Raw genomic sequence first — 83,208 nt, 5'->3', positions numbered from 1 at the left:
TCGGGGTCTCCGTATGGTTCTCGGTTGAAGTCGCCAAACTCCACCTCGATCATACACCTCGATGGCCACCCAAGATCACACCGGCAGCGCCGGAGAAATTACACCACGTACTCGGACGCTAACGCCGTCTTCGGCTGATCGGGAACGGTCCCGCGCAGAACGCGGCGTACTTCCCTCGCGGTCAGGGACCGACCGGAAGCAATCGCGACGAGAGCCTGCTCGCGAGCCTCCACTTCCGCCTCTGCGATCAGGACGACGACACTCGGCGAGACCTTGCGCTTCAGAAGCATCTTTCGATGATCCGCCAGGACCGTATGAGCCTTTCGGAAGCCAAGAGCGGTTCGCGGATCGAGTTCGCACTCCTGTCGAACCCAGCTCGAGAAGGTGCCGCGCAGCAGTTCCGCCGCCTCCTCGAACTTCGCTCCGAGTTCGAAGACGTCCTCCAGCGCTCGGCCATTGGCGTTCTTCGCGCATTTGGCGATCGCACGCAGGCGTTGGCATTCCTGCTTCGAAGGCCGAACATTGGTTTGCGGTTCCGTCTTCGTCATCACCCATCCTCCGTGTGGTCGAAGGACGGTCTACCCTTCCGGGTTTGAACACCCGGAGAACGCGTTCGCTCAAATGCCGAGGACTTCGGCTTTTACAGAAAGGCAAATCGGAACTCGTCGCCCTCGTCTGTGCGGCCGTAGGCGTCAGCTACGGCCGTGTCTGTCGTCCTCTGGTCCGTTTGCACTTCGCCATCTTGGCGAAGTCGAGACCGCGGAACACCGAGTAGTCGATGGACGGATTGAGCGGTAGCCTTGCAAGCTCCCGGGCGCGCGTTTCGGTGATCGTCTTGTAGCCATAGCCCTCGTGCTCATCGACACTGATGGCATGGCCGGACTGAAACCTGCTGTCGCGCGGGTTGATCCCGGCGTCGCGCATGTCCTCGATCTGCCCGCCGCGCAGCGAATGGAAGACCTCCTTGCGGCTCTTCTCGACACCCGCCCGCTCGAACAGTCGCCCCATGTAGGACGAGGCGCTCTTGCTCGGATCGGCAAGGCGCATGAGTTCGGGAAACAGGAAAGCGTCGCCCAGCCCCTTCGCCCAATGCACGAAGCCGATCTCATCGAGAAAGTCGTTGAGAACGAAGAAGTTCGTGCTCGCATTCGTTTTGTATGGGACACGCTTCCAGACGCCGTTGATCTGCGTGATCCCGGATGTCTGCGCCACGTGAACGCCGTGATACTTCTCGCGGAAGTCGTGACCTTTCAGGTGAATGAGCAGGCCGAGACGTCGTCCGGTCAAGTGCCCAAGCAGCGGAAGAAGGGCATTGTCGAGAAGCCCGCTCTCGACGCCGACCTTGAAGATCGCGGAAATCTTTTCCGCACTCAAAGGCTCGGCCGAGACGGGAGGTGCGGCCGTGTTCGGCCACCAGACCCGAACATGCGTGAACGGGTTGTGGTAGCCGAGCGTCGCGGACTTGTAGCCGATCATCGTTTTAACGATGCTGACATAGCCCTCCTGAAGCGCCTTGCGCGCCAGCGGCTTGGCGTGGAGATCGCGGTTGCGGTCGATGATCTCGCGCGCCGTCATATGCTTTGGACGTTCCGCGACGCTGGCGGGCCAGAAGGTCAGGAGACTGATATAGGCCTGGAGGTCGGACCCATCATAGGTGTCAACGGGATGGTCTCCGATCAGCTCGATGAAGAGGTCCCGCCGAAAGCGGGCTGTCTTGAGATCCTTGTTCTTACCCCCGGAAGCGTCCGCCCGGGCCGCCAGATAGTCGTCAGAGACTTCACTGAAGAGCGGCATTGTCGAGGCCGGACGCGGCACGAAACGTCGATCAAGCTTGAATGCAGGGACCTTCTGTCCGTGCTCGTCCAGCAGGTCCTGCATTTGTAAGGGCGTCGACAAACTCTGCCGAGCGTCGGTCATCGTCTGCGGAACGGCCGCCGCGGGAGTTGCGATTGCCGGAGCGGCAGACTGCGATGGCGTCTGAGACGCTGGCGTCGCATCGACAGACTTGATCGCGGCTGCGGACGTTTCCGTGCCCATCAGCTTGGCAACGTACTTCTCCTTCAGCATGTCCGCATTGTCGGCAATGACTGGATTGCCTTCGGAGCCTTTGGCGATCTCACGTCCGATGTTGACCAGGCCGCGCCATCCCTCGAACGCGGCCTCCTGGTCTGGATTCGGACGAGGAGGCTCACCAGCGATGAAGGAGTGATGCGCCTTCAGCCATCCGCGCATCTCGACCAATGCTTCCTCTGGAGTTTCTCCGGAAATGGTCGGCGTTTTGTCCTCAACTTGCGCGCCGTCCTCATCTTTGCCTTCAGCCAACCGTCTGCCCCTCAACTCCTCGAACCGCCCCCGTGCGTGAGCTGCAAGGAGGTCGGCTTTGCGCCGTGCCTCGCGCGCCGAACAGGCCCCGAGACTGATCCGGATCGGCGGCCTCGAGCGACCGCCACCCAGATCCTTCGGAAGGCGGACCTGGAAGAGATAGATCGTCCCGGACCGGACGAGATAGGGACCCGCCCCGCGTCGATTGACGTCCGATTCGGTCCGCCTCGGTAATCCTCGACGCGATACACGGCACGATACACCGGACGATACACCAGCCAAAACCGACATTCCCACACTCCCGAAACGGGTGTGTCGACCGGGTCGAATGCGTGAATCAGCGGGATTTTAAGTGGCGGAGAGTGGAAAATCCGTGGCGGAGAGGAAGGGATTCGAACCCTCGATACCGTCTCCGGTATACTCCCTTAGCAGGGGAGCGCCTTCGACCACTCGGCCACCTCTCCAGAACTCCCTCATAAGCGCTAGATGGGATTCGACGCAACCCCGGTGAAGCGGGTTTGATCGGTTGTTTATGGCTGCTTGAAAATTTGTCGCTGCGCGTGGTTTTAACTCAATCTGCGAAACGAAGCGCGACACGGTTTCGAGCGGCGTTCGCAAGATTGCCCGCACCGGCCGAAGAGCTTTTCCGGGGGCAAAGCAAAATCAGGCAAACCACCCCCGGGAAAATGACCTCTGTCCACCCTTCAATCGCCAGGAAGGCCCGGTTATGAAGACAGAACGCGAAAAGCGGCGGACTGGCGCAGGATAGATTGAGGTCAAGAAAACCATGGAGAACGGCGACACCGCGCTCGTGCTCTTTTCAGGTGGTCAGGATTCGACCACCTGCCTCGCCTGGGCGCTGGAGCGCTTTTCGCGGGTCGAGACCATCGGCTTCGGGTACGGCCAGCGCCACGCCATCGAGCTCGATATCCGACCCCATGTGCTGGATCGCCTGCGATCGCAGTTTCCGCACTGGGCCGAAAGGCTTGGGGCGGACCACCTGATCGAGATCGACGCACTCGGCAAGATCAGCGACACCGCCCTGACACGCGATGCCGAGATCACGATGGAGGCCAATGGCCTTCCCAACACCTTCGTGCCGGGCCGTAACCTCCTTTTCCTCACCTTTGCCGGAGCTTTGGCCTATCGTCGCGGGCTGAAGCACATCGTGGCGGGGGTCTGCGAGACCGATTATTCCGGCTATCCCGACTGCCGCGACGATACTGTGAAGGCGATGCAGCTGGCCCTCAATCTCGGCATGGAAGCGCGCTTCGTTCTCGATACGCCGCTCATGTGGATCGACAAGGCCGAGACCTGGGCGCTTGCCGAAGCGCTCGGCGGCAAGGCGCTGGTGGATCTCGTTCGGGATGAGACCCATACCTGCTATCACGGCGACCGGGAACATTTCCACGAATGGGGCTATGGCTGTGGTGCCTGCCCGGCCTGCGAATTGAGGGCGAACGGCTGGAATGCCTATCGGGGACGCGACACCGCGCGCGGCGACGCTAGCGAAAGCGGCTTCTGATGGCGCCCCGGACGACGCTCAACGCCGCCAATCTCGAAGCACTCGGCGCGGAGCGGCTGGCAGCACTCCTGATGGAGATTTCGGCTGGCAATGCCACAGCCAAGCGGCGGCTTCGGCTGGAACTTGCCCATGAGGCGAGCCCGCAAAGCGCGGCCCACGAAATCCGCAAGCGGCTGACCGCGATCGCCAATGCGAAGTCGCGGGTCGGTTGGCGCAAGCGCAAGGACCTCGTCAAGGATCTCGAAGGCCAGCGGCACGCCATCGTCGAAACCCTCGGCGGCAGCGATCCGGCCGAGGCGCTGGATCTTCTATGGCGCTATCTGGCGCTGGCGAACGGCATCTTCGAGCGGACGGACGACGGATCGGGCACCATCGCGGCCGAATTCGGCAAGGCGATCGACGATATCACGACGCTTGCCGCGCGTGTTTCGCCGCCGCCCGAAGCGCTTGCAGGTCAGGCTTTCACGGCGCTCACCGAAAACGATTACGGCCAGTTCGACGACCTGATTCAGAAGCTTGCGCCTGCTCTTGGCTCGAAAGGCCTTGCCGAACTCAAGGCGAAGATCCTCGACTGGGCCAAAGAACCTGTCGAACGCAAGCCCGACGCCGAGAGGCGGATCGTCGCCTATTCCCTGAACGGCCCGATATATGAGGACGAATTCCAGAGCTTCAGCAAGCGCCGTCGCAGCGACACGGCGCTGCGCGCCATCGCCGACGCCGAAGGCAATGTGGACGATTTCGTCGCGCGCCATTCCGAACTCGAGCGCACGGTGCCGAGCGTCGCGGCAGAAATCGCAACCCGGTTGATCGAAGCCGGACGGCCAGAGGACGCTCTCGAGGCGCTTGCCGGCGTCCTGGAAAGCCCCGAAGAAATCGTCACCGATTTCATCGAGCCGGAATGGGAGGCTGCCTATATCGCGGCGCTGGAAGCTGCCGGCCGACCCCAGGACGCTCAGGCTTTTCGCTGGCTTTGTTTCGAGAAGCGCCTCGATGTCCCGATGCTGAAGGGATACATCGCGGGACTGCCGGATTTCGAGGATGTGGAGACGGAAGCCAACGTGCTGGCCTCGGTCGCCGGGCGCGAAGAACAGCATGATGCGCTCGGATTCTTCGTCGAGTGGCCGGACCTCAAGCGCGCCGCCGATCTCGTTCTCGATCCAGACCGCTCATGGAACGGCGATCTCTATTCTCTTCTGACGCCCGCGAGCGAACGACTGGCGCCATCCCATCCGCTGGCGGCGACCCGCCTCTTGCGGTCAATGATCGATTTCACGCTTCAGGAAGGACGATCGAGTCGCTACAAGCATGCCGCCCGCCATCTTGACGAATGCGAGCGTCTGGCGGCAGAGATCGCCGATTTCGGCGCCCTTGAAGACCATGCCGCCTATGCGGCGCGGCTTCGGCAAGACCATGGCCGCAAACGCGGCTTCTGGAATCGCGTCGAGAGTTAAGTTCGCCACCCCTGCCCTTCAAAAGCAGTGCTTTTAAAGGTCCGGCGGTATTTTTACACCGTCAAATGACGGCGTACATCGTCCCGATCGAGATCGCTCGCAACGCCCCGATGAACGACCTCGCCGCGATCGAGGATCGCGATCTCGTCGGCCAGCTCGCGGCAGAAATCGAGATACTGCTCGACGAGCAGGATTGTCATGCCGAACTCGTCGCGCAAGAAACGGATCGCCCGGCCGATATCCTTGATGATCGAGGGCTGAATACCTTCGGTCGGCTCGTCGAGAACCAGCAGCTTGGGCCGCGTGACCAGCGCCCGGCCAATGGCGAGCTGCTGCTGCTGGCCGCCCGAAAGATCGCCGCCCCGGCGCGACAGCATGTCCTTCAAAACAGGAAACAGCTCGTAGACGTGATCGGGAACGGTCTTGTCGCTCTTCAGCGGGGCAAAGCCGGTCTGAAGGTTCTCGCGAACCGTCAGCAGGGGAAAGATCTCGCGCCCCTGGGGCACGAAGCCGATCCCCTTTCGGATGCGCGCATAGGGCGCTGACTTTCCGAGCGCCTGATCCTCCAGCAGGATCTCGCCACGGCGGACCGGCTGCTGGCCGATGATTGCGCGCAGGAGAGAGGTCTTGCCGACACCGTTGCGACCGAGGACGCAGGTGATCTTGCCGGTCTTTGCTTCGAGGGAGACGTTTTTAAGGGCCTGGGCGGCGCCATAGTAGAGATCGACGTTTGAGACGGTCAGCATGCCGGAAAAGTCCTGTGGGTCATCGGCCGAGATACACCTCGATCACGCGCTCGTCGTTCGAGACATGGTCGAGCGATCCTTCAGACAAGACGGTGCCTTCGTGCAGGCACGTCACCTTCACGCCAAGCATGCGCACGAAATGCATGTCATGCTCGACGACGACGACCGAACGGGTCTCGGCGATCTTGCGCAGCAGCCGCGCGGTTTCCTCCGTCTCGGCGTCGGTCATGCCGGCAACCGGCTCGTCGACCAGAAGAAGCTCGGGGTCCTGGGCGAGCAGCATGCCGATCTCCAGCCACTGCTTCTGGCCATGGGAGAGGTCGGCGGCCCTCGCATGGCGTCGTTCGACCAGCCGGGTCTCATCGAGGATCTCTTCGACGAGGTCGTTCTCCCTGCCGCTCCTGCGGTGGAACAGCGTCCTCAGAACGGAACGGGAGCCTTCCATCGAAAGCCGCAGATTGTCCTCGATGGTGAGGCTCTCGAAGACGGTCGGCTTCTGGAACTTGCGGCCGATGCCCATGGAGGCGATCGACGCCTCGTCGTATTTCGTCAGGTCGATATCACCGGCGAAATAGACATCGCCGGTGTCGGGCTTCGTCTTCCCGGTGATGATGTCCATCATCGTCGTCTTGCCGGCCCCGTTCGGGCCGATGATCGCGCGCATCTCTCCACGCTGCACGACCAGCGAGAGGTTGTTGATCGCCTTGAAGCCGTCGAAGGTCTTGTTGACCCCGTCGAGATAGAGAAGCGTCTCGCGGCGGGCGCCGAGCCGATTTTCCTTTTCGATCCGCTCATGGCGGAGCTGGGTCGCATAAGGGTGCGGCGAGACGACCGGCTCGGCGACGCCCGCCGGTTCGCCGGCGCCCCCCTCGCCCTTCGGAAGGGTTTCGTCGCTCGCAGGTATCGGTGCGGGAGCAGCCTCCGGCGCCTCGTCTGCGCCAGTTTCGCTCGCCGGTCGGCTGTCGTGCCCCCCGGTCGTTCCGTCCTCACCCGTCGTCTCCGGGAATTGCCCCTGGGGTTCTTCGAGCGTCTTGGCCTGTTCGGCCGCTTTCAGGCGTGCAGTTGATTGATCGGTCATGGTCATTCCGCAGGGCTTGGCGTGGGCTCGCCCGTCCCCTCGCCCTTTTCGCGCTGGCTCGCGGCTCGGCGCTCCTTCCACGCATTCCAGCCGTGATCGAACGTGCCGACGATCCCGCGCGGCAGGAAGAGCGTCACGAAGACGAAAAGACCGCCGAGAACGAACAGCCAGTATTCAGGAGCGATCGATGTAAAGATCGTCTTGCCGTAATTGACGAGGAGCGCCCCGAGAACCGGACCGATCAGTGTGCCGCGTCCGCCGACGGCTGCCCAAACGACGATCTCGATGGAATTCACCGGATCGAACTCGCCGGGATTGATGATGCCGACCTGCGGCACGTAGAGGGCGCCGGCAATTCCGGCCATCACCGCCGACAAGGTGAAGGCAAAGAGTTTCACATATTCCGGTCGCCAGCCGATGAAGCGCGTCCGGCTCTCTGCATCGCGCACGGCGATCATCAGATTGCCGAGTTTGGAGCGGGTGATCGCACCGACGATGACGACACCGAGGGCAAGCGCGATACAGCTTGCGGCAAACAGCGACGCGCGCGTCTCCGGGGCCTGGATCGAATAGCCCAGAATGTCCTTGAAATCGGTGAGGCCATTATTGCCGCCAAAGCCCATATCGTTTCGGAAGAAGGCGAGCAGCAGAGCGTAGGTCATGGCTTGGGTGATAATCGACAGGTAGACGCCCGTGACGCGGCTTCGAAAGGCGAAATAGCCGAAGACGAAGGCCAGCAGGCCCGGCGCGACCATCACCATCAGCGCCGCAAACCAGAACTGGTCGAAACCGTACCAGTACCACGGCAGCTCCTGCCAGTTCAGGAACACCATGAAGTCCGGCAGGACCGGATCGCCATAGACCCCGCGCGAGCCGATCTGGCGCATCAGATACATGCCCATGGCATAACCGCCGAGCGCGAAGAACGCGCCGTGTCCGAGCGACAGGATGCCGAGATAGCCCCAGACAAGATCGAGCGAGAGGGCCAGCAGAGCGTAGCAGATATATTTTCCGATGAGCGGCACCGCATAGGGCGGCACGTGGAAGGGGCTCGAGGGCGGCAGCCAGAGGCTTGCCATGGGCACGAGAACGGCCGCTGCGACCAGAAGAAGCACGAGGAACCAGACGCGGGCTCCGAGATATCTGGCGAAAATCATGCGTCCACGAAGCGTCCCTTTTGCGCAAACAGGCCGCGAGGGCGTTTCTGGATGAAGAGGATGATGAGGACGAGAACGACGATCTTGCCGAGCACCGCGCCCGCATAAGGCTCAAGGAACTTGTTAAGGATGCCGAGGCTCATCGCGCCGACAAGCGTGCCCCACAGATTGCCGACCCCGCCGAAGACGACGACCATGAACGAGTCGATGATGTAGCCCTGGCCGAGATTGGGCGAGACGTTGTCGATCTGGCTGAGCGCAACGCCCGCAATTCCCGCAATGCCGGAGCCGAGCGCGAAGGTCATTGCATCGACCCAGGGCGTACGGATCCCCATGGCGGAGGCCATGGGCCGGTTCTGGGTGACCGCCCGCATCTGCAGCCCGAGCGGCGTTTTGTTGAGGATAAGAAGCAGCCCGGCGAAGACGACGAGGGCAAAGACAATGATCCAGAGCCTGTTCCAGGTGACGGCCATCAGCCCCACATCGAACGCGCCGGACATCCAGTCGGGATTGCCGACCTCGCGATTGGTGGGGCCGAAGATGGTCCGCACAAGCTGCTGCAGGATCAGCGACACGCCGAAGGTGGCAAGCAGGGTTTCGAGCGGCCGGCCATAGAGGAAACGGATCAGCCCTCGCTCCATGATGAGACCGACAAGGCCGGAAACGAGAAAGGCGAGCGGCAGGGCGATCGCCAGCGACCAGGCGAAGAGTTCCGGCGCGTGGGTGCGGATCACCTCCTGAACCACGAAGGTGGTGTAGGCGCCGAGCATCACCATCTCGCCATGGGCCATGTTGATGACACCCATGACGCCGAAGGTGATAGCGAGGCCGATTGCGGCGAGCAGCAGAACCGAGCCGAGCGAAAGCCCGTACCAGACGTTCTGCGCCTGATTCCAGAAATTGATGTTGGACTGGATCTGGGCAACGGCCGAATTGGCGGCAATCCTTGCAGCCTCCTCGTCCGTGGAGGCGGCGAACCCGCTAAGATAGGTCTGCGCCTGCCTGTCGCCGCGCTGGGCAAGGATGCTCGTGACCTCCGCCTTCTCGGTGTCGGGCCGGTCCGACTGAAGGACCGCCGCCGCACGCGCCTGTTCCATCGCGGCGCGGATGGATGAGTCTTCTTCGGCCTCGATCGCGGCTTCGAGCGGCTCGATCATGTCCGGATTGGCTTCGGAAAAAAGGGTGTTGGCCGCGCGCATGCGCTGGGCGGGATTGTCCGAGCGCAGCGTCAGCGATCCGAGCGCGCCGGTGACCGCATTGCGGATCGAATTCTTGACGCGGACCTTCGTCATCTCGCCGCGCGGGACGGTGCCGGCATCCACGCCGGTATAGGGATCGGTCAGGGCGTAGCCATCGCCATCGCCATCGCGCATCGCGATGAAGACGGCATCGTCGCTTTTGCGCCAGTAAAGATCGCCTTCGCGCAAGGCCCGCAAGGCCCGCGCGACGGCAGGGTCTCCGGTGGCCGCGAGGCGCGCGATGACCGCTTCGGTGTCGTCGTAGCTCTGCTTGCCGCCGAATTCCTGAATGATGGCGGCGGGATCCTCGGCGCTCTCCACGGCGCTTGCGGGGGAAGCCGTCTCTTCAGGGGTTGCGGCATCCTGAGCGCCGGCAAGATTTGCCGACATGGCGAACAGGCCCGCAAAAAGTACGAACGCGGCGAGCCGGCGGATCGAGGTGATCATGAAGCAACGAGCCAAGTGGTTGAATTCATCGAAGTGGGCGGCCACCCATAAGGTGCCCGGATGGCCGCCCGGATACGCGTCAGTCTCGGGAGGAAAGACGACGCGCTTTATGATGGTGATCGCAAAAGATCAGTTTGCCGACGTGCCTTCGGTTTCAGTCGCTGCGTCTTCCGAGGAAGCTGCCTCTTCTGCGCCTGCGCCACCGCAGCTCTTGGTCTCGGTGTTGTAGTTGCCGCAATTGATCGGATCGGTCCAATCGGCAATCAGCATCTTGGAATCCGGCAGGAAGTCGGACCAGGCATCGCCCTCGACCACGCCATCGGTTTCCGAGACGATGTCGAACTGGCCCTCGTCGTTGATCTCGCCGATCAGGACGGGCTTGGAGATGTAGTGATTCTTGCCCATCACCGAGGTGCCGCCGGAAAGGTTCGCCTGCTCGATGCCCGGAAGGGCTGCGATCACGGCGTCGGCGTCGGTGGTGCCGGCAGCTTCGACAGCCTTCACCCACATGTTGAAGCCGATGTAATGGGCTTCCATCGGATCGTTGGTGACGCGGTCCTCGTTACCGATGAAATCGTGCCACTTGGCGATGAACTCTTCGTTTTCCGGCGTATCGACGCTCATGAAGTAGTTCCAGGCGGCAAGATGGCCGACCAGCGGTGCGGTGTCGATGCCGGCGAGCTCTTCCTCACCCACCGAGAAGGCGACGACAGGGATATCGGTCGCTTCGATGCCCTGATTGGCGAGCTCCTTGTAGAACGGCACATTGGCATCGCCGTTGACGGTGGAGACGACGGCGGCCTTCTTGCCGGCTGAGCCGAATTCGTTGATGCGCGAGACTTCCGTCTGCCAGTCGGAGAAGCCGAAGGGGGTATAGTTCACGAGGATGTCTTCCTCGGCGACGCCCTTGTCCTTGAGATACTGCTCGAGGATCTTGTTGGTCGTGCGCGGATAAACGTAATCGGTGCCTTCCAGCACCCAGCGCTCGACACCTTCCTCCATCAGATAGTCGACAGCGGGGATCGCCTGGGTGTTCGGCGCTGCGCCCGTGTAGAAGATGTTGCGCGAGGATTCCTCACCCTCGAACTGCACCGGATAGAAGACGACGGTGTTCAGCTCTTCGGCAACCGGCAGGATCGACTTTCGCGACACGGAGGTCCAGCAGCAGAAGACGACATCGGCGCCGTCCTGGGAGACCAGCTGGCGCATCTGCTCGGCAAACAGCGGCCAATCGGAGGCCGGGTCGACGACCACGGCTTCGAGCGGCCGGCCGAGCAGGCCGCCCTTGGCATTCTGATCCTCGATCAGCATCAGCATGACGTCTTTCAACGTCGTCTCCGAGATCGCCATCGTTCCCGAAAGGGAATGCAGGACGCCGACCTTGATCGGCTCGCCGCTCGGCGCGTCGGCAGCCGAATCCTGCGCAAAGGCGCCGGTGACCATGGCGGAGCCGAGGAGAGCAGCCGCTCCCAGACGCTTCAGCCAATTCTTCGGTGAATTCATGTGTGCTCTCTCCTGCTTGACCTCCCGCTCGTCGCGGCGGGGTTGCAGGACTGAAAGCAAGCGGCGTGCCACAGCGCGTTTCGCGCTGCAGTGCAACGCTATTGCCAAACTTTCAGGCACATGATCCACAGATTGGCATCATAAGACGATGTCTAATATTTAGGCGTCGACATGAAAAATTATTCAAATGCGCGAAGGCCAATTGCATCCCTTGCGAGAGCCAAGCGTACCTTGCGGCTTGTCATAGGCCGGTCACAGAGGCATTCTTTTTGCGCGGGGACGGTGTCAGATAAAGGGGCAGGAATGAAACACTGGATCGTCGCTGCAGCTCTGGTCAGTACCGCGTTCTTCGCCACCTCTTCCCAAGCGGCGGACAGCTGCGGCTACTTCGCCTTCGCGGGCGCGTTTTCGAGTTTCAGCGCCGCCGACAACCGTGCGAGCCGGATCGGCGGCTCTGCCTGGGGGCTCGACTCGTCGGACAGCCCGAATGCGGCAAAGGGCTTTGGGTCGTTGCGATCGGCCCAGGATCGCGCGGCGATGCCAATCGGTGGCAAAGCCAGTATCGATCGCGCGGCATTCGTGATGCCTATGTCGCCTATCGCTGCTTTTATGGCGAATAACCCCGAATCGATCTGAACCCGATAAGGATTTTGGTCAGGCCGCGAAACGGCCTGCATCCGTGCCGTAATAGTTGACGTAGCGCGGATTGATGCGCTCGCGCGGCAGGACAATCAGCACATCGGTCGTGCCAAACTGTTCGTCGACGACCGCTCCCTCGCCGATACAGCCGCCGAGCCGAAGATAGCCCTTCAACAGGGGCGGAAGCCCGGCAAGAGCCCGTTTTGGATCGACAGCGACAACTTCCTCGCTCGCGAAGGTTCCGCGATGCTGAAGCGCACGCACGTGCCATTCAGCCGGCGCGGGAGCTGCCTCGCGAAGGAAGGAGAGCGAATTGGCGATTTTTTCCGGATCGGTGCCTTCGATGGAGGCGCAGCCGAACAGAACGTCGATATCGTGGGCGATGACATAGGCCCAGATGCCCTGCCACAACAGCTCGACGGTGCGCTTGCCGCGATAGTTCTTGAGAACGCAGGATCGGCCAAGCTCAAGAAACTTGCGCCCGGAATGACGGGCGAGCATCGGCGCGATGTCGAATTCGCTTGCCGTGTAGAAGCCGCCTGCGAGCCGAGCGCCGCTCTCGCGCATCAGGCGATAAGTACCGACGATGCGCTCGCTGATGGGCCCGGTGCGATCGCGATCGATAACGAGGAGGTGGTCGCAGTAACGGTCGAAGCCGTCCTTGTCGCGCCGGGTCAACTGCTGGACCCGCGAGGGCTTCGCGCTCATCTCCTCGTAGAACACATGATAGCGTAGCTGTTGGGCAGCCTTCACTTCCGCCGGCGAACGTGCGAGGCGGACCTCCAGCGAACCGATACAGCCGAGCACCGGCGTCTCCTGATCGAAGCGGGTCGCCAGATGCTTGATCTTTGCAGGCATTCCGCGCGTGAAAAAGCCGGCGCCGGGAAAGGTGGAGGGCTCGCTGCCGCTTCTTGTCAGCGGCGTGGTCCGCGCGGTCTCAGCGATTGCAGACATCTTGATCAATTCCAACCCAAAGATACAAACGCGGCCCGCTTAGCCTGTTTCGGCGACATTCCCGTGACGGGCACTCGTGAAAGCTTCGTCGTCAAGAAAAACGAACAACACTCCCACGCGTTCCCGAGTGTCGATGCACAGTGGCAATGTCAGGCCCGGATTTCAATGGCGCAGCAACACTGTGGCGGCACCTTCTTCGTAGGAGGCGCCGCAACAAAGATCCGAAACTTCAGGGAAACCGATCAGATATTGACGATCACGCGGCCGCGCACCTTGCCGTCGATCAGCGATTTGGCGGTGTCGATGACCTCATCGAACGACACTTCGGACGAGATTTCCTTCAGCTTGGCCTTGTCGAGATCGCTCGCCAGGCGCTGCCAGGCCTCTTCGCGGCGTGCCTTCGGAGCCATCACCGAATCGATGCCGTGCAGCGAGATGCCCCTGAGGATGAACGGCATCACGGTCGCCGGCAGATCGAACCCCTGGGCAAGACCACAGGCCGTGACGCTGCCGCCGCGCTTCGTGCCGGCCAGCATGTTGACGAGGGTGTGCGAACCCACGCAGTCGACGCCGGCCGCCCACCGTTCCTTTTCGAGCGGCTTGCCTTTTTCCGAAAGCTCGGAGCGATCCATGATCTCGGAGGCTCCGAGTTCTTTCAGATACTGGGACTCAGACGACCGCCCCGTGACGGCGATCACGTCCCAGCCAAGCTTGGAAAGGACGGAAATGGCGACCGACCCGACCCCGCCTGTGGCACCGGACACGATGACCGGTCCATCTTCGGGCTTCACACCGGAATCCTCGAGGGCCAGAACCGAAAGCATGGCCGTGTAGCCAGCCGTTCCGATCGCCATGGCATCCTTCACCGAGAAGGCCTCGGGCAGCCTGACCAGCCATTCGCCCTTCACCCGGGCGCGCTCGGAATAACCGCCGAAATGGGTCTCGGAAAGGCCCCAGCCGTTGAGAACGACCTTGTCGCCCGGCTTCCAGTCCGCATTCCGGGATTCGATGACCTCGCCCGCGAGATCGATACCGGGGATCATCGGCCACCGGCGCACGATCGGCGACTTGCCGGTGATTGCGAGGCCGTCCTTGTAATTGATCGTGGAGGCTTCGACCCGGATATCGACATCGCCTTCCATCAGGTCGTCGAAGCCGAGTTCGGTCATCTCGACCGACTGGTTCTTGTCCTCGTCGCGGCTGATCAGCACTGCCCGAAACGTATCGGCCATGACTTGCCTCCCTTTTTATGAAACCGTTTCCGTCGTCATGGTGGAGGAAGGGCATCCCTCGCGGAAGTCAATCAGATGCGCGCTCGCGCTTCATCCGGCGCTCCTTGAGGGGTGCCAGCACGAGTTCGTCGAGGACGATCACGATCGCGCCGACACTGATGAAGCTGTCCGCGAGATTGAACACGGCGAATTCGAAGAGCGGTGTGTGGAAGAATACATAATCGACGACATAGCCGAGAAACAGCCGATCGATGAGGTTGCCGATCGCGCCGCCCACGACCATGGCCAGGGCGAAGTGGGTCAGCTTCCGATCGGCCGGTGTCTTGATCCAGAGATAGAGAACACCGACGAGGACCACCCCGGCCAGAAGGGCAAGGCCCAGCGGGCCGGTGCCGGCGAACATCGAGAATGCGATCCCGGTATTGCGGGCATGGAGCAGCGACAGGAACGGCAGGATCGGGATTTCGTAGCCGAGCGGCATCGTGGCGACGACGATCGCCTTCACCGCCTGATCGAGAACCACGGCAAGGACCACGAGGGACACATTGACCCAAAAGAGATTACGCGAGCGCATTACAACTCCAGACTTCCGCGCCTTGCCTCGAACAGCATGACACCCGTGGCGACGGCGAGATTGAGGCTGTCGGCCCGTCCAACCTGCGGAATGCGCACGAGGGTATCGCAGGCCTTCGCAAGGGCATCGGTGAGACCGGCCTGCTCATTTCCCATCACGAGAACGCTGCCCTTCGAGCCGTAATCCGGCGCCCGATAATCGGTCGCCCCGCTCATGTGGGTTCCGATCAGGGGTGCCTTGCAGCCCGCGCGCCAGTCGATGAAGGCGGCTTCGCTCACCCGTGACACCGGCACCGCGAAGATCGAGCCCATGGTGGCGCGGACCGCTTCCAGGGAAAACGGATCGACGGTTTCGCCGACGAGAACGACGCCCTTTGCGCCGACTGCGTCCGCCGTCCGCAGCACGGTGCCGAGATTGCCGGGATCGCGTACGCGGTCGAGGGCGACGAGAACCTCGTTGGGCTTCGGCGCGAGGCTCTCGATCGGGACCGTCTTCTTCTTGAAGACCCCAACGGCGTTCTGCGGATTGTCGCGCCGGGTGATCGCCTCCAGCACCTTGTGATTGGCCTCGATCAGGTCGGCACCGAGGGCCACCGTGCGGGAGGCCGTCTTCTGCAGAAGCGCGCTGTCCTGCGCGGCGCGCGCCACCACGAGGGTCTCGATCTCCCAGCCCGCATCGAGCGCGTCGATCACGAGCTTCAGGCCTTCTGCGAGAAACAGACCGGTCTCGTCCCGGTGCTTCTTCTGAACGAGCGCGCGGATATCCTTGACGATCGGATTGGCGGTGCTCGAAATCTCCTTCACCCGGCCGGGAGAGGAGATACTGCGCCGTGGCGCGTCATGTCCGGTGTTCATCGTCAGGCTGTCCAGCGTGCAAAGAGAGAGGTCGAAAGAAGGCGCGCATCCGCACCCTCTTCGGCGATGAGAAGTTCACCGGCTTCGATCCGGCCCCCCATACCGCGAAACTCCTCGCGGGCGAGCTCGGCGATCGAGTAGAAAGACGAGCGGATCGAATAGGCCGTCAGGATCGCGAACAGGGCCTTGTCGGACAGGAGCATGCGCACGAGACCAAGAAGATAGGGCAGGTCTTCGAGAATCTGCCAGACCTCGCCCTTCGGCCCGCGCCCGAATTTCGGCGGATCGAGCAAGATCCCATCATAGCGATTGCCCCGTTTCACCTCTCGTTCGCAATAGCGCACCGCATCCTCGCAGATCCAGCGGATCGGCGCATCGTCCAACTCCGCCAGCGCCTGGTTCTCGCGCGCCCAGCCGATCGCCTTCTTGGAGGCGTCCACATGGGTCACCTCGGCCCCTGCCCGTGCCGCGACCAGCGAGGCGAGCCCCGTATAGCCGAACAGATTGAGGAGCCTGACCGGACGCCTGGACGCGCGGACCGTCTCGTCGACGAAGGCCCAGTGGGCTGCCTGTTCGGGAAAGACGCCGGTATGGCGAAAGCTCGTGAAACGGCCATGAAACGCCAGCCCGTCATAGGCGAGCGGCCAGGTCTCGCCAAGCGCCTCGCCCGTGAAGCGCCAGCGCCCGGTGCCCTCCTCATCCGTGTCGCCGGTGAAGATCGCATCGGCGCGGTCCCAATCGGCGCTCGAAACGCGCCGTGGCCAGATCGCCTGATTTTCCGGCCGCCGAATGGTGAGCGGGCCGTAGCGTTCCAGCTTTTCGCCCGCACCGGAATCGATCAGGGCATAGTCCTCGTTCGGTGCGACCGTGAGGATGACGGGAGCCTTAAGAGCGGGACGCTCGCCGACCGGCGCCGGGACATCGATCCGCTCGCGCGGCGCGGACCCTGCCCCTGTTTCGGGTTTGGGCTGGGCGCGCGCCTTCGGCTTCTCCCCCTCGCTCCGCGCGCGCGCCGAACCATCGCGGCGCGGCGGTCGGTCGTTCGCACGGCCTTGTTTGGCATCTGCTTTTCCGCGTCCACGCGCCACGCGCTCACCACCTTTTCTATCGGGGGCCGATGTCATTCTTTGGTTCAATGCGCTGCATAAACGTTGGTTTTACCCTTGGCAAAGCGGTCAAAGAGAGGAAACTAGGCCTAAGTGCGACAAGTCGTGCCGTCGCATCGAATTCTTGACTGGGAGGAACTCATGGAACTCAAGGGCGAATACCGCTTACCGGCCAGCCGCGAGACGGTGTGGAAGGAACTCAACGATCCGGAGACGCTGCGCCAGTGTATTCCGGGTTGCGAGAGCCTGGAGATGAACGAAGACAACACGATGAACGCGGTGGTCAAGGTCAAGATCGGACCGATGAAGGTGTCGTTCAAAGGCGATGTCCGGCTCGAAAACATCAACCCACCGGAAAGCTATTCGATCGTCGGCGAAGGCAAGGGCGGCATCGCCGGCTTCGCCAAGGGCCGCGCGGACGTTCATCTGCAGGAAGCCGGCCCCGAAGAGACGATCCTGACCTATGAGGTCGACGCCCAGGTTGGCGGCAAGATGGCCCAGCTCGGCGGTCGCCTCATCGATTCCACGGCGAAGAAGCTGTCGTCGGAATTCTTCGACTGCTTCGCCAAGAAGATCGCCGGCGAGGATGCGACGGTGGAAGGCGAGACCGTCAGCGCCTGAGTTCAAGCCGTTTGGCTCGTAAGACCGTCCGCCCCGTGAATTGCCGCTTGGCCCATTCTCGTCCGGCGCAGGGCTCATGAGCTGCTCGGGCTGCCGACGAGCCTTCGAAATCGGTGCTTTCAAAGGCCTACCGGCATAAAGCCAACGAAGAAAAAAGCCCGGCAATCGATGGATTGCCGGGCTTTTTTGCATGAACGCTCATCGCTCGTGTCCATGGTGGCTCGGTGCGAGCGACGATACCCTCAGGCAGTCCAGCGCTCGCAAGCTCATGGAAACGCTTGAGCGGTGATCAGTTGGCCTGGATCATTCGCGAGGACGCGGTCGGCGCACCGGCAATCGACGGATGATGGGCGGGTTCACTCTCGCTGTCTGCCCGCTCCACGCGCTCCTGCCGCAGACGCTTCAGGGCCTCGGCCTGCTCCTGCTTCTCGCGCTCCATCTTCTCCATCTCGAATTTCCGGCGCCAGGAATCACGACGGTAGTGGCCTTCGGAGATCCAGGTGAAGATACAGCCGAGGATCACGCCAGCGAGCGCCGAGCAGATGATGATCAGCGAGAGGGGAATCGCGTAAGTGAATTGCGGCATGGTGCCGAACGGATCGAGCGTGAGATCGACCGGGCCGCGATTGATGACCAGGAACGTCACCACCGGAATGGCGATGACAAGCAGGACGATGACGGTCAGGACCCGGGCTATCATTTCTTAGACTCTCCACACCCCTTGACGGGCATTCAATTCGTGGCCGCAGGGACAACAAACGAGTCACCTGCGCTCATGGCTTAGGAAATGCCGCCCCGAGCCGGTCTGTCAATCGCATCGCTTATGAAACCTGCCGCCGACCCCATCGAAAACCCGGAACACCCTCAAAGAGAGTTATACGGGCGGCAAGGAACGAAAAGGCCCTGGGGCTGATGCCGGGCCGGTTCCGTCAGGCAATCGAACGATCATGGGATGGATAATTGGGGGGCCGTCGGGGGCCGATACGACAACACGTTGACGGCCCACGGGCCGGAGGACCTAATCGGCGTTCAGGCGCTCACGCAGTTCCTTGCCCGGCTTAAAGAACGGCACCCACTTTTCGGAGACTTCGACGGCTTCGCCCGTGCGGGGATTACGGCCGGTGCGCGGTGGGCGATTCTTTACTGAAAACGCCCCGAAACCACGAAGCTCGACGCGATTGGACTCGCAGAGCGCCTCAGTGATCTCGTCAAAGATCGCATTCACGATCAGCTCCACATCCCGCTGATAGAGATGAGGATTCCGGTTCGCAATGACCTGAACCAATTCCGACTTGATCACGATGTTAAGTCCTTTCGTTCGCTCAGTTCGCGCGTCGCGACGGCGCGATCCGCAAACGACCTATTAAACCCGAAACAGGAGGTTCACATTAATTTGAAGGCTGCCAGAGGGAGACCAACCCGTCAAGCTCTAAAGCGCGAAGAGCGGCCGGAATCGACTTATCCGTAAGGCCAACTGTAGTTCCCAAAGCGGAAATACTCGCCGAGAGAAAAGAAAACGGCGTGCTCTCGTCTTCCGGTTGACGGTCCACGAACTTCAGCCCGGCGGGAATTTCTCTTTCCTCTTCAAGCCATTGGCGCACCATGTCTTCACCGCCTATCGCATCGACAAGCTTACGTTGCACCCCTTGGCGCCCCGAGAAAACCGATGCGTCGTCCACGGCATCGAGTTCGGCAGGCGACAGTCCCCGGCGCTCTCCAACGATCTCACGGAACCAGTCGTAGGTATCCATGATCAGGGCGTCGATCATTGCCAGCGCTTCCGGCGGCGGCGGACCGAATGGCGATGGTTCGGCCTTGATGGGAGACGACTTTACCGCATCAACCTTCACGCCGATATTGTCCAAAAGTTGGGACGCATTCACGTATTGGAACAGGACGCCGATCGAGCCGACGATCGAGGTTCTTCGCGCGACGATATGGTCCGTCGCGGCGGCTACCATGTAGCCCGCCGAGGCGGCAAGCGTGCCCACCTCTGCCGCGACCGGCTTGACCTCTGCGATCTTGCGCACCGCTTCGTAAAGCGATTCGCCGCCAACCGTCGTTCCGCCCGGCGAGTCGATCCGAATGACGACGGCGCGAACGGTGTCTTCCGTTCTCAATCGATCCAGAAGCTCGAGCATCTTCTGGTCTTCGGTGATCACGCCCTCGATTGAAATCCGTGCGATCTGTTCGCCGGAAGATCGGGTGTCGAGATTGGCGAGCACCCCGATCGCGATGGCGACGATGACCGTCACAACAGCGGCAACCCGCCAGAAGGTCACCTTGCGCCTGAGCGAACGCCGATCGATGAGGCTGTCTGTATCGGACACTCTGGAGCGCTCCTCGCTTATGCGCCGTTCCGTCGGAAGGGTTCGATCTGTCCTGCATCCACCTGCACGCTCTTGTAAAGCGGCATTTGAACCGGATTTTCATGAGCCCGCCGGGAGACGTTCCGCAACGGCCCGGAATTGCTGCAAGGCGGGGCGCGTTCAAAAACAGACGATTGCCGGCGTGATGTCTTTGGCATCCCGTGGCGTGCAGGCCCTTCCGATAGGTCAGGGACTGTCGAAATGAAGCTTGTTACAAGGCACTGAAATAAAAGCGCCAGTTGTTCCCGTGTGGAAGGAAGGCCTCCCGCCGCGTCGGTTGGTCGCCCCATTCCGTTCATCACAATTCAAGAATGCATCCAAAAGGCTCGCAAAGCTTTCGAAGGGCGACTATTGTCGGGGTCCGCCTCACAAATCCCGTAAAGTTTGAGGATACCGCGCCGCTAGGCGCTTATCGTCATGCGCCGAAGAGCTTTGAGATATGCGAGGGGATATCTGATTTGACGGATAGCCACAGCGAAAGCGAGACCGCAGCCGTCTCGCCCACCTTCCCGACGGGCGAGTTGAGCGCGGCGAAGACGCGTGAATACGAGCGCGCGGCCCGGTCGCGCAAGCGAACCCGCATGCTGAAGGTCGTCCTGCCGCTGATCGGCGGTCTCATCGTTCTCGGCGGGATCGGCGTCACGGTGATCGCGCGTGCGATCCCGGACGATGTGCGCATCAGCGGCGCATCGATCAGGGACGGCCGCGTCGTAATGGACGATCCGCGCATGTCCGGCGTCGATTCCAACGACAGACCCTTCGAGCTCGTCGCGCAGAGAGCCATGCAAGCCATTACCGGGGGCGCGATCGATCTCGAGGGCATCGACGCGAAGGTAGCGGTCAGCGACAAGACCAATGCCGTCATCCGTGCATCCGCCGGCCATTACGACCCGAACGAACAGCTTCTCAAGCTCACCGGTGGCCTGAACATCGAGACGGATGACGGGCTCGCCGTCGAGATGCAGTCTGCAGGCATCGACCTGACGGCCGGCACCTTGACGACCGACGAACCCGTGTACATTCAGACAGCCGATCAGGAAATTCGCGCAAATGGGATGTCCTTGAGCGATAACGGCGACATGATCCGCTTCACGGGCGGCGTTTCGATGAAGCTCAATCCAGCTTCAGGCAGTACGACTGCACTTGAAACCGAGATCGACACACCGCGAATGGCCGAAGCAGAGCCACTCAAGACCGGAGACCAATAATCATGCGCGCCTTGATCGCCGCCATGTCTGCATCGTTCATCGCGGGCGCTGCCGTCGTATTCACCCTCCCCGCGACGGCTCAGGAAGGCGGTCTCGGCACCAATTTCACCGGACTTCAGCTCGATGGCGATCAGCCGATCTCGATCGAGTCGAGTACGCTCGACGTCGATGACCGCGCGGCGATCGCAACCTTCACAGGCAATGTGTCCGTCGCTCAAGGGCCCACCCAGCTTCGCACGGGCAAGCTCGTCGTTCACTACAACAACAGCGGCGGCGGTCAGGGTAGCCCGGCCGGCGGCTCCAGCGCATTGCCGGGCGGATCGAGCTCGATCGAGCGTCTGGAGGCCTCCAACAAGGTCTATGTGAAGTCCGAGGATCAGGTCGCGACGGCCGAACGCGCCTCTTTCGACATGGCGAGCAATATCGTCGTCATGACCGGCGATGTGGTGCTGAGCCAGGGTGACAACGTCGCCGAAGGCTGCCGTCTGACGATCCAGATGGATACCGGCAAGGCCCGCCTCGAATCGAGCAATTGCGACGGATCGAATCCCGGTGCCGGCGGCCGCGTCCGGATGATGCTGACCCCTGGCGAAAATTCGAATTGACCTTGGACGAGCGTTTCGAAGCCCATCCGCGCTCTTCGGCCGACCCGCGTCTGTCCGAGGGCGAAACCCGACCCGGAACGATGCGGGAGCCGTCGGTCCAGATGACGGAAACGCCGGGCGTCGGCGTTCTGTCCGCATCGGGCCTGACCAAGACCTATCGCGGCCGCCGGGTCGTCGATCAGGTCGGCCTGTCGGTGAGGCGCGGCGAGGCGGTGGGACTGCTCGGGCCGAACGGCGCCGGCAAGACCACCTGCTTCTACATGATCACCGGCCTCGTCCCCGTGGACGACGGCAAGATCACCCTGGACGGCCATGACGTGACGAAGGTGCCGATGTTCCGGCGCTCGCGTCTCGGCATCGGCTATCTGCCGCAGGAAGCCTCGATTTTCCGGGGCCTCAGCGTCGAGGACAATGTCCGAGCGGTACTGGAGGTCTCCGAGCCCAACAAGGCGAAGCGCGAACAGGAACTGACCTCTCTGCTCGAGGAGTTCCATATCGACCACCTGCGCAAGCAGCCCTCGACATCCCTGTCCGGCGGCGAACGGCGCCGTTGCGAGATCGCCCGGGCGCTCGCCTCCAAACCGACCTTCATGCTGCTCGACGAACCTTTCGCCGGCGTCGATCCGATTGCCGTCGCCGATATCCAGGCCCTCGTGCGCCATCTGACGCGGCGCGGCATCGGTGTCCTCATCACCGATCACAACGTTCGAGAGACCCTCGGCCTCATCGATCGGGCCTATATCATGCATGCCGGGGCGCTGCTCACGCATGGCAAACCGAACGAGATCGTCGCCAATGCGGATGTTCGCCGCTTTTACCTTGGCGACCAATTTAGCTTTTGATCGTTCGCGAATAGAGCGGAGTCACGTTGACATCGCTCGCTCGCTCGCGCTTTCTTAGACGCCTATCGTGCGTCGAATGCCGCTTCGCGCTCGAACCCTACCCAATATCAGAGCGGCGTGAGGACTGCGGGTCGAACCAAGCTCATGGCGCTAGCGGCTAAACTTCAGTTCCGGCAGAGCCAGTCTCTGGTGATGACGCCGCAGCTTTTGCAGTCGATCCGACTTCTGCAGTACGGCCACGGCGAGCTGAAGACGTTCCTTGAGTCCGAAGTCGAGCGCAATCCCCTGCTCGCGATGGCGCCTGCCAAGCCTCATGTGACGTCGATCCAAGCGGGCGAAGGCACGAAGACGTCCGAAGCGTCTTTCAATGGCTCCCTTCAGCAGCGCTTCGGCGGCTCCTCCGGTTCCGGGCAGTCCTTCAACGGCCCCGACACCGGCTTTGCCAATGTCGCCGATGACAAGATCTCGCTCCTCGCCCACGCCATCAACGAGGCGCGCGACATCGCCGGGGGACTGCAAACGCGAGCCATCGCCGAAGCCTTTGCCGACGAACTCGACGAGAACGGCTATTGCCGCTGTGATGCGGATGAATTCGCGAAAGCCAACGGCTTCGATCCGGCCCGAACCCGGGCAGTGCTTCTAAAGCTTCAGGCCGAAGCCTCGCCTGCAGGTCTTTTCGCCTGCAATCTCAAGGACTGCATGGCGATCCAGCTGAAGCGTAAGAACCGCTACGATCCGGTGATCGCGAAGGTGATCGACAATCTCGAACTCCTGGCGAACCGCGATTTCGCGGCATTGCGCAGGCTGACCGGCGAAGACGATAACGGCCTTCTCGATATCCTCGCCGAAATCAAGTCGCTCGATCCCAAGCCGGGTCACGCCTTCGATGGCAAAGGCGGCGAAGGGGTCGAGCCGGACGTCCTGATCAGCGCCGACGGCGAAGGCGGCTGGGTCGTGGAGCTCAATCCGGACACCCTGCCCCGCGTTCTGACCGACCGGACCTATCTGAAGCGCGTGCGCAAGCATGCGACGACCGACGAGGACAAGACGTTCCTCTCCGAATGCCTGCAATCGGCGAGCTGGCTCGAACGGGCGCTGGAAAGCCGGGCACAGACGATCATGAAGGTCGCCGAGGAAATCGTGAAGCGCCAGGGCGGCTTTCTCTCGAGCGGCGTGAGCGGCATGAAGCCGATGACCCTTGCCTCGGTTGCCGAAGCGATCGGCATGCACGAATCGACCGTCAGCCGCGTCACCAACATGAAATTCGTCGCCACCCCGCGCGGCGTTTTCGAAATGCGCTTCTTCTTCACACGGGCCATCGCCGCGGCCGATGGTGGCGACGCGCATTCGGCCGAGAGCGTCAAACTGCGGATCAAGCGGCTGATCGATGCCGAAGTCACCGGCAAGATCCTGTCCGATGACGACATCGCCGCGATCCTCAAGAAGGAGGGCGTCGATCTCGCCCGGCGTACCGTCGCGAAATATCGTGAGGCCCAGTCAATCCCGTCCTCGATCCAGCGCCGACGAGAACTCAATGCACGGCGGATGGCCTCGTAAGACTGGCGGGTCTTTTGAAATCAACGGCTTCACCGGGTCGCCGGCAGCCCGTGGTGCCGCTTGAGCCAATCACCGGGTGATAAAGCGGCCGGCCCGCCCATTCTATAGTCCGGCTATGGAGATCGGTGTTTTGCCGTCACAGCCTGAACCGAGAGAGCCGCTCACACGTTGACATCCGGGAAGGGCATTCATAGAAGGCGCAACCTTCCGAAAGGTCCCTATATTGCAGAGATGCAGGGACGGAAGAAAGCGTCTAGGGTGTCCTTGCACCAGTGGTTCGCGGGCCTTCAAAAGAGGCCTTGCGGGTGTCAGAGAACATGCGAAGAGGATAGCGTGATGGCTGTACGTGTTTCGGGCAAGCATATGGAAGTCGGCGAGGCGTTCCGAACCCGGATCGAAGACCGCTTGAACGAAGCCGTCGACAAATATTTCGACGGCAATTTTTCCGCGACGGTCGTCGTCGCCAAAGACGGAAGCCGCTATTCCTGCGATTGCGTGATCCATCTCGATACCGGCGTGGTCTTCCAGGCCCAGGGCCAGACCCACGATCCGGAATCCAGCTTCGTCGAGGCGTCCGAAAAACTCGAAAAACGCCTGCGCCGCTATAAACGCCGTCTGAAGGACCATCACGTCAATGGCGGGCACAAGACGCTCGCCTACCAGATCATGGAAGCGATCCCGGAAGAGACTGAAGAGGTCCCCGAAGATTACGCGCCGGCGATCATCGCCGAGACGACCCTCAATGTCGGCACGCGCTCGGTGGCAGATGCCGTGATGGAGCTCGACCGGCAGGACAACCCGCTCGTCCTCTTCAGAAACGCCAGCTCCGGCGACATCAACATTGTCTTCCGCCGCACCGACGGCAATGTGGGCTGGGTCGACCCCTCAACCTACGCACGCGACGCGTGAGGAACGGGCAAGGTTCTTGAACGAGCTTGCTCCTGAGAACACGAGAGGTCGTTTCCATGGAATTTCAATCGCTCATCGAGCCGGCGGCGATTCTGCCCGGTCTGAAGGCGACGTCAAAGCGTCAGGTCCTGCAGGAAATGGCGGCCAAGGCCGCTGACCTGATCGGCCGGTCAGAGAGAGAGATTCTGGAAACGATCCTCAATCGTGAAAAGCTCGGTTCGACCGGTGTCGGTAACGGCATCGCCATTCCGCACGGAAAACTCTCCGATCTCCCGCAGATCACGGGCGTTTTCGCCCGGCTGCAGAAGCCGGTCGATTTCGATGCGCTTGACGAAGAGCCAGTCGATCTCGTCTTCCTTCTGCTCGCGCCGGAAAATTCCGGCGCCGATCATTTGAAGGCCCTGTCCAAGGTCGCGCGCCTGCTGCGCGATCCGGAGACGGTATCCACCATTCGCGGGTTCCAGGACGCCGGCTCGATCTACGCGACCATGATGCGCTCGACGACACAGAACGCCGCATGACCGAGAAGCTGACCGTCCATCACCTCAACAATTCCCGCTCCCAGCGCGTGCTCTGGCTGCTTGAAGAGCTGGGGCTCGACTACGACGTCAAACATTACCAGCGCGACAGCGACATGCGAGCGCCGAAGGAATTGCGCGCGATCCATCCCCTCGGAAAATCGCCGGTCATCACGCATCAGGGCCGGACGATCGCGGAAACCGGTGCGATTATCGAATATATCCTGTCCTTGAAGCCGGATCACGGCATGATGCCGCCCGAGAACACGGCGGATTTCTGGCAGGCCAGGCACTTCCTACATTATGCGGAAGGCTCGGCCATGCCACCGCTCTTCCTCATGCTCGTCTTGAACATGATCCCCAAGCGCGCGCCGTTTTTTGTCAAATCCATGCTGTCGATGGCGCTGGAGCAGGTGGACAAATCCCTCGTCGCACCGGAAATCCGCAGGCATCTCGATCACTGGGAGAGCGCCATCGGGACAAGCGGCTGGTTCGCTGGCCCGGGCATCAGCGTCGCCGATATCATGATGAGCTTCCCCGTCGAGGCCGCCGGCAAGCGCTTCGGTTACGAGGACCGGCCGAAACTCCGCGACTTCCTCACGCGCATCCACGAGCGCCCCGCCTATCGCCAGGCCCTGAAGCGCGGCGGCCCCTACGAGTACGCCTGATCAAACGGAATTCGAAGCGAAGTTCAGCAAACGACGCCGGTCAGCGCCGCCGCTCCTTCGAGGGGTCTGAATAGAACGCGCGTTTTGCCTCATACATCGCGTCGTCGGCGCGCTGGGTCGCTTCTTCCAGCCGTTCTCCGTCACGGGCCGTCGCGAGCCCCATCGAGAAGGAAAGCGTCGATCCGCTATAAAACTGGTTGTTGATGTCGACCAGTTCCTCGATTTCGGCGATCAGATGGCGGCCCTCCGGCTCTCCGGCCGCCGGCATCAAAATGATGAACTCGTCCCCGCCGACACGCGATACCTGATACGGAGGCTTCACCGTCTCCCGCAGCACTTCGCCCGCCCGGCGCAGAAGCGAATCGCCCGCCGCGTGACCAAGAGTGTCGTTGATGTTCTTGAGGCCGTTCAGGTCGGCAACGATCACCGTGACGGGCGCTACGCGGCGGCGTTCCAGCCTGTTCAGCTCGTCGTCGAAGAAGGAGCGATTGTGCAGCTTGGTGAGAATGTCATGCTTGCCAAGATATTCGAGATAGGTCTCTGCCTTCTTTCGCGCGGTGATATCGGTCAGCGCCACCTGGACGAGAGACCAGTCGTCTTCATGGCCCGGAAACACAGAGAACTGCATGTGAAGATGAAGTGTCTCCCCTTCGAGCGTATAGTTCACGACCTCACGGGACTGGAACAGCACGCCGTTCCACAATTCGATGAGCTGCTCCTTGAAATGCGGACGCATGTCGTCGCGAAAGACGTCCGCCAATCGCGAGAGGAGAACGCTCTTGTCCTCGGCAGCGAACATCTTGATGGTGTGCCGGTTCACGTCCAGCACGTGGATCTCGCTGAGGCAGCGATCGATGAACTCGGGATGCACGTCGAGAAAGGTGCGAAAATCCTCAACGCCGCGCTGACGGACATCGTCGATCAGCTCCCTGATGCCGCTGAAGTCCTCGACCCAGAGCGAAATCGGCGAATGTTCGAAGAGCCCGCGCGCAAAGCTCTCGCTCCGTTCGAGCTGCCGCAGAGCGACCTCGCGCTCGGTCACGTCCTCGGTCGAGACGAGCACGCGGCTCCAGTCGCCATCGTAGCCGGGTACGATGCGACCCTTCACCTGCACGTCCAGCCGCCGGCCGCTCAACGTATAGTTGACGCCCTGGCTCTCGAAGCCTCCGTGTCCATCCCAGAGCTGGATCAGCTCGGTGATATGCGTCTTGAACATGTCGCCCGAGAAAACGGTCGAGAGATTGGCCTGCAGGTGCTGAAGGTCATCCGCCTCGAAGACTTCGAGTGTCTTGCCGTTGACGGCGACGAGACGGATCGAGCCAGCTGCTTCCTGTGACACCTCGGGATGTTTTTTCAGGTGGTCGCTCAGCGACACGACGCCTTCACGCCGGCAACGATCGAGGACATCTTTGACACCGCTGAAGTCTTGCAGCCACAGCGGAACAGGCACAAGATCGAAGACCGCACCGGCGATATCGCTCGCCTCCCCTTTCAGGGCCCACTCGATGTCATCCGCGAACACGGTTTCTCCAAGCGAAGTCTTGCTCATCGATCATCCCCTCGCATCCCGGCGCTCAACCTCCTAGTCAGCACAGAAAAGGACGCGATCGAAAATCGCGCCACACCCCGCGTACATCTTCTGCCATACTTCTTATCAGGGACTTGCACTTAAGATGGTTGCTGACGGAATTTTCGGCAGATTTGCACACGATCTGGTGAGAATCAAAACTTCAGTTACGAAAGAGCGGCTCCGATGATCCCCAACATTCTCTCTATCGCAGGCTCGGACCCCTCCGGCGGCGCGGGCATCCAGGCGGATATCAAGGCGATCTCGGCCAATGGCGGCTACGCGATGGCGGCGATCACCGCCCTCACCGCGCAAAACACCAAGGGTGTTCGCGGTTTCACGATCGTCCCGCCCGACATGATCAGGGCGCAGATCGAGGCGATCCGCGACGATATCCGCATCGATGCCATCAAGATCGGCATGCTCGGTGATCCGGAGACGGTGCGCACCGTTGCCGGCCTCCTTAAGACGATCGATGCGCCGGTCGTTCTCGATCCGGTGATGGTTGCGAAAGGCGGCGACAGGCTGCTCGCCGAAGAGGCGGTCGCGGCGCTGCGCGAACTGCTTCTGCCGCGCGCGGCAATCCTGACGCCGAACCTTCCCGAAGCGGGCGATCTTCTCAGCCAGGAGCCTGCGGACGACATCGAAAGCATGCGCGCCCAGGGCGAGGCGCTTCTTGCCCTTGGCTGCAAGGCTGTGATGATGAAGGGCGGGCATCTGGCCGGCGATACGGATGCGACCGACCTTTTCGTCACCGCGAATGGGGCGCTCGAACTGAGCGCGCCGCGTACCGAGACGCGGAACACCCACGGCACCGGCTGCACGCTATCCTCGGCTCTCGCGACAGGGCTCGGCTTCAGGCTTTCCCCGATCGAAGCGGCCCAGCGGGCGAAAGCCTATATCGGGGCAGCCATTGCCGGCGCGGACACGCTATCGGTCGGCGAAGGCCAGGGGCCTGTGCATCATTTTCACGGCTTGGGGATCGGCACCGCCTGACCGATCACACGAGCAGCGCTTCGAGCGCGGTCTCGATCCGCCTGCGTTCGGCAAAACCGAGGGGAAGCAGCGGACGTGGAAGTTCTGCTTTGCCGAGATCGAGACTATCGAGCAGCGCATACATGACGCGCAGACTGCCATAGGCTTTGAAAGCCTCCCAGAGCCCGGAGAATGCCCCGTCGAGCCATTGAGCTTCCGATGCCCGGCCCGAACGTGCCGCTGCCGCAAGGCGCACGGCCAGATCCGGCATCATGCCCGCGATGACGGAGTAAAACCCATCGGCGCCGGCAAGAAGGGCCGGCGCCATCGTCCAGTCCGCGCTGTAGCCGATCGCCAATCCCGTCCGCGACCGCAATTTGGCGATCTCGCCGCCGAAATCACCGTCGGACGGTGGTGGCCGTTTCACCGCGACGATCCGATCGACCTTCGAAAGGCGTTCGAGAAGACCGTGGCTGAAGGCAAAACGGGTGGTGCTCGGATTGTCGTAGATGCAGAGGTCGAGGGCCGTCGAACCCACGACAGTGCGAAAGTGCTGGTAGACCTCTTCCTCGGTCAGCGGCGTGTAGGAGACCGGCGCCATCAGCAGGGCATCCGCGCCCGCTTCCTCCGCATCGCGCGCAAGGGCCTGGGCTTCGTCGGTTCTCAGCGCACCGACGCCGACGATGAGCGGCAGACGGCCGTTCACACATTCGGCGGCCGCACGAACCGCCCGGCGGCGCTCGGCGCGGCTCAGATAGGCATAGGTGCCGGTGCTGCCGAGAAGGCCGATGGAGTCGGCGCCCGCGCGGCAGATACGCTCGACGAGATGTCCGAGGAGTTCCGTATCGACACGGCCCTCGCGATCCGCCGGTGTGATCGGAAAGGCGGACAGCCCGTGAAACGGTGAGGCAACGGTCATTCGGCGAACTCCATCGGAACAAGGGGAAAGCCGCGCGCCGACGCTCGCCCTGCAATCAGGCGATAGCATGCAAGGCAATCCGCCAGGCATGACGTTTGGCGATTGGCCTATGACCTTTGGTGATGAACGGGGAGACAGGGCGCGCCGAACGAGCGCGCTACCCTGCCTCCTTCAGTCTCGCGCGCGATGGCGCGGCTTTGCTGGCGAGAAACTGCTCGTCGAGCGCATAGCCCGCTCCGCGCACGGTCCGGATCGGGTCGCGGTCACGCGCCCGGTTGATCGCCTTTCGCAAGCGGCCGACATGAACGTCGACGGTTCGCTCGTCGACATAGATGTCTCGGCCCCAGACCCCGTCGAGCAGCTGCTCGCGGGTGAAGACACGGCCGGGCGACTGCATGAAGAATTCGAGCAGCTTGAATTCGGTCGGCCCAAGCTTCAGCTCGCGGCCCGAACGGCGCACCCGGTGGGACGTACGGTCGAGTTCGAGATCGCCCGCGGACAGGACGCTCGCCACTTTTTCGGGGCTTGCGCGGCGCATCATCGCCTTCACACGCGCGGTGAACTCGCGCATGGAAAAGGGCTTGACGATATAGTCGTCCGCGCCGACCGAAAGCCCCTGAACGCGCTCGCTCTCCTCGCCGCGCGCCGTCAGCATGATGACGGGCAGCTGTGCCGTCTCGGGGCGCTGGCGCAACCGACGGCAGATCTCGACGCCGGAAAGGCCCGGCAGCATCCAGTCGAGGACCAGAAGGTCGGGCGCTTCCTCCTTGAGGCGCAGATCCGCCTCGTCGCCGCGCGCGATGACCTCGACGTCGTAGCCTTCGGCCTCGAGGTTGTAGCGCAGGAGAACGCCAAGGGCCTCCTCGTCTTCGACGACGGTTACACGCAGGCTCATCCCGCTGCACCTTCCACAGCTTCCTCGATGCTTTTCTGGGTCACGGTCGCCGACCGGTCTCCCTTCGGACGGTTCACGTCCATCTCTTCGCCCGTCTTGATGTAGAAAATCGTCTCGGCAATGTTGGTTGCGTGATCGCCGATGCGCTCGATGTTTTTCGCGCTGAAGAGCAGATGGGTGCAGGCGGTGATGTTGCGCGGATCTTCCATCATATAGGTCAGGAGTTCGCGGAAGATCGAGGTATAGACGGCGTCGATCTCTTCGTCGTTGTCACGCACCGTGATGGCGCGTTCGTGGTCGCGCTCTCCATAGGCGTCGAGCACATCCTTCAGCTGATCCACCGCAAGCTCCGACAGATGCTCGATGCCGCGCACGAGCTGGTTCGGCTGGGCGTGGTGGTGAACGGCGAGTACGCGCTTGGCGATATTCTTGGCGAGGTCGCCGATGCGTTCGAGATCGTTCGAGATGCGGATCGCACCGACAATCTCGCGCAGGTCGATCGCCATGGGCTGGCGCTTGGCGATGGTCATGATCGCCCTCTCGTCGACCTCGCGCTGCGCCGCATCGAGGATCACGTCGTCGGCGATGACCGACTGGGCGAGCGCGGTATCGCCGCGCACGAGGGCCGAGACGGCCTGTTCGAGCATCCGCTCGGCCTGCCCGCCCATCTCGGATATGCGGCGGACGATGAATTTCAGCTCGTCCTCGTAGGACGTTACGATATGCGAAGCCATCTTGACCTCCCTCAAAAGATTGGGCGTTTGGCCCCATGATACGAAATCCGTTTGATCGCTTCGCGATGACGGATTTGAAGACGCTCACGCGCCGCTTGGGGCTTCGATACCGTCCCCGGCTTGATCGGCCGGATACGGTATGAGAGCGAATGCGATCCGCCGGGATCGGCACTTCGCCCTTAGCCTTTGTTCCGCCGCATGATGTGATCCGAAACGTCATGACACGTTTCGCCATCCTGCTTTGGCAGGCCCGGCACGTGCAGGACCCGCCAAGCAGCGGCTCGATCAGCCGAAGCGACCGGTGATGTAGTCCTGGGTGCGCTTGTCATCGGGATTGGAGAACATCTTCTCCGTATCGCCGAATTCCGCCAGATCACCGAGATGGAACATCGCCGTCACCTGGCTGACGCGCGCCGCCTGCTGCATGGAGTGGGTGACGATGACGATCGTGTAGTTCTGCTTGAGCTCGTCGATCAGCTCCTCGACCGTCGCGGTCGCGATCGGATCGAGCGCCGAGCACGGCTCGTCCATGAGGATCACCTCCGGCGAGACCGCGATCGCACGGGCAATGCAGAGGCGCTGCTGCTGGCCGCCTGAAAGCCCGGTGCCGGGTTCGTCGAGACGATCCTTCACTTCCTTGTAGAGGCCGGCGCGCTTGAGGCTCGTATGGACGATCTCCTCGAGTTCGTCCTTGTTCTTGGCCAGTCCGTGAATCTTCGGACCGTAGGCGACATTCTCCCAGATCGACTTGGGGAAGGGGTTCGGCTTCTGGAACACCATTCCGACCCGCGCGCGAAGCTCGACCACGTCGAGATCGGGATCGTAGATGTCCTCTCCGTCGAGCAGAAGCGTCCCGCCGACCTTGGCGATATCGATCGTGTCGTTCATCCGGTTGAGGCAGCGAAGATAGGTAGACTTGCCGCAGCCCGATGGTCCGATCAGGGCCGTGACCTGGCGCTCCCTGATATCGAGCGAGATGCCATTCAGGGCCTGCTTCTGCCCGTAATGGACCGTCACGTCCTTGGTTACCATCTTCATTTTCTTGTCTTCCGACACGGCAGGTCCTTTTTCGAAAGTCGCTCTCGACATATCCATCATGGTCTTAGTCCCTTTCTGAGCCTACCAGCGGCGTTCGAAACGGCGGCGAAGGAAGATCGCCGTCAGGTTCATCAGGGCAAGGAAGCCCAGTAATATCATGATCGCGCCGGAGGTTCTCTCCTGGAAGGCGCGTTCGGCTTCGTTCGCCCACATGTAGATCTGCACCGGGAGGGCAGTCGCCGGGTCGAGGGGCGTTTCAGGATAGTCTGCGACGAAGGCAACCATGCCGATGAGAAGCAGCGGCGCGGTTTCGCCAAGGGCCTGGGCAAGGCCGATGATCGTACCGGTCAGGATGCCGGGAGCCGCGAGCGGCAGAACGTGCTGGAACACGGTCTGGGTCTTCGAGGCACCGAGGCCGAGGGCGGCCCAGCGGATCGAGGGCGGAACGGCGCGAAGCGCCGCGCGGGTCGCGATGATGATCGTCGGCAGGGTCATCAGCGTCAGCACCAGTCCGCCGACGAGCGCGGCCGAGCGCGGCAGGCCGAACCAGTTGATGAAGACAGCAAGCCCCAGGATACCGAAGACGATCGAGGGCACGGCCGCGAGATTGTTGATGTTCACCTCGATGAGGTCGGTGAACTTGTTCTTCGGCGCGAACTCCTCGAGGTAGATCGAGGCCGCGACCCCGATCGGGAGGGCGAGAACCAACACGATCAGCATCATGTAGGCGGAGCCAATGATGGCGACACCGACGCCTGCCGTTTCAGCGCGCGAGGACGCGCCGTTGGTGAACAGGCCCCAGTTGAAGTTCTGCTCGATGGCGCCCATCTGCTCCAGCCGTTCGATATATTCGAGCTGAAGATCGCTGATGGGACGGCGGCTTTCGTCGACCGACAGGTCGTAGGACCCCTTGAGCGCGCTATCGAGTTCGGAGCTGGCGTAGAGCCAGACATCCTCGGTCGTGCCGATAATCGCCAGGTTGTTGAGCACCATGGAGCGCAGTTCGGTCCGCACGCCCTGGGAGATCAGGCCGTTGGCCGCGCTCACGGCCTTTTTGTCCTCCGGATCGATATCGAGAAGCTTGATGAGGCCGTCCCGGGCAAGCTGCGGATAGTTCGCCATCATCAGCTTGGTCTGATTCTGCGCGCCGTCCTGCGGGGAGCCGAGAACCTGTTCGGAGAAGGTGATCGGCACCCGGATCTCGGTCTGCCAGAACGCCGTATAGCCCTTGGAGACCACGCTCCACAAAAGAATGAGGAGGAAGGTGATGCCCAGGCCGATGGCGATGATTCCATAGGCCTTGAAGCGGCGTTCCGCAGCGTAGCGCTTCTTGATGCCGATGTCGCGGCGGCCCGAAGCGGCCCCGGAGCGAGCGGGCGTGTCATTGGCGGTCGCGTCGGTCATTCGTACTGTTCCTTGTACTTCCGCACGATGTAAAGCGCGTAGACGTTGAGGCAGAGCGTAATCACGAAGAGCGTGATCCCGAGCGCGAAGGCCACCAGCGTCTGGGGAGAGGTGAATTCGAGATCGCCCGTCAGCTGCTGCACGATCTTCACCGTGATGGTGGTCATCGCCTCGAACGGATTGAGCGACAGGTTTGCAGCGACACCGGCCGCGAGGACGACGATCATCGTCTCGCCGATCGCTCGCGAGGCGGTGAGAAGGAGCGCCGAGACGATGCCCGGCAGCGCCGCCGGCAGCACCACGCGTTTGATGGTCTCGGAGCGCGTCGCCCCAAGCCCGAGTGAGCCGTCACGCAGCGATCCCGGCACGGAGGTGATGATATCGTCCGACAGGGAAGAGACGAACGGGATCAGCATGATGCCCATGACGCAGCCTGCCGTCAGCACACTCTGCGCCTGAATGAAGGCTGAATAATCGCCGGTCAGGAGACCGGAAATCTGGGCGGAGAGATCGCGGAAGAACGGGCCGACCGTGACGAGGGCGAAGAAGCCGTAGACGATGGTCGGGATACCGGCGAGGACTTCGAGCAGCGGCTTTGCGACCGACCGAACCTTGTTGTTTGCATATTCGGCCATGTAGATGGCCGCGAAGAGCCCGATCGGAACGGCGACCAGCATGGCGACCGCCCCGATATAGAGGGTGCCTGCAAGGAGCGGGATCAAGCCGAACTGGCCCTCGGCGCCGCCGGAGCCGGCCGCGCTGAACCGCGGCTCCCATGTGGTGCCGAAGAAGAAGCTCCATGGATCGACGCGCGAGAAGAAGTCCGCGCTTTCGAACAGCATGGAAAAGACGATGCCAACGGTCGTCATGATGGCGATGGACGATGCCACGACCAAGCTCACGTTGACGACCGTCTCGACCTTGTTGCGGGCCCTGAGGCGTGTACGAATATTGCGATATCCGTAAAACGCGCCGCCGGCCGCGATGAGAATGACGACGACCGTCATTGCCCAGCGGCTGATCGTCTCGAAGCGATTGCTCTGGATCGCGAGCGGAAGCATCCAGTCCTGGCTCGCCGAGGCGATCGGAACACCGTACTGGCGAAACAGCGGAATTGCGTCCTGAATGGGCGTGTTGGCGTCGATCTGGCTTCGCTCATCGCTCGGCAGGGAGCGAAGGCCGGAGCCGATCGATGTCACGATCCCGTAAGCGAGATCGTCGGTGAGCCCAGCTTCTGCGACCGCACCTTCCGGAAAAGCCCCGCGAACCTGGATCTGATTGATGATCGGCGAGGCGATCAACCAAGTGGCGAGCAGGAGAAGCGACGGCACCCACGCCCAGGAAAGCACATAGCTCGCATGATAGATCGGACGCGAATGCGGCCTCATGCCCCTCTCGGACTTGAGCTGCCGGCCGCGCTGATAAGCAAAATAGGCACCGATCGCGCCAATAACGAGAACGGTAATGATTATGACAGATGTCGACACGAGGCCCGCTTTCTCAGAACGTTGCGGATAGTCTGCTCACGGCAAGCACGATGAGGATCGTCCGAATAAACGCGGCATCTTCGGAGGGCACAAGACGATCTCGAATGCAGTCACGACATCGCTTCGGGCTGCAAAAACGGACACGCCCTGCCCAAACCGCAGGCCATCGACCCGAGCGGATCACCGACCCACGACCCTCAAAGCCCGCTGCGACATACATCCATCAGCCAGGCTTTGAAAAAAGAACGGAGGCGCCGCAAAACGCGGCACCTCCAGACAATCGTGACGGATTAGCCGGCGACCGAAACGGACTCGCCGCTTTCGAACTGGTCCATCTGGGTCTGACGCTCGTCAGCGGAAAGCGGAACCAGACCGTATTCGACGGTCGGCGAACCTTCGCCGGTCATCTGCTCGGACAGGAAGAACTGAACGTATTCCTGAAGACCCGGAACGACGCCGAGGTGAGCGCGCTTCACGTAGAAGAACAGGGGACGCGAAACCGGATACTCGCCAGAGGCGATCGTGTCTGCCGACGGGGTGACGCCGTCGACCGTGGCGACCTGCAGCTTGTCCTGGTTCTGCTCGAAGAATGCGAGACCGAACACGCCAACCGCCTGCGGGTTGGCGTCGATGCGGGCGAGCGTCTCGGTGTAGTCACCGGAGATTTCGCCGATCGAACCGTCATTGCGGACCTGCATGCAGGCGTCTTCGGCTGCATCTTCGTCCATGCCGCCATCCGTCATCATCTTCATGGCGCCGGAATCTTCACAGCCCTGGAGCAAAAGCTTCTCTTCGAAAACTTCGCGGGTGCCGTGGTTGGACGCGGGGATGAAGGCCGCAATTTCCTGATCCGGAAGCGAGGAGTCGACCTGCGACCAGTTCGAGTAGGAGTTCTGGCCCATCTCCCCGTCCTGCGGAACCTGGGCGGCCATGGCCTTGTAGACCATTTCCGGGGTCAGAGCGAAAGAAGCGCCCGATGCGGCCGAGGCGAAGACGATCCCGTCATAGCCGAACTTGACTTCACTGATCTCGTTGACGCCGGCGCTGTTGCAGGCTTCGATTTCCGAATCGCGGATCTGGCGCGAAGCGTTCGCGATATCGATCGTGTCCGGGCCAACGCCCTGGCAGAACTGCTTGAGACCAGCCGAAGATCCGCCGGATTCAACGATCGGCGTCGGGTAGTCCGGGAAAGTTTCACCATAGTTCTCGGCAACGATCTGAGCGTAGGGCAGAACCGTCGAGGAACCGGCGACCTGAACGGCTTCGTTCGACTGAGCGAGGGCCGGGGCGGCGAAAGCGAGCGACGAGCCAACCATCAGGCTGGTGAAAAGCTTGGTGTTCACGGGGGAGTTCTCCTTGGTGGAGTTTGAGGGGGAAACCGGAACTCCGCCGCAACCTCATGCTGCGGTGCCAAAGTCCCGAATTCGGTCAATGCCTAACGACTTTCCGCGAACCATATATGACAGTAGAGCTACGGTTTTATGACAGTTTATGTCTATGAAACTACTGATTTTTTTCTGATTCCACGATCGTCTGTGTCAATCTCTGGAATCGCGCGGTGAATTGCGCCCCCTCCCCCACCTCGGACTCGACCATCAGCCGCGCCTTGTGGCGGAGCAGAATGTTGCGCACGATCGCAAGGCCGAGCCCAGTTCCCTTCATGGCCCGCGAACTGCCTACATCGACCCGGTAGAACCGCTCGGTGAGCCGTGGCAGGTGCTCGGCCGCGATACCGGGACCGAAGTCGACGACGGTGGCGTCCGCAATCGGCCGGCCCCGCTCTTCGCCGGTCGTCAGGCGCAGCACCACCCGCTCGCCCTCCCGGCCGTATTTGCAGGCGTTTTCGAGAAGGTTAGAAAAGACCTGCATCAATTCGTCGGGCTCGCCAGCGACATGCACCTTCTCCTCGACGATATCGGTTTCGATGGTGATGCCCAGATCGCCCGCGAGCGGGCCAAGCTGATCCGCCACGCTCCGCAGAACATCGCCGAGCTCGACCGGCTGGCTCACCGGCAGGTGCCGCTTCATCTCGATCCGCGAAAGCGAAAGGAGATCGTCGATCAGCCGCGACATGCGCCCGGCCTGTTCGCGCATGATGGCGAGAAACTTCTCGCGCGCTTCCGCATCGTTCTGGGCCGGACCCTGCAGCGTTTCGATGAAGCCCGCCAGCGAAGCGAGCGGGGTGCGCAATTCGTGGCTGGCGTTGGCGACGAAATCGGTCCGGATCCGCTCCGTCTGCCGCGTGACAGTCCGATCGTAGAAGATGACGAGGAAGACCGACGGCTCTCCTCCGTCGCGTGCGGGGACAGGGAGGACTTCGATCTGAAAACTGCGATCGGCGCCACGCCGCTCGTCGAGCGAGGTCGCGGTTCGCTTGCCGGCCGCGATGGCGTCGTCGATCGCGGAGAGGACATGGGGGGCGCGGAACCGGAGATGGATCGGCATACCGGCCTGAAGTCGGCCGAGCGGCGCGACAGATGCCGGATTCTGGTAGGTAAGCGTCAATTCGCGGTCGACGACGAGCACCGGCTCGGCCAGCGCCTCGACCACCGCTTCCGCACCGGGATCGAGATGATGTTTCTCAGGCCGGACCTCCGGCTTCGCCGGCTCGCTGCGCGCCCTCCGCGACGGCCAGAAAAGCAGTCCGAGGATTGCGGCGACGAAGGCAAGAAGCGGCGGAATCGTGTCCGGATGGAATATGCCAAGGCCTATTCCGCCGACGATCACGAGACCGGCAAGTCGCTTACGCCGTCGCGGAAAGGGAAAGGTTTCGGTCGGTATGTCTGGCATTGTCACGGACAGCGGCCCTCGATTCGCATGAAACGCCGCGAAGCGCTACGCGAACCGGCTGACAGCCTTATGAAACCGAGGGAACCATCGATAGCAAGACGGCAATAAAGCGGCTCATCGCGCCGGTGTCGCGCCACCGACCTTGGCGGTCATCGCCCGACCAGGCACCATCAAGCCGATTTGTCCGCCCTGGCAGGAAGCTTCAGATCACGACCGATGATCTGGCCGCGCTCGAGCGTATTTAAAGGCGGAGATCCGAGGAGCCGGCCGGAGATCTGACCGAAGAGAAGCAAGTCGCCGTGATTGACGACATTGCGCGCGCTTTGCCCATGAAGGACAGCGTTTCCACCCTTATCGACGACCAAGCCACCCACGAGCTGGCCGTGGGCGACAAGCCGTCCTCCGGCGCGGACATAGGTTGTGCCGGTCACCTGGCCCGCTTGCTGAAACTCGCCGGTGACGACCAGGTCGCCGATATGCTGGGTCATGCTCTTCAACTCGCTGCTGACGGAAGCCAACAGAAACACTGAAGGACATACATTAACGATTGATATTGAAATGTTTTTTCATTTTCTCGCGCTTGAATTCCAACGGTCGCCAATTCGCCTATCGCAACTTCGAAGTGAATGTCTGGGTCAAGGAACCGCAAGCCAAGATCGCATTTCGAGTGGTTGTCCCGAACTAAAATTAAATTTGAGCCTCTCCGGAAAATGGGAAAAGCAAACCTTTGAAACCCTCGATTTCATCGGTCCGTCTCAGCCCGAGCGGCATCCGGGACTTTGGCCGGACGAGAATTGATCTTGGAGGTCAATTCATTTTCCCGGCTAACGGGACGCAAATCTGACATTCGCTCCATCAAGCGACGATAGCGGAATTATTTTGCCGCCGAGCCGCATCCGTTGCGGCGGATGGTTCTTTCTCACTGAATTTTTCCGTCAGGATACGGACGGCCTGCACCGTCGAAATGAATTCTCGGATCGCGTGGCGCGTCTCATCGCTCTCGATCTCTTCCAGCATAGGAAGAAGGCCGAGCCCTTTTTCTTCGAGTTGTCGTAACAGGGTCTTGGCTTGCATGGGACGCGTTCCTTCAAGGGCTTCTCCGCGAACAAGCGTGTACAGGAACAAAGGTTCAGATCACCAAACGAAGATGGTTAGGCGCCGGTAAACCGCACCGGATTGCCTCGCAATCTCAAGCGCTTGCTCCGTTCACGCCGTGGCGCACCAATCGTCCAGGCGTCGATGGAGCATTGGGCTCGAAAACGCACGGCGTCCGCGCGGCGAAAAACAGGCCATCACGCCTTCAAGCGTTTGCGTGCCCTATAAGTCGCTGAAGAAAGAAATGGTACGGTTGGGTGGTCTCGAACCACCGACCTCCGGAGCCACAATCCGACGCTCTAACCAACTGAGCTACAACCGCACGGGCGGGGCTTTGCCCCGCGACCGAGACCGGAGTTAAATCTTTTTCCGGCGCGGTGCAAGGGCGGTTTTCACAGTGAGGACTACTTGCTCTGGGCAAGGAGAATTCTCACCGCGAATGCCGAAAAGACCCCGGCGAAGAGCCAGTCGATCGCGCGTGTCACCTTCGGCCTCTGCATCAGCGTTGCGGACAGCCACTCCGCCCCCAAAATCATCGGCACGCTGAGGGGCACCGCGACGAGGATGAAGAACAGGCCCAGGAAGACGAGCTTTCCGGCCGCATGAGGATCCGACGCCGAAACGAATTGCGGAAGGAACGTCACGAAGAACAGGATGATCTTCGGGTTGAGAAGATTGATCCCGAGGCCGGTCAGCCAGTGGCTGAAAAGCGGTTTCGGCTTTTTTGGCTCGCCTGTCTTCACGCTGAGGGCGGAGCCGCAAAAGATTGCCTGCGCCGCGAGAAAAACGAGATAGGCGGCACCGACCATCTTCAGGACGAAGAAGGCCTCGGGCGAAGCCGCGATGAGGGCGGAAATGCCGAAGGCCGCCAGAGATGTGTGCACCAGAATGCCGCTTGCGGCGCCCAGCATGGCCGCCATGCCGGCGGCACGCCCCTGGGAGAGGGTTCGCCCGAGAAACAGCGTCATGTCCGGCCCCGGCGTGATCGTCAGGACCAGCGCGGCGAAGAAAAAGGCAAGCAGTGTGGAGGGATCGGGCACGAAACTCATGTCAGCTGCCATATCACGGCGCTTTCTGGCGGTCAGCCTGGATTCTCGGCAACGATAGGGATATCCCGCATCATTGGTGCGGATGAGGCCGAACTGGTGTAGGGAAAGTCATCCTTGAACGCCGGGCCAGCCGCGATCTCACGCGCGCCCTGCGCTCAGATTTCCGACAGGGGCCCTGTAACGATGATCCCGTCTTCAGCGAAAGCCTTATCGTGAAGTCCGCAACGAGCGAGGCACGGAGCAGGATGTCGGACCTCCTTCGGGCAGGCCTTTCTGGTGACAATCGGTCCTATGGCCAGTTTCTCGAAGGCGCGGCGCGGCTGCTCAGGGGGTTTTGCGCCCACAAGCTGCCACCCGGTCTGCCGGGCTTCGACACGGAAGATCTGGTTCAGGAGATTTTAATGGCGGTCCACGCCAAACGGCACACCTGGCGACCCGACGAACCGGTCGAACCCTGGCTCTTCGCCATCGCGCGCTACAAGGCGATCGACGCCTTCCGCAAGCATGGCAAGCGGATCGAGGTCGACATCTCCGACCATGTGGACGCGATGGCGGTCGATCCGGACGAAAGCGGCGTCGTGGCCCTCGACGTCAGGAAGGCCGTGGACACGCTGGATGGGCGGATGCGCGACGTGGTGACGTCCATCTCCATCGAAGGGCGCAGTATCGAGGAAACGGCTGAACAGCTCGACATCAGCCCGGGCGCTGTTCGGGTCGCGTTTCACCGCGGCCTCAAGACTCTTTCCGAACGCGGTGGATCGTAAAGATGCAGACCGAGCAACTCATCGCCAAGCTTCAGGCGGAGGCCGCCGAAAATCCCCCGCCCCGCGCCTTGCGCTGGCCGCTCGCGGCGCTGGGCGCAGTTCTCGCGGCCGGCCTCGCGCTGCTCGGGACGATCGGCGTTCGGCCAGACTTCATGCAGGCCATCGAGACGGTGCGCTTCGACTTCAAGTTCCTGCTGACGGCGATCCTCGCCGGCGCGACGCTTCTCGTGCTCAGGGAGCTCGCGCGGCCGACGGGAGACAAGCGCAAGCTCATCTTTCTCGTCCTCCCGGTGCTTCTTCTCGTCGGCTCTGTGCTGGTCGAGCTCGCGATGGTGCCGCAGGCCTTGTGGGAGACACGGATGATGGGCACGAATTCCATGGCCTGCCTCATCACGATCCCGCTCTTCGGCCTCGTTCCGCTGGGCCTGTTCCTTTATACGTCCGCAGAGCGGGCCCCCTTGCGCCCCAGGCTTCAAGGCGCGCTTTGCGGGCTGGCGGCCGCCGCCATCAGTGCGTTCTTCTACGCAGCCCACTGTATCGATGATTCGCCGCTCTTCGTCGCGACTTGGTATCCCTCAGCAAGCGCGATCCTCGTTGCCGCCGGCGCGCTGATCGGTCAGAGATTGCTGCGCTGGTAGCCCTTCGCCATGCGCTTGCCCCGGTTCGGCACCGCCAGGCCCGCTTGCCGGCCTGCGCCGCGCCTGCGACAGATCTCGGCAAACTGTTCCGATAGCGCTGAGTCCATGCCGCAAACCGTGAAACGCCTCCTTCGATCGCTCGCATTCCTGACGCGCCTGCCGCCCGTTTCGTCTGCCTTCGACCATGGTCCCCATCCCCTCGGCAAGGACGTCGCGGCCTTTCCCGTGGCCGGAATGATCGCCGCGTTCCCCGCCTCGCTCGTCCTCCTCCTGCTTCCGCACTTGGGCATTTCGGGGCTTCTTACGGCGGTCCTTGCGGTGGCGATAGCGGTCTGGACCACCGGTGCCCTGCATGAAGACGGCCTCGGTGACGTGGCGGATGGGCTCTTCGGCCATCTTCCACCGGAGCGCGCCGTCGCGGTGATGAAGGACAGCCGTGTCGGCACCTATGGCGCGCTGGCGCTGGTTTTCTCCGTTATGGGGCGCGTCGCGATCTTCGCCGAACTGATCGCCATCTCGCCGATTGCGGCAGCGCTCGGCGCTCTCGGTGCGGCAGCGCTTTCCCGGGGGCTCATGGCGCTCCTCTGGGCGAGCCTTCCGACGGCCGATCAAGGCGGGCTCGCCGAAAGCGTGGGCCAGCCGAACAGGCAAGATGCGGGGGTCGCGCTCGCCATCGGCACGACGATCTTCGTTTTGCTCGCGGGGCTCGGCGTCGGGCTAGGCTTCGCGCTTCTCGCCCTGACCTTCGCGGTTATGAAGTTCGCAAGCTTCAGATTGTGGCTGAAGCGTCGCCTCGGCGGGCAGACCGGCGATACGCTCGGCGCGGTGCAGCAGCTGACCGAAATCGCGGCTTTGTTCGGTCTGTGTTTCGCATGAGATTTTCGCGCGCCCTGCCGATGCTTATAACCATGCCATGAGCGAAGAGCCGGACGAAGCAAAGAGAAAAGACGGCACCACCGGCCTCAGGCGCGGCTGGACGACGGGGGCCTGCGCCACCGCCGCCACGAAGGCGGCCCTCCATGCGCTGTTCACCGGCGAATTTCCAGATCCCGTCACGATCCGCCTCCCGAAAGGCGAAACGCCCTCCTTCGCGCTGTGCCGGCAGGACATCACAAGCGACAGGGCGACGGCCAGCATCATCAAGGATGCGGGAGATGATCCCGACGTCACCCATCTTGCTGAAATTGTCGCGACCGTGCGGCTGACCCAGGAGACACTGGCGACCGTCTTCCGCGCCGGCAAGGGCGTCGGCACCGTGACGCGCGAGGGTCTGCCACTCGGCGTCGGCGAGCCCGCGATCAATCCCGTGCCGCGCGCCATGATGAGCGAGGTCGTCGATGAATTGCGGACAGCCCACGGCCGCGATTGCGGCGTGGAGATCACGATCGCGATCCCGGACGGCGAACAGCTTGCCGAAAAGACCTGGAACCCGCGTCTCGGGATCGTGGGAGGTCTCTCGGTTCTCGGCACGACGGGCATCGTCCATCCATTTTCCTGCGCGTCGTGGATCCATGCGATTCATCGCGGCGTGGATGTCGCTCGGGCGGCCGGTCTCGAACACCTCGTCGGCCCCACGGGCGCGTCCAGCGAGGCGGCAGCCCGCCGCATCTATCCCGACCTTCCCGATCTCGCCTTTCTCGACATGGGCGACTTCGCAGGCGGCCTCATCAAATATCTGCGCACCCATCCCGTCGAGCGGCTGACGATCGCCGGCGGGTTTGCAAAACTGACCAAACTCGCCCAAGGCGCAATGGACCTTCATTCCGGGCGCAGTCAGGTGGACTTTGCCTTCCTGAAGGGTCTTGCGGAGACGGCGGGCCATCCCCGCCTCGCAGAGGAGTTCGCAACGGCCAATACCGCAGGTCACGCTCTTTCCATGGCGATCGCGGCCGATTTCGATCTCGCCGGGCGGGTCGGCATGGCCGCGAAACGCACGGCCGAGCGGCTCTGTCTCGCGGTTCCGATCGCGATCGACGTGATCGTCGTCGACCGAGCCGGCACGGTGATCGCCCATGTGCGGTGAGAGAGGCTTGAGAGTTCTGATCCTCGGCGGTACGAGCGAGGCGAACGCCCTTGCCGCGCGGCTTCGTCGCGAGACGCCGAACGCCGACATCATTCTGTCCCTTGCAGGGCGAACCCGCGAGCCGGATCTGCCGGACCGCGTTCCGGTTCGCAGCGGCGGCTTCGGCGGAGCGGACGGCCTTGCGCGCTATCTCAGGGACGAAAAGATCGCCGTCCTCCTTGATGCGACCCATCCCTTCGCAACGCGCATTGCGGACAATGCGGCGATCGCGGCGACAGCCGAAGGCATCCCCCATACGAAACTGTGCCGTGCGCCATGGCAGCCAAAGGCGGGCGAGCAGTGGCTCATGGTCGCAAGCGAACGCGAAGCGGCAACCGCCCTCCCCGCCGGAGCGCGCCCCTTCATCGCGCTCGGGCGGCAATATCTGAATGCATTTGACGGGCGAACCGATCTTCGTCCGGTCCTGCGCATGATCGAACAGCCGGATTCGCCGCTCGGATTTCCGGCGGACATCATTCGCGGCAAGCCCGGGCCGACCGCGGCGGCGGAAGCCGAGCTCTTCAGCGCTCACGACATCACCCATCTCGTCTGCCGCAATTCAGGCGGTGCCCGCTCCTACGCCAAGGTCGAGGCCGCCAGAGCCCTTGGCATCCCCGTTGTGATGATCGCGCGCCCGGCCGCTCAAGGCGCGCGGTTCACGCTGGACAGTATTGATGCTGCCTTTGCCTGGGTCGCCGATCATTTGGATCGAACCCTGAAGGTGGTTGGATAGCGCTCACCCCAACCACGGCGAGCCGTGACTATTGCGGTTGCCCCACTACGATCCGGGTGGGTTCCGCTGCTTGCGGCCCTAGTCTATGGGCTTTCAGGCAAGACCACGCCCGCAGGAGTGCCCCATGCCATCAGCTGCCCTCGACCGCGACCGCCTCGGCGTCTGTGACATCCTCGAAGCGATCGGCGAGGGATCGCTTGCGCCAGCCGATGTCATTGCCGAAAGCCGCTCCCGAATTGCCGCACGTGACGGCGACATCGGTGCGTTCGTCTGCCTTGCGGACGAGACGACTGATGCTTTCCAAGGTCCGCTCGCCGGCATCCCGATCGGCATCAAGGACATCTTCGATACCGCCGACATGCCGACCGAGATGGGCTCGCCGCTCTATGCCGGGCATCGGCCCAGGTTCGATGCACCCCTCGTCGCGATGGCCCGCGCCGGGGGCGCGACGGTCATGGGCAAGACCGTGACCACGGAGCTTGCCTCGATTGACCCAAAGGAGACGAAAAACCCGGCGGCCCCAGGTCATACGCCGGGCGGTTCGTCCTCCGGGTCGGCGGCGGCGATTGCCGCTGGTTTCTGCGCTGCTGCTTACGGTTCCCAGACCGGAGCCTCCGTCGTGCGGCCCGCATCCTATTGCGGTATCGCCGGCTTCAAGCCCAGCTTCCGCCTGTTGCCGACGGTCGGCATGAAGACCTTCGCCTGGTCCCTCGATACGGCCGGCCTCTTTGCACCAAGCGTTCGCGACGTCGCGCTTTTCGCCGACCTCCTCACCGGTCGCTCCTTGCGTGTAGGACACGAAGAGACCCTTTCCGGTCTGACGCTCGGCTTTTACCGCACGAAGCTCGACGACCGAATCGAACCGTCCATGGTCGCGGCACTCCAGAGTGTGCGGGATCTCGCGGAAAAGGCAGGCGCGCGCATCGTCGAGATGGAAGAGCCGGGCTCTCTTGAGGAAGGCCGGGACGCCCATATGGCGATCCAGGGCTATGAGGCGAGCCGCGCGCTGATGCACGAGCACCGCAGTGAAGGCACCCGCATGGGGCCGAAGGTAAAGGCGATCCTCGACGATGGGCTCAAGGTCTTGCCGGAGGAATACGATACCGCCCGCCGTGCGGCACGGGTCGCCCGCAAGGCAGCGAACGCGCTCTTCGAAAGCGTCGACGCGATCGTCGCGCCATCGGCATACGGCCCTGCCCCGGAAGGACTGTCGTCCACTGGCGACCCAACGATCTCGAAGCTCTGGACGCTCACCGGAAATCCGGTCGTCAACGTACCCGGTCTATCGACCTCGGACGGACTGCCTCTGGGAATCTCGATCGTCGCAAGATTCGGGCGTGACGCGCGCGCGCTCGCAATAGCTGCGGCTCTGGAACAGGCGATCTCGGCCGTTTAATTGAAGCCGACACATTTCTCTTTAAAGTTTTGATATGCATTTGCGAAATGAGGCGAGTGCCTATGCTGGAACGCTTCTGCCCTATTCTTGCCGACGTTCCGCGCATCGCCGTGTGCGCTGCAGCATAAGATCCCTCTTGTGCCTCGCGTCTCCTTCGACCACCTTCTGCATTACCGCCGATATAGCCGGAGACGCAGATCAGTCCGGCCGGTGAAAACTTGGGCGCGCGTGTTGTTTTTCCCATCGGGAAACGGCCGCTACGCCGGGGAAGGAGACAGACACATGGAAGTCATGCGTTCTTTTAACTTTGTGATGGTGTGTGCCGCGTTCGCCTTCATCGGGGCGATGGTCGTGGGCGTTCTGTAGAGACCGTCCAGACTCGGCTCTGTGTCCGAGCGACCTGTCAGATAGAATTTACGGAAAACCGGGCCTCAGGCCCGGTTTTCTTTTGGGCGGAGGTGAGCATCCCGTCCAGGGAAACTTGCTTTTGAAGAGCTTCCGCATCACGCCGCCGAACGCATCGGCGTCATCGATTGTCCAAAGGCGATCAGACGGAAGTCGTATCAGCGCTCACTCGTCGTCTTCCTCATGCGGGGTGTCTTCGCCGGACAGGAACGCACCCAGCGGCGACAGGCTTTCGGTGTAGGTCGCAAAGACCTTGATCGCCACCATCAGGGGTACGGCGAGGAACATGCCGAGGACCCCCCAGATCCAGCCCCAGAAGGCGACCGAGAGGAAGACGGCGGCCGCATTCATCTGCAGTCTGCGCCCGACGATCGTCGGCGTCACGAACTGCCCCTCGACGGTGGTACAGGCAAGGTAGACCAGAACGGGAATGGCCGCATTGCCGAGGCTGCCAAATTCGGCGAGCGCGATCACGCCGACGAGCGCCATGCCGAAGAGAGCACCAAGATAGGGGATGAAGTTGAGAAGCGTGGCGAGCGCGCCGAAAACCACCGGGGTCGGCATGCCGACATACCAGAGGCCCGTTCCGATCGCGATGCCGAGACCTGTGTTGATGATCGTGATCGTCAGGAAGTAGCGCGACAGTTCACGCTCGATATCGTGGGCGATGTGGAGCGCGCGCTTCTTGTCGGACAGCGTCGGCATGAGCCGCACGAGCTTGGCATAGAACATGTCGCCGGAGGCCAGCAGGAAGAACAGAAACACCAGTGCGAAGACGATAGACGCGATGATCGCAGGCAGTTCGTTCGTCGCGTTGTCGATCAGCCCGGGATTCTTGACGACGACTTCCTGCGGACCATCGCTATTCTGCTGCGGAGGCTGGCCGAAGGGCGATGGCGGCAATTTATCGGTGGCATCCTCGCCATCTCCGGTTCCAACGGACTCACTCGCTTCCTGAAGGCGCTCGAAGCGGGCCTGGACGGTTCGAATCTCCCGATCGACGGCCCGGGCATAGTCCGGCGCGTTGGTAATGATCTTCGTGATCGGATCGCTCAGCATGTAAAAGCCGAACGTGAGGAGCGCCAGAGACCCAATCACGAGGAAAAAGGCGGAGACCGGCTCCCAGATCTTGAGCCGGCGCCGCAGGAAGCGCACGATCGGGCTCATCACGAGAGCGAAGAGCAGAGCGACGATCACAGGCAGGACGAAGCTCGCCGTGAGGTAGAGCCCGCCGAAGAGCATCATGAAGAATATGCCGATCACGGCCCAGCGCGGACCAGTCTCGAACGATTGGCTCGCCAAAAGCCCAATCGCCGTTGCCGAGCCGGAACCGTCGCCAGCTGCTTTTTCTTGTTTTTTTGCCAAAGTCATGTCCCTGGAGCACGGAAATGCGTACTCATGCGGCGTCCCGCTCTGGTAACGTGAAACGTGATCTGGCGTTCCGGCGAATTTAGCCGGATACACGGTTCTCCCGCCAACGACGCCTGACGTTCAGGCATACAGCTCCAAGCGTCGGCCCGGGTTCGGCCAACGCTTGCCGGGATCCGTTACGCCGCCCGGCTCAGACATGTGGACGCACGATCAATGCAGGATCTGCGAGAGGAACAGCTTCGTGCGCTCGTGCTGCGGGTTTTCGAAGAAGGCCTTCGGCTCGTTCTGCTCGACGATCTGCCCGCGATCCATGAAGATGACGCGGTTCGCGACCGAGCGCGCGAAGCCCATCTCATGGGTGACGCACAGCATGGTCATGCCCTCCTCGGCAAGCCCTACCATGACGTCGAGCACTTCCTTGATCATCTCCGGGTCAAGCGCGGAGGTCGGCTCGTCGAAGAGCATGATGCGCGGATTCATGCAGAGCGAGCGGGCGATCGCCACGCGCTGCTGCTGACCGCCGGAGAGCTGGCCGGGATACTTGTTTGCCTGCTCGGGAATCTTGACGCGCTCCAGATAGTGCATCGCGATCTCCTCCGCCTTCTTCTTGGGCATCTTGCGGACCCAGATCGGCGCGAGAGTGCAGTTCTCCAGGATCGTCAGGTGCGGAAAGAGGTTGAAGTGCTGGAACACCATGCCGACCTCACGGCGCACCTCGTCGATCTTCTTCAGATCGCCGGTCAGCTCGATCCCGTCGACGACGATCCGGCCCTTCTGATGCTCTTCCAGCCGGTTGATGCAGCGGATCATGGTCGATTTGCCCGAGCCGGAAGGCCCGCAGATCACGATCCGCTCACCCTTGTGGACCGTGAGATTGATATCGCGCAACACGTGGAACTCGCCGTACCACTTGTTGACCTTATCCATCTCCACCGCGACCTCGTCGGAAATCTCAAGCGTCTTGGTGGGGGCCGGCGCTGATTCTTGCGTCATGGACATTGAGGTCGGGTCCTTATCGTTTGTGTCCGGTGTCGAGACGGCGCTCGACGAAGATCGAGTAGCGCGACATGCCGAAGCAGAAGCACCAGTAGACGATGGCGGCGAAGAGAAGCCCCGTCGCGGGCGTCGTCGGCGTGATCCAGTTCGGATCGGCAAAGCCGCGCTTAACCGTGCCGAGGAGATCGGCAAGGCCGATGATGTAGACGAGCGAGGTATCCTTGAAGAGGCCGATGAAGGTGTTGACGATGCCGGGAATGACGATCTTCAAAGCCTGGGGGAGGATGATCAGCCGGGTCTTCTGCCAGTAGCTGAGCGCCATGGCATCGGCGCCTTCATACTGCCCTTTCGGGATCGCCTGCAGACCGCCACGGATGACCTCGGCCATGTAGGCGGACGCGAACAGCGCGACGCCGACGAGGGCCCTCAGGAGCGAGTTGAAATTCACGCCCTCCGGCATGAACAGCGGCAGCATGAACGTCGCCATGAAGAGCACGGTGATCAGGGGAACACCGCGCCAGAACTCGATGAAGATCACGCAGATCAGCCGCACCGCCGGCATATCCGAACGACGTCCGAGCGCAAGCAGCACGCCTAGTGGAAGGGAGGCAGCGATGCCCGAGAGAGCGACGACGAGCGTCAGCATCAGCCCGCCCCAAAGATGAGTCGACACATGGCGCAGGCCGAAATCCGCCGTCATCGCGAAAATGAAGAGGATCGCGACGATGGCCGGCGTCACCATGCTTCCGATCGTCGCCTGACCGGAGCCGAAGCCGACCATGATCGCAAGGCCGATCGCACCGAGTGCGCCGAAGAAGGCGATCAGGGTGAAATAGCTGAACGAGAAACCCAAAATCTCGACGGAACCCCAATCGAGCACGATCGCGAGCAGCATCAATGCGAGGGCGCCAAGGAGGAACCAGGTCGCAATCCGCATTTCGATGCGCGAAAAGCTGATGCGAGGCACCGACCCGACGGCGCTCAGGGTAGCAGCGGCGGCGAGGACGAAGACGAGAGCGATCGCGCCACCGGCCATGTTGAACTCTCCGCCGGTCAGGAGAACCAGCGTCGCGACCGGGAAGACTGCGAAGAGCAGGATCGCATTGATCTTCTTGTAGGGCACTTTCGGGATCAGCAGCCCGGCGACGAGAACCGCCAGGAGCACGAAGACGGTATCGACCCGCCAGCGTTCGGCCAAAGGATAGGTGCCGTAGATGAATTGACCGAACTTCGCCTCGACGAAGGCCCAGCAGGCGCCGCCGTGGCCGCCGCCTTCGACGAGACAGGCCTCACGGTCGGAGCCCTGGAAAACGGCGTCGAGCCAGACGAAGGTGAAGACCTGCCAGCCAGCCCAGACGATGAAGCTGGCGCAGACGAGCGTCAGGATCGTGTCGATCGGGGTCGCGAAGAGGTTCTTGCGAAGCACTGCGATGGGACCGGCGTCGCTTTCCGGCGGCGGGAGCTGCGGCAGTTCCTTGGTCGAGACGTAAGCGTTGGCGTGTTCCTGCATGGATCGGACTTTCTACCGCTCGGCCAAGGCCATCTTGGAATTGAACCAGTTCATGAAGATCGAGACCGCGATGCTGATGGAGAGATAGATCCCCATGCAGATGACGATGATCTCGATAGACTGGCCGGACTGGTTAAGCACAGTGGTTCCGATGGCGAAGAGCTCCGGATAGCCGATGGCAAGGCCCAGCGAGGAGTTCTTGATGAGATTGAGATACTGGCTGGTCAGCGGCGGAATGATGACCCGGAAGGCCTGGGGCACGATGACGAGCCGCAGGGTCATTCCGCGGCGCAATCCAAGGGCCGAGGCCGCTTCCGTCTGCCCCTTGGAGACCGACATGATGCCGGCGCGCACGATCTCCGCGATGAAGGCCGCGGTGTAGAGCGAAAGCGCGAGGAAGAGCGCCACGAATTCCGGCTTGATCTGGAAGCCGCCCTGAAGGTTGAAGCGCGAGGGCACCGGAACGTTGATCGTTGCCGGAAGACCGGTCACGAGGAAGGCGATGACCGGCAGGCCGATGACGAGGCCAAGGACCGGCCACAGCATCGGCTTGCGATCGCCGGTCTTCAGCTGATGCTTCTTGTTGCGGCGAGCGAGCACGATGGCGGCGACGACACCGATGACGAAGACAGCGAAACTCACCCAGGCAAGGACCTCGAAGGTGAAGCTCGGCGTCTGGAGGCCGCGATTGGTCAGGTAGAAACCGAACGGATTCTCGGGAATGCCGCGCGGACTGCCGAGCGCGGAAATCACGCCGAAATACCAGAACAGGATCACGAGCAGCGGCGGGATGTTCCGGAAGGTCTCGACATAGACCGTCGAGAGAAGCCGGACGAGGAAGTTTTGCGACAGCCGGCCGATCCCGATGATGAAGCCGACGATTGTCGCGAAAACGATGCCCGCGCCCGCGACGATCAGCGTGTTCACCAAACCGACCAGAAGCGCATGGCCGTAGGTCGAGGAATTGGAATAGCTGATCGGTGTCTGGCCAATATCGAAACCGGCGCGCTCGGAAAGAAAGCCGAAGCCGGACGCGATATTCGCCTGGGCAAGGTTGCGGGAGGTGTTGTCGACCAGCCACCAGACGAACAGGGCAATCCCGATAATCAGCGTCGCCTGGATGGCGATCGACCGGAAGACCGGATTGTTCAACAATCCCGACGAAGACGATGACGACGCGCGGGCGCCGCCGGACGTCTCGATATCCGTAGCCATTCAAACCTCTTCGGGTAAGGGCTTCTTATCATTTTTGTTGTGTCAGGGCGGGACCGGCCAAACCCGGTCGACCCCGCTTCTTTTCACGCTCGACGGCGAAGTACGGGCGCAAAACGCGCCCGCCTCCGCTCTTGGTGCCTTAGCGAATCGGCATGCCGTACTGCAGACCGCCATCGGTCCAGAGTGCGTTCTGGCCGCGCTGGATCTTCAGCGGCGTGTTGACGCCGATATTGCGCTCGAAGATCTCGCCATAGTTGCCGACGGCCGAGATGACCTGTGCGGCCCAGTCCTTCGGCAGACCGAGCGGCGCGCCGAAGTCCTGATCCTCGCCGAGAAGACGGCGCACATCAGGATTCTCCGACTGCTTCATTTCATCGACGTTGTCCTGGGTGATGCCCATTTCCTCGGCGTTGAGCAGCGCATAGTGGGTCCAGCGCACGACGTCGGCCCACTGGTCGTCACCCTGGCGAACGGCAGGGCCAAGCGGCTCTTTCGAGATGATTTCCGGCAGGATGGTGTTGTTGTCCGGGTTCGACATCTCGAGGCGTGAGGCGGCAAGGCCCGAGGCATCCGTCGTCAAAACGTCGCAACGGCCGGAGTCGTAGGCGGAGTTCACGTCCGACTGGGACTCGATGACAACCGGATTGTAATCCATGTTGTTGGCCTTGAAGTAGTCGGCAAGGTTCAGTTCGGTCGTCGTGCCGGACTGGACGCAGACCGTGGCGCCGGACAGCTCGAGCGCCGAGTTCACGCCAAGGTCGTTCTTCACCATGAAGCCCTGGCCGTCATAATAGTTGACGCCAGCGAAATCGAGGCCGAGCGCGGTGTCGCGGTCCATCGTCCAGGTCGTGTTCCGGGCGAGCACGTCGATCTCGTTGTTTTGCAGGGCCGGGAAGCGCTGCACGGCCGAGAGCGGCGAGAAGGTCACCTTGGTCGGATCACCGAGCACAGCGGTTGCGATGGCGCGGCAGTAGTCGACGTCGAGGCCCTGCCATTCGCCCTGGTCGTTCTGCGATGCGAAGCCCGGCAGGCCGGTGTTCACGCCGCAGCGCAGCGTTCCGCGCTCCTTGACGGTGTCGACGGTCTGAGCCTGGGCACCGGAGGTCGCGAGGGCCGCGACAGACAGTCCGAGGGCCGCAGTCAGGAATTTCATGGTCATTTGGGTTTCCCTGTTCGTTTTTCTTGATCGAATCTCGATCGACTCGTTCGGTGTTCGATGACATCAGGTCCTGGCAACGATGCTCGACCGGGGCTTGGCCGATCGTCGGCACCGCCCCAGATTGGAGCCATCGTCCGGCGCCCATGTCATGGCAAAGATTTATGCAGGTCAAGCTACTGCATAAAATTTCGCACTGCGATACGCGATGAATCGTCGGATATGCTATTCTTAATTGCAAAGAGTTGGCCGTTTTGAGCGAAAACAAGACAAGCGACGCGACACCCCAGCGAATCGGTACCCGTCTCGTTCACCCGCCCTACGATCCGATGACGATGCACGGTTTCGTCAATCCGCCCATCGTGCGCGGTTCGACGGTGCTGTTCGAATCGACGGCGGCCATGGAGGACCGGAAGAACCTCAAATATTCCTATGGCCTTGCCGGCACGCCCACGACCAAGGTTCTCGAGGATCAACTCAGCGAGCTGGAAGGCGCGCATGGCACGGCGCTGGTGCCCTCGGGGCTCGCGGCGGTCACCTTGCCGCTCCTCGCCTTCGCCTCTGCGGGGGATCACGTTCTCGTGGTCGATTCGGTCTATTTCCCGACCCGGCGCTTCTGCCGCCAGGTGCTGGAGCGGATGAACGTCACCGTCGAATATTACGACCCCCATATCGGCGCAGGCATTGCCGATCTGATGCGGCCCGAAACATCCATCGTCTTCCTCGAAGCGCCGGGCTCGAACACGTTCGAGATGCAGGATGTCCGCGCGATCGCGGATGCCGCCCGTGCTGGCGGCGCGGTCACCATGCTCGACAACACCTGGGCGACCCCGCTCCTCTTCCGTCCGCTCGAACACGGCGTCGACATGTCGATCCATGCGCTGACCAAGTATCCGGGCGGCCATTCCGATCTTCTGATGGGCTCGGTATCGGCGAACGAAAGAACCTGGGATCAGCTTTTGAAGACCCAGACGGCGCTGGGCATCAACGCCAATCCCGACGATGTGTCGCTTGTCCTGCGCGGCATGAAGACCCTCGGCGTTCGCCTGCGGCACCACGAGCAGGCCGCGCTCGACATCGCATCATGGCTTGAAGGCCGGGACGAGGTCCTCTCCGTCCTTCATCCGGCCCTGCCCTCCTTTCCCGATCACGAGGCGTTCAAGCGGCAGTTCTCGGGGTCCTCGGGCCTCTTCGGCTTCGTTCTCAACGGCGATGGAGAGGCCGCGAGGCGCTTCCTCGACGCCCTTTCGCTCTTCGGCCTCGGCTATTCCTGGGGCGGTCACGAGAGTCTTGCCGTTGTCGTCGACCTCAGCGACCGCACCATCGCGAAAGGCCCGGGCGAAGGCTCGCTCCTTCGGCTCCAGATCGGTCTTGAGGATGTCGATGACCTGAAGGCCGACCTCGAACGGGGCTTTGCCGCATTGGCGCAATGAGGACGCGGTTGCCCCTCAGGGCGTGAGCCAGACGCCTTCGAAAGCGCCATCGTCATTCCGGTCGAATCGGGAACGGCGATGGCCTTCACTGGCGAGATAAAGCACCTCGACCCGCTCGAAGGTCACCACGACGGCCGCGAAGTGCTCTGCGCCGGGATCGGCGGCGATGTCGCCGTCGTCTCGATCCGAGACCCCGGCATGGGCATAGCCGTCCGGCTGATCGATCAGCGCACCGGATCCCGGCTCGACGCGGTAGCATTTTCGGCTCATGGGCTGGGACGCCTCGAAGGCGCGCGCTGCGAGATCGTCGCCATCGCCAATGGATTTCACGACAGCCCGTCCGCTCACGCGAAGCTGCAGCTTTCTATCCTTGTCGTAGAACACCAGAGAGACCCGGTCGTCTTCGGAAAGCTCGCTCACCTTGTGAGAGCGGAGATCCGTATGAAAGCGAAGCTGTGAATTCCTGGGATCGACGGCACGCAGGACGACGATCCGGGCGCTTGGTGCGCCACTCCGATCGATGGACGCAATCGTAAACGTCCTGAACCCATGCCCGCGATCCGAGACCGCCGCGCTCAGTTCCGCCAGCGCATTGTCGAGCGTTCCGCTGAGATCGTCGTACCAGTCGGGCTTTTCGGACATGACGGTTCTCCTCGGAATGGTCTTCGGAGAGCGGTCATCTGGCGCGCATCGATGTTAAGACGAGACCGCAAGCGCCGGACCGCGCCAAGCGGCCGCAAGCCGGTGCCGCTCCGAGCAATCGGCAAAAAAAAGAGGCGGCACAGGGCCGCCTATAAAGTTTTGGCTGGAGTATCAGGTCATGAAAAACCTGATACCCTAGAATGCGCCACATGCTGCAAAGTTGCTACAGCACGAGAAACTTTTATGGGATTTTGAAAGAACCGCGCAGTGGCGCAGCGGTGAAGCCTCCCCAGTCGAGCCGGCCGGCGACACAAATTTTTGCGCTCGCGCCCCGCAGAATCGACGTTGCGGCGCAACCAAGTCCAGTCGCTTCACGTTGGCGGTGAAAGATGGGCCGTCAAACGCGCTTCGTGCGCCTGCATGGCCCTCCCCGATTTCTCGAGAATACCAGCAGGAGTATCCCATGAGCCGTGATCGTTCCGTACTGGACGGATTGTCCGATAGCATGCACTCGATAGGCGAACGGTTGTCGGAGCTCGAGCACGATCTCGCGGCGCGCTACAACCCTCGCCCGAGCCGGACCGAGCGAGCCCGCCGGGCTCTGGTTCATGCAAACCCGTTTCACCACGAGCCGACCTTTTCGGAACGCTATCTGCCCGACTTCATGACAGGCTGGTATTCGCCGACACGGGCCGAAGCCAAGCGCCAGGTTCGCGCCCTGCGTGATGCCTCGGAGGACGGATACGACAGCGCTCGCGGGTCCCTCGCTTCCCTTTATAATTCCCTGCCGGACATGCGTCTTCCGCGCGCCAAGAGCTTCAAGCGCGGCATGGAATCCCAGCGCGGGCTCGACAAGATCCGCGCCTCCATGAGCCATCGTGACAAGGAGCTGACGCTGCTTCTCGTCGCTGGCGGCACGATCGCCGCCATCGGCGCGGCCTATTACGTCACGAAGAAGGTGCAGGAGAGCGCCGAAGAGCCGGGTTACGAGGTCGTGCGCGAGGACGGCACTGTCGAAATCCGCGACTATGACGCGATGATCGTCGCAGAGACCGTGAAGAGCGGCTATCACGAGAAGGCACGCCGGGCAGGCTTCGAAACGCTCTACGACTACATCGCGGCCAAGAATCGCGGCGGCAAGTCGATCAAGATGACGACGCCGGTTTTCCAGCAGCTTGCCGACTCCGCCGGCAAGACCAAGGGCTGGGCGATCCGTTTCGTCATGCCGCAGAAGCACACCATGGCGAGTCTGCCGCAGCCTGGCCAAAGCGACGTCGTCTTGAAGGAAGTTCCGGCGCGGCGCACGGTGGCGATCCGCTTCAGCGGCAACTTCAACGCAACGCTTGCCTCCAAGCAGTTGATGACGCTGTACAACTATCTGGCGGACAACAACCTGACCCAGAAGGGCGATCCGGAATACGCGTTCTACAATCCGCCCTGGACGCCGGGCTTCATGAAGCGCAACGAGATCCTGATCGAAATCGAGCGCTAAACCTTTCAAGCCCTCGGACACATGGGTTGGCCCTGCGGGCCAATTCTCGCCCGATGCGCGGCTCGAGCGCCGCTCAGAGCGCCAATACAACCCACCCGACTCCCAGAAGGAGGACGAAACCATGGCTGAACGGAACGAAACGGCACCCAGGGGCGGCGACAAGCCGGCCGGAACGATCGATCCGGAGATCCTCAGCGAGGATCAGCTCGCCGCCGATCGTATGGGCAATAACGAGCTTCAGGCGAAGGACCAGATTGCCCAGCACAACGAGCGCAAGGCGCAGGCGGGTGTTCAGCGCGAACCGGACGAGAACACACTCGACGCGTTCCGCAAGATGGACGACGATAATTAGACGCGCGCTTATCCAGAGCCCATACAAGAAAGCCCGGCTGATGTCGGGCTTTTTATTTTAATTTTATACTTAACCGAGATGCCCGTGATTTTGCCGAAATTGTGGCAGGACGCTTGATTTTCTTTTGATAACCGGGACTATTACTTTCAGTATGTCCGTTCCGGAGTTTGTTCATGCGTCGTCTCACCGCCTTCCTTGCCCTCGCCGCCAGCTGCAGCATGGCCGTACAGCCTGCCTTTGCAGGCAGCCGCCACACGTCCCTCGAATGCTACGAGCCGGTTCATGTGCCCGCCCAGTATCAGACCGTCGAAGAGGCCGTGCTGCTTCATCCGGCCCGCACGGTGCATGAGACAATTCCCGCCGAATACGGTTACAGCGCCCGCGAAGTGGTCGTTTCGCCAGCCCGTGTCGCCTACGACATCGTGCCCGCGCGCTATGAAACCGTTGCAAGGCAAGTGGTGATCGAGCCGGCCCGCACGGTGCATCGCTCCTCGCCGCCCGTCTACCGCACGGTGAGCGAAAAGGTGATGATCGAGCCGGCGCGGATCGGCTACGAGTGGCGCGTCATCAAGGGCCACAGGGTCTACTGCAAGGTCCAGATCCCTGCGAAATACGCCCATCAGACACGACGCGTGATGGTCGATCCCGGCCGGACCTGGGCCGAGGTCATTCCGGCGCGCTACGGCACCACCCATGAGACGGTGCTGGTCAGCCCCGAACGCAAGGTCGCCCGTCATATTCCGGCCGTTACAAGGACGGTTTCGGAGAAGGTCGTGATCCGGCCCGCGCGCACGCTGTCGCGCACGATTCCGGCCGAGTACACGACCCAGCAGCGGCAGGTGAAGATCCGCAATGAAAGCCAGGGATGGCGGCAGGTCAGCCTTCGCGGGTCCTGCTAATCCCACTTTATACCGCCGGACAAATGAATTGACCGGCAGGTCAATTCTCGTCCGACGAGTGGCTCAGGCGCCGCTCGGGCTCCCGACGGCCATATGAAACCATTGGTTTCAAAGGCCCGTCGGTATTACCCCAAGGCATCGAAAGATCCCGGACTGAAACGAACTTTGAAGAGCCACGCACCCTCCCCGGTGCGTGGCTCTGCTTTGAGTGGTTAAAGGCCTGCGAGTGCCTGATCGAGATCGGCGATGATATCGTCGACATTCTCGATCCCGACCGAGAGGCGCACCACATCTTCCCCCGCACCGGCCGATTTGCGCTGTTCCTCGCCAAGCTGCTTGTGCGTGGTCGAGGCCGGATGGATCACCAGCGAGCGGGTGTCGCCGATATTGGCGAGGTGAGAGAAGAGTTTCAGACTTTCGACGAGCTTCACGCCCGCCTCGTAGCCGCCGCTGACGCCGAAGGTCAGCACCGCGCCGGCACCGTTCGGCGCGTATTTCTTCATGTTCTCGTGGCTCGGATCGCCCGCAAGGCCGCCATAGGAGACCCACGACACCTTGTCATGGGCCTTCAGATGCTCGGCGACACGCTTGGCATTGTCCGAATGGCGCTGCATGCGAAGCGCAAGGGTCTCGACGCCCGTCAGGATCATGAAGGCGTTGAAGGGCGAGATCGCGGGCCCGAGATCGCGCAGGCCGAGAACGCGCGCAGCAATGGCGAAGGACATGCCGCCGAAAGTCTCGTGGATCTTGACGTCGGCATATTCCGGACGGGCCTCCGAGAGCATCGGATATTTGCCCGAAGCCGCCCAGTCGAAATTGCCGCCATCGACGATAACACCGCCCATGGAATTGCCGTGGCCACCGATGAACTTCGTCAGCGAATGGACGACCAGATTGGCACCGTGCTCCAGCGGCCGGCAGAGATACGGCGTCGCCATCGTGTTGTCGACGATCAGCGGAAGGCCGTGCTTCTTCGCGATCTCGGCAATGCCGGCGATATCGGTGACCACACCGCCCGGATTGGCGATCGATTCGATGAAGATCGCCTTGGTCTTGTCCGTGATCGCGGCCTCGAAACTCGAAAGATCGTTGATATCGGCCCACTTCACGCGCCAGTCAAAGCTCTTGAAGGAATGGCCGAACTGGTTGATCGAGCCGCCGTAGAGCTGGCGCGCGGCGACGAATTCGTCGCCCGGCTGCATGATCGTGTGGAAGATCAGGAGCTGCGCGGCATGTCCCGAGGCAACCGCAAGAGCGGCCGAGCCGCCCTCCAGCGAGGCGATGCGCTGTTCGAGCACGTCCTGCGTCGGGTTCATGATGCGGGTATAGATATTGCCGAAGGCCTGAAGGCCGAACAGCGAGGCGGCATGTTCGACGCTGTCGAACTGGTAGGACGTCGTCTGGTAGATCGGCGTCGTCCGCGCGCCGGTGGTCGGGTCCGGCTGTGCGCCGGCATGGATGGATCTCGTTTCGAAACTCTGGTCGGACACGTGCTTCTCCTCCTTGGTGCGGGCGACGATGAAAGCCTTTCCCGTGGCTCGTCCCTAGCGCAGCCGGAATAGCTTTCCCAGAGGGCGCGTTCTCCTCACCCGCCTTCACACTTTTCGCAGGCTCTCCCGCTTCAAAGGGCGGCGCCCTGCACTACCCTCGCTCATCAATGGGTCAGCGGCGCGACCGCGCCCCTTTTCAAGACCAAGCAGGAGTTGAACGATGCCAAGTCTCGAAGGCAAGATCCGTTACGGCGTGGTGGGCGCGGGCTGGATTTCCCAATGCGCCTTCATGCCCGGCGTGCCCCAGACGACAAACTCCATCATGACGGCGCTCGTTTCGGGAACGCCAGAAAAAACCAAGCGGCTCGGCATCGATTACGGCCTCGAGACCTTCGCCTATGACGACTACGACAAGCTTCTGAAGTCGGGGCTCATCGACGCGATCTATATCGGCCTGCCAAACGATCAGCACCGCAAATTTGCGGAACCCGCGCTGAAGGCGGGCATCCACGTTCTTCTCGAAAAGCCGATGGCAACGAGCGTCGAAGACGCAGAAGCGATCGAGGCCGCGGCGAGAGCGTCCGGCGCCAAGCTCATGGTCGCCTATCGCCTGCATTGCGAGCCCGGCACGATCTCAATGGTCGAGGCGATCCGCAGCGGAGAGATCGGCAAGCCACGCTACTTCACCTCGACCTTCTCTCAGACCGTGAGAGCCTCGAACTACCGCGCGAAATCCGGCTATTGGGGCGGCCCGGTGCCCGATATGGGCAATTATCCGATCAATGCCGTGCGCAATCTCTTCGAGGCCGAGCCGATCGAGGTCGCCGCGATCGGCTCGCGCACCGACCGAAATCTCGGCTGCGAGGATACGGTGTCCGTCATCCTGAAGTTCACCGAGGGGCGGCAGGCAAGTTTCACGCTGAGCTATTCCTCCGATAGCGAAGAGGTGTTCCACATCGTCGGCAGCGAAGGCGGCATCCGGGCCAAGCCCTGCTTCGGCTTCTCGCCCGATCTCGCGATCACCTACGAGATTTCGAAGAAGAACGGCGAGAGCGAAACCCGAAAGGCCCCGATCACCGATCAGTTCGCCGGCGAGACGGACTATTTCTCGGATTGCATCCTGAACGACCGGGAGCCCGAGCCGAACGGCGAGGAAGGCGTTCTCGACATGCGCGTGCTCGCTGCGATCGAAAAGGCCCTCGAAACGGGCGAGGTGCAGAAGCTGGAGCCGGTCTCGCGCCAGCGCCGGATGGACAAGTCCCTCAAGCGGGAACTTGCCTATGGCAAGCAACCGGACATGGTCGGCGGCGAGCCGCCGATTGAGTGAGCCATCCGCAGTGCGGAACGCGATCTCATCACCAAGCGAAGCCTGTGGCGGATGTCCGTCGATCATCGAAACGGACCGGCTGATCCTGCGCGCTCATACGCTCGCCGATCTGCCGCATGTTCATCGTCTGGGAACGGATCCGGAAATCTTTCGCTTCACCGGCAACGACAAGCCGTCGACGGAGGAGGAAAGCTGGCGCCGGCTGCTCTTCTACATCGGACACTGGTCGGCGCTCGGCTTCGGCATGTTCGCGATGACAGACCGCAAGACCGGCACATTTCTCGGTGAAACCGGGATCAAGCGCTTCAACAGGGGAATCGGCCCGCACTTCGATCCGTATCCCGAGGCCGCCTGGCGGCTCCTGCCGTTCGCGCAGGGCAAGGGTTACGCCGCCGAGGCGGTGACGGCCGTGCATGACTGGTTCTCGGCACGCTGCACCGAGCCGAAGACCGTCTGCATGATCAATTTCGAGAACGCGCCATCGCTGAAGCTCGCCGAAAAACTCGGCTATCGGCCGTTTGGCGAAGCCGACTACAAGGACGAGCGCCTCATGCTCCTCGAACGCCCGCTTCCCTCCCATCCGGCGAATTGACAAATACACGCATTCCGCCCATATCTCGCGCCATCATGACCATACGCTCGCTCATTAAAACGTCGAACAGCTGACGCCCGCCCCGCTTCTCTCCCCCGGGGCGGCGGAGAAGCGTATTCGATCCGAAGGTCGGGGAGAGCGAAAAGGTCGAAACCCCATGGGTTACAAAGTCGCGATCGCAGGCGCCACCGGCAATGTCGGGCGCGAAATGCTGTCCATCCTCGCCGAGCGCAACTTCCCGGCCGATCAGGTCGTGGCACTCGCCTCCCGCCGCTCGGTCGGCCAGGAGGTTTCCTACGGCGACAAGACGCTGAAGGTGAAGAACCTCGAAGGTTACGACTTCTCCGACGTGGACATCTGCCTGATGAGCGCCGGCGGCACGGTCTCCAAGGAGATGAGCCCGAAGATCGGCGCGCAAGGGTGCATCGTCATCGATAACTCCTCGGCCTGGCGCTACGATCAGGATGTGCCGCTCATCGTGCCCGAGGTGAACCCGGACGCGATCGAGGGCTATTCGAAGAAAAACATCATCGCCAATCCGAACTGCTCGACCGCGCAGCTCGTCGTCGCGCTGAAGCCGCTGCACGATCACGCCAAGATCAAGCGCATCGTCGTCTCGACCTATCAGTCTGTGTCCGGCGCGGGCAAGGACGGCATGGACGAGCTCTTCCAGCAGTCGCGCGCGGTCTTCGTCGCCGATCCCGTGGAAGCCAAGAAGTTCACCAAGCGCATCGCCTTCAACGTCATCCCCCATATCGACGTCTTCATGGAGGACGGCTCCACCAAGGAAGAGTGGAAGGTGATGGCCGAGACCAAGAAGATGCTGGACCCGAAGATCAAGGTCACCTGCACGGCCGTGCGCGTCCCGGTCTTCGTCGGCCATTCGGAAGCCGTCAACATCGAGTTCGAGAACCCGATCACGGCGGACGAGGCCCGCGACATCCTGCGCGAGGCGCCGGGCTGTCTCGTCGTCGACAAGCGCGAGGATGGCGGCTACGTCACGCCGCTGGAATCGGCTGGCGACGACGCGACCTTCATCTCCCGCATCCGCGAGGACCAGACCCTCGACAACGGCCTCAACATCTGGGTGGTGTCGGACAATCTGCGCAAGGGCGCAGCGCTCAACACGGTCCAGATCGCAGAGCTGCTGATCGAGCGCGGCTATCTCGACAAGCGTGAGGCTGCCTGAGCAGCCATCAGGCTCTCAATGCACCAGTATCATCCCCGCCATCGCTCGCGGGGATGACAATGACGGCACGAGCGCGGACAAACACTTGGGGGCGAAGTCAAAACGGCTTCCAAGCGTATGTCCGCGCACTTCTGTTTCCAAGAGCAAAATGCGATAAGTCCGGCTTGGAATCTTGCTCCAAGTCTTTGTTTTTCCGCATGAAGTGATCCGAAAAGTCATGCAATTTTTCGGCATCATGCTCCCGGCCCGTGGCCGGACGACGCGGGTGACGCGTCCGTTGCGCGCTCTATTCTCCTGACGAACGACCGGCCGCTCGCAAAGGCCGACGGAATGGAGGAGGCACCCATGGATTATTTCGTCAATTCTCGCGAGACCATCGTCGACGAAGCGCTCGACGGTTTGATCCGAATCTCAGGTGGCCGCCTGACCCGGCTCGATGGCTATCCGCACATTCGGGTGGTTGCGCGAACCGAGCGCGATCCGCAGAAGGTCGCCGTGATCTCAGGCGGCGGCTCGGGGCACGAGCCCGCCCATGCCGGTTTTGTCGGACGAGGCATGTTGACGGCGGCGGTCTGTGGCTCGATCTTCGCCTCTCCCTCCGTCGACGCCGTGCTCGCAGGGATTCTTGCCGTTACCGGCGAGGCCGGATGCCTGCTGATCGTCAAGAACTACACCGGCGACCGGCTGAACTTCGGTCTGGCGGCCCAGCGCGCCCGAGCCCTTGGGAAGAGCGTCGAGATGGTGATCGTCGCGGACGACGTGGCGCTGCCCGAGATCGACCAGAAACGCGGGCTTGCCGGCACGCTCTTCGTTCACAAGATCGCCGGAGCACTCTGCGACGAGGGCAGACCGCTCGAGGAGGTGGCTGCGATCGCGAGGCGGGTCGCGGCAAGCGCCGTCTCCATCGGCATGTCGCTGACGCCCTGCCATGTGCCGGGCGGCGACCATGAGGCGGACCGGATCGCCGAGGGCAAGGCGGAACTCGGTCTGGGCATTCACGGCGAGCCGGGGGCCGAGACGGTTGCACATACGGATGCGGCCGGCGCAATGGGAAAAATCGTCGAGAAGCTGGAGCAGGCCATGACGGGCGACGGGCCCATCATCGCGCTTCTCAACGATCTCGGCGGGCTGACGGGTCTCGAAGGCGCTATCCTTGCGAACGAACTTCTATCCTCGCCCCTCGGGTCGCGGATTACGCGGATCGCCGGTCCCGCGCCGCTGATGACATCGCTCGACATGCGCGGGTTTTCGGTGTCGCTGCTGCCGGCTGAAGACGCGTTTGTCGAAGCGCTCGAGCGACCGGCCGAGCCCCATGCCTGGGCACCCGTCCGCGAATCTGTCAAAATCTCGCCGATCCCGCTTCCGGACGGGCTCACACCGGAGCGCGCGGCTCCCTCGAAAGACGAACGGGCTGAAGCCGTTCTGACTCAGGTCTGCGAGGCGCTTCTTGGCGCGCGCGACGCACTCGACCGGCTCGACGCCCATAGCGGGGATGGCGATACAGGAGCGACGCTTGCGAGCGCCGCGAACGCGCTTCTCGACGACCGGGATCGGTTGCCGCTTGCCGAACCGTCCAAGCTCCTTGAAGCGATCGGTCTCGACCTGACAAAGACGATGGGCGGATCGTCGGGGGTTCTCCTGTCGCTGTTCTTCGCCTCGGCCGGCGAGGCGCTGTCCGACGGCCGGAAGCTGCCGGAAGCGCTCGAAGCCGGATTGAACCGCATGAAGGAAGCCGGCGGGGCGGAACGCGGCGACCGGACCATGATCGACGCGCTCGAACCGGCGATCGATTCTCTTCTCAAGGGCGGGTCGGTTGAAGAGGCCGCGAAGGCTGCGCGGGAGGGTGCAGATGAAACGGCCGAGATGGGTCGGGCTGGAGCCGGCCGTTCCGCCTATGTGCGCTCGGAGGAGTTGAAGGGGCACAAAGATCCCGGCGCCGAAGCGGTGGCGATCGCCTTCGAGGCGCTCGGCTCGCTCTGAGGCGGACCCTATCGAGATCGAAGAGAGGACATCCAAGCCCATGAAAACACTCATCATCGGTGCATCCGGCGGGATCGGCACCGCGCTTGTCGAGCGCTGCGGAGAGGATGGCGAAGTCGTCACGCTCTCGCGCAGCGCAGATGGGCTGGACGTCACCGACGAGGCGAGCATCGAGCGGGCCATGGCCACCATTGAAGGACCGTTCGACCGGATCTTCATCGCGACAGGCGTTTTGACGGCGAAGCGCGGCAAGCCGGAGAAGAAACTCGGCGAGTGCGAAGCGGACGAACTGGCGAAACTCTTCGCCATAAACGCCACCGGACCGCTTCTGGTGCTGAAACATCTGATGCCGAAACTCGAACGCGACAGTCCGGTGAAGATCGGTGTTTTGTCGGCGCGGATCGGCTCGATCGGCGATAACGGGCTTGGCGGCTGGTATGCCTATCGCGCATCGAAGGCCGCCCTGAACCAGTTCTTGCGCACGACGGCGATCGAATTGAAGCGCAGCCACAAACAGGCCGTGCTGGTCGCCCTTCATCCGGGAACGGTCGCGACGCCCTTCACCGCCGACTTCCAGTATCGTCATTCGACCGACGAGCCGGCGGTGGCCGCCGACAATCTGGTGACGACGCTCGATGCCCGGACGCCGAAGGAGACCGGCACGTTCTGGGACCAAAACAACGAACCGATCCAGTGGTAAGAAAGAGCCTGAAGACGCGCTGAGCAGGGCGGTCCAGCTGCGCCAGATGAACCCGGAAAGATGGACATGGACTGGTCCCAGACGATCAATGCCTATTGCGAGCGGACGGATGCGACCTTCTGGTCCGAGCCGATCAACGCGGTCACCAACGCTGCCTTCATTCTCGCAGCCATTTTCGTGTTCGCACAACGCACTGAAAACAGAAAACCCGGCCTTCTCGAACTTGCCCTGATCGGTCTGGTCTTCATCATCGGCATCGGCTCCTTCCTCTTCCACACTTTCGCAACCCGCTGGGCGGGGCTCGCCGATGTCCTGCCGATCACGGTCTTCATCTTCGCCTATTTTGCCTATGCGCTACGCCGCTTCGTCGGGTTCGGGCGGATCGCGACCGCGATCGGGACGCTGCTGTTCTTCGCCGTCTCACCGCTTGCCGAGCCGGTCTTTTCGCCCATTGTCGGCGGGTCGGCCTCCTATCTGCCGGGTCTCTTCGCCATGCTCGGCATCGGCGGTTACCTGCTCGCGAAGCGCCATCCCGCCGGCCCACTGGTTTTAGGCGCGGGTCTCGTCTTCTGTGTCTCCCTGGGCTTTCGCATCGCCGATGGTCCGCTTTGCGATATATGGCCGATGGGCACCCATTTCCTCTGGCACATCCTCAACGCCACGACGCTCGGCCTCCTTTTGATGGCCGCAACGCGGTCCGGCGCCAAGCCGGACGGGCGCGAACGCCCGACCTGAAACGCAGTGTCGCCGGGCCATGTGAGCCAGCGTCCTTTATTTCGCATAAGCAGCCCTTACCTTCCCGCTACGCGCCGCCATTCGCTGCGGCAGCGGATCAGCCGCAAATGAGCCGGGACGATGGACGAAAGCCGCATATGAGCGAGACGACACAGCCCCCCATCCTTTCTGTCAGACAAGTCTCCAAAACCTATCAGGACGGCTACAAAGCCCTGAAGAATATCGACCTGACGATCCAGAAGGGCGAAATCTTCGCGCTTCTTGGGCCCAACGGCGCCGGCAAGACAACGCTGATCTCGCTTATCTGCGGTCTCGCGCGGCTGAACGAGGGCACGATCACGGTCGACGGCCATGATGTGAGACGCGAATTCTACAAGGCCCGCGCCAAGATCGGCCTCGTTCCGCAGGAACTGACGACCGACGCCTTCGAAACCGTCTGGAACACGGTTTCCTTCTCGCGCGGCCTGTTCGGCAAGCCGAAGGACCCGGCGGTGGTCGAGCGGGTGCTCAAATCCCTCGCACTATACGACAAGAGGGACAACAAGCTGCGCACGCTTTCGGGTGGCATGAAGCGGCGTGTTCTCATCGCCAAGGCGCTTGCCCACGAGCCGGACGTGCTCTTCCTCGACGAGCCGACCGCCGGCGTCGATGTCGCGCTTCGCCGGGAGATGTGGAATGTCGTCGCCGATCTTCGGCAAACCGGCGTCACCGTCATCCTCACCACCCATTACATCGAGGAAGCCGAGATGATGGCCGACCGGATCGGCGTCATCTCCAGGGGCGAACTGATCCTTGTCGAGGACAAGAACGAGCTGATGCGCAAGCTCGGCCACAAGGAGCTGACCATCGTTCTGCAGGAGCCGCTGGACGCTATCCCGGACAACCTGTCCGACTACGCGCTTGAGCTTTCCGACGACCGGAAGAGCCTCACCTATTCCTACGACACCAATGCCGAGCGAACGGGCATCGCGAGCCTGATGCGTCTGCTTGCCGAGGATGGCGTGCGCTTTCGAGACATCGTGACGAAACAGTCGAGCCTCGAAGAGATCTTCGTCGGTCTCGTGGAGGACGGACAATGAACTGGCACGCCGTCAAAGCCATCTACATGTTCGAGATCCACCGGGCGATCCGCACGATCGGCCAGTCGATCGTCTCGCCGGTGCTCTCGACCTCGCTCTATTTCATCGTCTTCGGCGCAGCGATTGGCAGCCGCATCAACGAAATCGACGGCGTTGCCTATGGCGCCTTCATCGTGCCGGGGCTCATCATGCTCCAGCTTCTCACCCAATCGATCTCGAACGCGGCCTTCGGCATCTACTTCCCGCGCTTTGCCGGCACGATCTACGAAGTGCTGTCGGCCCCCGTTTCGGCGGTGGAGATCGTCCTAGGCTTCGTCGGGGCGGCGGCGACGAAATCCATCATGATCGGCCTCATCATTCTGGCGACGGCGACGATCTTCGTCGACTTCCACATCGCCCACCCCGTCTGGATGCTGCTCTTCCTGGTGCTGACGGGCTTCACCTTCTCGCTTCTCGGCTTCATCATCGGCATCTGGGCCGATGGCTTCGAGCAGCTGCAGCTGGTTCCGCTTCTGGTCATCACCCCGCTCACCTTTCTGGGTGGCACCTTCTATTCCATCGACATGCTGCCGGATTTCTGGCGCGATGTGAGCCTCGCCAATCCCGTACTCTACCTCGTCTCCGGCTTCCGCTGGGCCTTTTTCGAGACCTCCGATGTCTCGATCTATGTCAGCCTGTCGATGACCTTGGCCTTCATGGCCGTGGCCATGACCACGATCTGGTGGATTTTCAAAACGGGCTGGCGGATCAAGCCGTAGGGGTCAATTTCGCGGCGGGCACGCCCCGCCCCGCCGCACGGTCCTCGCGCCTTGGTCATTCTCGGGCTCCGTCCCGAGAATCCAGCGCGGTTCAACTCTTCCCATTCCGCAGGGCCAAGAGTTGCTCGCGAAGCGCGCTAGCCTTCTGGAAGAGGAACGGCGTTTGGTCCGCCGAATAGACCGAAAGGGCATCATCCACCGCCTCGATCGCAGCGGTGAGATCATCTCCAATCTCGGTCTTCTCATACAAAGCGCGATAAGCCAGCGCCATGTTCTCACGTGTCTGCGCCCAGTAAAGCGGAACACGATCCCGCGTTCGCTCCTCCAGCGCCGCGCGATAGGCCGTCACCGCCTCCTCGAGACGCCCCGTCCCGCTCTCGCGCTTACCCAGTGCATGAAGCGCGTTGCCGAGATTGTTACGCGTAATCGCCCAGTCCAGCGGGACACGATCCCGCGTTCGCTCCTCGAGTGCCGCGCGATAGGCCGTCACCGCCTCCTCGAGACGTCCCGTCCCGCTCTCGCGTTCGCCCAGCGATTGAAGCGCGATGCCGAGATTGTTCTGCGTCGCGGCCCAGTTTAGCGGAACACGATCCCGCGTATATTCCTCAAGCGCTGCGCGATAAGCCTTTACCGCCTCATCAAGACGCCCCGTCCCGCTCTCGCGCTCGCCCAGGCTCGAAAGCGCGTTGCCGAGATTGTTCTGCGTCATCGCCCAGTCGAGCGGAACGCGATCCCGCGTTCGCTCCTCAAGCGCCGCGCGATAGGCCGTCACCGCCTCCTCAAGACGCCCCCTGCCGCTCTTGCGCTCACCCAGCCTCCAAAGCGCGGTGCCGAGTTCGTTCTGCGTCGCGGCCCATTCGAGCGGAAAACGTTCACGCGTTCGCTCCTCAAGCGCCGCTCGATAAGCCTTTACCGCCTCCTCAAGACGCCCCGTCCCGCTCTCGCGCTCGCCCAGGCTCGAAAGCGCGGTGCCGAGATTACTCTGCGTCATCGCCCAATCGAGCGGAACGCGTTCACGCGTTCGCTCCTCGAGCGACCCGCGATAGGCCGTCACTGCCTCCTGAAGGTGCTCTGTCCCGATCTCGCGCTCGCCCAACCTCAAAAGCGCGTTGCCGAGATTGTTCTGCGTCTTCGCCCAGTCAAGCGGAACACGATCCCGCGTTTGCTCCTCAAGCGCCGCGCGACAGGCCGTCACCGCCTTATCAAGACGCTCCGTCCCATTCTCGCGCCCGCCCAAAGTTAGAAGTGAGATCGCCAGATTGTTCAGGGCAGCACCGCGCTGATCTGGATGGGCGCCTTCATCAACTGAAAGCCGCGCAAGTTCGATCGAGACTTCCAGATCAAAATTCAGCCCCTTGTCCCGACCGCGCACATACCATTCTTCCTGCAATCGGCGGAGCGCATCGAACCGTTCGGCCTCGGCAGTTTCCAGATCGAGATTTCGAAGGAGATATTTCGCGGCCGGGGCCGCGTCGCGAGTCAGGATCGCTTGGGCCACACCCTTCTCATACAGTCTCGATGCCTCTGCCTTTCGCCGCTGATCTTCTTCCTCGTGGGCTGTAATTTCCGTGTCAAGCGCCCGTGCAGCGGCAACGAGTTCGCCAAGCTCGTTCAGTTCATCGACACGGGCAAGGATCGAATCGACGGCTTCGGACAGGTTTGATGGAAGCCGGCCGCGCTCCCGCTCCTTGTGGGCGACTTCCAGCGCCTGTTCCAATCCCCTCAGGGCACTGTCAAAGTCCTCAGGATTGCTGCTGGCGTATCGGCGTGCCAGCGCGATCAGCATGCCTTCCTTGATGCCAAACTCTCCGGCCTGTTTTTCCGTGGCATCTGCGAGCCGACGCACCTCGGCTTCAATGCGAGCCTGCCCATCTTTCAGCACGTCCAGATCGGCCAGCACCTCCCGCTGGAACCAGGGCACGACTTTCGCTTCGAACGCCGGATCGCCATCGAGCAGGCCAAGGGCATGCATCACCAGACTTTCGAGCGCTCTCCGATTGATCGCGTTCTGAGGATCGGCGCTTTCGGCAAAATCGTGTGCTGCCGTCATCGCCGCCTCCTCGACAACGAGCGAAGCTAGCTTTTCATTGTTGCGCCCGGCCGCAATCAGCCGTTCGGGATTGGGGTCGAGGCTTGACAGTACCGCCGCGAGCGCTGCCTCCATGGGTGCGATCTGGTCGTTTTGAATATCGCCCGAGCTTGCCCAGGCTTCGAAGTTCTCTTCAAGAACCGTCTGAAGTTTCACCATGGCGGAATGAGGTTCGGGCTTCTGCGGCCTCCGCAGATTCTGGATCACCGCCGGAAAAGCGAGCCCGGCCGCGCCGACGCCCAAAGCCGCTGTCCCAAAGCCAAGCGTCGATGCACTGGCAACGCCGAAAAGCGCGACGCACACCACGGATAATTTCTCGCAAACCTCGATGCGCGCCATTCGCCCGTCCTCTCCTCAAGATTGGAACACTGCATGAAGCCGTGCGATTCCTCAACCGGCAGGCGGTGTCCTTGGCTTCAAGCGCGATCCGGGTGCACCAGCCGTTTGCGTTGCCCGGCAAGCGCTTCGCCCTTGACCTTACCCTCCCGTTCCGGTCTCTCGCGTGCAACACGTGAAACCAACCGAAGGAGCGGCCCCTTGGCTCAGCTCAATGCGCAGATCATTCCCGTCACCGAGTTCCAGCAGAACTGCACGCTGCTCTTCGACGAAGAGACGAAGAGCGGGGTCGTGGTCGATCCGGGCGGCGAGGCCGGGAAGATCAAGAATGCCGTCGAGGCGGCGGGGGTGACGGTCGAGGCGATCTGGATCACCCACGGCCATATCGACCATGCCGGCGGCGCGATGGAGCTGAAGGACATGCTCGGCGTCGACATCGTCGGCTCGCACAGGGACGACAAGCTGCTCATGGACAATCTCGCCGAACAGGCAAAGATGTTCGGGCTGAAAAGCGAAATCCGCAACTGCACTCCGGACCGCTGGCTCGACGAGGGCGACACGGTCTCCTTCGCGGGCCACGAATTCGAGGTCCTGCACACGCCCGGCCACGCGCCCGGCCACGTGATCTTCGTCTACCGGGCGGCGAAGTTCATCGTGATGGGCGACGTCCTCTTCAACGGCTCGATCGGGCGGACCGATCTGCCGGGCGGCGACCACGAAACGCTGCTTGCCTCGATCCGCGACAAGGTTCTGCCGCTGGGCGATGATTTCGGCTTCCTCTGTGGCCACGGGCCCGGCAGCCGGCTCGGCGACGAGCGGCGGTCGAACCCGTTTTTGTCGGAGCTTTAAAGCCCGTCAGTAACCGGGCGCGATGCGGATGATCTTCGAGCCGCCGCCGGTGACGATCACGTCCACGCCCGACTTCGGATAGGGGCGCTTGTCGAGACGCGCCTCCTCGATGTTGATGACCTTCGGACCCGGATTGGCGTAGCGTCCGGCCCGCGCATCCCTGAGACGGGCGCGCTCCGCCCGGTTTTCATAGACGCCGGGACGGATCGACACATAAAGAACCGAGCCCACGCCGCCTGATGTCGAGACACCGGGCGTTTCCACGTAACGCCACGCCCGTTTCGCCGGCTTGCCGACGAAGCGGGCCGAAGACGGCGACTGACCGGCGATGCCGGTATAGCGAACCACGTCCTCGGTCGGCACGGTGATCTCGCTGGTGATCCCGCCGCCATCCTCCAGAAATTCCTCGCGTTCAGGAGTAAAGACCTGAGCGCCAGCGGAGACGCTGCCGCCATCCTCCAGGAATTCCTCGTCCTTAGAGGTGAAGGTCACGCTGTCCTCGTCGGAAATGCTGCCGCCTCCGGCCAGAAAGTCATCGTCGGTATCGAGGCCGATGTCGTAGCCGGTGGTAATGCCGCCGCCGTCTTGCAAGAAATCCTGCTGCGCGAGGGCGGAGGTCGAAACGCAAAGGCCGAGGGCCGTGGCAATCGTAAAAATGGGCCGCATGGGACAAACTCCTTAACAAGGCGTTAAACGGTGTTTGCCTTGCGGACAGCAAGAGCCATGCCAGCGAAGTGATCGCGGCCGCAGAGCGGGGCATGGGGCGTGGTTTCATGGAAAGGGAAATCGCGCGCCAAGCGCGAGAATTCTGGTTTTGTTAACCAAGATTGCGGATCGGGAGCTGGACGGCGCGAAAGCCCGGCTTTTCCATGCCCAGACGACTGAGGACCGGGGCTGGACCGTCTCAGATCCGCACGGATGGACCAGAACGGGACGCCCCAATCGGGTCACCGGGTCACCGGGTCACCGGCGACGGTATGATCCGCCCCCGGCCCCCTGCCTCGACCTGTTATACCATGCCCGGCTGAATAAGCCGGCGTTGGTATCGCAGCCCGCGCGGCGCAGACACGGTCTTGAAATCCGCCATCGCGAAGCGATCAAACGGATTTCGTATTAGTGTTCGTAGATCATCTTGCGTGTCATGCCGCCGTCCAGCGTCATCACCTGGCCGGTCATGAAGCCGGCGCCCGTCAGGTAAAGCACCGCCTCGCCGATATCCTCGGCCCGGCCGACGCGGCCCGCCGGGTGCTGGGCGTGATCCTTGTCCCGAAGGTCCTCGCTGCCCGAAATCCAGCCGGGCGCGATGCAGTTGACGCGGATTTTCGGCCCGAGGCTGACGGCCAGCGACTGCGTGAAGCCGAAGAGCCCACCCTTCGATGCGCAATAGGCCTCGGTCTCGGGTTCGGCCATGAAGGCGCGGGTCGAGATCATGTTGATGATCGAGGCTCCCTCCCCCATCAGAGGCACCGCCGCGCGCGTCATCAGGAAGGCACCGGTCAGGTGGCTTTCGGTGATCGCGCGCCAATCGCCAAGCGAGAGCTTTTCGATCGGGCCCGTATAAGGGTCCGCCTTGCCCGCATTGTTGACGAGAAGGTCGAGCTCGCTCCAGCCGAGTGTCTCGAATGCGGCAGCGACCGATGCCTCGTCGGACACGTCGCAGCGGATGAACCGCGTCCCAGCGCCCTCTTCGAGATCGAAGGAGACGACCTCCCAGCCGTTCTCCGCCAGCGTGTTGCAGATACCGGAGCCGATAAGGCCAGCTCCGCCTGTTACGATTGCTTTTTTCATGGGGCTCAAGCTAGGGCGCGGCGAAACGCGAGCCACCGCGCCAAATCGTCAGCCGGCGGCCGGCCGGTCCCAGACTTTCAGCTCGGCCGGACGGTCGGTCGTCTTCTCGTCCGCCTTGCAGAGATCGGCGATGACGCAGGCCTCGCAATCGGGCTTGCGCGCCTTGCAGACATACCGGCCGTGCAGGATGAACCAGTGATGGGCGTGGCGGCGATAGGGCTGGGGGATGATTGCGAGGAGCCGCTCCTCCACCTCGTCGGGCGTCTTGCCCGGCGCGATCTTCAACCGGTTGCCGATACGGAAGATGTGGGTGTCGACGGCGAGCGTCTCCTCGCCAAAGGCGGTGTTGAGAACGACATTCGCCGTCTTGCGGCCGACACCGGGCAGCGCCTCCAGAGAGGCGCGGTCGCGCGGCACCTCGCCGCCATGATCGGCGACCAGCTTCTCGGACAGCGCGAAGACGTTCTTCGCCTTGTTGCGATAAAGCCCGATCGTCTTGATATGCTCGCGGATGGCCTCCTCGCCGAGGGCTACCATGGCGGCGGCATTGTCGGCGGCGGCAAAAAGGCCGCGCGTCGCCTTGTTCACCCCGGCATCGGTCGCCTGGGCCGACAGCACCACCGCGACGAGCAGCGTGAAGGGGTTGGAATGTTCGAGTTCGGGCTCCGGCTCCGGTCGCTGCACGGCGAGCCGGCGGAAGATCTCCGTGATCTCCTCTTTCGAATAGGGAATGCGCGGCCTGCGCTTGCGGGGCTTGACGGCGCGCTTCGGCAAAGATTTCGTCTCTGTCACGCGTCTCTCACCCTGCGTCGCTTTACCGGCCTTGATTCCGCCCGAAGCGGAGGCAATCTTGTCTCTCATGCCCCTTCTTTAGGAGCCGCGGGAATGGATGACAATTCGAGCCGCATGAGCCCAATCCTGTCCGATGCGGACAAGCCGATCTTCGAAGCCCTTCTGACGCCCTACCGGTCGCTCGGACCGCGCGGCTTCGCCGTCACCATGACGCTGTTCGGGGCGGTCTGCCTTGCGGCGGGCCTGCTTTTCGCCTCACAGGGCGCCTGGCCGGTGTTCGGTTTTCTGGGGCTCGACGTCGTCATCCTCTATTTTGCATTCAAGCTCAGCTATCAGGCCGGCAAGGCACGGGAAGAGGTTTCAATCTCGCGCACCGATCTCTCCATACGAAAAATCTCTCCGCGCGGACGGGTCCGCGAGGCCCATTACCAGCCCGCCTGGACGAAGTTTCATGTGAAACGCATGGAGGATGTCGGGATCTTGCGAATGGATGTCGCAAGCCAGGGCCGTTCGACCGAAATCGGCCAGTTTCTCAACCCGGACGATCGGGAGAGCTTCGCCAAGGCCTTCAGCGAGGCCCTCGGCACCGCGAAACGGGGCTGATTGCGGCTCTCGTGACCATGACCGAAGAAAAGCCGGCTTATAACGCTCCGCTTCACGCGATCGATCTTGGCCAGAAGCTCGCCAAGGATGTCTACGAAACCCGGCTGGCCGAGCTTCAGACCCAGCTGATGCAGATCCAGCAGGCTTATCTCGCTACCGGTTCCGCCGGCGTTATCGTCTTCGAAGGATGGGATGCCTCCGGCAAGGGCGGCACGATACGAAGGATGTCCTCCGCCCTCGATCCGCGCAGCTTCAAGGTCTGGCCGATCGGGGCCCCGCGCCCCTATCACAAGGATCGGCACTATCTTCTGCGCTTCATGGAACGGATGCCGCCACGCGGCGCGATCTCGGTCTTCGATCGCTCCTGGTATGGCCGCGTTCTTGTAGAACGGGTGGAAGCCCTAACGCCGGAACACCGCTGGCGGCAGGCCTACCGCGAGATCACCCAGTTCGAGCGGATGCTGATCGATGACGGGGTCAGGATCGCGAAGCTCTTCTTCCACATCTCGCCCGAGGTGCAGCTGAAGCGTTTTGCGCAAAGACTGCGCGACCCGCTCAAGCGCTACAAGCTGTCGCTGGAGGATTTCCGCAACCGCGATAGCTGGACCGACTACGAGGTCGCGATCGACGAGATGGTCGATAAGACCGGCACCGACGATGCCCCATGGCGCTTGATCCCGGCCAATGACAAGAAGCTCGCCCGCATCTCTGCCCTGGAGGAGATCGCCGAGAAACTCGGCGCTGGCCTCGATCTCAGCCCGCCTCGGCTCGATCCTGCAATCCTCGCGGCAGCGCGGAAGCATTTCGCCATCGACCCCGAACTCGAGGCAAACCTTCAAGACCGGCCGGAATAGGCGAGGTTCGCGCGCGTTTCGCTCATTGGCGATCACGATCTCGTTGCGCGCCCGACAGCGCTGCGACAAATCGTTCAGTCTGAACTGAATAATCTTTTCGTTCAGTCTTGATTAAACGAAAACGCGGTCGTAGCTACGGCCCATGAACCAGACGCCGAGCCCCATCAGTTTTCAAACGCCCCTGACCTGCGAGGAAGCCTGCGAACGCTTCGTCGAGCGCATGGGTGAGCACATGGAAATGGAGGGCCTGCCCCGCATTGCCGGACGGCTGTTCGGCCTTCTTCTGGTCGATCCGGGGCCCGTCAGCTTTTCCGCCCTCGCCGAAAGGCTCGCCGTCAGCCGTGGATCGGTCTCGACCAATGCGCGGCTTCTGGAGGGGATGGGACTGATTACGCGGCTCTCCGTCGAAGGCGAACGACAGGATTACTTCCGCCTCGCCGACAAACCCTTCGTCAACATGATCCATGGTATCGCCGCAAGGATGCGCGAAACCATGACGATGATCGACGAAGGCTGCCGGGACTGCGGTGGACCGGCGATCAACGAAGGCATCCTCGCCACGCGAGACTTCTTCGCCGAAGCGGTCGCAAACCTCGAACACCTTGCAACCCGGCTTGCAGAGCAGTGCGTGCGGGAGAAAAGCCAATGATGGAACCGGACGCACACACCCTCTCCGTGAACCACGACAGAAAACGGAACGCAGCGGTGCACACCAGCACGACGACAGCCCTGGAGCCGGCGGGCAGGCAACCGAAACCGCCGAAGGAGCCGCGCTCGAAAGCCGGCTGGCTCGCGCTGCTCTTCGTCGTCGCTCTCGTTGCCTGGATGGGCTCCGGGTATCTGGGCGAGAACAAGGGCCAGCCGGTCGCCGAGGCACCGCGCGACAAGGTCGTCAACCCGTTCACGGTGGAGGCGTTCGAATCCAAGGCGAAGGCCGTGACCCAGTTCGTCGCGGCCGAAGGCCAGGCGATGCCGGACCGGCAGACGCCCGTGCGCGCCAAGACCGGCGGCACGATCGAGGAAATCGTCGCGAAGAAGGGCCAGTTCCTGAACGAGGGCGATGTCATCGCCCGGATCGCGCTTGCCGATCGCAGCGCCCAGATCTCCCAGGCCGAGGCCGAGCTGAGCCGCCGCCAGGGCGAATTCGATCGCGTGAGCGGCCTCGTGGAGCGCGGCTATTCCACGCGCGCCGAGCTGGAATCGGCTGAAGCCGAACTCGCTGTCGCGCGCGCCTCCCTCGCCTCGATCCGCCAGACGCAAGGGGACACGGAAATCCGCGCCCCGATTACCGGCGTTCTGGAAGACTTCAATCTCGATCTCGGCGAGTTCATCGCCGCTTCGGCTGAAGTCGGAACCCAGGTGGACATCAACCCCCTCACGGTCGAAGTGCAGGTCGCACAGCAAGGCATCGGTCAGATCAAGGTTGGCCAGACCGCCCAGGTGAACTTCATCACCGGCGCAAGCCGGCAGGGCGAGGTCACCTATGTGGCGAGCAATGCCAAGGCCTCGACACGCACCTTCCCGGTGGAGATCACGATTCCCAACCCGGACCGCGATATTCCGGCCGGCATCTCCGCAGAAGTGCGCATTCCGGTCGGCGAAACACCGGCCCATTTCCTCTCGGCCGCAATCCTCGCCCTCGGCCCCAACGGCGAACTCGGCATCAAGGCGGTCGACGAGAATTCGAAGGTCAAGTTCTATCCCGCCGAACTCGTCCGCGCCGAGACCGATGGCATCTGGGTCAACGGCCTGCCCGATACCCTGCGTATCATCTCGGTCGGTCAGGGTTTCGTCTCGGACGGCGAAACGGTCAACGCCGTCGCGCCCACAGGCAACGCCCCCGATATCGAAACACCGGCGGACGCACCCTCCCAGCCCGAACTGCCGGATCTTGCGGCCACTGCCGGCGAAGCGAGCGGCGAGAACGGCTCCGGCCTGTTGGCCAACAGGGCGCCAGACGCGCAGGCAGATGCGGACGCCAGTCAGATGGTCGCCTCCAATAATAGCCAGGCAGGCAACGCCGAGACCACAGGCGGCAGCGATCGGGTGAAGACGCTTCTGGAACAGGCAGGGTTCGCGGTCGCTGCGGGCTCGGACGGAACGCCGCCGCAAGCCGTCGTGCGCATGGCGCAGGAAGCGCTCAACACGCTTGGTTATGAGGCAGGGCCAACGGACGGCGTGATGGGCACCTCCACCCGCGATGCCATCCGCGCCTTTCAGGAAGACAAGGGGCTCGATGCCACCGGAACGCTGAACGCGGCCCTCGCAACCGCGCTGACGCAAGCGATCGCCACGGGGGCGACCCGATAATGAATGCCATCATCGACGCAGCCTTCGACCGCTCACGCACCGTCCTTCTATTCCTGGTCCTGATTATTCTGGCCGGCATCGTCGGCTATCAGTCGATCCCGAAGGAGTCCCAGCCGGACATCCCGATTCCCGTCATCTACGTTTCGACCGTTCTTGAGGGGATTTCGCCCGAGGACGCCGAACGCCTGATCGTGAAGCCCCTTGAGACAGAGCTCTCCTCGCTCTCCGGTCTCGATGACATCGAGGGCACGGCCTATGAAGGCTTTGCCTCGGTGCAGCTCACCTTCGAGGCGGGCTTCGATGCGGATGCAGCCCTGACGGACGTCAAGGACGCCGTCGACCGGGCCAAGCCGAAACTGCCCCAGGAAGCCGAGGAGCCGTCGGTCAACGAGGTGAACACCTCGCTCTTCCCGATCGTCACCATCGTTCTGTCCGGTCCCGTTCCCGAGCGCACACTCGTCAATCTGGCAAGCGAACTCCAGGACGATCTGGAATCGGCGCCCGGCGTGCTCGAAGTCGATATCGGCGGCGATCGCGACGAGCTGATGGAGGTCCTGATCGACCCGACGGTGTTCGAGACCTACAACATCTCCTTCGATACCCTCCTCAACCAGCTCAGCCGCAACAACCGGCTGATCGCAGCCGGTGCGATCGACACGGGCGCGGGCCGGATCGTACTGAAGGTGCCGGGGCTCGTCGAGGACGTGAAGGACGTTCTCGACATGCCGATCAAGGTCGACGGCTCGACGGTTCTCACCTTCAAGGACGTCGCTATCGCGCGCCGGACCTTCCAGGACCCCGACGGCTTTGCCCGCATCGACGGACAGCCGTCACTGGCGCTGGAGGTCAAGAAGCGCTCGGGCGCCAACATCATCGAGACGGTTGAGGCGGCACGGCAGATCGTCGCCCAGCATCAGGAAACATGGCCCGACACGCTGAGCGTCCAGTTCCTGCAGGACGAATCCGAGCAGGTCGTCTCCATGCTGACCGACCTTGAGAACAACGTCATCTCGGCGATCGTCCTCGTCATGATCGTCATCGTGGCGGCGCTCGGCCTCAGAACCTCCATTCTGGTCGGTCTCTCGATTCCCGGCTCGTTCCTGGCCGGCATCGCGATCCTCTGGCTCGCCGGCTTCACGATGAACATCATCGTGCTCTTCTCGCTGATCCTCGTCGTCGGCATGCTCGTCGACGGCGCGATCGTGACGACGGAGCTGGCGGACCGGCGGCTGCTCGAAGGCGCGTCCCCACGCGATGCCTATCGCTATGCCGCAAAGCGCATGGCCTGGCCGATCATCGCCTCGACCATCACGACGCTCGCCGTCTTCCTGCCGCTGCTCTTCTGGCCCGGCATCGTCGGCGAATTCATGAAATTCCTGCCGCTGACCGTCATCATCACGTTAACGGCCTCGCTTGCGATGGCGCTCATCTTCATTCCCGTTCTCGGCGGGGTGATCGGCAAGGCCCAGCCCATGGCGAAGAAGCAGCGCGAGGCGCTGGAGGCGGCGGAAACCGGCGATCTCGGGACCATCGGCGGCCCGACCGGGTTCTATCTGAAGGTGCTGAACGCGGCGCTGAAGGGCCCGCTCGCAACGCTCATCATCGCACTCACCATCCTCATCGGCGCCTTTTATGGCTATGCGCAGTATGGCCGGGGCGTCGAGTTCTTCCCCTCCATCGAGCCGGAATTTGCCCAGGTGCAAGTCCGGGCGCGCGACAATTTCTCGATCTTCGAGAAGGATACGCTGGTGCGGCAGGTCGAGAGCCGCCTTCTCGACCTCGACGAGGTCAACAGCGTCTATGCGCGAACCTTGAGCGAAGGCGCGTCCCGCCAGCTCGGCGGCGATGTCATCGGCACCATCCAGCTCGAACTCGACGAATGGAACGAGCGTCGCAAGGCGACCGAGATCTTCGAGGATGTGCGCGGTCTGACATCGGACATTCCGGGTATTACGATTCAGGTCCAGCAGGAGCAGAACGGCCCCTCCTCCGGCAAGCCGATCAATGTGAAGCTCAACGGCACGGATCTCCAGTCCCTGTCGACCGCGGTGGCCGAGGTCCGCGCAGCAATGGACGAGATCGGCGGCTATACGAACGTCACCGACACCCGGCCGCTACCCGGCGTCGAGTGGCAGCTCACCGTCGATCGCGAAGAGGCCGCGCGCTACGGCGCCGACGTCTCGCTTCTGGGCCAGGCCGTTCAGCTACTGACGCGCGGCATCGAGGTGTCCGAGTATCGGCCGGACGATGCGAGCGGCGACGGCGAGGTGCCGATCCGGGTTCGCTTTCCGGCGGGCGACCGGACGCTTGAGCGGCTGGAAGATCTGCGCATTCCCACCAGCCAGGGCCTCGTTCCGATCCGCAATTTCGTCTCGTTCAAGCCCTCGCCGAAGGTCGGAACGATCACGAGGCTCGATCAGCGACGGGTGATGACGATCGGGGCCGATGCGGCCGAGGGCCTGCTCGTCGACGATCAGGTGAAGAAGCTGACCCAGCGACTGGAGCAGATGGATCTGCCGCCTGGCGTCGAATACTCCTTCGGCGGCGAAGCGGAAGATCAGGCCGAGGCTGCGAACTTCCTTGGCGGCGCATTCGCGGTCGCCCTGTCGCTGATGTTCATCGTGCTCGTCACGCAGTTCAACTCGCTCTATCAGGCCTTTCTCGTCATGAGCGCGATCGTGTTCTCGACGGCGGGCGTCTTCTACGGCTTGTTGATCACCGGCCGCCCCTTCGGCGTCGTCATGGGCGGCATCGGCGTCATCGCGCTCGCGGGCATCGTCGTGAACAACAACATCGTGCTGATCGACACCTACAACGACCTGCGACGGCAGGGACAACCGCCACTGGAGGCCTTGCTGCGCACCGGTGCCCAGCGCCTGCGGCCGGTCTTCCTGACCTCGATCACGACCGTGCTCGGCCTCGTGCCCATGGTGGTGGGCGCGAATATCGACTTCCTCAACCGGACGATCGAATTCGGCGCGCCCTCGACCCAGTGGTGGACCGAACTGTCGGCCTCGATCGCGGGCGGCCTCACCTTCGCGACCGCCCTGACGCTGATTCTCACGCCAGCGCTGCTGATGCTTGGCGAGAGCTTCATTGCCTGGGTGAAACGCAGGCGCGGGCAGGATGCGCCGAGCCCGAGACTGGGCGCCCCGCTCGGCCGCAGGCGGCCAAAGGGCGGCGACCTCGCACCGGCCGAATGATCAGGATGCCCGGTTTCCTGCCCCTCGTCGTGCGCGGCCGTTACGGCTTCAGCGCATCCAAGGCCTCGCGATAGGTGGGATAGCGGAAGCTGTAGCCCTCGCCTTTGATCTTGGCGTTCGAGACGCGCTTGTTGTCGCCGTAGAAGCTGCGCGCCATGGGCGAAAGCTCGGCGTCTTCGAAGCTGGTTTCCGGCGGCGGTTCGACGCCTGCGAGTTTCGCAGCATAGGTCACCACATCCTGCGGCGGTGCCGGCTCGTCGTCGGTCACGTTGAAGATGCCGCCGATCGCCTTTGGAGCGAGGAGGTCGAGGCTTCCGGCGATATCCTCCACATGGATGCGGTTGAACACCTGACCCGGCTTGATGAGCCGCTTGGCGGTGCCCTTCTTCAGGCTCTCGAACTGGTTTCGGCCGGGGCCGTAAATTCCCGACAGGCGCAGGATCGCGAGCGGCACACCGCGCTGTTCCGCGAGCGCCTGCCAGCCCTCTTCGGCAATGACGCGGGCCCTGGAGCGCTCCGATCCCGGATCGACCGGCGTCTCCTCGTCGACCCAGCGCCCATCGTGATTGCCGTAGACGCCGACGGTCGACAGATAACCGATCCATTTGAGATCCGGGCAGTGCTCGGCGATCGTCTCGGCGTAGACTTTCAGCACCGGATCGCCGTCCGGCGCATTCGCGCCTCCGACGCGGGCTTCGGGCGGTGCCTTGTGGCCCGGCGGAACCGAGACGAGAATATGGGTCGCCTCCGCCAGCGCCTCGGCGATGTCCTCGTCGAAGGTCTCGCCATCGAAGATGAAGGTCGGAAAGCTTGCGGCGGAAAGGCTCTCGGCCTTTTCGATGCTGCGAACGGTGACGCCGAGCACGCTCGATGGGCGAACCTGCTGTTGGACATAGTGGGAGGCGGAATAGCCGTAGCCGAAGACGAAGAGTTTCACGAGACCTTGTCCTCCCGCGTACGGCCGTATTTCTCATCGATCGTCATCATTGCCGCCCGCCATTCGTCTAGAACCGTTTCGTCGGTCTCCCTATCTTGCGCGACCCGTCCCGCCTGCAAGACGTTGTCCGCATCGGCAAGACGCGCGAAGGCCCAGACCGCCATGGCCCGAACGATCGCGGCTTCGTCGTGCATGAGATCGCGGATTTGTGGCAGGAACCCCTTGTCCGCAGAATTGCCGGCGGCGATCAGGCAATTGGAGACGAACTTGTCCCGGCCGATGCGCTTGATCGGCGAGCCGGAGAACAGGGCACGAAACGCGGTGTCGTCGAGCGCCAGAAGAACGCTCAGATGCGGCGCCTTGAGGTCGTCGCGCGCAATCAGCTTGGCCTCCGAGGCGCTTTTCGCGAACTTGTTCCAAGGACAGACGGCGAGGCAATCGTCACATCCATAGATGCGATTGCCCATCTTCGTTCGCAGCGCGCGCGGGATCGGCCGCTTCGTCTCGATGGTGAGGTAGGAGATGCAGAGCCGGGCATCGAGCTGATAGGGCGCCGGAAAGGCGTTGGTCGGGCAGATGTCGAGACAGGCACGGCAGGAGCCGCACCGATCGGCGACCGGCTGGTCCACGGGCAGATCGAGCGTCGTGAAAATCGATCCGAGGAACAGCCAGGAGCCGAAGTCGCGCGACAGGAGGTTGGTGTGCTTGCCCTGCCAGCCGAGCCCGGCCATCGCCCCAAGGGGCTTTTCCATCACCGGTGCGGTATCGACGAAAACCTTCACGTCGTGCGCACCGAGCCCGGCCTTGCGCGCCTCTGCCGCCAGCCGGCCGGCCAGCTCCTTGAGCTTCCCCTTGATGACGTCATGATAGTCCCGGTGCCGGGCATAAACGGAGATTCCGCCCCGATCGGGCTGCTCCAGAACGGCGAGCGGGTCTTCGTCCGGCCCGTAATTCATGGCGAGGACGAGGATCGAGCGAGCCTCCGGCCAGAGCGAGGTCGCCGAGCGCCGGCGTTCCAGCGTCTCCGGCATCCAGCCCATGGTGCCGTGACGGCCAGCCTCCACGAATTCATCGAGCCGAGCGCCGGCAAGCCCGTCGCCCGTCGCCGGGGCAATGCCCATGGCACAAAAGCCGAGCCGTTCCGCATCCCGTCGCAGACCGGAGATCAGCCGATGCGAAGCAGGTCGCCGAGAAGAAGGAGCGTTCATCCTTTTAGGCCCAATCCTACTTTTCACTTATAAAACAGGCGTATTTCGATGTATTTCAGGATCATTCTCACCCGTTCTGCACATTATCTCATCAGGCATCGAACCGATAAACAATCTGTTAGAGCCACATCTCTTGAGTTTGACGGGGCGATACTCCTACCTGTTGCCGAACGCCATCTCTCAAAGGAGCCAATGAATGCGTCAATTCCTTCTCGCGGCCGCCGCCAGCACCCTTCTCTTCACCGGCGCCGCCAGCGCACAGTCGATCGACGTTCCGGCCGGAACCTATGTCAACGACCCGAACCACACCAATGTCCTGTGGAAGGTCAACCATTTCGGCCTGTCGACCTATATCGGTCGCTTCGACACGATGAATGCGACGCTGAAGCTCGACCCCGAAGACGTGACGCAATCCAGCCTGAACGCGACGGTGGATCCCGCCTCCGTCAGCGTCAACTTCGAAGGCGACAAGAGCTTCGTCGAGGAGCTTTCGAGCGACCAGTTCTTCAACGTGGCGGAATTTCCGGAAGCGACCTTCGTCTCCAAGTCGATCGAGGTCACCGGCGACAACACCGGTAAGGTGACGGGCGATCTGACGCTCCACGGCCAGACCCATGAAGAGGTCATGGACGTGACCTTCAACACCGCGCTCAACCCGCATCCGATGACGGACCAGCCGGCCATCGGCTTTGGCGGCGAGATGACTATCGACCGCACCAAATACGGCATCGACTATCTTGCCGGCCCGGTCGGAACCGATGTGACCCTCGAAATCCAGGCCGAGTTCGTTCCCGAATCCTGATCGCGAAACGCGATGCACCGCGTGCGGCTTGTCGGCTTGTAGGCTTGTCGGGCGCGATGCATTTCGAATAGGACGAATTTCGGCGGGTTGACCTCATGGGTTAGCCCGCCGTTCAAGCTTTCGGCGTCTAGAAATAGAGAACATAAGTCCATGAGCGCGACGAGCGAACGGGGCGCATGGCGCGCCGCTTATACCCGCTACACAAGGGGTGCGATCCTCCTCCACTGGACGATCGCCATACTGATCCTCTGCAACATCGCCGGCGGTCTCTTGATGACGTCGGGCTTTCTTTCGAAAGCCGTTCAGTTTCCCGCCGTCCAGTTCCATAAGACGATCGGCCTTCTCGTGCTGGCGCTGACCGTCGCCCGAATTATCTGGCGCGCGACCAATCCGCCGCCGGCTCATGCGCCGACCATGGCCTGGTACGAGCGCGCCGCGTCGGATGCC

Annotated in this window: 79 protein-coding genes, 2 tRNA genes and 1 pseudogene (1 of these 82 running past the window's edge); 39 read left to right on the top strand and 43 right to left on the bottom strand. The window is 62.4% G+C overall.

Annotated features, from left to right (window positions below; all coding sequences use genetic code 11):
• Positions 1 to 98: 98 nt before the first annotated feature.
• The 4 genes and pseudogenes from ABDX79_RS10930 to ABDX79_RS10920 all read right to left on the bottom strand — a co-directional run bounded on the left by ABDX79_RS10930 (position 99) and on the right by ABDX79_RS10920 (position 2,786).
• On the bottom strand, positions 99 to 548 hold the full coding sequence (locus tag ABDX79_RS10930; protein WP_346220311.1) for a hypothetical protein: 450 nt from the start codon (positions 546 to 548) through the stop codon (positions 99 to 101).
• Between the two features lie 148 nt (positions 549 to 696).
• On the bottom strand, positions 697 to 2,322 hold the full coding sequence (locus ABDX79_RS10925; protein ID WP_346220310.1) for a site-specific integrase: 1,626 nt from the start codon (positions 2,320 to 2,322) through the stop codon (positions 697 to 699).
• 21 nt (positions 2,323 to 2,343) lie between these two features.
• Positions 2,344 to 2,613 (bottom strand): annotated as a pseudogene (locus tag ABDX79_RS19715) (DUF6538 domain-containing protein); the annotation flags it as partial.
• An 83-nt stretch (positions 2,614 to 2,696) separates the two neighbouring features.
• A tRNA-Ser gene (locus ABDX79_RS10920) sits at positions 2,697 to 2,786 on the bottom strand.
• Between the two features lie 323 nt (positions 2,787 to 3,109).
• On the opposite strand from ABDX79_RS10920, the gene queC reads away from it, so the two are divergent.
• Together queC and ABDX79_RS10910 are read left to right on the top strand one after the other, a co-directional pair.
• Complete coding sequence (gene queC, locus ABDX79_RS10915) at positions 3,110 to 3,847, top strand: 7-cyano-7-deazaguanine synthase QueC (RefSeq protein ID WP_346220309.1); 738 nt, start codon at positions 3,110 to 3,112, stop codon at positions 3,845 to 3,847.
• The gene (locus ABDX79_RS10910; RefSeq protein WP_346220308.1) at positions 3,847 to 5,298 is read left to right on the top strand and encodes a DUF6880 family protein; all 1,452 of its coding nucleotides are present in this window, start codon (positions 3,847 to 3,849) and stop codon (positions 5,296 to 5,298) included. The genes queC and ABDX79_RS10910 overlap by 1 nt, the downstream gene beginning before the upstream one ends.
• A gap of 53 nt (positions 5,299 to 5,351) precedes the next feature.
• Here ABDX79_RS10910 and urtE read toward each other — a convergent pair whose 3' ends face one another.
• From urtE to urtA, 5 genes are all read right to left on the bottom strand, one after another.
• Positions 5,352 to 6,044, bottom strand: a complete 693-nt coding sequence (gene urtE / locus ABDX79_RS10905; RefSeq protein ID WP_346220307.1) for an urea ABC transporter ATP-binding subunit UrtE — start codon at positions 6,042 to 6,044, stop codon at positions 5,352 to 5,354.
• 19 nt (positions 6,045 to 6,063) lie between these two features.
• Complete coding sequence (gene urtD / locus ABDX79_RS10900; protein WP_346220327.1) at positions 6,064 to 6,831, bottom strand: urea ABC transporter ATP-binding protein UrtD; 768 nt, start codon at positions 6,829 to 6,831, stop codon at positions 6,064 to 6,066.
• A 293-nt stretch (positions 6,832 to 7,124) separates the two neighbouring features.
• Positions 7,125 to 8,279 carry an urea ABC transporter permease subunit UrtC gene (gene urtC / locus ABDX79_RS10895; protein WP_346220306.1) on the bottom strand — a complete coding sequence of 385 codons (1,155 nt, stop codon included), beginning with the start codon at positions 8,277 to 8,279 and terminating at the stop codon, positions 7,125 to 7,127.
• On the bottom strand, positions 8,276 to 9,907 hold the full coding sequence (urtB, locus tag ABDX79_RS10890; protein WP_346220326.1) for an urea ABC transporter permease subunit UrtB: 1,632 nt from the start codon (positions 9,905 to 9,907) through the stop codon (positions 8,276 to 8,278). The genes urtC and urtB overlap by 4 nt, the downstream gene beginning before the upstream one ends.
• A gap of 186 nt (positions 9,908 to 10,093) precedes the next feature.
• A complete protein-coding gene (gene urtA, locus ABDX79_RS10885; protein ID WP_463671153.1) occupies positions 10,094 to 11,467 on the bottom strand; it encodes an urea ABC transporter substrate-binding protein in 1,374 nt (457 codons plus the stop codon).
• A gap of 303 nt (positions 11,468 to 11,770) precedes the next feature.
• Here urtA and ABDX79_RS10880 point away from each other — a divergent pair, with 303 nt between their 5' ends.
• Positions 11,771 to 12,103: a hypothetical protein gene (locus ABDX79_RS10880; protein ID WP_346220305.1), complete on the top strand. Its 333-nt coding sequence runs from the start codon at positions 11,771 to 11,773 to the stop codon at positions 12,101 to 12,103.
• Positions 12,104 to 12,121: 18 nt separating this feature from the next.
• Here the strand turns inward: ABDX79_RS10880 and olsB are convergent, their stop codons facing one another.
• The 5 genes from olsB to ABDX79_RS10855 all read right to left on the bottom strand — a co-directional run bounded on the left by olsB (position 12,122) and on the right by ABDX79_RS10855 (position 16,844).
• Positions 12,122 to 13,060 (bottom strand): l-ornithine N(alpha)-acyltransferase, encoded by a 939-nt coding sequence (olsB, locus tag ABDX79_RS10875; protein WP_346220304.1) that lies wholly within the window; start codon positions 13,058 to 13,060, stop codon positions 12,122 to 12,124.
• Between the two features lie 242 nt (positions 13,061 to 13,302).
• Complete coding sequence (acuI, locus tag ABDX79_RS10870; protein WP_346220303.1) at positions 13,303 to 14,292, bottom strand: acrylyl-CoA reductase (NADPH); 990 nt, start codon at positions 14,290 to 14,292, stop codon at positions 13,303 to 13,305.
• A 67-nt stretch (positions 14,293 to 14,359) separates the two neighbouring features.
• On the bottom strand, positions 14,360 to 14,866 hold the full coding sequence (gene lspA / locus ABDX79_RS10865) for a signal peptidase II (protein ID WP_346220302.1): 507 nt from the start codon (positions 14,864 to 14,866) through the stop codon (positions 14,360 to 14,362).
• On the bottom strand, positions 14,866 to 15,720 hold the full coding sequence (locus tag ABDX79_RS10860) for a TrmH family RNA methyltransferase (protein WP_346220301.1): 855 nt from the start codon (positions 15,718 to 15,720) through the stop codon (positions 14,866 to 14,868). The genes lspA and ABDX79_RS10860 overlap by 1 nt, the downstream gene beginning before the upstream one ends.
• 2 nt (positions 15,721 to 15,722) lie before the next feature.
• Complete coding sequence (locus ABDX79_RS10855; protein ID WP_463671152.1) at positions 15,723 to 16,844, bottom strand: class I SAM-dependent methyltransferase; 1,122 nt, start codon at positions 16,842 to 16,844, stop codon at positions 15,723 to 15,725.
• Between the two features lie 123 nt (positions 16,845 to 16,967).
• Here ABDX79_RS10855 and ABDX79_RS10850 point away from each other — a divergent pair, with 123 nt between their 5' ends.
• Positions 16,968 to 17,447, top strand: coding sequence for a CoxG family protein (locus tag ABDX79_RS10850; protein WP_346220299.1), 480 nt, complete (start codon positions 16,968 to 16,970; stop codon positions 17,445 to 17,447).
• Between the two features lie 289 nt (positions 17,448 to 17,736).
• Here ABDX79_RS10850 and ABDX79_RS10845 read toward each other — a convergent pair whose 3' ends face one another.
• The 3 genes from ABDX79_RS10845 to sppA all read right to left on the bottom strand — a co-directional run bounded on the left by ABDX79_RS10845 (position 17,737) and on the right by sppA (position 19,777).
• On the bottom strand, positions 17,737 to 18,147 hold the full coding sequence (locus ABDX79_RS10845) for a lipopolysaccharide assembly protein LapA domain-containing protein (RefSeq protein ID WP_346220298.1): 411 nt from the start codon (positions 18,145 to 18,147) through the stop codon (positions 17,737 to 17,739).
• A gap of 318 nt (positions 18,148 to 18,465) precedes the next feature.
• Positions 18,466 to 18,747 carry an integration host factor subunit beta gene (locus tag ABDX79_RS10840; protein ID WP_346220297.1) on the bottom strand — a complete coding sequence of 94 codons (282 nt, stop codon included), beginning with the start codon at positions 18,745 to 18,747 and terminating at the stop codon, positions 18,466 to 18,468.
• 88 nt (positions 18,748 to 18,835) lie between these two features.
• Entirely contained in the window at positions 18,836 to 19,777 is a 942-nt protein-coding gene (gene sppA, locus ABDX79_RS10835; protein ID WP_346220296.1) for a signal peptide peptidase SppA, read from the bottom strand.
• 497 nt (positions 19,778 to 20,274) lie between these two features.
• Between sppA and lptC the strand changes: the two genes are divergently transcribed.
• The 7 genes from lptC to ABDX79_RS10800 all read left to right on the top strand — a co-directional run bounded on the left by lptC (position 20,275) and on the right by ABDX79_RS10800 (position 26,123).
• Positions 20,275 to 21,024, top strand: coding sequence for an LPS export ABC transporter periplasmic protein LptC (gene lptC / locus ABDX79_RS10830; RefSeq protein ID WP_346220295.1), 750 nt, complete (start codon positions 20,275 to 20,277; stop codon positions 21,022 to 21,024).
• A gap of 2 nt (positions 21,025 to 21,026) precedes the next feature.
• On the top strand, positions 21,027 to 21,629 hold the full coding sequence (locus tag ABDX79_RS10825; RefSeq protein ID WP_346220294.1) for an LptA/OstA family protein: 603 nt from the start codon (positions 21,027 to 21,029) through the stop codon (positions 21,627 to 21,629).
• 80 nt (positions 21,630 to 21,709) lie between these two features.
• Entirely contained in the window at positions 21,710 to 22,471 is a 762-nt protein-coding gene (gene lptB / locus ABDX79_RS10820; protein WP_346220324.1) for an LPS export ABC transporter ATP-binding protein, read from the top strand.
• Between the two features lie 144 nt (positions 22,472 to 22,615).
• Positions 22,616 to 24,028, top strand: a complete 1,413-nt coding sequence (rpoN, locus tag ABDX79_RS10815; protein WP_346220293.1) for an RNA polymerase factor sigma-54 — start codon at positions 22,616 to 22,618, stop codon at positions 24,026 to 24,028.
• Positions 24,029 to 24,364: 336 nt separating this feature from the next.
• Positions 24,365 to 24,937 carry a ribosome hibernation-promoting factor, HPF/YfiA family gene (gene hpf / locus ABDX79_RS10810; RefSeq protein WP_346220292.1) on the top strand — a complete coding sequence of 191 codons (573 nt, stop codon included), beginning with the start codon at positions 24,365 to 24,367 and terminating at the stop codon, positions 24,935 to 24,937.
• Positions 24,938 to 24,993: 56 nt separating this feature from the next.
• Entirely contained in the window at positions 24,994 to 25,458 is a 465-nt protein-coding gene (ptsN, locus tag ABDX79_RS10805) for a PTS IIA-like nitrogen regulatory protein PtsN (protein WP_346220291.1), read from the top strand.
• Positions 25,455 to 26,123, top strand: a complete 669-nt coding sequence (locus tag ABDX79_RS10800; RefSeq protein WP_346220290.1) for a glutathione S-transferase family protein — start codon at positions 25,455 to 25,457, stop codon at positions 26,121 to 26,123. The genes ptsN and ABDX79_RS10800 overlap by 4 nt, the downstream gene beginning before the upstream one ends.
• 40 nt (positions 26,124 to 26,163) lie before the next feature.
• Here ABDX79_RS10800 and ABDX79_RS10795 read toward each other — a convergent pair whose 3' ends face one another.
• Positions 26,164 to 27,672 carry a sensor domain-containing diguanylate cyclase gene (locus ABDX79_RS10795; protein WP_346220289.1) on the bottom strand — a complete coding sequence of 503 codons (1,509 nt, stop codon included), beginning with the start codon at positions 27,670 to 27,672 and terminating at the stop codon, positions 26,164 to 26,166.
• Positions 27,673 to 27,876: 204 nt separating this feature from the next.
• On the opposite strand from ABDX79_RS10795, the gene thiD reads away from it, so the two are divergent.
• On the top strand, positions 27,877 to 28,686 hold the full coding sequence (gene thiD, locus ABDX79_RS10790) for a bifunctional hydroxymethylpyrimidine kinase/phosphomethylpyrimidine kinase (RefSeq protein ID WP_346220288.1): 810 nt from the start codon (positions 27,877 to 27,879) through the stop codon (positions 28,684 to 28,686).
• Positions 28,687 to 28,690: 4 nt separating this feature from the next.
• On the opposite strand, the gene ABDX79_RS10785 is transcribed toward thiD, so the two are convergent.
• The 9 genes from ABDX79_RS10785 to ABDX79_RS10745 all read right to left on the bottom strand — a co-directional run bounded on the left by ABDX79_RS10785 (position 28,691) and on the right by ABDX79_RS10745 (position 38,420).
• Positions 28,691 to 29,584: a dihydrodipicolinate synthase family protein gene (locus ABDX79_RS10785; RefSeq protein WP_346220287.1), complete on the bottom strand. Its 894-nt coding sequence runs from the start codon at positions 29,582 to 29,584 to the stop codon at positions 28,691 to 28,693.
• A 157-nt stretch (positions 29,585 to 29,741) separates the two neighbouring features.
• Positions 29,742 to 30,479, bottom strand: coding sequence for a phosphate regulon transcriptional regulator PhoB (gene phoB / locus ABDX79_RS10780; RefSeq protein WP_346220286.1), 738 nt, complete (start codon positions 30,477 to 30,479; stop codon positions 29,742 to 29,744).
• Positions 30,476 to 31,213 carry a phosphate signaling complex protein PhoU gene (gene phoU / locus ABDX79_RS10775; protein WP_346220285.1) on the bottom strand — a complete coding sequence of 246 codons (738 nt, stop codon included), beginning with the start codon at positions 31,211 to 31,213 and terminating at the stop codon, positions 30,476 to 30,478. The genes phoB and phoU overlap by 4 nt, the downstream gene beginning before the upstream one ends.
• Before the next feature lie 285 nt (positions 31,214 to 31,498).
• On the bottom strand, positions 31,499 to 32,251 hold the full coding sequence (pstB, locus tag ABDX79_RS10770) for a phosphate ABC transporter ATP-binding protein PstB (protein WP_463671151.1): 753 nt from the start codon (positions 32,249 to 32,251) through the stop codon (positions 31,499 to 31,501).
• Between the two features lie 81 nt (positions 32,252 to 32,332).
• Entirely contained in the window at positions 32,333 to 33,655 is a 1,323-nt protein-coding gene (gene pstA / locus ABDX79_RS10765) for a phosphate ABC transporter permease PstA (protein ID WP_346220284.1), read from the bottom strand.
• On the bottom strand, positions 33,652 to 35,142 hold the full coding sequence (pstC, locus tag ABDX79_RS10760) for a phosphate ABC transporter permease subunit PstC (RefSeq protein WP_346220283.1): 1,491 nt from the start codon (positions 35,140 to 35,142) through the stop codon (positions 33,652 to 33,654). Before pstC ends, pstA begins: the two co-directional genes overlap by 4 nt.
• Positions 35,143 to 35,432: 290 nt before the next feature.
• On the bottom strand, positions 35,433 to 36,458 hold the full coding sequence (locus ABDX79_RS10755) for a PstS family phosphate ABC transporter substrate-binding protein (RefSeq protein ID WP_346220322.1): 1,026 nt from the start codon (positions 36,456 to 36,458) through the stop codon (positions 35,433 to 35,435).
• Between the two features lie 187 nt (positions 36,459 to 36,645).
• Entirely contained in the window at positions 36,646 to 37,932 is a 1,287-nt protein-coding gene (locus tag ABDX79_RS10750; RefSeq protein ID WP_346220321.1) for an ATP-binding protein, read from the bottom strand.
• Positions 37,933 to 38,102: 170 nt separating this feature from the next.
• The gene (locus tag ABDX79_RS10745) at positions 38,103 to 38,420 is read right to left on the bottom strand and encodes a hypothetical protein (protein WP_346220282.1); all 318 of its coding nucleotides are present in this window, start codon (positions 38,418 to 38,420) and stop codon (positions 38,103 to 38,105) included.
• Here ABDX79_RS10745 and ABDX79_RS10740 point away from each other — a divergent pair.
• Positions 38,419 to 38,730, top strand: a complete 312-nt coding sequence (locus ABDX79_RS10740; protein ID WP_346220281.1) for a hypothetical protein — start codon at positions 38,419 to 38,421, stop codon at positions 38,728 to 38,730. The genes ABDX79_RS10745 and ABDX79_RS10740 overlap by 2 nt on opposite strands.
• Before the next feature lie 57 nt (positions 38,731 to 38,787).
• Here the strand turns inward: ABDX79_RS10740 and ABDX79_RS10735 are convergent, their stop codons facing one another.
• The 3 genes from ABDX79_RS10735 to ABDX79_RS10725 all read right to left on the bottom strand — a co-directional run bounded on the left by ABDX79_RS10735 (position 38,788) and on the right by ABDX79_RS10725 (position 40,076).
• Complete coding sequence (locus tag ABDX79_RS10735) at positions 38,788 to 39,006, bottom strand: hypothetical protein (protein ID WP_346220280.1); 219 nt, start codon at positions 39,004 to 39,006, stop codon at positions 38,788 to 38,790.
• Between the two features lie 266 nt (positions 39,007 to 39,272).
• Positions 39,273 to 39,349 (bottom strand) — tRNA-His (locus ABDX79_RS10730).
• A gap of 82 nt (positions 39,350 to 39,431) precedes the next feature.
• Positions 39,432 to 40,076: a LysE family translocator gene (locus tag ABDX79_RS10725; RefSeq protein WP_346220320.1), complete on the bottom strand. Its 645-nt coding sequence runs from the start codon at positions 40,074 to 40,076 to the stop codon at positions 39,432 to 39,434.
• A gap of 245 nt (positions 40,077 to 40,321) precedes the next feature.
• Between ABDX79_RS10725 and ABDX79_RS10720 the strand changes: the two genes are divergently transcribed.
• From ABDX79_RS10720 to ABDX79_RS10695, 6 genes are all read left to right on the top strand, one after another.
• Entirely contained in the window at positions 40,322 to 40,840 is a 519-nt protein-coding gene (locus ABDX79_RS10720) for a sigma-70 family RNA polymerase sigma factor (protein ID WP_346220279.1), read from the top strand.
• A gap of 2 nt (positions 40,841 to 40,842) precedes the next feature.
• Entirely contained in the window at positions 40,843 to 41,478 is a 636-nt protein-coding gene (locus ABDX79_RS10715; RefSeq protein WP_346220278.1) for an NrsF family protein, read from the top strand.
• Between the two features lie 105 nt (positions 41,479 to 41,583).
• Positions 41,584 to 42,354 (top strand): adenosylcobinamide-GDP ribazoletransferase, encoded by a 771-nt coding sequence (cobS, locus tag ABDX79_RS10710; RefSeq protein WP_346220277.1) that lies wholly within the window; start codon positions 41,584 to 41,586, stop codon positions 42,352 to 42,354.
• 37 nt (positions 42,355 to 42,391) lie between these two features.
• Entirely contained in the window at positions 42,392 to 43,501 is a 1,110-nt protein-coding gene (locus tag ABDX79_RS10705) for a cobalt-precorrin-5B (C(1))-methyltransferase (protein ID WP_346220276.1), read from the top strand.
• Between the two features lie 7 nt (positions 43,502 to 43,508).
• Positions 43,509 to 44,273: a cobalt-precorrin-6A reductase gene (locus ABDX79_RS10700; RefSeq protein ID WP_346220275.1), complete on the top strand. Its 765-nt coding sequence runs from the start codon at positions 43,509 to 43,511 to the stop codon at positions 44,271 to 44,273.
• Between the two features lie 124 nt (positions 44,274 to 44,397).
• Positions 44,398 to 45,669 (top strand): amidase, encoded by a 1,272-nt coding sequence (locus ABDX79_RS10695; protein ID WP_346220274.1) that lies wholly within the window; start codon positions 44,398 to 44,400, stop codon positions 45,667 to 45,669.
• Between the two features lie 570 nt (positions 45,670 to 46,239).
• On the opposite strand, the gene ABDX79_RS10690 is transcribed toward ABDX79_RS10695, so the two are convergent.
• From ABDX79_RS10690 to ABDX79_RS10670, 5 genes are all read right to left on the bottom strand, one after another.
• The gene (locus ABDX79_RS10690) at positions 46,240 to 47,445 is read right to left on the bottom strand and encodes an AI-2E family transporter (protein ID WP_346220273.1); all 1,206 of its coding nucleotides are present in this window, start codon (positions 47,443 to 47,445) and stop codon (positions 46,240 to 46,242) included.
• 210 nt (positions 47,446 to 47,655) lie between these two features.
• The gene (locus ABDX79_RS10685; protein WP_346220319.1) at positions 47,656 to 48,438 is read right to left on the bottom strand and encodes an amino acid ABC transporter ATP-binding protein; all 783 of its coding nucleotides are present in this window, start codon (positions 48,436 to 48,438) and stop codon (positions 47,656 to 47,658) included.
• Positions 48,439 to 48,457: 19 nt separating this feature from the next.
• A complete protein-coding gene (locus ABDX79_RS10680; RefSeq protein WP_346220272.1) occupies positions 48,458 to 49,951 on the bottom strand; it encodes an amino acid ABC transporter permease in 1,494 nt (497 codons plus the stop codon).
• Positions 49,952 to 49,963: 12 nt separating this feature from the next.
• Positions 49,964 to 51,166 carry an amino acid ABC transporter permease gene (locus ABDX79_RS10675; protein ID WP_346220271.1) on the bottom strand — a complete coding sequence of 401 codons (1,203 nt, stop codon included), beginning with the start codon at positions 51,164 to 51,166 and terminating at the stop codon, positions 49,964 to 49,966.
• A 139-nt stretch (positions 51,167 to 51,305) separates the two neighbouring features.
• Positions 51,306 to 52,325 carry an amino acid ABC transporter substrate-binding protein gene (locus ABDX79_RS10670; protein ID WP_346220270.1) on the bottom strand — a complete coding sequence of 340 codons (1,020 nt, stop codon included), beginning with the start codon at positions 52,323 to 52,325 and terminating at the stop codon, positions 51,306 to 51,308.
• A gap of 251 nt (positions 52,326 to 52,576) precedes the next feature.
• Between ABDX79_RS10670 and metC the strand changes: the two genes are divergently transcribed.
• Positions 52,577 to 53,755 (top strand): cystathionine beta-lyase, encoded by a 1,179-nt coding sequence (metC, locus tag ABDX79_RS10665; protein ID WP_346220269.1) that lies wholly within the window; start codon positions 52,577 to 52,579, stop codon positions 53,753 to 53,755.
• Positions 53,756 to 53,770: 15 nt separating this feature from the next.
• Here metC and ABDX79_RS10660 read toward each other — a convergent pair whose 3' ends face one another.
• Entirely contained in the window at positions 53,771 to 54,397 is a 627-nt protein-coding gene (locus ABDX79_RS10660; protein WP_346220268.1) for a pyridoxamine 5'-phosphate oxidase family protein, read from the bottom strand.
• 463 nt (positions 54,398 to 54,860) lie between these two features.
• Here ABDX79_RS10660 and ABDX79_RS10655 point away from each other — a divergent pair, with 463 nt between their 5' ends.
• The 3 genes from ABDX79_RS10655 to ABDX79_RS10645 all read left to right on the top strand — a co-directional run bounded on the left by ABDX79_RS10655 (position 54,861) and on the right by ABDX79_RS10645 (position 57,140).
• Complete coding sequence (locus ABDX79_RS10655) at positions 54,861 to 55,889, top strand: SOUL family heme-binding protein (protein ID WP_346220267.1); 1,029 nt, start codon at positions 54,861 to 54,863, stop codon at positions 55,887 to 55,889.
• 121 nt (positions 55,890 to 56,010) lie between these two features.
• Positions 56,011 to 56,241, top strand: coding sequence for a hypothetical protein (locus tag ABDX79_RS10650; RefSeq protein WP_346220266.1), 231 nt, complete (start codon positions 56,011 to 56,013; stop codon positions 56,239 to 56,241).
• A gap of 173 nt (positions 56,242 to 56,414) precedes the next feature.
• Positions 56,415 to 57,140 (top strand): hypothetical protein, encoded by a 726-nt coding sequence (locus ABDX79_RS10645; protein WP_346220265.1) that lies wholly within the window; start codon positions 56,415 to 56,417, stop codon positions 57,138 to 57,140.
• A gap of 212 nt (positions 57,141 to 57,352) precedes the next feature.
• Here ABDX79_RS10645 and ABDX79_RS10640 read toward each other — a convergent pair whose 3' ends face one another.
• Positions 57,353 to 58,630: an O-acetylhomoserine aminocarboxypropyltransferase gene (locus ABDX79_RS10640; protein ID WP_346220264.1), complete on the bottom strand. Its 1,278-nt coding sequence runs from the start codon at positions 58,628 to 58,630 to the stop codon at positions 57,353 to 57,355.
• Positions 58,631 to 58,850: 220 nt separating this feature from the next.
• Between ABDX79_RS10640 and ABDX79_RS10635 the strand changes: the two genes are divergently transcribed.
• The 8 genes from ABDX79_RS10635 to ABDX79_RS10600 all read left to right on the top strand — a co-directional run bounded on the left by ABDX79_RS10635 (position 58,851) and on the right by ABDX79_RS10600 (position 66,990).
• Positions 58,851 to 59,957: a Gfo/Idh/MocA family protein gene (locus ABDX79_RS10635; protein WP_346220263.1), complete on the top strand. Its 1,107-nt coding sequence runs from the start codon at positions 58,851 to 58,853 to the stop codon at positions 59,955 to 59,957.
• Positions 59,950 to 60,549, top strand: coding sequence for a GNAT family N-acetyltransferase (locus tag ABDX79_RS10630; protein ID WP_346220262.1), 600 nt, complete (start codon positions 59,950 to 59,952; stop codon positions 60,547 to 60,549). The genes ABDX79_RS10635 and ABDX79_RS10630 overlap by 8 nt, the downstream gene beginning before the upstream one ends.
• Before the next feature lie 157 nt (positions 60,550 to 60,706).
• On the top strand, positions 60,707 to 61,738 hold the full coding sequence (locus tag ABDX79_RS10625) for an aspartate-semialdehyde dehydrogenase (RefSeq protein ID WP_346220261.1): 1,032 nt from the start codon (positions 60,707 to 60,709) through the stop codon (positions 61,736 to 61,738).
• A 345-nt stretch (positions 61,739 to 62,083) separates the two neighbouring features.
• Complete coding sequence (locus tag ABDX79_RS10620; RefSeq protein ID WP_346220260.1) at positions 62,084 to 63,718, top strand: dihydroxyacetone kinase subunit DhaK; 1,635 nt, start codon at positions 62,084 to 62,086, stop codon at positions 63,716 to 63,718.
• Between the two features lie 40 nt (positions 63,719 to 63,758).
• Complete coding sequence (locus ABDX79_RS10615; protein WP_346220259.1) at positions 63,759 to 64,418, top strand: SDR family NAD(P)-dependent oxidoreductase; 660 nt, start codon at positions 63,759 to 63,761, stop codon at positions 64,416 to 64,418.
• 66 nt (positions 64,419 to 64,484) lie between these two features.
• A complete protein-coding gene (locus ABDX79_RS10610; RefSeq protein WP_346220258.1) occupies positions 64,485 to 65,153 on the top strand; it encodes a ceramidase domain-containing protein in 669 nt (222 codons plus the stop codon).
• Positions 65,154 to 65,290: 137 nt separating this feature from the next.
• Positions 65,291 to 66,232, top strand: a complete 942-nt coding sequence (locus ABDX79_RS10605; protein WP_346220257.1) for an ABC transporter ATP-binding protein — start codon at positions 65,291 to 65,293, stop codon at positions 66,230 to 66,232.
• Complete coding sequence (locus ABDX79_RS10600; protein WP_346220256.1) at positions 66,229 to 66,990, top strand: ABC transporter permease; 762 nt, start codon at positions 66,229 to 66,231, stop codon at positions 66,988 to 66,990. Before ABDX79_RS10605 ends, ABDX79_RS10600 begins: the two co-directional genes overlap by 4 nt.
• Before the next feature lie 91 nt (positions 66,991 to 67,081).
• Here ABDX79_RS10600 and ABDX79_RS10595 read toward each other — a convergent pair whose 3' ends face one another.
• The gene (locus ABDX79_RS10595) at positions 67,082 to 69,418 is read right to left on the bottom strand and encodes a tetratricopeptide repeat protein (protein ID WP_346220255.1); all 2,337 of its coding nucleotides are present in this window, start codon (positions 69,416 to 69,418) and stop codon (positions 67,082 to 67,084) included.
• Positions 69,419 to 69,616: 198 nt separating this feature from the next.
• Here ABDX79_RS10595 and ABDX79_RS10590 point away from each other — a divergent pair, with 198 nt between their 5' ends.
• Entirely contained in the window at positions 69,617 to 70,264 is a 648-nt protein-coding gene (locus ABDX79_RS10590; RefSeq protein ID WP_346220254.1) for an MBL fold metallo-hydrolase, read from the top strand.
• Between the two features lie 6 nt (positions 70,265 to 70,270).
• Here the strand turns inward: ABDX79_RS10590 and ABDX79_RS10585 are convergent, their stop codons facing one another.
• From ABDX79_RS10585 to nth, 3 genes are all read right to left on the bottom strand, one after another.
• Entirely contained in the window at positions 70,271 to 70,930 is a 660-nt protein-coding gene (locus tag ABDX79_RS10585) for a hypothetical protein (protein WP_346220253.1), read from the bottom strand.
• A gap of 447 nt (positions 70,931 to 71,377) precedes the next feature.
• Positions 71,378 to 72,052, bottom strand: coding sequence for an SDR family NAD(P)-dependent oxidoreductase (locus ABDX79_RS10580; RefSeq protein WP_346220252.1), 675 nt, complete (start codon positions 72,050 to 72,052; stop codon positions 71,378 to 71,380).
• Positions 72,053 to 72,100: 48 nt separating this feature from the next.
• On the bottom strand, positions 72,101 to 72,913 hold the full coding sequence (nth, locus tag ABDX79_RS10575; RefSeq protein WP_346220251.1) for an endonuclease III: 813 nt from the start codon (positions 72,911 to 72,913) through the stop codon (positions 72,101 to 72,103).
• Positions 72,914 to 72,937: 24 nt separating this feature from the next.
• On the opposite strand from nth, the gene ABDX79_RS10570 reads away from it, so the two are divergent.
• The 5 genes from ABDX79_RS10570 (at position 72,938) to ABDX79_RS10550 (ending at position 79,814) form a co-directional block, all read left to right on the top strand.
• Positions 72,938 to 73,447, top strand: coding sequence for a DUF2244 domain-containing protein (locus ABDX79_RS10570; RefSeq protein WP_463671150.1), 510 nt, complete (start codon positions 72,938 to 72,940; stop codon positions 73,445 to 73,447).
• 17 nt (positions 73,448 to 73,464) lie between these two features.
• Positions 73,465 to 74,301, top strand: coding sequence for a polyphosphate kinase 2 family protein (locus ABDX79_RS10565; RefSeq protein ID WP_346220317.1), 837 nt, complete (start codon positions 73,465 to 73,467; stop codon positions 74,299 to 74,301).
• A gap of 142 nt (positions 74,302 to 74,443) precedes the next feature.
• Entirely contained in the window at positions 74,444 to 74,950 is a 507-nt protein-coding gene (locus ABDX79_RS10560; protein WP_346220250.1) for a GbsR/MarR family transcriptional regulator, read from the top strand.
• On the top strand, positions 74,947 to 76,611 hold the full coding sequence (locus ABDX79_RS10555) for an efflux RND transporter periplasmic adaptor subunit (RefSeq protein WP_346220249.1): 1,665 nt from the start codon (positions 74,947 to 74,949) through the stop codon (positions 76,609 to 76,611). The genes ABDX79_RS10560 and ABDX79_RS10555 overlap by 4 nt, the downstream gene beginning before the upstream one ends.
• Positions 76,611 to 79,814, top strand: a complete 3,204-nt coding sequence (locus ABDX79_RS10550) for an efflux RND transporter permease subunit (RefSeq protein ID WP_346220248.1) — start codon at positions 76,611 to 76,613, stop codon at positions 79,812 to 79,814. The genes ABDX79_RS10555 and ABDX79_RS10550 overlap by 1 nt, the downstream gene beginning before the upstream one ends.
• A gap of 40 nt (positions 79,815 to 79,854) precedes the next feature.
• Here the strand turns inward: ABDX79_RS10550 and ABDX79_RS10545 are convergent, their stop codons facing one another.
• On the bottom strand, positions 79,855 to 80,751 hold the full coding sequence (locus ABDX79_RS10545; protein ID WP_346220247.1) for an SDR family oxidoreductase: 897 nt from the start codon (positions 80,749 to 80,751) through the stop codon (positions 79,855 to 79,857).
• A complete protein-coding gene (queG, locus tag ABDX79_RS10540; RefSeq protein WP_346220246.1) occupies positions 80,748 to 81,959 on the bottom strand; it encodes a tRNA epoxyqueuosine(34) reductase QueG in 1,212 nt (403 codons plus the stop codon). The genes ABDX79_RS10545 and queG overlap by 4 nt, the downstream gene beginning before the upstream one ends.
• Before the next feature lie 196 nt (positions 81,960 to 82,155).
• Here queG and ABDX79_RS10535 point away from each other — a divergent pair, with 196 nt between their 5' ends.
• Positions 82,156 to 82,761, top strand: a complete 606-nt coding sequence (locus ABDX79_RS10535) for a YceI family protein (protein WP_346220245.1) — start codon at positions 82,156 to 82,158, stop codon at positions 82,759 to 82,761.
• A gap of 150 nt (positions 82,762 to 82,911) precedes the next feature.
• On the top strand, positions 82,912 to 83,208 hold the 5' portion of the coding sequence (locus tag ABDX79_RS10530; protein ID WP_346220244.1) for a cytochrome b/b6 domain-containing protein. The gene runs 1,014 nt beyond the window's last position; the window shows 297 of its 1,311 coding nt (coding positions 1–297); its start codon is at positions 82,912 to 82,914; its stop codon lies off the right edge, out of view.

It is taken from the genome of Fulvimarina fulva (assembly GCF_039652615.1).
Lineage (GTDB): Bacteria > Pseudomonadota > Alphaproteobacteria > Rhizobiales > Rhizobiaceae > Fulvimarina.
This window is presented reverse-complemented; position numbering and strand designations above follow the sequence as displayed.

Bases quoted from the DNA above. Each gene is read 5' to 3' on its own strand.
- ABDX79_RS10930 (WP_346220311.1), bottom strand. From the start codon at position 548: ATGACGAAGACGGAACCGCAAACCAATGTTCGGCCTTCGAAGCAGGAA.
- queC (WP_346220309.1), top strand. From the start codon at position 3,110: ATGGAGAACGGCGACACCGCGCTCGTGCTCTTTTCAGGTGGTCAGGAT.
- ABDX79_RS10910 (WP_346220308.1), top strand. From the start codon at position 3,847: ATGGCGCCCCGGACGACGCTCAACGCCGCCAATCTCGAAGCACTCGGC.
- urtE (WP_346220307.1), bottom strand. From the start codon at position 6,044: ATGCTGACCGTCTCAAACGTCGATCTCTACTATGGCGCCGCCCAGGCC.
- urtC (WP_346220306.1), bottom strand. From the start codon at position 8,279: ATGATTTTCGCCAGATATCTCGGAGCCCGCGTCTGGTTCCTCGTGCTT.
- urtB (WP_346220326.1), bottom strand. From the start codon at position 9,907: ATGTCGGCAAATCTTGCCGGCGCTCAGGATGCCGCAACCCCTGAAGAG.
- urtA (WP_463671153.1), bottom strand. From the start codon at position 11,467: ATGAATTCACCGAAGAATTGGCTGAAGCGTCTGGGAGCGGCTGCTCTC.
- ABDX79_RS10880 (WP_346220305.1), top strand. From the start codon at position 11,771: ATGAAACACTGGATCGTCGCTGCAGCTCTGGTCAGTACCGCGTTCTTC.
- olsB (WP_346220304.1), bottom strand. From the start codon at position 13,060: ATGTCTGCAATCGCTGAGACCGCGCGGACCACGCCGCTGACAAGAAGC.
- acuI (WP_346220303.1), bottom strand. From the start codon at position 14,292: ATGGCCGATACGTTTCGGGCAGTGCTGATCAGCCGCGACGAGGACAAG.
- lspA (WP_346220302.1), bottom strand. From the start codon at position 14,866: ATGCGCTCGCGTAATCTCTTTTGGGTCAATGTGTCCCTCGTGGTCCTT.
- ABDX79_RS10860 (WP_346220301.1), bottom strand. From the start codon at position 15,720: ATGAACACCGGACATGACGCGCCACGGCGCAGTATCTCCTCTCCCGGC.
- ABDX79_RS10855 (WP_463671152.1), bottom strand. From the start codon at position 16,844: ATGACATCGGCCCCCGATAGAAAAGGTGGTGAGCGCGTGGCGCGTGGA.
- ABDX79_RS10850 (WP_346220299.1), top strand. From the start codon at position 16,968: ATGGAACTCAAGGGCGAATACCGCTTACCGGCCAGCCGCGAGACGGTG.
- ABDX79_RS10845 (WP_346220298.1), bottom strand. From the start codon at position 18,147: ATGATAGCCCGGGTCCTGACCGTCATCGTCCTGCTTGTCATCGCCATT.
- ABDX79_RS10825 (WP_346220294.1), top strand. From the start codon at position 21,027: ATGCGCGCCTTGATCGCCGCCATGTCTGCATCGTTCATCGCGGGCGCT.
- lptB (WP_346220324.1), top strand. From the start codon at position 21,710: ATGCGGGAGCCGTCGGTCCAGATGACGGAAACGCCGGGCGTCGGCGTT.
- rpoN (WP_346220293.1), top strand. From the start codon at position 22,616: ATGGCGCTAGCGGCTAAACTTCAGTTCCGGCAGAGCCAGTCTCTGGTG.
- hpf (WP_346220292.1), top strand. From the start codon at position 24,365: ATGGCTGTACGTGTTTCGGGCAAGCATATGGAAGTCGGCGAGGCGTTC.
- ptsN (WP_346220291.1), top strand. From the start codon at position 24,994: ATGGAATTTCAATCGCTCATCGAGCCGGCGGCGATTCTGCCCGGTCTG.
- ABDX79_RS10800 (WP_346220290.1), top strand. From the start codon at position 25,455: ATGACCGAGAAGCTGACCGTCCATCACCTCAACAATTCCCGCTCCCAG.
- ABDX79_RS10795 (WP_346220289.1), bottom strand. From the start codon at position 27,672: ATGAGCAAGACTTCGCTTGGAGAAACCGTGTTCGCGGATGACATCGAG.
- thiD (WP_346220288.1), top strand. From the start codon at position 27,877: ATGATCCCCAACATTCTCTCTATCGCAGGCTCGGACCCCTCCGGCGGC.
- ABDX79_RS10785 (WP_346220287.1), bottom strand. From the start codon at position 29,584: ATGACCGTTGCCTCACCGTTTCACGGGCTGTCCGCCTTTCCGATCACA.
- phoB (WP_346220286.1), bottom strand. From the start codon at position 30,479: ATGAGCCTGCGTGTAACCGTCGTCGAAGACGAGGAGGCCCTTGGCGTT.
- phoU (WP_346220285.1), bottom strand. From the start codon at position 31,213: ATGGCTTCGCATATCGTAACGTCCTACGAGGACGAGCTGAAATTCATC.
- pstB (WP_463671151.1), bottom strand. From the start codon at position 32,251: ATGAAGATGGTAACCAAGGACGTGACGGTCCATTACGGGCAGAAGCAG.
- pstA (WP_346220284.1), bottom strand. From the start codon at position 33,655: ATGACCGACGCGACCGCCAATGACACGCCCGCTCGCTCCGGGGCCGCT.
- ABDX79_RS10755 (WP_346220322.1), bottom strand. From the start codon at position 36,458: ATGGTTGGCTCGTCGCTCGCTTTCGCCGCCCCGGCCCTCGCTCAGTCG.
- ABDX79_RS10750 (WP_346220321.1), bottom strand. From the start codon at position 37,932: ATGCCAGACATACCGACCGAAACCTTTCCCTTTCCGCGACGGCGTAAG.
- ABDX79_RS10740 (WP_346220281.1), top strand. From the start codon at position 38,419: ATGCTCTTCAACTCGCTGCTGACGGAAGCCAACAGAAACACTGAAGGA.
- ABDX79_RS10745 (WP_346220282.1), bottom strand. From the start codon at position 38,420: ATGACCCAGCATATCGGCGACCTGGTCGTCACCGGCGAGTTTCAGCAA.
- ABDX79_RS10735 (WP_346220280.1), bottom strand. From the start codon at position 39,006: ATGCAAGCCAAGACCCTGTTACGACAACTCGAAGAAAAAGGGCTCGGC.
- ABDX79_RS10725 (WP_346220320.1), bottom strand. From the start codon at position 40,076: ATGAGTTTCGTGCCCGATCCCTCCACACTGCTTGCCTTTTTCTTCGCC.
- ABDX79_RS10720 (WP_346220279.1), top strand. From the start codon at position 40,322: ATGTCGGACCTCCTTCGGGCAGGCCTTTCTGGTGACAATCGGTCCTAT.
- ABDX79_RS10715 (WP_346220278.1), top strand. From the start codon at position 40,843: ATGCAGACCGAGCAACTCATCGCCAAGCTTCAGGCGGAGGCCGCCGAA.
- cobS (WP_346220277.1), top strand. From the start codon at position 41,584: ATGCCGCAAACCGTGAAACGCCTCCTTCGATCGCTCGCATTCCTGACG.
- ABDX79_RS10705 (WP_346220276.1), top strand. From the start codon at position 42,392: ATGAGCGAAGAGCCGGACGAAGCAAAGAGAAAAGACGGCACCACCGGC.
- ABDX79_RS10695 (WP_346220274.1), top strand. From the start codon at position 44,398: ATGCCATCAGCTGCCCTCGACCGCGACCGCCTCGGCGTCTGTGACATC.
- ABDX79_RS10690 (WP_346220273.1), bottom strand. From the start codon at position 47,445: ATGACTTTGGCAAAAAAACAAGAAAAAGCAGCTGGCGACGGTTCCGGC.
- ABDX79_RS10685 (WP_346220319.1), bottom strand. From the start codon at position 48,438: ATGACGCAAGAATCAGCGCCGGCCCCCACCAAGACGCTTGAGATTTCC.
- ABDX79_RS10680 (WP_346220272.1), bottom strand. From the start codon at position 49,951: ATGCAGGAACACGCCAACGCTTACGTCTCGACCAAGGAACTGCCGCAG.
- ABDX79_RS10675 (WP_346220271.1), bottom strand. From the start codon at position 51,166: ATGGCTACGGATATCGAGACGTCCGGCGGCGCCCGCGCGTCGTCATCG.
- ABDX79_RS10670 (WP_346220270.1), bottom strand. From the start codon at position 52,325: ATGACCATGAAATTCCTGACTGCGGCCCTCGGACTGTCTGTCGCGGCC.
- ABDX79_RS10660 (WP_346220268.1), bottom strand. From the start codon at position 54,397: ATGTCCGAAAAGCCCGACTGGTACGACGATCTCAGCGGAACGCTCGAC.
- ABDX79_RS10655 (WP_346220267.1), top strand. From the start codon at position 54,861: ATGAGCCGTGATCGTTCCGTACTGGACGGATTGTCCGATAGCATGCAC.
- ABDX79_RS10650 (WP_346220266.1), top strand. From the start codon at position 56,011: ATGGCTGAACGGAACGAAACGGCACCCAGGGGCGGCGACAAGCCGGCC.
- ABDX79_RS10645 (WP_346220265.1), top strand. From the start codon at position 56,415: ATGCGTCGTCTCACCGCCTTCCTTGCCCTCGCCGCCAGCTGCAGCATG.
- ABDX79_RS10635 (WP_346220263.1), top strand. From the start codon at position 58,851: ATGCCAAGTCTCGAAGGCAAGATCCGTTACGGCGTGGTGGGCGCGGGC.
- ABDX79_RS10625 (WP_346220261.1), top strand. From the start codon at position 60,707: ATGGGTTACAAAGTCGCGATCGCAGGCGCCACCGGCAATGTCGGGCGC.
- ABDX79_RS10620 (WP_346220260.1), top strand. From the start codon at position 62,084: ATGGATTATTTCGTCAATTCTCGCGAGACCATCGTCGACGAAGCGCTC.
- ABDX79_RS10615 (WP_346220259.1), top strand. From the start codon at position 63,759: ATGAAAACACTCATCATCGGTGCATCCGGCGGGATCGGCACCGCGCTT.
- ABDX79_RS10610 (WP_346220258.1), top strand. From the start codon at position 64,485: ATGGACTGGTCCCAGACGATCAATGCCTATTGCGAGCGGACGGATGCG.
- ABDX79_RS10605 (WP_346220257.1), top strand. From the start codon at position 65,291: ATGAGCGAGACGACACAGCCCCCCATCCTTTCTGTCAGACAAGTCTCC.
- ABDX79_RS10600 (WP_346220256.1), top strand. From the start codon at position 66,229: ATGAACTGGCACGCCGTCAAAGCCATCTACATGTTCGAGATCCACCGG.
- ABDX79_RS10595 (WP_346220255.1), bottom strand. From the start codon at position 69,418: ATGGCGCGCATCGAGGTTTGCGAGAAATTATCCGTGGTGTGCGTCGCG.
- ABDX79_RS10585 (WP_346220253.1), bottom strand. From the start codon at position 70,930: ATGCGGCCCATTTTTACGATTGCCACGGCCCTCGGCCTTTGCGTTTCG.
- ABDX79_RS10580 (WP_346220252.1), bottom strand. From the start codon at position 72,052: ATGAAAAAAGCAATCGTAACAGGCGGAGCTGGCCTTATCGGCTCCGGT.
- nth (WP_346220251.1), bottom strand. From the start codon at position 72,913: ATGAGAGACAAGATTGCCTCCGCTTCGGGCGGAATCAAGGCCGGTAAA.
- ABDX79_RS10570 (WP_463671150.1), top strand. From the start codon at position 72,938: ATGGATGACAATTCGAGCCGCATGAGCCCAATCCTGTCCGATGCGGAC.
- ABDX79_RS10565 (WP_346220317.1), top strand. From the start codon at position 73,465: ATGACCGAAGAAAAGCCGGCTTATAACGCTCCGCTTCACGCGATCGAT.
- ABDX79_RS10560 (WP_346220250.1), top strand. From the start codon at position 74,444: ATGAACCAGACGCCGAGCCCCATCAGTTTTCAAACGCCCCTGACCTGC.
- ABDX79_RS10555 (WP_346220249.1), top strand. From the start codon at position 74,947: ATGATGGAACCGGACGCACACACCCTCTCCGTGAACCACGACAGAAAA.
- ABDX79_RS10550 (WP_346220248.1), top strand. From the start codon at position 76,611: ATGAATGCCATCATCGACGCAGCCTTCGACCGCTCACGCACCGTCCTT.
- queG (WP_346220246.1), bottom strand. From the start codon at position 81,959: ATGAACGCTCCTTCTTCTCGGCGACCTGCTTCGCATCGGCTGATCTCC.
- ABDX79_RS10535 (WP_346220245.1), top strand. From the start codon at position 82,156: ATGCGTCAATTCCTTCTCGCGGCCGCCGCCAGCACCCTTCTCTTCACC.